Source organism: Nitrospirota bacterium (assembly GCA_016180645.1).
GTDB lineage: Bacteria > JACPQY01 > JACPQY01 > JACPQY01 > JACPQY01 > JACPAV01.
This window is the reverse complement of the sequence record JACPAV010000002.1, coordinates 230,686-346,028: the sequence shown is the minus strand read 5'-3', so window position 1 is coordinate 346,028 and position 115,343 is coordinate 230,686. Positions and strand designations below refer to the sequence as shown.

Here is a 115,343-nt window from a genome sequence, read left to right as displayed (position 1 = left end):
CCAGCCGTCCATCAGCTCGACGATGCCTGCATTTTCGCCGGGGCCCTGCACGAGGCGCGGGCTGGAACTCGCCAACTTGCGGAGATGTACCTTGGAGCTTTTGTAGCTGCAATGCTCGCTCCACATGGCGCCCATGACGCCCATTTCGATCTCGTCCGGTTCCCGGCCGAGCAGCTCTCTCAGGCGCTCGTATTCGGCCGGTCCGAGACCGTGGCGAGCGGCGAGAGTCAGCATTGCAATTCCATTCGCGATGCAGAGACCCCATGACGAGTCCTTTCATCGTCCCCGAAGCGGAGCGCAGGGGGCCGTCCCTGAAGCGCCGCGGAAGGGGCGGCGGATTCGGCAGGCGAGCGTTCAGTTCCGGTGTTGGGCGTGGGCAAGGATGGATTCGAAGAGTCTGAGTCCGTCCGCGCGCCCCAGAACGGATTCGGAGGCGCGTTCGGGGTGGGGCATCATGCCGAGCACGTTGCCTTGGAGGTTCTGGAGCCCTGCAATGTCCAGGGCCGAGCCGTTTGGATTGGCGTCCGGCGACGATTCCCCTTCTTCGCCGCAGTAGCGGAATAGGATCTGGCGGTGGTTCTGGATCTGCGCGAGGGTGTCGGGGTTTCCCATGTAGTTTCCGGTTTGGTGGGCGATGGGCAAGCGGATGATTTCGCCCAGGCGATAGAGCTTGGTGAAGGGGGTGTCCGTTCGCTCCACCCTCAGGGGGACCTCACGGCAGATGAAGGAGAGCGTTTTGTTCGTAATCAAGGCGCCCGGCAGGAGACCGGCTTCGACCAGGATCTGGAAGCCATTGCAGATGCCCACTACGAGGCCGCCCCGCTCCGCATAGGATTTCACGGCGCCCATGACGGGAGAGAAGGCGGCGAGGGCGCCGGCGCGGAGGTAGTCCCCGTACGAAAAACCTCCGGGTAGAATGACGGTGTCATATCCGGAGAGATCCGCTTGACCGTGCCAAACGAGATCGGCCGGCACGCCGAGGACGTTCCTCAGAACATACAGCGCATCCAGATCGCAATTGGAGCCCGGGAAGACGACGACGCCGAATCTCATGATCCGCTCCCCTCCGCGGATTCCCCATTTGAAATCTCAAATCTCAAATCTCGCCGTGGAGGCGGGGTCACCCCGCCTGCTCCTGCTTGACGGGCAGTTCCCACTTGTACATGACCATCCCGGAGAGGCGCTTGGGAAAAAAGAAAGTCGTCTTTGGCGGGAGGATGATCGATTGGGAGGCGGCCTCGAACACGGATTTGGTATCGACGGGCGGCACCAAGAAGGCGATCTGATATTGGCCCTCGTCCACCCACCGCATTAGTTCAATAGGATCGACGCCGTAACTCAAGGTGCGCGTTTCGCGCTCTTTCCCTTTTCCCAAGAGGGGTTCGATGAATCCTTCATGGAGGATCGGGACGGTCATCTGTTTCAACGCCGCCGGGACTTTCACCTTCGCGTTCCTGGCGTTCACGAAAACGAGCTCGGTGCTGTCCGCAATGTAGATTCCGAAATAGGGGAACTTGCCTTTTTTCTCGAGTTGGCTGAGGAGGCGCCGCGCCATCTTCTGGGGGTTTGTCCGGTCGAACGAGACGATGTCCGTCGGGTGGTCTTTTCGCAGTTGGGCCACGAAGGCCTGCGCATCCCGCTTTTCCAGACCCCCGACGAGACGGTGGGTGGGATACACGGAGACCCCTTCGCCTTCCATCCGCGTGAAGTACATGAGGACGTGCGACCACGGGGTTTCCCGGCCCGGATGATCTTTGGAGAAGCGAAGGGCCGCTTCATAGCGGTGATGGCCATCCGCGATCATCAGGGCGCTTTTCTGAACCAACTGGATGAAGGGACCGAGAAAAGCCTTGTCGGACTCGACCCACATCCGGTGTTCCGATCCTTCCACCGTTTGGAATTGGACCTTGGAGGCCTTGCCCCTGATCCGTTTTTTTAGGAGCTCCTCGATCTTTCCCGAGGGATCGGAGTAGAGTCCGAACACCTGGCAGAAATTGGCGCGGGTGGATTCGAGGAGCTTGTACCGGTCTTCCTTCGGGGGCCCGTGCGTCTTCTCATGCGGGAAAATGTCTCCCGATGTCAGCGGCCTAAGTTTGAACAAAGCGACGAACCCGACCTGCTTGCGCCGGGTCGGGGTCATGGGGCCGTGAGGCCAGAGGGGAACCGGATATTCCTGCTGGGTGATGTAGATGGAGGGCTCGGCATCCGCGGCCAGAGTTCCCTTGGCCATCCAGTCGTGCAGCAATTGCGCCGAACGGGTGTATCGATTGTCATCCGGCGTGTCGCTCCCGTAAATCTTTCCGAAGGTCAGACGGACGCAATTGTACTGGTGCGTTTCGTAGAGCGATTCCTGGAGATCAGGCGTGATGACGTCGTAAGGAGGGGCCACCACGTTCGAGAGGTCGCGGATGTGGGAGGCGCTGTACCGCACCCCCCGGAAGGGTTTGATCTCGATCATCCCACCACCCGTTCAGAGGATTTCAAATTTGAAATCTCAAATCTCAAATCGGCTGGAGGCTGGTGAATCACTGGGCGGCCTCCAGGATGTCTTTTCGCGCGATGGCGCCTTCACGGACGATCACCGGCCGCTTTTGGCGGGCGTCCACCACCGTGGATGGCGCGCGCAAGGTGCATCCCGCCGCGTCGAGAACCAGATCGACTCCCAGTCCGAACTCCCGCGCCACCTGGGCGCCGCGAGTGGCCGGGGAACGGCCGGATCGATTCGCGCTCGTGGAGGTGATCAACGTGCCGCAAGCCGCCACCCAATCCTGAACCCAGCGGAGTCGGGTCTCCCGAACCCCCAGTGTGCCGTCCTGACCGATGAGCGGAGCGGGCAATCCGGGACGGGCGGCGAGCAGGAGCGTGAGCGGCCCCGGCCAGAAGGCCTCCATCAGCCTTCGGGCGAGGGGCGTCACCTTGCGCGCCCACTGATCGAGGGAATTGCGCGAGGGGAGCAGCATCGGCATGGCTTTCTTTCGATCTCTTCCCTTGAGGGCAAAGAGTTTCTCCACGGCCTTTGAGTCGAGCGCGTTCACGCCAAGTCCGAAAAACGTTTCCGTGGGGTACGCCACAATTCCACCGGCATAGATTTCAAGGCGGGCGCGGTCCAGCACGTCTCCATCCGGGTAGGCCTCTCGGATCGGAACAAGTTGGGGGAATCTTGCATTCGAAATTCGTCGGGCGTCACCGGACTTCCTACGCACCCTTCTTGAGTTTTCCATCCGCTTCCTCAACACCTTCTTCCATGGTCTTTCGATGTTTCGCCAGGGCCTCCCGGAGAGGCGGCCGGCTCAGGGAAAGAATTTGGACGGCCAGAATCCCCGCATTCCTTGCTCCCCATCGGCCGATGCCCATGGAGGCCACGGGAACTCCCGGGGGCATCTGGGCAGTGGAGAGGAGGGCATCGATTCCCCTGAGTGGGGACGAATCGAGCGGAACCCCAATCACCGGAACGAGAGTTCGCGCCGCCACCACGCCGGCGAGGTGAGCCGCTCCGCCGGCGCCCGCGATGAATACTTCCACGCCGTTCGCTTCGCAATCGTGTACCAGTTTCTCGGTTCGCGAAGGTGTGCGATGGGCCGACGTGACGTGGGACTCGTATGGGATTCCAAAGTCCGACAAGGCCTTAGCCGCTTCTTGCATGGAGTCTTGATCCGATAGGCTGCCCATGAGAATGGCCACGAGCGGACCGTCCCGCCCTTTCTTGACTGATACACCTCGAACCGTCTTACGAGCCACGTGGCTCTGGCTATCACGTTCGCGTGGCTTCGGCAATCCATTTCAAATACGAGTCCGAACCGTCCACCACGGGCAGCGCGATGATCTCCGGCACTTCATAGGGGTGGACGCTCTTCACAACGTGGACGAGTTTCTGGAAGTGTGATCGAGTGGTCTTGACAACCAGTAACACCTCGGAATCGTCGTTGATTTTTCCTTCCCACCCATACAGTGAGCGGATCTGGGGAATTTGATTCACGCAGGCGGCGAGCTTGTCCTCCAGGATCTTGCGGCTGATTGTGTCCGCCGCTTCGCCGGGAGGAGCGGTGATGAGAACGACGATGGCGTCAACGAAATCAGCCATGGGGCCTCAGGGCGCCTCCGGTCGGTTCAGGCCTTTCCGCCCGATGTCTTTTCGGAAATGCATGCCTTCAAACTGGATGGTTTCGAGGCGGCCGTAGGCCTTCTGAAGGGCGTTTTGGAGCGAGCTGCCGCGCGCCGTCACTCCGAGCACGCGCCCGCCGTTGGTGATCCAATTTTCCCCGGATTTCTTTGTGCCCGCATGAAAGACGGCCACGTCCGGATCGGTTTCTTTCTTCCCCAGCCCTTGTATGACTTTTCCTTTCTCCGGGGTTCCGGGATATCCGGCCGAGGACACCACGACACACGCTGAAGGAGAAAACTCGATCGACTGAGGGCGACCCTCCAATCTGCCCTGCGCCACTTGGACCAGAACGGGAAGGAGATCTTCGCGGAGCGAAAACATTTGGGGCTGCGTCTCCGGATCTCCAGGACGGGCATTGAACTCCAGTACGGACGGCCCCTCTTTTGTGATCATGAGGCCGGCGTAGAGAAATCCCCGATAGGGACGTCCCATTTGCGCCATGCCGTGCAGAACGGGCCGGATGATCTCTTTCAGGACGCGCTGTTGCAGTTCGTCGGTGAGGACGGGGGCGGGGACGTACGCGCCCATGCCGCCGGTGTTGGGGCCTTGGTCGTCGTCGTTGAGCCTTTTGTGGTCCTGCGCCGGTGGAAGTGGAACGCAGTTCTCTCCGTCGGTCAGCACAATGAACGAGGCCTCCTCTCCGGGCAGAAAATCTTCCACGATCAGCCGTTTTCCAGCTTCGGCGAGTTCCTTCGAGTCGAAGATCATCCCCAGGGCCGCCCATGCGTCCGCAAGTTCATTCAAAACAAAGGCGCCCTTGCCGCCGGCGAGTCCGTCCACTTTGAGCACTTGAGGGAAGGGCCGGTGCCGGATGTAGGTCAGCGTGTCGGTCTTGCCGGAAAGAACCTTGAAGGGTGCCGTTTTCACGCCGACGCGCGTCATAAGTTCTTTCATGAAGACCTTGCTTCCTTCGATTTCTGCCGCGGTGCGGGTAGGTCCTACGGATGGGACGCCCGCCTTCTGGAGTTCGTCGATCAGACCGGCAACAAGCGGCTGTTCGGGACCCACCACGGCGACGTCGATTCTCTCTTCTCTCGCGAACTGGACGAGGTGAGGAATCTGGTCCACGCGGATATTGGCGGTTTCCGCGAGGTGAGAAATCCCATCGCTTCCCGGAACACAGAAGATGCGGGGTTTCTCGGGACTCTGAGCCAGCCTCCAGACAAGGGCATGCTCCCGCCCTCCGCCGCCGACGACTAGAATGTTCATTCCAAGTTCTCAGTTGTCAGTATTCAGTGTAGGGGAGCAGCTTTAGCTGCTCCCAAGCAGGGAGGACCTGAAGGTCCTCCCCTACGGCACTGAAAGCTGACAGCTGACCGCTGAGGGCTATCTGAGACATTCCTCAAACGCCTTTGCGACGCGGAGCACCTTCTGCTCGTCGAGCGGTTTGCCCAGGATCTGGAGGCCGATGGGGAGTCCGCTCTTCGTTTTCCCGCAGGGAATCGAAATGCCGCAGAGACCCGCCAGATTGCAAGGAATGGTGAAGATGTCCGACAGGTACATCTGGAGCGGATCGTCCAGCTTCTCGCCGAGCTTGAAGGCCGGTGATGGAGTCGTGGGAGTGACGATAACGTCGACCCTTGAAAACGCGCGGTCGTAATCCTGCTTGATGAGCCGGCGCACTTTCAGGGCCTTGAGGTAGTAGGCGTCGTAATATCCGGCGCTCAGGGCGTAGGTGCCGATCAGGATGCGACGCTTCACCTCTTCGCCGAATCCCTGTGACCGTGACTCCGTGAACACCTCGAGGAGTCTGTCCGTGCCGGGGGCGCGGCCCCCTCCGCTACCGTCCATGGTGCTCCGGGGACCGCCAGCCATCCTGGCGCGGAATCCGTATCGCACGCCATCGAAGCGTGAAAGATTCGAGCTGGCTTCGGCCGGCGCCAGGACGTAGTAGGTCGGCACGGCGTACTCCGTGTGCGGCAACGTGACTTCTTCCACCGCCGCGCCTGCGGATTCCATTTTCTTGAGCGCTCCGTCGATGGCCGCGCGGATTTCCGGATCGAGACCCTGCACGAAGTACTCCTTCGGCTTGCCGAGCCGGAGGCCCTTGCTCACGGGCTCCAATTCCGATTGCAGGTTGGGGGCCGGCAGAGGGGAGGACGTGGAGTCGAGCGGATCGTGCCCCATGATGGCTTGGAGGAGAAGTGCGGCGTCATCGGTGTTCCGCGCGAAGGGTCCGGCCTGATCGAGCGACGAGGCAAAGGCGATCATGCCGTATCGGCTCACCCGGCCGTATGTGGGCTTCATGCCGACCACGCCGCAAAAGGCCGCCGGCTGGCGGATCGACCCGCCCGTATCGGTGCCGATTGAACCGAACGCAAACTTCGCGGCCACCGCGGCCGCGGAACCACCACTGGAGCCGCCCGGAACGCAGGCGGTGTTCACCGGATTCCTCGTCGGGCCGAACGCACTGCGTTCCGTGGAGGAACCCATGGCGAATTCGTCCATATTGGCCTTTCCTACAATCACGGCGCCGGCGTCTCGAAGTTTTCGCGTGACGGTGGCGTCGAAGGGGGGCACGAAGTTTTCTAGAATCCGGCTGCCGCAGGTGGTCTTGACGCCTCTCGTGCAGAAGATGTCCTTCAGCGCGATGGGCACTCCACACAGCGGCGGCGCGTTCCCTTTGTCGAGTGCCGCATCGGCTTCCCTGGCTTGGGCCATCGCGAGATCCGGCGTGAGGGTGATGAAGCTGTGGATTTCAGGCTCCCGCTTTTCCACTTCGGCCAGAACAGCCTTGGTGAGATCGACGGAGGAGAATTTCCGGGCACGGAGCCCGTCGCGCGCTTCCTTCAGAGTCAGATCTAGGAGATCCATCGCTGGAAGTGCTGAGTGCTGAGCAGAGAAAACTTCGCTTCGACTCATGGCTCGGGACTCAGGACTCGGCACTATTCAATGATCGGCGGCACTTTGAAGTACGGGCCTTCCTTGGCGGGCGCGTTGGCCAGGGCGTCTTCCAGCCCGAGCGAAGGTTTCACGGCGTCCTCTCGATATGGCGTCTCCAGATCGAGGGTATGAGTGAGGGGCGCCACGTCATCCGTCTTCAATTCATTCAACTTCGAGACATAGTCGAGAATGTTCCCGAGCTGCTCGGTGAGCTTGGCCTTTTTTTCCTCGGGAAATTCCAGCCGGGCGAGCTTGGCGACGTGATCGACGGTTTCTTTGGTGACCGGCATTTCGACGTGAACCTACGACACCCCCACGACGATTGTCAATTTGAAGCGATGAGCCTCAAGTGGAAGGTTTTTCTTTCGGTGGGTGATATACTCGCGTCATCTTGGAACGAAGGGAACCGGGGCTGTTCGGAACGCTTTTCTCCTTCGGCTCTCCTCTCTTGGCCTGCCTTCTGATGCTGTACGAAGGGATGGAGATGGCCCATGAGGCCGAACTCGCCCTGCAGAGGCCATGGTCGGCCTCGTCCACTCAACACTTTCCAGATCTCATGCCCATTGCCTATCTCCTCCTGGGGTGGCTCGGTTTCAGCCTGATTCTCCACATCATCGCCTGGTTTATAAACGGCAAGGGATCGTTGATGGACAGCATGAGAATGACAGGACGAATGATCGGGATCATCGCTCTTCTTGAAGCCGCGCGTTTGGGCGCGACGCTCAATGGACTGCACGAATGGGCCGGCTTCGCTGGATTCATGCTTGGATTCCTGTCCGTGCTGGGTTGGACGGGAAGGACGTGGGGAAAGGTCCACCTGCTGAGCCGCAAGGAAACCTGGGTGGCCACATTGACCTGCTTCTACGCCCCCGTCTTGGCCGCCGCGGCGGTCACGGCCTTTCCCCTTATCAACCTCCTTCGATGAAGCATCGGCGGTTGGCCTATTCGCTCGCGCTGTCCAGCCTGCTGGTTGGATGGGCCTGCCTCGGAGTGATGCAGATGCGTGAGCGAACGCGTTCCTACGGCTACTCCGTCAACCTTCTGGCGGGTCGTGAGGGAGAAAAGCCTCAAGTCCAATTGCGGATATCGACGTCGGCCGGCCGCGGGTTCTGGACCACGGGAGCTCAGGTGGTGTGGAACGGCCAATCCTACAAGAGCCCGGCGGGATCAAACGTGCCGCTGGATTCCGGCAGGGTCACCACGCTTGAAGATCTGCGAATCGAATTGCCGCCTCTTCAGGTCGGGACGACACAGCTGGAGATGACGAATCTCTCCGTCTATTCGCATGACGGCCGAGCCCTGAAGTTTCCCGGTAGCGTCTCCGTTCACTCGCGAGCCGTTCCTCGGGACTCGGATTTCCTGCTGGAATTCCTCACCGCGTCGCACGAAATCCAAGTCGATGATACCCAACTTACTTCCTGCCGGGAACTCGTTGATGCAGAGGATCTTTGGACCGATGAGCAGTGGACACGGGCGATGGTCCAACTTCGCAGGCAGTCGAGAGCCATCGAGGCGGTGCACCGGGCACTTCAGATCCTGCCCGCTCGTTCAGCCATGGAGTTGGACAATCCGGTGCTTGCGGAGGCACTCCTCAAGGCGCGCGACCTCGGATGCTTCCTGCTTCTCCTGGGCTCAGGCGAGCAGAAATCGGGAGAACCGGAGGCCGCGGTTCGTACCTATTTCGACACGGCGCGATTGGGCCTCCATGTGGCCCTCTCCAGCCACACGGTCGAAGGGTTGATCCTTGCCGGAAGCCTCGCGGCTCAGGCGTTTACCGTTCTCGGCTCTTCCGTCGCGGCCGGATCGCTCGATGCAGATCGTCTTCTCGAGATCGAGTCCGAGGCGGCGCGCCTCCTGGCCGGTTGGATGGAGGGCGTTCCAAGCCTTGTACAAATCCAGGCGCGGGAGAGTCGGCAGATGATCTCTCCGGTCGCGTGGTACTACTCTCCCGCGGGACCCGTTCAACGGCTGTTGATGGAAGCCATGACCGATCTCCCGCATGCGATGCTTCGCGAGCGGATCGATCGAGTGCCGATGAGAATTCGGATTGTGGAAACGGCCGCGGCCTCCTGCAGGCAGTATCGAGAAAACGGTTCCCTCCCCGCGCGCGAGGGCCTGCCCGGAGGGATCACGATTGAACCGCTTTCGGGTACGGAGTGGATGGTGACGGTGTCGGCTCCCGCCGGCGCCGAACGATCGAAGGATTTTTGCTGGAAGGAAACCGATTCCTGCTCCGGCAGGCTCGGCCTGCGAGTCCGCTGCGGCAGCGGATGAATTGAACTCAGTCGCGGTAGAGAAGGACGTCGGCGAACTTCTGACGGATGGCTTTGGGCTTCAGTTCCTTCAAAACCTGCTGAAAGACCCGTTCCTGCTTCTTCGGCGCCAGGCCGGGAAGAAAACGCGCGCCCTCCCTGGGGCACTTGAGCCAGGCGAGGAAGTCCTGCGGGCTGGTTCCGACTTCAAAGACCTTGCACTGCATGAGCGTGAAACCGGAGGTCGGAATGGTCTTGTACATTTCAATGAACTTGAAGATCCGCCTTTCAGGGGCCGGATGAGCCGTGGGTGAATATCCGGGCTCCACATGTTGGGCCAGTTCCACCACCTTCTTTCCGAATTCGGTCATGAATCGGGCCGATGCCTTGGCGAGCGGGAGATCGTCCGGCATGACATCCCATCGCAAGTTGAATGCGAGTGCGCCGTGGGCTTTGAGCACGGCCCGGGCGGCGGCCAAGGTGAGCGAAAAATCCAGATACCAGATCGCGGCGCTGGAGATGACCGAGTCGACCGACTCCGGTTTCACCCATTGTTGAACCGCCTCCGCGGTGGAGACGTTGAAAGCAACGTTCGAGTCACCGAGATTTCGGCGGGCACTTTCGATCATCGGTTCCGAGGGATCGACGCCGATGACCGTCCCGGTTTTGCCGATGACCTGCAGAATCGCCTTGGTCGATTCGCCACAGCCGCAGCCGAGATCGAGGACTCTCTCGCCCTTCTTCAGCGCGGCCGTGTGGATCAGGTGACGGGCGAGGGAGACATAGGCGTTCCGTGACTTGAGACTCTTACAGTAGGCGGCGTAGGGCGCCACCACGTCCGGAGAAGAATAGGAAAGGACATCCATGCGGGGCCCGAACGGGAGGGTCCTCTCGGGAAGACCTTACGACCCGCTCAACTCCTTCTTCGATACGGTGTCCAGGAAGGGCCGGATGATGTCCATGGGCAGGGGGAAGATGACGGTGGAATTCCGCTCGGAGGAAATCTCCACAAGCGTTTGAAGGTATCGAAGCTGCAGCGTGGTGGGGTTCTTGGACATGATGTTCGCCGCCTCTGAGAGCTTCTGGGCCGCCTGGAATTCGCCCTCGGCGTTGATGATCTTTGCGCGCCGCTCCCGTTCCGCCTCCGCCTGCTTGGCCATCGCCCGCTGCATTTCCTGCGGGAGGTCCACGTGTTTCACTTCCACGTTGGCCACCTTGATGCCCCACGGGTCTGTGTGTCGGTCCAAAATTTCCTGGAGCTTGTGGTTGATCTTTTCGCGGTCGGCCAGCAATTCATCCAGTTCGGTTTCTCCCAACACGCTTCGCAAAGTTGTTTGCGCGAGCTGAGAGGTTGCATAGAGGTAGTTTTCAACCTCGATCACGGCCTTGCGCGCGTCCAGCACGCGGAAATACACCACGGCGTTCACTTTCACGGAGACGTTGTCTTTGGTGATGACATCCTGCGGAGGAACGTCCAGCACCACGGTTCGGAGGCTGACTTTCACAAGCCGATCGACGAAGGGAATGATCCAGCGCAGGCCGGGGCCCTTGGTGTCCTGGATGCGTCCCAGCCGGAAATGGACGCCGCGTTCGTACTCATTCAAGACCCGGACGCCCGAGATGAATCCGAAAATGATGATGGCGATGACGACCAGTAGTCCGAGTCCCATGAGTCCTCCTTACGTTAAACTCTTCCGACCTTTATCGTGAGGCCGTTCACGGATTTCACTTTGACTTTTGATCCGGCCTCCAGCGACTCATCGCTGACGGCGTCCCAGTATTCCCCGTGGACGAACACTTTCCCCCCGCCGGACGAGATCGGACTCAGGGCGTGACCGACTTCGCCGGCGAGCCCTTCCGCTCCGGAGGCCGGCAGGGATCGTTGAGCGCGGGCCACGGCGAGCATGACGAAGGCAAACAGCAGCCCCGTGGCCCCCACGGTCGCCAGCACCACGGATTTGGAGATGGTGAAAAACGGCGCCGGCCCCTTGATGAGCATCATCGAGCCGAGGGCCATCGCAATGAGTCCGCTGATCGTCAGCAGGCCGTAGCTGGTGACTTTGATTTCGAGAATGAGGAGCACGATGCCAAGGCCGATGAGGGCGAACCCGGCGTAGTTGACCGGAAGTGTTTGAAGCGAGTACAGACCGAGGAGAAGGCAGAGACCACCGACCACGCCGGGGAAAATGGCGCCCGGATTCGTCAGCTCGAAGAACATTCCCCACACGCCGATCATCATGAGGATGTAGGCGATGTTTGGATTGGAGAGGGTGTTGAGGAGCCGTTGCCGGAAACTCATTCCAACGGGGCGAAGCTCGGCTCCCCGGGTGGCGAGAGTGAGGGATTCGGTTCCCTTTTTCAGGACTTTCCCGTGGATCTTCTCCATCAACTCCGTCACGCTCGCGGCCACTACGTCCACCACATTCTGTTTCAACGCCTCGTCCGCCGAGGTAGAGATGCTGTCCTTCACGGCGCGCTCAGCCCATCGCTCATTTCGGTTTCGCTTTTTGGCGAGGCCCTTGATGTAGGCGACGGCGTCGTTCACCACCTTCTTCTCCATGGTCTTGTCCATGCCGCCGCCCATGGCGACCGGGTGTGCCGCGCCGATGTTCGTGCCGGGCGCCATGGCGGCCACATCGGCCGCAAGTGTGATGAGAGCTCCCGCCGAGGCGGCCCGTGCTCCGGAGGGTGAGACGTACACGATCACCACGACGGGGGTGTTGAGGATTTTCTTGATGATGTCCCGCATGGATTCGTCCAGACCGCCCGGCGTGTCCAGCTCGACGAGCACGCCCTGCGCGCCTTCCCGCTCGGCCTGCTCAATCGCGTCGATGATGAACTCGGCGACGACCGGGTTGATGGCCCCATCGATCTTGAGATGGAGCAGGGCGGAGGGGTTTGGGACATCCTGCGCATGCGCCGCCCATCCAACGAGCACGAATGCCACGATGCCCCACGCGAACAATTTCTTACGCACGGAAATCAATATAAGGAACTTTCGCGGCGAACACAACCTTCGCCATCATGATGCTGCTATACTTCACCCTTCTCATGCGCATTTTGACGGAAGGAAGTTGGCTGCGGGAACACCTTCAGGACGCCGCGGTGGTGGACGTGCGGCCGCGGGAGGAATACGACAAGGGACACATCCCCGGGGCGATTCTTTTCGACATCTGGGAGTACCATTGGTTCGATACGACCCAGGCTGGAATGAAAAAATTCAATGAGTGGATGGCGGCGGGGCTGCGCGAGGCGGGACTCCATCCCGACCGGACCACGGTGGTCTACGAGGGCTACTCGGGAATGCTTGCCGCGCGGATGATTTGGGTACTTCACTACTTTTCATTCAAGGAACCGCTCATGCTGGACGGCGGATTGCGCGAATGGTTGCGGTGCGGCCACGACCTTTCGACCGACCCGGCGGCGCTTCCGGGAATCGAGGGATTTCAGTACACGCCGCGCGCCGAACTCCTGGCGACGGTCGATTCGACGCATTCAAACCTCTCAGGCATGGGAGCGAGGATCATCGACTGCCGGACGCCGGATGAATTTTCAGGACAACACGTGCGTGCGGATCGAGGAGGGCACATCCCCGGCGCCGTGAACGTGGAGTGGAAGAGGAATCTGACGTCCGACGGATACTTTCTGCCGCCCTCCGAACTGGAGAGTGTGTACCGGGGGGTAGGGATCGATCCCAAGAAGGAGTTCATTACTTACTGTCACGGCGGCTACCGATCTGCACACACCTTTCTGGCCCTTTGGCTGATCGGAGCGGATCGGGTTCGCAACTACATCGGATCGTGGGGCGAATGGGGAAATCGAAAAGATCTCCCCCTCGAAGAGTGAGTCTCAGCGTTTCCGGGCGGCCAGGCGCCGTTTCGAGTTCGCGAAAAGATTCACCAGGCTGGAACGCAGTTCGTCATCGGCGATTCCCTCGGTGATGCGGAGCGTCGAGGCCCGTTCTTCTGGACTGAGCGGGGCGGGTCCGGTTGCTTTGGGCTTGCCCGCCGGAGGGGTCTCCAGGAATCGGGGACGCAGGGAGAATTTGATGTCCCGTATCGCCGTTCCAAAATAGGACTGAACTTTTTCCAGCATCTGCGGCTTCTGGTAGAACAGCTCGTGCAGGAGCACCGAGTTGTTCACCGCCAGGTAGAGGAAGCCTTTCTTGAAACCCGTCGGCATGGTCAGTCCGGCAAGAAACGGACCCACGGCGTCCGGCCATTGCGCGACAAGTTTCTGCTCGAAGGCCCGATCTCGCAGTCCCCAGTTCGATAGGAACCGCTGGGCGAGCTGCGCGAAGGTGTTTTCAGGCATGAAGCCTGCCGACGGATCAGGCCTTGGCGGAAGCAGGAATCCGGGCCTTGCGAATCGCCCGGCGCAGGGCTATCCAGGCCGGAAAGCCGAGAAACACGGTGAGGAGAAACCACTTCACGGGGTTCTGCTTGGCTTGGAAACCGAAATAGGCGCCGACAAGGCCCTCGCCGAAGTGTGCGATCAGAACGACCCAGAAGGCGAATCGGATGAAACCCTGGAGGGACTCGTTGGGCAGCCGGACCATGAACCCTAGTCCGATTAGAAAGGCCCACATCAGTGTGAGCATGATCCAGACGGGCGATGGGATGCGAACTTCGATGTTTGTTGATGGGGCGTTCATCGCCGGAGCCCAGCCATACCATGATCGGCCGGCCGCGTAAACCCGGAAATTGACCCCGTTTTCTCTTGCGAATGCGGACCGCTTCCGTTACGTTCACGCCCGATGGCTGAAAAGCGACCCATTGAAAAGAAAGAGAGTCTCCTCACGAGAGGAGTGGGCGCTTTTCTAATCCTCGTGGGAGTACCCGGTTTGCTCATCCCGTTTGTCCCCGGCCTGCTCTTCATCCTTCTGGGCACGGCCCTCGTCTCCGGCCGGACCACCGTGCTCCAGCGGATGGTCCACGCCGCCCGGCGGTTCCGAGGCAAAGATGCCGAAGATAAGCGAGACTAGGGCGCGCGAGATCCTCGATTCCCGGGGTCTCCCGACAATCGAGGCCGATGTGGTTCTCTCTTCGAAGGCCTTTGGTCGTGCGGCGGTGCCCTCGGGTGCCTCCACCGGCACGCACGAGGCGTTGGAACTTCGGGATGGGGACCCGGTCCGCTTCAAGGGCAAGGGGGTTCTCCAAGCTGTCGGAAATGTCAGCGGGAAGATCGCCCCCCACATTCGAAACAGGAACTTTCCTGACCAGAAGGCACTCGACAAGGACCTCCTGAAGCTGGACGGCACCCCGCAGAAGAAGGTACTCGGGGCCAACTCCATCCTCGCCGTCTCCATGGCGTTCGCCCGCGCCTGCGCCGATCACGCGGGGAAGGAATTGTTCGAGCATATCGGAGGCAAACAGACCCGGACGTTGCCCGTCCCCATGATGAACGTGATCAACGGTGGGGCGCATGCCAACAACAATCTCGATTTCCAGGAGTTCATGATCGTTCCGGCCGGCGCGCCGACTTTTCGGGAGGCGCTTCGAATGGGAGCCGAGGTCTTCCAGGAATTGAAACGGCTTCTGCACGACGGCCAACACTCCACGGCGGTGGGCGACGAGGGCGGCTTCGCGCCGAACCTGGGCTCGCATCAGGAGGCTCTCGAACTTCTCATGCAGGCGATTCGTGGCGCGGGCTACGAGCCGGGAAAAGACGTTTTTCTGGCCCTGGATGCGGCGGCAAGTGAGTTTTGCGAAAACGGTCTTTATGAGTGCGAGGGAAGGAAACTCAAGGCAACGGAAATGGTTACACTCTACGAGGAGCTTGCGTCCAAATACCCCATCGTTTCCCTCGAAGATCCCCTGGCGGAGGACGACTGGGAGGGCTGGGCGGAAGTCACGGCCCGTCTGGGGAAGAAGATCCAAATCGTGGGTGATGACATATTCGTGACCGACCCCGGGAGACTTGAGCAGGGAATTGAAGAGAACGTGGCGAACGCGATTCTCATCAAACTCAACCAGATTGGATCGGTCACCGAGACCCTGGAGACGATTCGGAAGGCGAAGAAAGCGAACTACGGGACGGTCATCTCACACCGGTCGGGCGAGACGGAGGACACGTTCATCGCGGATTTCGCCGTAGCCACGAACGCGGGCCAGATCAAGACGGGATCCCTCTCCCGCTCCGAGCGCCTGGCCAAGTACAACCGTCTCCTCCGCATCGAGGAACTCCTCGGCAAACGCGCGGTGTTCCCGGGTGCCAAGGTCTTCCGCTTGTCCGTTTCCTAACTCCACGCACGGTCAGCATAGTCGGCGGCGTAAGCGAGACGCCGTTGGATGCTGAATTCCCTACGCCCCACTCAACTCTGACAACTCGTTTCCAAGCCAACATGCCAAGCCGGGAAAAGGGGGTGAGACGGAGGCAAGGGGTCGCGTGGAAACAAAGTGAACAAGTCCCTCGCTCCGTCATTCCCGTGAAGACGGGAATCCAGACTGGAGGCCCGCCTCCGCGGGCATGACGAGAAGATGGAAAATTGAGTAGGTTCTTTCCTCGCAACCCCTAACGTACCCCTGTGGCCACGGTCACGGCAGGTTCCATGCCAACTGCCCATGAACAATCGGGAATCATGAGAATGGAATCCCGACCCTATCCGTCACCCCCGCGAAGGCGGGGGTCCAGTGAAATCAAGAAGCTCTGGATTCCCGCCTCCGCGGGAATGACGATTCTTCCCTGACTTTGCCGACCTCCTCCCCTGTGGCAGGCCCGGCTTGACAAGCTCGCTGGGGGTCGCTTACTGTCGCCCGTGGTGACCGGCGGATATCAAGAAATTCGCGAATCCCTCAGCCGCCTCTACATCGAGGATCCTCGTCCGTGGCTCGTCGGATTCAGCGGGGGGAAGGACAGCACCATGCTGGCCTCGCTCCTCTTCGACGCGGTCGCGTCCATCCCCAGGGAAAATCGCAAGAAGCCGATCAATCTCCTCTGTACGGACACGCGCGTGGAAATCCCGGCCATCGTCGGGATGGTAGAGGGCACGCTCGACAAAATGAGGAAGTTCTCCAGCCAGAACGAGTTGAACTTCGAAGCCCACCTCCTGAAACCCCCGGCCGAACAATCGTTCTGGGTCAACATCATCGGGCGTGGATACCCCCCTCCCAATCGCACCTTTCGTTGGTGTACTCAGCGGATGAAGATAGATCCGGTAAATGACTTTGTAAAGAAACGGATAGGACACTGGGGCGATGCCATCCTGCATTTGGGGGCGCGGCGGGAGGAAAGCGCAACTCGGGCGCAAACAATGGCGGGTATCGAGACCCGCAACGGCTTGCGCCGTCACCCGGACCTGCCGCGCGTGTGGGTCTCCAATCCAATCGAATACCTGACCACCGAGGAAGTTTGGGCCTATCTCCTCCAAACGCCGAACCCCTGGGGTGGCGACAACCGCGCACTATACAAACTCTACTCCAGCGCCTCCAACGGTGAATGTCCCATTCAGATCGACACCAGCACTCCAAGCTGCGGCAACTCCCGCTTCGGCTGCTGGACCTGCACCGTGGTGGATCGCGACAAAGCCAGTGAGGGGCTGCTGGCCGCCGGCGACGAGCGGATGGAGAAGCTCATCGAATTTCGAGAAACCCTACAGTTCTACCGCGACCCCGCCAACGGCAAGCGCGACATGAAACGGATGAATGGCGACAAGGGCCCGGGGCCTTTGCACATTGAGGCCCGGCGTGAGTTGCTGGCCCGATTGCTCGCGTTGCAGGAGGAAACCCGTTTGCCCATTATAGCCTCCGAGGAGCTCCTCTTGATCCAACAAATGTGGAAGGCCGCGCGCGATCCCGATGACGGCCGGGGCGTCGCCCGTATCCTCAACAAACAGCGAGGTGTCATGATGAGCACGGATCTGAAGGAACTCAACAAACTTCGGGAGCTGGAGGACGAAATCGCCCGGGAAAAGGGGATCAACACCGACACGCTCCGTCGGATGCTTGCCAAGGTGGAGGAATACAGCGAAAGCCACCGCGCCCACGGCCTCCCGGACGATCTGCTCTTCATCTTGAAAGACGATTTGGCGAAACAGGAGGCAGAGAAGAAGGCCTAATCATGGCGGAAGTCCATATCGACTCACTAACGCTGGAGAACTTTGGGCCATTCTACGGCGAGCACACCGTTGACTTCCGAAGTCTTGAGGGCAAGTGTGGCGTTATCGTGGGCGGAAAGAATGGTGCCGGAAAAACTCACCTGCTGCGCGCCCTATATCTTGCGGTGGTCGGCGAGAGCGGCGTCGGCGACTTGAAGAAGGTGGAGACTGGGTCAGATGCGACGCGGTTCACCTTCGAGAAGTCGCTCAATCGGCATGCACTGTCTGAAGGTAAAGACTTAGTGCGTCTCAAGGCGGTGGTGAGTCTCCGCGATGACAAAGTGGGCAGTCGGAAAGTGGAGATCCTTCGCCAAGTGCGGTTCCGCTCCAACTCGGCGCCAGTCTGGGAGCATCATGCCACACGGTCCGACAAGCCGGGCACCATCCAAGACGAACAAGAGATACACAAACTTCGGGACGCTTTCCTGCCGCGCCATCTGGCGCGGTTCTTCTTTTTCGATGCTGAGCGCAGCCAGGCCATCAACTTGGGACAGCAGGACATCGTTGAAGGCGTGAGTCGAATCCTTGGCCTTCAGGCCTATGCCGAACTGGAAAACGATCTCCGTCAACTGATCAGCTCGAAGATCCCACGCGTGTTCAATTCCACCGGCGGCCCTGACCCATTGACGACCCTCAACGAGTTGAACAGCAAGGTGAGGACTGTGGAGGGCAACTTGAAGGTCAGACATCTTGAACGCGAAACCCTTGACCGCGACTTGAAAGAAGTCGAAGCCGAACTGGTTGAAGTCGAAGACGACTTGAAAACGCTTGGAGCAGTCGACCCCGATGAGTTGCAGAGAGCTCAAGAACGCCGCGGCGAACTTACAGGGGCCAAAGCCAAACTCGAAGCCAGACTCACAGAAGCTTGGGAGTTGGCTCTACCGGTCTCGTTGCTTGGGGTCTACTGCAAGGAATTGCATGGCGCTTTGCTATCCGAGGAACGTCGTCGCGAGTGGGAAAGCGCCAAGTCCACGGTCGAGCCGAAGATTCCGCAGGTAAAGCAGGACGTGTTTGGTGGTGTTCCCAAGGAATTCGAGCTCCAACCTGATGTCGAATCCTTCTACATGAAGCGATTGGAAGACGCTCTCCACAGCCTGTTCCATCCACCACCGCAAGGGATGCCCGACCGCATCTACATTGCCGACCGCAACGACACGAGTGCGCAGATTCGCCGACAGCTTGCCCTGAACCAGAGCGATATTCGCGACCTATCGGACAGGTGTGCGGAGATCGACCGAATGGACGTTGAGCTACGCGAGTTGAACCAGAAGCTGAGACAGATGCAACAAAACACGGCGGCGTACAAACGAGGCGTGGAACTCCACGAAAAGCGGGGCGGCCTCATCACTCGCCGCGATCAAATCTCCAAACGACTGAAGGATATTGATGCCGAAATCGCGCGTCTTGAGGTTGAGCTTGTGGATCTGAAACGCCAGGAGACGACGCAGTCGGAAATTGCCGAACGTGCCAAGCGGGGCGAAAGTTTGGCGGCGATGGCGACCCGCTACCGCGAGGCCGCCGGCGAGATTCGCAGCCGAGCCGCAATTCTGATGCGGCGGAAGCTCTCCGAGGAAGTCGGCAAGTTGTGGGTGGAAATTACCGAGCGGGAGCGGGAGTTCGAGGGCATGGACTTTGACGGCCATTGGCAATGCTGGCTCGTGCGCCGGGATGGCAGGAAAGTTACCTGGGAGGAAACGAACACGTCCGCCGGTCAGCGACAGGTGCGAATGCTGGCGTTCTACGAAGCCCTGCGTCGTCTGGCCAAGCTCGTTCCGCCGCTGGTTGTGGACACGCCACTGGCCCGCCTCGACAAAGAAGTCCGCGCCAACGTGCTCGACCGGCTTTACCTCAGCGGCCACCAGTCCATCATCCTCAGCACGAATGCTGAGATTGATCCGGATGGACCGCTGTTTGACCGCGCCCGTGGCCGGTTTGCGCGTGCCTACACGTTGCACCCGCATGGCAGACCCGACAGCCCGAACTACGAAGTGCGCATCACAAGCGACTACTTCGGAAAGGACCTGTAACAACGAAGGAGGAATACCATGAGCGGCTACGCTGAAGACATCATCGAAGCTACGGGTTGCAGTCCGGTGGACGCAGGGATGATTGAAGAGATCATGCGCAACGAGATATTTCACAGTACGCTGGACTGGCAAACTGCGGCTGAGTTTCGCCGCGCTGCGCGAAAGGCAGCCAAGATGCTTGAGGCTGATCGAGGGGTTTACGAAGAATTCCGCGACGGCGTTCTCGCAGCTTTTTGGGCCTCTCCCACAGGGCAGCGGCTTGTTCGGGAAGGAAAAGGCCCATGAAATTCGAGACCAGCGGCGAAGCTCACGAGTTCATCGAGAACGTCTTTGCCCGCGTCGGCGCGCGGAATCAGGCGATTGTCGGACGCGCGGCGCTCTTCCTCGCTCTGGGGCAGGGCGTGCCCACCGAGTACAAACCCAAGGACTCCAAAGGCGTGACGCTGAATGACGAGCAGGTTGTCGGCGATGATCTCCGGGATCTGGTCCGCGCCGCATTGAACCACCGGGCCGGACGGACCCTCGACGAAGCCGGGTACCGGCAGGAGTTTCGTCGTCACTTTGAGTTTGGCTGCCAACGCTTGGGGCAGATATGGTCGGAATCGGGGAACGATCAGGCCCGGTTCGTGGCGTCTCTCTTGCGTTTGGCGAGTGGCGAGTCTGGGCTTCCCGGCGCGGAGCCCGTCGCTCGACCGATGCCGGTGGTCGAGACCGAAGTGAAATTGAAAGTATTGACGGACGGTCCGGAATGGTCGGTAAACGGTCCGGGCACGAACAACGGCTTGCTGGTGATTTCCGGTCAACCCGGCAGCGGCAAGAGCCAGCTTGCGCTCGACCTCCTGGCGCAAGCGGCGAATGGTGGCGTTCGTTTCGTGTTTTTCGACATGAAGGGCGAGCTTGAAGACAATCCCAAGGACGCAAGGCAGACGGAGAATCGCAGGCGCTTCCTGGAACAGACCGGCGCGCGGTATGTCCGCCTGATCCAGCAGAGCCTGCCGATCAACCCACTCTACCGCCATCAGAACCCAACACAGAATGCCCAGGTTGCCTACGAGATGGCGGGCCTTATCCGATGCTTCGCGCCGCAACTCGGCGCTAGACAGGAGGGCAATCTCAGCGACTGCTACCAGCGACTCGCCGAACCGGATTTCGCGTCCTTGTCGGCGGAGCTCGTGAACAGCGGCACGGAGGGTGTTGAACAGCGCATCGTTCAAAAGATCGAGCGGTTCAATCTGTTCGCCTCCGCCCGGACCGCGATCACCCCGGAGGAATGGTTGAATGGTTCCCTGGTCATCGATTTCAAGGAGTTCGGGACGGACAACGATACGAAGGCATTGTCGGCCGCCCTCATTCTGAACTTCCTCATCAAGAAATTGAGCCGGCAACTGGCCGTGAAGAATGACATCCAGCCTCTCAAGATGGTGCTATTTGTGGATGAAGCGCATCTGATTCTGCCGAAGGAGAGCAAGGCCGGCCTGCTGAGCCTGCTCGCGAGGCAGGGTCGATCATGGGGCTTCCCCGTCTGGCTGGCTTCGCAGGACGCCGATAAATTCCTGACGCCGGGCGCCAACGATACCAATTTCGCCGAGTTGGCCGAATGCGGAGCCCACTTCTCGCCGCACACGCTGAAAGACGCCGAACAACGAATGATCCTCGGCGGTGTGGTTCATCAGAAACTCACGAAAGCCGAAGCCGCTCTGCGCTTGCAAGGCAAGCTCATCACCGGCCCAGCCCGCCAATTCTGGCGTGATGGGGGGAGGTAGACGCATGGCACCTACTTCATCCTCCCAAGGTGGGCAGAAGCTCATCAATGCGTCTCCAACAAAGGAATTCTTCATTCACATGCTCACAAGGGACATCCCGCTAACGCGAGCCATTCTTGATCTCGTAGATAATTCGGTGGACGGAGCACGGAGACTTCGTCCCGCTGGCAACTATGGCGGGCTAAGGGTGGAAATGAAACTGGATGCTAGGCATTTTCTCATTGCCGATAACTGTGGCGGAATTCCCGTTGATGTCGCACGCGGCTACGCATTTCGCTTTGGGCGGCCAGAAGAAACTGAGGGCACCCCTGGCTCAATGGGACAGTTCGGAGTAGGCATGAAGCGGACCTTCTTTAGGCTTGGACGCCATTTTGTCGTGCGCTCGACAACAAGGGAGGCGCGATTCACGGTGGATGTCGATGTGGATCAATGGATGGCTGATGCCCAATCTCCCGAGGAGTGGCACTTCACTTTCAGTGAACTAGAGACTGGTTTGCACGTTCCGGAGAAGGACACCGGCACGCGCATCGAGGTCGACCGGCTCCTGGCGAATGTTGCGGATACTTTCGCATTGGATAACTTTAAGAGCAGGCTTGCAGAGGAGATGAGCCAAGCTCACCCCTTAACTTTGGATCGCGAGCTTGCCATCACCTTGAACGGTCTGCCGATCAAGCATGATCCGCAGGAGCTTTTTGTTTCGAAGATGTTGCAGCCCGGCTATGTGGAGAAGTCTTATCCGAGCAAAATACTCGTAGGTAAGCCGGGCCCGCCGGTGCGAGTAAGGCTATATGCTGGCGTTGCGGAGCGTAGCTTCCACGATGGCGGCTGGTATGTCTTCTGCAACGGACGCCTAATATTGCGCGCCGACCAATCAGACGCAACAGTCTGGGGGAATCGTCACAACATGCGGGCATACCATCCTGATTTTGCCTATTTTCGTGGCTACGCTTATCTCGACTCTGATGATGGTTCTTTGCTGCCTTGGACAACGACGAAAACCGGAGTGGACGCCGACTCCCCCGTCTACAAGGCTGTCCAGCGCGAGATGATCGAGATGACCAGGCCGGTACTGACTTTTCTAACTAATCTTGTCAAGGAAAAGACTGCCGGTGAGGGCCAACATCCCCTCGAAAATGCAATCGAGACCGCCGACTCGAAACAGGTCAACATGATTAAGCGTGGGGGTAATTTCGTAGCTCCGTCAATGGCTCCCGCCGCTGCCGGGCCGAGAATGTGTAGAATTCAATACTGGAAGCCTGCGAGTGAGGTTGAGAGAGCCAAGCTGATTCTTAAATCGAAAACCTTCACTGGCGTTGGGGAGAAAACGTTCGAATATTTCATGCGCTACGAAGCCGAAGGGGAAGAATAGTGTCGGACAGCTTCCGAATCATCAACTATGCACTGCGTCCGGGAAAGGCGATTGAACGGAGGATGCTGTGTGCGGCGTTCGAACGTCTGCATCCCTTCCAGCGGATTCAGGAATACCGCTACGTGGGATTTGGCTCCATCTACTTCAGCGATTTCCAACTCCTCCATCGCGAACTCGGCATAACCAACATGCTGAGTATTGAAAAAGAAACGTCGTCGAGAGCCTGCTTCCGATTCAACCGCCCTTACCGGTGCATACAATTGAAGTTTGCAAACTCTGGTGAGGTTCTGCCTACAATAGACTGGCGGCGTCGCACCATCGCATGGTTGGACTACGAGAATCGTCTTGATACTGGAATATTGGGGGATATCGCAACCGTCTGTCTGCGTGCGGCCAGCGGCAGTTCGTTGGTAGTCACCGTAAACGCACACCCAGACGCCGAGCCAGCCAAGGAGGATCGCGAAACGTATGAAAAGGAAACTGGCAAAACGTTCGATCTCGACGAGTATCGCCTGCGTATCGCCAAGGAGCTTTTGGGGGGGCAACTGCCGGCTGGCACTTCTGGAACTGACTTGCGTGGTCAAGGGCTTGCTAGCGTGTTTCGCAAGGTCATTGATAACGTAATTTCCGAGCAAATATCTTTGCGAAATTCAATGCTTCCGCTGAATGAAAAGGTCCAATATCGGCAACTATTTCACTTCCGCTACAAGGATGGAGCCCAGATGGTTACGGTCGGTGGAATCTTTTTCCGTGCGGAAGAGGAGCAGAAATTCCTAGAGTGCAACTTTGATACGTTGCCGTTCATTCGCGCCAGTTCCGATCCTTGCCACATAAAGGCGCCCTGTCTGACGCCGAAAGAAATTCGTCATCTTAACTCGCAGTTGCCCAAGATATCCTCAGGAAAACTGCGCGTGCCCGGCGTGCCTGAATCGGATGTCAAGAGATATGCGGAGGTGTATCGATACTTCCCATCCTTTTCGGAGGTGCTATTTCCCTGATCTGCGGGTGAAGGTGAAATCAACGGCGGCTGGCGGGGGTCAGGCATGGGGGTTGATGCGGGCAGTGGGGTCAACTCTAGCGGGCAGTGGGGTCAACTCTAGACACAGGACATTTCGCGGCGGCTGGCATGGCGCATGGGGGTTGATACTTTGAGTCCGGCGTGTTCTGACACTCCGTGGGGCAGCACGGACAAGGCTGATCCCGACAACGTGATTGTGAGCATTCTCTCGATGGCTCGATACGGTCTGGATTCCCGGGATACCGTACTCAATTCACAAATAAGTATGGCGTCCCCCGATTCCCCCCGACAGCGCGGATCTCGCAATTCCGCCAGAGCGTGGTTTTGAATGTACCCCGATTGTGCCACTCCCCCTTGGCGCGCGTGAACCGCGGCGTTATGCGGGAGGTTCAGACGAGCCGGCGACGGAGGGCGATTTGGTAGACCTGCGATCTGTGGCAGACGACTCCAACTTCGACCGTCTTGGTTCCTTCGTTCACCCTGTAGACGATTCGGAAGTCGCCGCTTCGGATGCGTCGCAGACGGTGGAGAGGCTGGGCGAGAGGTTTCCCGTACAGATCGGGATGCGACCTCAATCGTTCAATGGCCGCGAAAAGTCTCTTGCGGACGGAATGATCGAGGTCAAGCCAGTCCTGTGCGGCTTCCTCGAGGAATTCGACCTTGTACAACGTCAGGGCTTGAGGTCCGCCCAGGGAATCCGCTTGTGAGATGCCTTCCTGAAGCGGTCGTAGGCTATCTTGGCGAGAAGGTAATCTTCCAGCGTCGGGCCAAGCCGATCAAAGAGCTTGATCCGGTCCGGAGTAGGAAGGTGGCGGATAGTTTGGGCGAGCGTGGTAATGGTCATGATCTCAATCGGAGTCTAGCAGAGGCCTCCACGCTCCTCAAGAGCGGCCCGAGCGGCAACCGCACGGCCGGGGTAAGGCATGGGGTTTGGCACATTTGGACGAAGCTTCAGGTAGGGGGTGGACCCTGAGGCGGGGGGAATCGGACGATATTACGCGGCGAGGGGGCGGACGCAGAGGATTTCGTTCTCGCTTAGGGGTTCGAGCGAAGCGGCTGGAACGGCGGTGACGGCGATGGTGTCGCCCACGGCATTGAACACCTCGATGGAGTAACCCTCCGTCCCATCTGGAGCAACATGGTGGTCCACCAATTTGACGATATCGCCACGCCTGAGGCCATGCTTGGGCAGGTCGGCCGTGAGCACGGCATCTCTGTACAATGTCAATTCCGTCATTTTTTCCGCCTGTCTGGAATTAGTGTAACGAATTTCGTGGCGCCGGACAAACGTTCCTTGAGCCAGATGGTTCGGATAGCCAACGTTACGCCGTTGGGGCCGGTCAGCGTGCCTCGGATTTCAAAATATTCCCCGAACTGATTCGATTCCACGGCCGTTGCCTCCAACGGGAGAATCTGCGCGCGGAGATCGTGGAGGAGCCTGTCAGGGTCTTCGAGAGAATAGCCTGCCGCCGCCAGAAACTTTGACTTGTCGCCACGGGCATACTGTACAAGCAGGTATCGCGTCACCTTCTCGGGGGCGATCACCGTGTCCGCCGGAAGTTTCATGAGAGAGAAGTCAGCCCCGCAAATCGGTGACAGCGTGGAGCACGGCCCCGACGGCTGCCGATACCTCATCGGACGTATTCGAAGGGGCCAGCGAAAATCGGATCATCTGACGGGAAGCGGAGGAATCGGGCTTCATGGCCTTGACGACGTGCGAAGGTTCGTCCGACCCGGCAAGGCAGGCCGATCCCGATGAGGCACATATTCCCTCCTGATCGAGCAGCAAAAGCAAAGCCTCCGATTCGATTCCTCTGAATGTGAGGTTGGTGGTATTCGCCAAACGGAAGGTCTTATGCCCATTCAATTCCCCGTAAGGAATTGACCCAAGGATCCCGGCCTCCAACGCATCACGCAACGGCCCGACTCTCTTGTCGTAGGCGGGCAGACTCTTGCCCACCAACTCCGCCGCCTTGCCCATCCCAACGATCAACGGGACGCTCTCGGTTCCCCCGCGCAGACGTCGCTCCTGATGCCCACCAACGATGAGAGGTGAAAACGGCGCCTTTCGGCGGATGTACAACGCCCCGATGCCCTTCGGCGCATGAAATTTGTGGCCTGTCAGTGAAAGGAAGTCTAAGGGCGCTTTTCGTGCGTCGATTTCCACTTTGCCCGCTGCCTGCACCGCATCACAGTGGAAGAATACCCCGCGGGACCGGCAAATCTCCGCGATTTCTTTCACCGGATACAGCACCCCCGTCTCGTTGTTCGCCCACATCAATGAGACGATGGCCGTTTCGCCGGTGATCGCAGTCTCCAAATCCGCCGGCTTCATCAGCCCTTCGCGATCCACCGGCAGATACGTGACGCGATAACCATCCTTCTCCAGTGCCTTGCAGTAGTTGAGCACCGACGAATGTTCCACAGATGACGTGATGATGTGCCGCTTGCCCGGATTGGCTTTGAGCACTGCATGGATCGCCGCGTTGTTGCTCTCCGTGGCGCACGAGGTGAAGATGATTTCCATTGGGTGCGCGCCTATCAGTTGAGCTACCTGCTCCCGCGCCTGCTCGATCACGGTTTTCAATTTGGATCCGAATTTGTAGCTGCTGGAGGGGTTGCCCCATTCCTTGGTGAAGTAGGGCATCATCGTCTCAAGTACCTCCGGCAACACGGGCGTTGTGGCGTTGTGGTCAAGGTAAATCATGGCGCCATTGTATTGTTACAGTACCGAACAGGCAAAGGTTGGGTTCACGCGGGGTGCCTCATCTCCGCATCGAGGAACTCCTTGGCCAACGCGCCATCTTTCCGGGCGCCAAGGCCCTCCGTTCGTCCGCCTCCTGAATTAGCGCGCTGAACGCCAGCCCTGCTATTTTTTCGGCAGGATGGCGGAGCGGTGGTTTTCGATGACGGGGCGGGCGGGGAGGAGACGTTTCATGATCTCGCGGATGCCGGCGCTGACCCGGACTTTGGGCTCGCCGAGCAGACGCTGAAAGGCCGGAGAGTCCACGGCCATCTTGTGAACGTCCTTCTCTGAACGCGGATTTTCGATCCAATTCATTTCGCACTTCAAGTTCAGCTCTTGCGCTGCCGCCTCCACGAGGCGGGCGAGTTCCGTAATGGTCACGATCTCCGTGAACTGATTGAGAACGTGGAAACCGCCCGCGGGCGGCTTCTCGGCGATGCGCACGAGCGACTCGACGCAGTCCTCCAGCGCAATGAACGGTTTGCCCCTCTCGCCCGTACCATAGATGCTGATGGGGTGGCCGATCATGGCCATCGCGCAAAATCGATTGATGACGATCCCAAAGTAGAAATCGAAATCGAAACGGGTAGCGAGGTGTGGATGGACGCTCGTTTCCACGGTTCCGGTCCCGTAGACGATGGCCGTGCGAAGATCGATCGCCTTCAGTTTCCACTGGCGGTGTGCGAGGTAGAGGTTGTTGAAGTCGTGGGCCTTGGTCATGTGGTACCAGGAACTCGCCAGGCCGGGATAGGGAAGCCGATCCTGTTTTCCATCCCGGCTCACGTCGAGGAATCCCTCGGGAATCGGAATCTCCGGAGCGCCATAAATGCCCATCGTGGTCGTTTCGACGAACGTGCAATCTTTCTCCAAACCCGTTTTCCGCAAACTCCAAAGCAGGTTCAGCGTGCCGAGCACGTTGTTGGCCTGGGTGTAATGGGCCCGTGCGGGACTCGACTCGGAGTAGGGCGCCGACGGTTGTGCCGCAAGATGAAGGATAAGGTCGGGCTTGGTCCGCCGGATCAGATCGTGGACTTCGTCCAGCCGGGTGAGGTCCAATTTCTGAAAGGAGATGCGTTCAAACCCGTTCGCGCGGGCGGCTTTGAGCCGGGTTTCCATTCCTTGGATCGGGATTGCAGAGGTGGATTTCGATTCCCGCACCCATTTTCGGCGTGCCAGATTGTCCACGCCCACGATTTTCGCTTTCGGAAGCCTTCGGGAAAGGCGCAGCGCCAGCGGCCAGCCGATGTACCCATCGATGCCTGTGACCAGTATTCGCATGCGCGCATTGTTGCGGAGAAGGCCCCGAGTGTAAAACGCTAAACTTTGGCCGAGTTCTGACGATCAGATAAGGCGACGGTGGCCTTCGGCAGGACGGAGGGCGTTCTGGCTGAATACAGGGATAGAGTTTCAAAGGGTGACTATGGAGTCGCCCTTTGCCATTTTCCATTCTTCCATTCGAAGGCGACGGCGCCGGTCTGATCCAATCGCACAACTTCAGCACCAACCTTAGCAATTCGCTCCAAGATTTCTTCATCGGGAAGTCCGTATCGATTGTCCGCTCCCACCGAAACGACCGCATGCTTCGGGAGGACCGCTTGCAGAAACGCTTCCGAACTGGAGGTGCGCGAGCCGTGGTGAGGGACTTTAAGCAAAGCGGCGTGTAGATCCTCACCGGCGAGCCACATCCGGGTTTCGGATCGGGTTCCGATATCGCCGGGGAAAAGTGCGTTCGCGCCATCCGCATCAATTCGGAGTACCAGTGAGTTGTCGTTGACGTCATCGTAAAGCGCCGTCGGCGGTGCAAGAGCGCGGATGATCTCGCTCGGTCCCTGCCATGCGACGTCCCCTGCCTGGAGCACGCGGTGGGGGATTCCCTTGTGCTTTGCGATGTCCAGAAGTTCGGCACCGTAGCCGTCCGGGCCGGGGAATTCGGGCGATGTCCACAGCTCCCCGACCCGAAAGTGTTCGAGGATGAACTTTGCCCCATCCGCGTGGTCCGGATGAGGATGCGAAATGGCCAGAACATCCACGCGGAGTTGTTTTCGCAACCAGAGGTATCGGGCCACGACGTTTTTTCCCACGTCGAAGGTCTGAAAGGCCCCTCCACCGGCATCGATCAGCATGGTCTTACCCGAGGGAAGCCGGACCCAGGCGGAGTCTCCCTGCCCGACATCGAGGAAGACGGCCTTGAAGGTCCCCGCACGGTGTTCGTGGAGGAAGCCTCCGCCCATAACCGCGCCCAGGCCAAGAACTGAGAGCGCGAGCCCTGCGCGTCCCACGCGCCTCCGGATCAACAGGAGGCTTGTGCCCAGGGTGACAAGGAGGCAGGTTTCTGTGAGGGTGGGTTCCGGCAGCCAGAGGGAGGCGGCGGGGAGATTGGAGAGGAGCTTCGCGCAATCCGTGATTCCATTCAGGAGGGCCTGAACCGGGGTGATTAGGACCGGAAGGATGGACGATCCCGACAGGGCCGCAGGCGTCAGCAGGAGGAGAAGAACGACGGCCACGCTCGACAGGGGCGCGATCACCAGGTTCGAGAGAATGGCGACCGGAGAGAAAAGGTTGAACGCTTGAAGGACGAGCGGAGCGGTAAGCAGCGTGGCCCCGATCGTGGCGGTCAGGCCCTGAATAAGCCCCCGGATCGGTTTGAACAAGATGCGAGTGATACCTTCAGCATCGAACTCCAGGACGGGAAAGCCGTGCATGGCCATCAGAATGCCGAGGACAGAGAGAAACGTGAGCTGGAATGAAATGTCGAACAGAAGAAGGGGGCGGGCAACCAGCATGATGAGCGCCGAAACAGCGAGGGCGTGGAACGGTTCTTTCGGCCTCTCCACCAACTGGGCCATGCAGAAAAGCCCGATCAGGAGAGTGGAGCGGACGGCCGGCGGTTCCGCTCCGGAGAGGAAGAGGTACAAGACCGTCGGCCCGATGGCGAACACGGCCGCCATTTTTCGGACGGACATTCGCAGCGCAAGCCCCGGAATCGCGGCGAGAAGGCGCCAGAGAACGGCGAAGACCGACAGGCCCACCACGCCCATGTGCAGTCCGGACACGGATAGAATGTGAACAACGCCCGCCCGGCGGAAAATATCTTCATCCTGCTCGGACAGAGCGTCGCGCCGGCCGATGAGGAAGGCCTTGGCCAGGCCCGCCGATCGCGGCGGGAAGTGGCGGGAGAGTGCGTCATCCAATCGATTCCGAACGCGAAGGATCCAACCGCGAAAACCGGTCGAGGGCCGATCACCGAGCACGGCGAGGTGACGGCTGTCATGCACATAGCCCACAACATGGATGTTCCGACGTTCCAGGTGCCGGACGTAGTCAAACGCCCCGGGCGTCCGGTAGTTCCGGGGTGGCGAGACCTTCACGCGTGCTCGGAGCCTGTCGCCGAAAGCGAGATCGGGAATCTTCTCCGGCAGGTAGATGAGGATTCGCCCGGTGAGCGGCTGCCATTCCGCCGGACCCAGAATCCGCCTGGTGGCGCGGAGCACAAAGCGTGTTCCATTGCGGGTCAGATCCGGAACCTCGTCGATCTGACCTTCGAGAATGACCGACTTGCTGGAATCCGACTTGGAAACGTCGTCTGAGGCTGGAGGGGTGAGGGATGCCCTTGTCCTTGCTGCTCCGAATAAGGCGGCCGTCGCGAGGAGCAGGAAGAGGTAGAGCGTGGGTTTGGTGTGAGTCCAAATCAGGGGCAATACGAGAATGGCATCCAGAATGAGAAGGATGGGGAGCGAGAAATGGATGGATGACGAGAGGAGGATGCCGATTGCGACACCGGCCAGACACACGATGAGCGGCTGAAGGAAGAGGGATTGAATGAGCGGCGTGGCCTGCCGTGGAGGCGGCGGATTCACGGCATGCGCCCAGGATCAGGCGGGTGTCTCAGGATGAAAGTGGCGATACAATCGATCGGCGAGTGCCGCATGCAGTTTCCCCCTGCCCACAAGATCCTCCACTGTGGCCTTTTTCACTGCGTCCGGGCTTCCAAATGCCCGCATGATTTTTCGCAAGGTCTTCGGCCCGATTCCCGGAATCTTTTCAAGTTCGCCGGCGATGGTGTTTTTCGATCTCAGGACCCGATGGTAGGTGATGGCGAACCGGTGCGCTTCGTCCCTCAACCGCATCAGAACGAAGGCGGCCGCCGCGTTGCTTGAAAGGATGATTGGGGCGACGGCCCCGGCCTTGTAAACCCTATCCACACGGGGCTGGACTCCTGATTCCTTGTCCTTCGCCAAGCCGATCAGATCAGTCTCCGCGTTCAACTCCGCCAAAACAGTGCGGGCAGCCTCGACGTGCCCTCGTCCGCCATCAATGACGATCAAATCCGGCAGCGGTTTGGACTCCCGGAGAAGGCGCGCGTATCTTCGACGGACCACCTCGCGCATCATGGCGTAGTCATCCACGAGCGTGGTTCCATCCGACGTCCGAAGGCGAACACGGAACTTCCGGTAATCTTTTTTCGACGCAATCCCGTCTCTGAAGACAACGGCCGATCCCACGGCGTGCTCGCCCGAAATGTTGGAGATGTCCAGACAGTCCATCACGGCGGGGAAATTCCGGAGAGAGAGCTCTTTTTGGAGACCGGCAAGCAGATCATGATTCCGCTCCTCTTCCCGCCGGGCGATTTGAAGCGCATTCTCCGCATTCTTCCTCGCCAGTTCGGTCAGCGACTTGCGCATGCCCCTCTCCGGAACCTCCAGAGATACCGCGTGCAGGGCCTTGGATTTCAGTTCCCCCTGCATCTCTTCCATGCCGGCAACGGAAAAAGGGAGCAGAATCTGACTTGGGACGGCGTTCTTCTCGTAGTGCTGCAAGAGAAACGCGGCCAGAACTTCGGGATCGTCTTCCATAACATCGTGCCGGTGGTAGGTCTTGGTGTCCGTCAGTTTCCCCTGCCGGATGGCCATGAGGATGACGGTCAACCGATCGGCCTCTCTCGCCATGCCTAGCACGTCCTGGTCCTGGGATTCCGCCCGATTCACCGACTGCGGTTCGAGTGTTTTCCGGATGGCGTCGATCCGGTCGCGGACCGCGGCCGCCTCTTCGAAGCGTTCCTCGGCGGAGAGGGCGGCCATCTCGGCTTCCAGCTCGCGCACGACCTCCGATCTCTTTCCGCTCAGGAATAGCATCGCCTCCCTGGCGCGATTCCCGTAATCCTCCCGGCTTATGTTGCCGACGCACGGGGCGGGACATCGCATCATCTGGTATTCGAGGCAGGGTCGGCTCCGGTTCGCGAACTCGAAATCGGAGCAGGTGCGGAGGGGGAACATCGAGCTGACGAATCGGACGGTTTCCCGCGCCGCCCGCGCGGAGGCGAAGGGACCGAATAGCTTGGACTGATCGTGTTTGGGGCGGCGCACGAAGACCAGGCGGGGGAAATCATGCCGCATGTCCATCTTGAGCCAGAGATAGTCCTTGTCGTCGCGGAACGACACGTTGTAAGGAGCCTGGTGCTCCTTGATCAGCGAATTTTCGAGTAGGAGGGCCTCTTTTTCGCTCGCGGTGACGATGCAGTCCACATCGGAGACTTGTTTCATGAGGGAGTGGATGCGCGGCCGGGTATCCTGTCCCGCGAAGTACTGCCTCACGCGGGAGCGGAGGTCGGTGGATTTGCCGACATAGAGAACGTCCCCGCGGGCCGATTTCATGAGGTAAACGCCAGGGGAGTGGGGAAACCGCCCGATTTTTTCGAGGAGCGCGCTGTCGGCGCTCATGCCATGTCAGCGAGCGCGAGCGGCCTGGAGCCTGCGACCGTACGCCTGTTCGTAGTAGTTCTTGTATTCGCCGGACTTGACGCGCTCCCACCATGTGCGTTGGGCTTTGTACCATTCCACGGTTTGATGGAGGCCGCGCGGCAGATCGAGAGCGGGCGACCAGCCGAGTGCACGGACCTTGTCGCTCTTTAGCGCGTACCGCCAGTCGTGCCCCGGCCGATCCGTCACAAAACGAAGGAGCGATCGAGACTTCCCAAGTTCCTTTAGGATGATTTCACAGATTTCGAGATTTCTCCGCTCCTCCCCGGCGCCGATGTTGTACACCTCGCCGTCCTTGCCCTTCTCCAGAACCGTGAGGATCCCCCTCGCGTTGTCGTCCACATACGTCCAATCCCGCACGTTCTCGCCCTTGCCGTAGACGGGAAGCGGCTGATCGTCCATCGCATTCGTGATCATGAGCGGGATGAGCTTCTCGGGAAACTGGTAGGGGCCGTAGTTGTTGGACGAGCGCGTGATCAGAGCGCCCATCTTGTGGGTGACGAAGGCGGCTCTCACAAGAAGGTCGGCGGCGGCTTTTGTGGCCGCGTAAGGGCTGTTGGGTTGCAAGGGGCTGTCCTCGGTGAAGTGGCCTGTCTCCCCGAGTGAGCCGTAGACTTCATCGGTGGATATGTGGAGAAAACGGGGAACCTTGCGCGCGCGGGCCGCATCGAGGAGGATTTGTGTGCCGAGGACGTTGGTGGCGATGAACGGATGGGAGTCCTGAATGCTCCGATCTACGTGACTTTCGGCGGCAAAATGGACAATGGCATCCAATCCGTTCGATAGGACCTCCTGGATCGCCTTGCCGTCCGTGATGTCCGCCTTGACGAATTGGTACCGGGAGTTGGTTTCGACCTCGGCAAGATTCTCCAGATTACCCGCGTAGGTGAGCGTGTCGACGTTAACGACGCTCCATGCGGCTCTCTCGCGGAGAACCAGCCGGATGAACGCCGACCCGATGAAACCCGCGCCGCCTGTGACGAGCAGCTTCATCTCCGCCTCAAACGATTTCGACCTGGGAACTGTCTCCGATCATGAACCGGTGCACCCGCGGGAACTTCTTCGCCCGTGTGATCACGCTGTCCTTTCCCACCAGGCTGTCTTCAATGCGCCCTTCCAGATCGAGAATCCGGCTGCCTCCCAGGATGATGCTGTGCTCCACTTCGCTGTTCTGGATCACCGCATTCTCCCCGATGGCCGTGAAAGGCCCGACGTAGGATCCCTCCACCCGTGCCCCGCGGCCGATAATCGCGGGCCCGCGGACGACGCTGCCGACGATTTCGGCGCCCTGCTCGATCACAACTTTGAATTCCACGCGTGACGACTCGCTGACTTTTCCCTCCACGCGCATCGTGAGATTGTCGAGCACCATCCGGTTTGCCTCCAGGATATCCTCCAGCTTGCCGGTGTCCTTCCACCACCCCGTGATCTGGTGGGGGACGACCTTGAAATCGTGATCGACGAGCCACTGGATGGCATCGGTAATTTCCAGTTCGCCACGCGCCGAGGGTTTCAGTTGATCCACGGCCTCAAACACGTGGTGATCGAAGAAATAAACCCCGACCAGAGCGAGATCGCTCTTCGGCTGCTTCGGTTTCTCGACGAGCTTCACCACACGCCCATCCTTCACCTCGGCCACTCCAAAGGAGGACGGGTTTGGCACCTTCACGAGCAGAATGTGAGAATGAGCATTATCCTGGCTGTAGAGGTCGGCCCACTTCTTGATGCCTTCGAGGAGGAGGTTGTCGCCGAGATACATGACGAAACGATCTTTCTTGAGATAGTCTCGGGCCGTCTTGACCGCGTGGGCCAGTCCGAGGGGGGCGTCCTGCTCGATGTACGTGATCGACACGCCCCATCGCGAGCCGTCGCCCACCGCTTCGACGATTTCCTTCTTGGTTTCTCCGACAATGATTCCGATGTCTACGATTCCCGCTTCGCGGAGAGCTTCAATTCCATAGAAGATGATCGGCTTATTGGCAACGGGGAGGAGTTGCTTCGCGCTCGTGTACGTCATCGGGCGGAGCCGCGTGCCCTTCCCGCCGCTGAGGATGAGACCTTTCATGAGGGTTTCACTCTATCAGACCCCTCCTGCGGTTTTCAAATGTGCTTTCCCCGCGCTTGACAGCACCAAGACCGCCGTGGGAATCTTCCATCCGATGTTGGGGGACCAAGCAAGGCAAGTATTGGGAGGAGCTCTACACTCTGTACACAAGGCACTCCGCTCCCGTCGGACTGACCCGACCGTCCGTTCTGTCAAGTGTGTGGAGTTGACCCCAAATGCACGCCCCAAATGCACGGACGGCGTTCCGCCGCCGCTGAACCGGAGCGTTAGCCACCTGGAGGAACACTAGAGACGCACATGTCGACCAAGAAGATCGCGTCAGCCGCGATCGTCGCTCTCAAAGATGCTCTGACCAATCTCTACTGGTACAAGGGCGATCTCAGGAGCTTCCTGACGACCACGGTCACCAACCCGGCCTTGCTGAGCCGTCTAAATTGGGGTGACTACAAGAGGAACATCGTCAGCGAGTTGATTGGCTTTCTTGAGCGCCGGCAGGATGAATACCAGGCGGACATCCTCAGGTTGATGGCAGAGGTCGCGAGAGTCGACGACTTCTCGCATCTGGAGCGTCTTGAGGGCGGAAAGGAGAAGGCTGCCGCAGCTCGTGCGTCCGTACGGGCGCTTCGGAAACTGACAGAAGCCCACGAAGCTCTGTTTGACGAGCAGAAGCGGATGGAGGAGCGACGGCGGAAAGCGCATGAGGAGATGCTCCGGACGACAGCCGTCCGGTCCAAGCTGGAGGATCTGACAAAGGAATACTTCAGCCTCTTGAACTCCCAAGAGCCGCAGCAGCGCGGCTACCGCTTGGAGAAGATCATTCGCGAGCTGTTTGAACTCTTTGATCTGGACCCCCGCGCGTCTTTCAAGATCGTCGGAGAGCAGATCGACGGGGCCTTCACCTTCGACGCTACGGATTACCTATTCGAGGGCAAGTGGCAGCAGGAGGCTATCGGTGCGGCAGACCTGGATGTTCTTGCCGGGAAGCTGGCCCGTAAGCTCGACAACACCCTGGGGTTCTTCCTCTCGATCAATGGTTTCTCGGAGGACGGCGTAAGGGCTCACTCGTCCGGCCGCCGGATGATGCTGCTTGTAGACGGCAGCGATCTGATGGCGGTTCTGGAAGGGCGCATTGATCTCATTCAGCTTCTCCTGAGAAAGCGCAGAGAGGCGTCGCAAACTGGCAACATCTACCTTCGCATCCACGAGATTCTTTGAGCGGCTGATGGAAAGGGAGCTTACCCCCGTCCTTTCGAAATTGGGGAAATCGGGGAAATCGGGGGACACCTTACTCAATTCATGAAAATAGGTATGATGCCCCCAGATCGAAAGAAGATGATCCATCCCAATATCCGGGAGCCTGGAAATCCCAAGGTCAGGATCTGGCGTTACATGGATTTCGCCAAATTTGTATCCATGTTGGCCAAGGGGGGCTTATATTTCTCACGAGTTTCGACGTTGGCGGATGCGCACGAAGGCTCGTTGCCGATAGCAAATAAGAGCAACCGCAATTCCAAGTCAAGAACTCCAAAGGAGATTCGAGAAGTTCAATCACTTTTTCGAGAGTCGATTCGCCAGTGGACCAAGGTGAGCTGCTGGCATATAAACGATGGTGAGTCAGAGGCAATGTGGCGCCTCTATTCGGATTCAGGCAAGGCGATAGCCATTCAATCTACATTCGGGCGATTACGCAGGTTGCTGCATGAAAGTATTTTGTGTGGGAAGGTTGCGTATGTCGACTATGCGACTCAGCCCATTCCTGAAGACATGTACATCGCTCCATTCCTATACAAAAGAAAATCATTCGAGCATGAACGTGAGTTGCGGGCAATTCTAACCGACGACTGGCCATTGAAATATAAGAGAAGTAAGTCGGCTCGACCTCCCCGTATGGTTGTGTATGACTTTGAGGCAGTTCCGCCAGACCAGGGTACGCTCGTTCAGGTCGAACTAAATTTGTTGATAGAGAAGGTGTTAGTTAGTCCCTTAGCACCCGACTGGTACCTCGAGGCCGTTCAATCGGTCGCAAAACAGTACCGGCTAAATCCACCGACAAGCCGATCATCGCTCGATTCCGCCCCATTCTTCTAAATTATTTTCGGAATCGGGGGGCACCTTACTCATTTCATGAAAACAGAAGGGGGAATCGGGGGACACCTTACTCAGTTCGTGAAAATAGGTATGGTGTCCCCAGATTGACGAAGATGGTAGGGCCACCGTCGTACCTGTTCATCGCGGGGAGGACCTTCGACGAGGAACGATACGCTCCATTCTAAAGGATATTGAAATCGACCCTGATGAACTCCAGCGGATTCGAGGGAGAAGATGACCGCACCTTTGTAAAGACGTCTCCCATCGGTAGAATGAAAGCACAACTCAATCTGCAAAACCGACACCTTAGCCCTCGTTCGCTGGCTTTCAACAGGGTTGCGGATCGGACCATCACCAAGGCACTGGGGCGACATGGCTTGTAGACAGGCCAGCCCTTGTTGGTTCTTGTGAAGGGGACTACACTGAATGGGCCATGTTGCGACAGCTGCGTTGCAAGAGCGCGAGCCGCAAGCCGTAGTCAAGGTCTGGGGATCACATGGGCAAGCTCAATCACCTCTTCGGGCATAAGGTTTTTCTGATCGTAGCCGTGTTTGGGGCGTATGTTGTCCCGGCTTCAACAAGCTTCGCGGCGTTCGTTTGCTCTGATGAGAAGTACTATCCGGCAGTTTGGCATCTGGAGAAGGGTGAAAACGGATTGGAGGTCTTTCTGGGCGGCAAGTTCGCGCGCACAGGAGACCCGCGAGTTTACGTGGAACGGGCCTCCATCTTGGTCCTCCAGCTTCATGAGGGAAAGGATTGGGCACGACAGCCCGATCTCAAGTGCTCAGGGAGCGAATGCTTCAAGTACGAACGTGGATGTGAGGTCACGCTTCCGGAACTTCCGATCTCGAAGGAGCGGGCTGCGGAAATCAATCCCCACTACCAGTACCAAGATGTGGATGAGGTTGCGCAGTCGCCATCATCCTGCGTGGAAGTGGGAGATGATGTTTGGTTCGTCATGGGATCAACTGTGTGTGAAGGCGGGGGCCTCGTAGGCGGAATCGGCAGATTCCTACCGAAGACTGGGAAGTTGGAGATCCGCCGACCAAGTGTTCTGATGGACTCTGGTGCCTCGCATCTCGCCTACGATGGAAAAAGTCTTTGGTTCGGCACGGAGAGAGGCTGCGAGTGCCTCGGGGCCGAGCCAACGCATGGCCTCGTAAGATACGACTGGGAGAAGGATCAGGTTCAGACATTCGCAGGCACCGAAAGCGGCCCGTGCGGATTCATTGTTCATGACATCTTGGCGGACAGTGGCGCTCTGTGGGTGGCAACGGACTTGGGACTTTCCCGGCTCGACTTCCAGGCTGAGACCTGGAGGCACTATGTCCCGCAGCCCGACAAGAAGCCGCCCATGCGGGAAACGACGTGTGACGCGACGTACAAGAGCCTGATATCTTTCCTTCCACGGGGAGCAGCGGACGAATTGATCGGTGATTCATTCTATGCGCAATTCTTTTCCCCACTGTCTCGATTCAGACCAAACTTTGTGGAGCGCTATGTTCGTTCCATGCCTCCAAGCAGGTGGGGTTGCGAGGAGATGGAATTCCTCGCTAGCAGGATGCAGAACTTCAAGTCGCTCCGAGAGGAGTTGCTGAAATCGCCGGTGCCGTATGGTGTGCATTTTGATTGCATCGTTCGCGGATTCAGCGGGCCGGGGAGGGGGAGTGACTTGGATTGGCGGGACTTTCTCCTTTCAAAGATTGGAGAGCCGGGGGGTGCCAGGGCGTTTTCTGGAGCGCTGGATTCCCTCAAATACTTCCGGGGTGATGCGAAGGTTGGAGACTTTCTGGTCCAGCGGCTGGAAAAGAAACCTCGCTTGGGAGACGAGGCACTGTTGTTACCGGTTATCTTGGGGACGGCGGCCACCCCGCATCTCATGAATGCGCTTGATCGCCAGGATTTGAATGAGTGGGACCGCAATGACGTTGTTGAGGCGCTTGAACGCGCCACCCACACTTTCATCAACCCTGAGGGTGCCGAGTTTACCCTCCCGAAGGACAGTGACACGCTGGCCTACTTCGAAGATCCCCGCCTATCCATGCTGTCGGGACGTGAATGGTCGGGTGAGTCGTTGTCGAAGATCATCAACCATTGGAAGGTCTGGTGGGGAGCGCATAGGGCCGAATACATTCATGAGAGTGCCCCATCTGGCAGAAAGAAGGAATAGCGCGGTGGCCAACGGATTGCATAGGCAAGGAATCGGTGTTGACATCTAATGCAAGAATCGATGGGGCTAAGGGTGCCGGGGTCGGGCATGGGGGTTGACACATTCGGGCGAGGCTTGCGCGGAGTCTTGAAGGTGAGGGCGGAGCCGGAGGCAGGTGGAATCCGACGATCTCAGGCAGCCAGCGGACGGACGCACTTCCCTCGTCATGCCGTCCCTCCATGGCCGGCGGCAGATGATGCGAGTGCGGCTCGCCTCACGCTCGACCGCAAAGCACTTTGTTCTCACGTAGCGGTACGAGATATGCGGTGGGGAGGACGTTCGCATCGGCCCCCTCTTCGAACTGGATCCGTACCTGAGCCGCTTGAACGGTGACTAGCGAGGGAGCATCAGGCCGACGGCATTCCCGGTCGACTGGTCCTCGAAGACCAGTTGCCCATTGCCCAGCGAGAGCAGTTGTTCGTTTGCGTTCAACAGTTCGATCCCGTAGATCGTGCCATCCGGCGCCAGATCGACGTTCAGTTCATCGCTGATCTTGATCGTTTGGACTTGCGCGGGCTTCTCTCGAAGGCCGATGTATGCGATGTTCTGCCGTGAATCAAATTGAATCTTCATTCTGGTCAGAAATACTTTACCTCGACCGTGACGACCAGCCAACCCTCATCCTGTTGAACCGCATACGCTTCGACCTGCTTCGTGGCGAATAGCCGGCCCTGCCACTCTTGACCGTACATGAAATTGCGTCTGGGGGCGCTGGGGTCAGGCACAGGGGTTGACACCTTTGGACGAGGCTTGCGCGGAGTTTTGAGGTTGACGGCGGGGCCGGGGGCAGGGGGAGTCGGACGGAATTATGCGGCGAGCGGGCGGACGTGCAGGAGTTCGTTGGCGGTCAGCGGCTCGACCTGTGATTCACGCACGGTAACAACCGCCACGGTGTCGCCGACGGCGTTGAACACTTCGAGGCTGTAGCCTGACTCCTGGCCGGCTCGGCCGGGGTGGTGTTCGACCAAGGTTGCGACGTCGCCGCGCCGGAGACCGTGATCCGGCAGGTCTTCTCTCAAGGCGACTCTCGTGAACAATTCGTATTTCATTGGCTGTCCGGTATCAGCGTAACAAACTTTGTCTGACTTGTCGCTTCTTCCATCATCCAAATCGTGACAACACGGAGGACACGGCCATTCGGACCCGCCAGTGAGCCGCGAATCCGGTACTTCGTGCCATACTCGGTTCTATCGAACAGCTCGGCGTCCAAGGGAAGAATCTTTTCCCGGAGGTCCTTCATCAATCGGTCGGCGTTTTCGATGGTGTATCCGGCCAAGGCAAGGAACCGCGATTTGTCGTCGTCCACTCGCGGACAAAGCAAGTAGCCCGTCAGCTTTTGCGGAGCAATAATGGTATCTGGTGGGAGCTTCACGACTTCCTCAGTTGTGATCCAATAGGATCATTCGGCTATTCTGAAGGGATCGCATGGAAGAGGCAAACTGGTCGATCTTCGGGGGTTCCCGCAGTTACCGGGATGCCGTGTTGCCTCAAGGTCACCGCTCGCGCGATTGAAGTTTGTCCGGCGAAACGATAACATCCCAAATTCTTGTCATGATGGACAGCGAAACGTCGAAAAAGTCGGATGAAACGGAAGGCACGGAAGGGTCGAAGGATTCTGTCGTGCCCAACAACGGTGGAGGTGCCGTCGCCCCTTCGGCTGCGGGTCAAGCCGCCGAAGCCAAGGCGGAAATCCCGGCGAAGCGGAAACTGTCCCGCAAGGAACTCCGCATGGAGCTGAAGGCGGCACGAAAGGACGCGAAGGCGACGTACAACCAGCTCATCCATCTCCAGGCGGATTTCGAGAATCTGAAAAAGCGCCTCGTCCGGGAACGCGAAGACTACATCCGCCAGGCCAAGGAAGCGCTGATCCGGGAAATTCTTCCGAGCATCGATAACCTCGAATACGCCCTGCAGCACGCAAGGGAGCGAAAAGAAGACAGCCCGCTTTTCAACGGCGTGGAAATGACACACAAGGGCCTGATGGCGGCGATGAAGAAATTCGGCGTCGAGCCCGTGGAGGCCGTGGGCGCGGCGTTCGATCCCAATTTTCATGAGGCGATTTCGAAAGTGGAAAAGGAAGACGGGCGCAATCAGGTGATCGGGGAGCACCAGCGCGGTTATGTCTTGGATCGGAAGCTGGTGCGTCCGGCGCTCGTGACAATCGCGGTCCCTGGTTCGGCCAAGAAGTCCGAATCAGGCGGCTGACGCCATGCCGCCGACCATCGGGATCGACCTCGGCACGACGAATTCGTGCTGCGCGGTGATCGAGGGAGGTCGTCCGGTGGTGGTCGTCAATCAGGAGGGAACGCGCACCACGCCATCGGTCGTTGCGTTCGGTCAGAACAGCGAACTCCTCGTGGGCCATCCGGCCAAGCGGCAGATGGTGGTCAACCCCAAATCCTCCGTTTTTGCGGTGAAACGGCTGATGGGGAGAAGCTACTTCTCCGACGTGGTCCAACAGGCGCGATCGCATTACCCGTACGACATTGTGGAGGGGGACAGCCGGGACGCGTGGGTCCAACTGGACGGCCGCAAGTTTAGCCCGCCGGAAATCTCGTCCAAAATTCTTGCCAAGTTGCGGCAGGCCGCCGAGCGGCACACGAGCGGTGAAGTCAAGGACGCGGTCGTGACCGTGCCGGCCTATTTCGACGATCGCCAGCGTCAAGCCACTAAAGATGCCGGCGAGATCGCCGGACTGAATGTCGTTCGCATCATCAATGAACCCACCGCCGCGGCGCTGGCCTACGGTATCGACAAAGCCGACACAGGCACGGTGGCCGTGTTCGATCTCGGTGGAGGAACGTTCGATATCTCCATGCTGGAAGTGAAAAAGGGCATTTTCCACGTGCTCTCCACCTGCGGGGACACCTTCCTCGGCGGCGAGGATTTCGACCAGGAAATTCTCAAGCATTTCATCGGCGTGTGCGAAGGGACCCTCAACATGAAACTGCCGAAGGATCCCTTCGTCTTCCAGCGCTTGAAAGAAGCGGCTGAAAATGCCAAGCACGAGCTCTCCTTCTCATCGGAAACGCTTGTTTCGATCCCCTTCCTGACCACGGGCGGCGGCCATTCCCACTCGATCCAATTTCGATTCGCCCGGGCGGACATGGAGAAACTGGTCGACGGTCTTGTGCAACGGCTCGCGCCCTTCTGCCAGCGGGCCATGTCCGATGCGAAATTGACACCCAAGAGTATCGATGCGGTGCTGCTCGTCGGCGGGATGACGCGCATGCCCGCCGTCCGCCGGCTGGCCGAGCAGGTCTTCCAGAAACCGCCCCGGGGGGACATCAATCCGGACGAGGCCGTGGCCATTGGCGCGGCCATTCAGGCGGGAATCATCTCCGGTGCGCTCGAAAAAATACTGCTGCTTGATGTGACCCCTCTCTCCCTGGGAATCGAAACGGGGGGAGGGATTTTCACCAAGATCATCGATCGGAACACCACCATTCCCATCAAACGCTCGCGGATTTTCACCACGGCCTATGACCAGCAGCCCATGGTGGAGGTGAACGTTCTCCAGGGCGAGCGCGAAATGGCGGAGGACAACCTCAGCCTCGGCAAATTCCAGCTCATCGGCATCCCGCCCTCTCCGCGCGGCGTTCCCCAAATTGAGGTGCAATTCGAAATTGACGCGGACGGACTGGTCCGGGTGACCGCGAGAGACCTCGGGACGGGCCAGGAGCAGGCCATCCAGGTGAAAAGTTTCGGGGGATTGGGGCGTGGCGAAGTCGAGCGGCTCCAGAAGGAAGCGGAGGATCACGCGCAAACCGACCGGGAGAAGCGCGAGGCCGCCGAGGCTCGGAACCTTGCGGAAAGCATTCTCTACGGGGCGAACAAGATTCTGGCGGACTACACGGACAAATTGGATGAGACGACCCGTGGAGACCTGGAAAAAACGGTCGACCTGCTGGAGACGGCGATGGAGAAAGATGACCTGGCGCAGGTGAGGGAGCTCTCCCGAATGCTCACGTCCCTTGTGAATACTTTCGCCAGCAAGCTTTACGAGACAAGCCCCGGATAGTGTGATCCGGGTGACTTCCCGGCGGACATTCCCTCGGACCAACCATGGCTGAACGGGATTTTTACGAAATTCTCGGCGTCCCGCGGAACGCCTCGGCGGACGATCTCAAGAAAGCCTTCCGCCGAATGGCGATGGAGCATCATCCCGACAAGAACCAGGGCAACAAACAGGCCGAGGAGCGCTTCAAGGAAGTCAACGAGGCCTACGAAGTGCTCCGTGATCCTGAGAGGCGGGCCGTGTACGATCAGTACGGCCGGGCCGGCCTTCGAGGGGCGGCGGGAGGAGCCGCCGGTGTCGATTTCGGCGGAGGCCTGTTCGAGGACATCTTTGAAGATTTCTTCGGAGACATTTTCGGCGGCCGGCGGGCGCGGCGGGGAGGCTCGCGCCGCGAGGAGAAAGGCGCGGATCTCGAGCTCGAACTGATCGTCACTCTCGAAGAGGCCGTGCGTGGCGGGGAGCGGGAGACGGAACTCTCCATCTACGGTCCATGCGACGCATGCGGCGGGAACGGAATCCGGCCCGGCACGCGGCCGGAAACCTGCTCGACCTGCCGTGGGCGGGGACGCGTGCAGATCCAACAGGGCTTTTTCACCATTGCACGCACCTGTCCCTCCTGCCATGGGCAAGGAGAGGTGGTGCGGGAACCCTGCACGGCGTGCCGCGGGGAGGGCCGGGTTCCGCGGAAGAAGAAGGTTTCAATCAAGATCCAGCCGGGGGTGGATACGGGCACCCGGATTCGATATCGGGGCGAGGGAGTCATGGGGCGCCAGGGCGCCCAGCCGGGGGACCTTTACGTGCGGATCATCGTGGAGAATCATCCCCTCTTCCAGCGCGTCGAGAACGACCTGGTGTGCGATATGCCGATCGATTTCCCCCTCGCCGCACTGGGAGGAAAAGTGCAGGTGCCCACTTTGGACGGTCCGCAGTCCATGGAGATCCCGTCGGGAACTCAGACCGGCGATACCCTGCGCGTGAAGGGGTGTGGCATTCCGGACCTTCGTTCGGGGCGGCGCGGCGACCTCTTGATCAGAATCTTTGTCGAAGTTCCCGATCGTCTCTCGCGCGAGCAGAAGCGGCTCCTGGAGGAGTTTGCACGGGTCAGCCAGGATTCGGAAGCCCCCCGGAGGCGAAGCTTCCTCGAAAAAGCGAGGAAGTTCTGGAAGTCGTGATCGGGTTCGCAAGAGCCCATTCTGACTTCTCGAATCGCCGACGGATGCCCTTCGCGGCGCATTGGTTCGGGATCCTTTTCCTTGGTCTGCTCACTACGACGGCGTGGGGACAGGAAACGGTTCCTCAAGCGGGCATACGCCTCTACGACGACGGGGAGGCATCCTACAAGGAGGGCGATTTCACCGCCGCCGCCCAGCGTTTCGAAGAATTCTTGAAGACGTATCCGGCCTCCGTGCGCGCCCCAAACGCCCACTATCGCCTGGGTCAGTGCTACTACAAACTCAAAGATCTGGATCGTGCCCGAAAGCAATTCGAGATCGGAACAACCTTCGAAAGTTCCAAGATCCAGCGCTACTCGCATTACTATTTGGGTCAGATCGAACGCGGGCTCAGCCACTTCAAAGAGGCCGCCGAGGCGTTCACGAGAGCCTACGACCCTGCCGGCGACGCGGGATTCGCGCAGCACGTGATGACGCTCATCGCGGAAAGTCATTTCGATCAGGGGCGATTCTTCGAAAGCACCCAGTGGTACCTCAAGTACCTTCAGGGCTCGCAGAATTACGACGAGGCCGGCGAAATCCGTTCGCGCGTCGATTTGATGATCACCCAGAAACTCAACCCAAAGGAATTGAGGGGTATCGTGGAACTGAAGCCGGTCTATCCCTTCGACGCCATGGCGGCGCTGGCCCTCGCGCGCGCGCTGAGGGCGGAGTCGGAATTCGTGGAAGCGCGGAGCCTGTTGGAGACCCTCGCCGATCGCCAGGATGACTACGGACAGGAAGCCCGGAAACTGCTCGGAGAGATCAAGACCGTGTTGGGAAAGGGGAAATGGAAAATCGGCTGCCTCCTTCCCCTCACCGGAAAACCGTCGATCTACGGTCAACGCGCCCGGCGGGGCATCGAGTTGGCGCTCGACACGCTTTCCAGCGAGATCAAGGATGTGGACGTGGATTGTCAGGACACAAAGGGTGACCCCGAGGCGGCGGCGGCGCTCTTCAAAGCCTTCTCGGCGAACGAAAAGGTGCTGTCGGTCATCGGCCCTCTTCTTTCTAAGACGGCGGCCGCCGTGGGGCCTTTGGCGGACTCTGCAAAACTTCCGATCATGTTGATGGCCCCGCGCGAGGGATTGCCGGATCTGGGTGAATACGCATTCCGGCACGCGCTCACCGCTTCCGCACAAGTCCGAGCCCTCGTGACCTACGCCATGCAGAACCTGGGTCTGAAGCGGTTTGCGATCCTCTTCCCGCTGGAGCCTTACGGAACGGATATGGAATCGCTCTTCAAGGCGGAACTGGCGGCCCAAGGCGGGGTTCTCGTTTCGGAAGCGGCCTACGAGCCCAAGTCCACCGATTTCAAGGCGCCGATCGAGAAGATCAAAGCCGAGGCATTCCCCGACCTGCCGGAAGACGCCCCCCCCCCGGAGAGGACGGGGCTGTTTGTCCCGGATTACTACGACAGTGTAGGGCTATTGGCACCCCAACTGGCGTTCTATGAGATCAAGACCGCCCAACTGCTGGGCCCGAGCGGATGGAACTATCCCCAACTGGTCAAGATTGCCGGCGAACATGTGGACGGAGCCGTCTTTGTGGACGTCTTTTTCGCCGAGACCGAGTATGAAAAAGCCCGGAACGTCGCGACCCTCTTTGAGCAGAAATATGGACAGCCTTTGGGGGACATCGAATCGTTGGCCTACGACACGGCGGCCTTGGTTCTCAACACCGTGGGCGGAATCCCGCAGCTTTCGCGCAACAAGGTGAAAGACGCGCTTCTCGACGTCAAGGATTTCCCCGGCGTGACCGGTCCGATGACCGTTCTCCCCAATGGCGAGGTCCAGAAATCGCTCAACCTCCTGACCATTCGGCGCGGGCGGATTGCGAAACTCAATTAGCTCAGGGGCGGTGCGGCGTCGCAAATGCGCGTTTGCGTCAAAATCGACGGGAAAATGTCAAGGGGGTAGGATTCTCCCATCGAAAAATGGGGTGTCTCACCTTGACGCATTGCGTAATAGTTGCTATAAAGCTTGGAAACAATGTGAATGAGATCAGCGTGAGTCATGAAGGGGGCTTCCGATGAGGCAAGGCGAGACAGTCTACTTTCCCGGCCACGGCATCTCGAAAGTTGAAAGCGTAGAGCAAAAGGAATTCGACGGATCGAACAAGGAAGTCCTCGTCCTGCGCGTGGCCAGTTCCAGCATGACCGTGATGGTGCCGAAGGATAATTTGGCGATGCTGGGTATCCGACCGGTGATTTCCAAGAACACGACTTCCGAATTGATGAGCATCATTTCGAAGGCCAATGGCCCGGTGAAGGCCCAATCATGGAAAGACCGGAACAAAGAGTTCCTCCAGAAAATCCGGTCCGGCAGTCCCTTTGAATTGGCTCAGATCATCCGGGATCTCAGCCAACTCAAAGAGCAGAAGCCGCTGTCTTTCTGCGAAAAGCGGATGTATGAAACGGCCCGCCGCCTGCTGGGTGAGGAAATTGCCCACGTGCGCAAGGAGAAGTGCGACAAGGTTTTCACTCAGATCGACGTTCTCTCCAACGGGAACGGAAACGGCAACGGACGGAAGCACTAGAGAAGCACTCAGCCAACAGCATTCAGCGGTCAGCCCTGAGTCCCAGGAATTAGATCAGCATTCGACGGATACCTTCTCGGTATTGGAACTGATTCCATGACTCCATGATCACATCCCCACATTCTTCCCGTCATTCCCACTCAATGGTTCCCGGAGGTTTGTTCGTTACATCGTAGAGAACAGCGTCGATTCCGCGGATGTTCAGCAAGCGGCGGGCCAATCGCCGGAGCGGTGCTGAAGGCAGATGGCTGAAGTTTGCGGTCATTCCGTCCCGCGAACTGACCGGTCGGATCACCACGGTTTCCCCCTCGCGCCAGCGCAGCGGTAGAAGCACCACGGGACACTGCCAGATTTCGCAACGAGCAATGAGGTTCTCGATGGCTTCATTCACGGTTGCATCGGCTTCCCGCAGCAGGTCTAGGCGGGCGTGGGTGAGCTCGGAGCGAACGATGCGGGCCTGCAAGACGTCCGCGTCCGGTCGGGAGGCAACCAACCACGCCACGCGGTTGATCTCGCGGATTTTGTTCGTGATGGCCGAGGACAATTCTCCGAGTTGAGCAAAGCTGAGGCGGCCGGTCAGCACGGCTGTGTGGGCGTAAGTGCGGCTGTCACCTTGCACGCCCACGGAGCGAACAGGCAGGCGATAGGCGGAAACGCCGAGTTGGCCCCGAATCTCCTTCGGGAGCGTCAATGCGGATACCGCTTGATCCTTGGATGTGGCCAGGCACCGGATGGCGAGGCCCGGGCCGGGGAAGGGCAGCCGTCCGAGGATGGTCTTCGGAAGCCCGAGGCGTCGCCCGAGCTGACGAACCTCGTCCTTGTAGAGTTGGTGAATGGGTTCGATCAGGCGGTCCTGCTTCTGGAGTTCCTGAATCTCGGGCACGCGGTTGTGGTGGGTCTTGATGAGGGCGGCATGGGCCGTGCCGCCGGATTCGATGGTGTCCGGATAGATCGTGCCCTGGCCCAACATCCACGAATCCCCCTTTCCGGACCATGATTTGAACAGCTCATGATAGACCGCGACGAACGCTTCACCGATGATCTTTCTTTTACGCTCCGGTTCGGATACGTGCCGCAGAGGTCCCAGGAAGGAATCGGATCGATCCAGCACATCGATATTGTCGTATCCGAGTCGGGCCATGCGATCTTTGAACAGGTTTGTCTCGTCCTTCCGCATTAGCCCCGTATCTACATAGATTCCTTGTACGCGTTTTCGTCCCAGCGCCTTCACGCAGAGCACAAAGGCGACCGTGGAATCCACGCCCCCACTGACGAGAAATAGGACAGGGCGCCCTTTGGCTTTCTCCCGGATTTCGCGCACGAATTTTCCGACTTGGCGTTTGGCGGACCACGTGGGTTGGCAGCCGCACACATGGCGCACGAAATTTCGCAGGACTTGTTTTCCCCGCGGCGTGTGAATGACTTCCGGATGGAACTGCACGCCGTAGAACTTGCGATGTGGGTCGCCCATCGCTGCGATTTCGCAATCGGCGGTTGACGCGAGGATTTGGAATCCTTCCGGCGGGCGGACAACGGTATCGCCGTGACTCACCCAAACCGGCTCGCGCCTCCCGAGGCCTCTCAGAAGAGATCCCGGCTTGCGAATGTTGAGGGCCGCGTGGCCGTACTCGCGGATGAGGCCCGGCTTGATTTCGCCGCCGAGAGCGTACGCGAGGAGCTGGTGACCGTAGCAAATACCCAGTGCGGGCCAGCGGAGTTTTTCGAAGAACGAACGATCCAGTCGCGGACTGTCTGCTTCGAGAACGCTTCTCGGCCCACCTGAAATGATAATCCCCTTGGCGCCCTTTGATCTCTCACCGGCCGCTGCGAACTCCACGATCTCCGAATAGACACCGAGCTCCCGGACGTTTCGCGCAATCAGGTGGGTGTACTGCCCTCCGGCATCAAGAATGACGATCCGATCCACCCCGCACCTATCCGTCTAGGATTGCCTCGACCTGAGCGGACTCTCGATCCGGCGCTGGAGGGTCGTTCTTCCAACGGATCCTCGCGGTTCAAAGATAGGTGCGGGGTCCATCTGATCGCGCGGAGTCTGTCAGACTCCTCCGTGGCGAGTCAACCGGAGCGCTAAGGCGTTGTAACCGGAGTCTTCAGGCGTATACTCGGACGGTAGCGGTGGAGATTCCACATCGGGTCGTTCATCCGGCGAAGGATGCGAGTGTGCATCTCAGTGCTGGGAACCTTCCCCTTGGGCGCCTGCGTGCTCTTGGCGCGGGGGCGTACGGAGTACGTCCGGGTCATGCCTTCTCCAGAGGGAGCGGCTTATTATGTGGATGGCGAGGCGAGACAGCCGGGTGAGTGCCTTGCTCTCGATCGAACGCGAGACCATGTGGTTGAGATCAGGAGGGAAGATTCACCGGTAGGTCAGGCGACTCTGAAAAGCACCGATATCGGCTGGTCGGCGCTGCTTACACTGGGCGGTGGTATCCCTGGCATCATTGTTGATGGCGCGATCGGGGCGTTCGCCACTCTCCAACCGAAGCCGGACTCGGACGCATCGGTCCTCCGCTTGCTCCAATTCGAATGTCAGCCTTGGCGTAGAAACCGCGTGACTTTGCATGGGGGCTATACCCTTGCCTATGGGGATGAGACTCGGCGCAGCTTGGGAACGAATTGGGGACAGGCGTGGTTGACGTACGGTCGCCGAGGTTTCCACAGGGTCGAACTCTTTTTCGAGATGTTTGCCCTCCGTTTCTGGGATCCTCGCGAGGAACCTCGTCCGCACTCACCGGGGTGGAGCACCCTATTCTCGGTTCCACTACCCTTGATGTTCTCTCCTGTTGGGATCAACTTCTACCCGGTCATGACGAGGCATGTGGGATCCTATCTCGGGGCAGGCGCGAGCCTGCTCACGCCCGGTGTAGGGACGATGGGAGTAGGGCCGATAACCGCACATGCAGGGGTGAGAATTCACCTGGCGCCGCCGTGGGAACTTGGCGCGCAATTGAAATACATTGGGGTGGGTGAATTTTCAGTTTTCGGAGAACCGGCCACCTACGTCGACCGGCTCGTGGCTATGACGGGAGTAGGAGCGAGTTGGTAGAGGTCAGTCAACCTCGGTGATTTCGGGGTCGCGCATGTCGCGGCCGACGCGGACCGAGGTGTGACCGTTCTCGTGCAGGACGCTGATATCCCACTTCTGCATGGTTCCCGCGCCGATGAGCATTTCTTGGGCGAGCTCCGGGGAAACCATCGCCACGTCGTCGATCATTTTTCCCTCAACCAGCATGACGATGGAAACATCGCCGGTGACCCGCAGCTTGCCGCCTTGCGCGGCCCTCAATTCCCTGGGGACCGCGCGTCTTGCCAGTGTCGTCGTGGAGGGCAAACGATCCTCCCTGATGATCGTGTAAAAGGAGCCTGTGTCGATGACGGCTTTGACCTGGCGGGTCTTGTCGTCGAGCGTCGTGACCTGAACATCCCGGATCGGCTTGCTCATCGCACTCCTCTATTCCTAAAAGCCTCTAGCAGAATGCCGATTCGTAGGGGAGCATCTTCAGATGCTCCCTCTTGTCGGGAGGGTCTGAAGACCCTCCCCTACGCATTCTGTTAGACGTAGACGCACTGAGGAGATTGTACCTCATGCCGGATCCGGTTGGAAACCGCGCACCGCTTACAATACCGTGTACTTCGGGCCGCCGCCGCCTTCGGGAGGGACCCAGAGGATATTATTGTACGGGTCCTTGATGTCGCACGTCTTACAGTGGACGCAATTCGAGGGATTGAGGTGGAGCGCGAATTTCCCGCCCTCTTCGACGCGCGGCTCATAAACCTGCGCGGGGCAGAAATATTGGCACGGATTGCCGTACTCCTTCGTGCAGCGGTTCTCACACAGGTCGAGGTCCGCTACAACAAGGTGGCTCGGTTGATCCTCCTCGTGCGTGGTGCCCGAGTTGTAGATGTCGGTCATCTTGTCGCAGAGGTACTTGTTGTCGAACTTGATCTCCGGCATTCCGCCGCCGTCCTTGTACCAAAGTTTCTTGTTCATATAGGCGCGGTCCGCCTTGGCGTCGATACGGTCGCCGAACAGATCGCGACCGCCGAGCGCGGTCTGGATGCCCGTGCGGACGAGACCGACCAGCATCCCGTGATGGTAGACTTGGTGGAAATTGCGCGCCTTGTGGAGTTCCTTCCAGATCCAGCTCTTGTGCACGGCTTCTTCGTATCCACGGAGCGTCGCGGCGCCGAAGTCTTTCTTGACCAGGGCTCCCAAAGCGGTTTCCGCGGCGAGCATGCCGGACTTGATCGCGATGTGAACGCCCTTGAGCCGCATGCCGTTGCACATTCCAGCGGAGTCTCCGACAATCATCACACCGTCCGCATACAGTTTCGGGACGGACCAGTACCCGCTTACGGGCACGGTCTTGGCTCCGTATTGCACGAGTTCGGCGTCCTTGAGCAGAGCCTTGATCGTCGGGTGCGTCTTGAAAAGCTGAAACAGCCGGTGGGGATCGGTGTAGGGATTACGGTAGTCCAGCCAGGTCACGAAACCAACCGACAGTTGGTCGTTGTCCATGGTGTAGACCCATCCACCGCCCATCGAATCGTTCTTGACGAACGGGTGGGGCCATCCCATCGAATGGAGGACCCAGCCCTGCTTGATCCGGCCCTTGGGGAGTTGCCAGACTTCCTTGACGCCCGTGGCGTAGCTGATCGGCATTCGCCCCTCGTTGAGCTTGAACTTGTCCACCACTTGCCGCGTGAGCGGGCCGAGCGGACCCTCGCCGAGGATCGTCACTTTTGCGCGGATGTTCGTTCCGGGGTCGTAACTCGATTTTTTCTGGCCCTTTTTGCCGATGCCCTTTTCACCCGTCCGCACGCCGACCACGCGATCCCCCTCGTAGATCGGTTTCGCGCCGGCGAATTCGGTGAAGAGCATCACGCGGTTCGAATCGAGCAGGCCGGCCATCCACTGAGTGAATTTGGACAGCGAGATGACGAGGTTTCCATGGTTCTGCATCGGGGGGGGGGCGAAGGGTAGCCGGATCCCGGCCGATTTCGTAAACACGTAGATGTAGTCCTTCTCGACGACTTTCTCGATTGGGGCGCCCTTGTCCTTGTAATCGGGCATGAACTCTTTGAGCGCGATGGGATCCATCACCGCGCCGGAAAAACCGTGAGCCCCCACTTGCCCGGCCTTTTCAATCACGGCGATGGTGAGGTCTTGAAGCTTTTCCCCTTTCTTTTCGCCCTTTTCGACCGCTCGGTTATGATCGTCGATCAGCCGGCAAAGGTGGTAAGCGCCGGCGAGGTTGGCGGGACCCGCCCCCACGAACAATACGTCTACATCTATTGTTTCAGGCTCTTTTTCCATCCCAGGCTCCTTTGGCTTGATTCGAAGTGTTCATCGAACTATATCGAGGCGATGAAATGGGGTCAACCCCACCACCTGAAACACCGCCTGCGGCGGCCGGAATTCTTGGCCCTTCGGGCCGGTTTCCGGTGGTGGGGTCAACCCCGCACCTGGGCGATGATCACCGCGCTGCTTCTTGCCGTGCCGTCCTCCGGCTGGGCCGATGCCGGGGAGGTGCGGCAAACGATCGGCGGAGTGCTGACAGCGGGTCCCGCGGCCACCGGACTGGTTCTTTCGCTCGCGGGCGCTGCGGCGCCGAATCGAGACCTATGGGTTTCCGGGATGGCGCTCGCCGGACTGGGCCCCTCGGTGGGTCATCTTATTAATGGTCGTTATGCCGCCAGCCTGGCGCTCCTCGGCGTCAAATCCGTTGGCTTGGGTGTGATGGTTGAAAGCGCTGCCCGGGATGAATTTCTGGACCCCCAACGTCCCATGGATCCGCAGTTTTGGGTGGGGTGGTTCATGTTCGGCTTGGCGGCGGGTGCGGAGGTCTACCTGGGGATCGACGATATCAGAGATGCCCAGGGCTGGTGGGTTTCGCCATGGGCCTCTCGGGATTCGGCGGGAGTGGCACTCGGTTGGAGCTTTGCAAGGTGGCCATTTCCTTGAGACCGTGTTTCGCCGAAGCGTTGTCGGGCTCGCGTTCGACGATCGTGGTGAAGATCGCGTGAGCCTCCTCCCGCCGACCCATTTTCAGATGGAGCTTCGCTTTTTCGACCAGTAGCCCGGTGATGCCCGGCCATTCGCGGCAGGCCAGTTCAACCCACTCCAGGGCGGCGGAGTAGTCCTCCCACTCGACCAGGTGGCGGAGGCCGACCCAGGGTTCCAGCCCGAAGAAGGAATCGCCCGGGAAATGGCCTCGCGCGGCTCCGATTCTCTTGAAGAAATCTTTCTCGGCTTCGTCGGCCAATTCGTCCCGTATCGCGTTTATCTCTTCCGCCTTCCGGCGGAGAAGAAACAGCCGCGCCCTCCCATACGCTTTGCGGGGTCCGAAGGCCGCAAGGTCTTGTCCACGTCGGGCCAGGCAGCGGAAGAGACTGTCGGGATCGTAGCTGTTCAGAAGCCCTTCAATGAGGGCCATGCGTCGATCGCCGTACCCCTTAACGGGATCGTGCCAAAGGTGGTAGACCTCCGCTTCCGGGCTGACGTCCTGCTTATGCTGGAGACCATGCCAGTACAGCCGGCGCGAGAAGTCGGTGCTTTCGAAACCCCACGCCTCGAAACGTTCGTTGACACCACCGTTGAGATACGCCCAGAAGCGTTTGAAGGAAATGAAATGCGCGTCGAGCCACTGTCCCTCTACGGTGGCGCGGAAGACCTCGGGGGGGGGAAATCGCCGTCGGAGCTCGTGGAGATCCGCGCGCCAGTCGATTCCATCGAGGGCGGCCGTGGCGGCCTTGCCCACCATCCAGGGCGAGGTGGTAATGATAAGATCCTGCGGGGATTTGCGGTGAAGTTCATGGTGAATTGAGAGCGCGCGCGGCGAAGCCACAATTTCCGGATCGGAGAACACGACCAACCCGCCACGAGCGGCACGGAGGCCGGTGTTTCGAGCGCGGGCCGGGCTCCGGTAGAACCCCGGCGGTTTCTCAAGCCTCAAGTACCGGAGATGCCCCTCGGGAAATCGCGATTGGAAAAGGGGCGGAACCTCCGTCGTTTGATCGGTGGAACCGTCGTCCACCACGATCACCTCGAACGCTTCGCGAGGAAAGTCCTGGTTGAGCAGCGCCTGAAGGCCCCGGAGGAGCAGCTCGGCACGGTTGTAGGCGCATAGGACCACCGAGATTTCGACGGCCATCTTCACAATCATCGGCAGGATCTCGCAAAACTTTCAAGCCTGATCTAAACTGTAGAAATCCTGGGACGATGTATGGTATGTAGCCTCCTCCATGAACCCACCACCTGAAACCGGCAGAAGGCCGGACGCGGCGGAGCCCGCCAATCGGCGGGCTGTTTCAGGTGATGGGGTGAGTGCTGATCCCGTGGCAGCGAAGAAAGGCTCTCCTTCCCAAGCGCCGAAATCCCCTACGAGAACGGATGCCGGTCCGAGACACCCCTCCGCCATCGACGCGAAGGTGGAGCTCTCCGTCGTCATCCCGACGTGTAATCGAACCCCCTATCTTGAGAAGGCTCTGATTTCCCTCTCGGCCCAGGACCTGGATCCCGAGCGCTTCGAGGTGATCGTGGTGGATTACGGCGACCCGAATTCGACCCGCGCCGCCTTCTCACTCCCCCCTACCGGGAAGGCCCCACTCCAAATTCGCCATGAACTCCTGAAGGGCAATGGGGCGCCGTACCGGGGCCTCACACGGGCGCGAAACCAAGGCACGCGGGTGGCGCGAGGGTGGCTTGTCGCATTCATGCCGCCGGAATGTCTGCTGACACCGTCATCCCTGCGGCTCTGCTTGGAGGTTCACAAGAGCAGCGAAGTGGATTTGGTCACCACCGTCCGGCCGTGGAGTGTTTCCGAAAAGGCGTTGAAGGAAATCGACAAGGCGGAATGGAGAAAGGACGCCTCCAACCTCATCCGGACCTTCCAGCCGCCGGATGTGCAGCAGAACGACCAGGAAGCCACCTGGGGGGACATGCATTTTGGGGCCGTGAAGAAAAAATGGGCGGGCTGGATCGGCGGGCACAACGAACGATTCGAGACGTGGGGCTATGAGAGCATCGATTTCACGGAACGACTGTGCATCTACGCCGTCGAGTATCTCGAAATCACGGACGAGCGCGTGGGCGTATTCCATTTGTGGCACCCGGTCAGTCCGGAGCATGGGAACCGCCATGGCGCCGTGATCGAACGTCTTCTGAACAGCTATACACGGGAGACGCTCCTCAAAAACTTGAGATCCATGCACCTTCTGTCCGGCGGCGCCGGCGCCGGGTTGCACTACGATCAGATGAAGGAGTTTCTGGGAAATCTACCCGTGCAGACGCTGAACAATCTCCTGGTGCGAATGGAGAAGGACTACGAATCGACCGTCCTTCCGGCCTTCGCGAGAATGAAGAAGACCCACCGGCCGGGAAGTGAACTCCTGGGCGCCCAGCTCTGGCCCGGCCTCCAGCACGCAGGTCAGTGGGGGGACCACGCCGTGGTCGAAAACTGGCTGGATTGGCTCGCGAAGACCTTCCCGGACGACCCCGCCCCGCTTCTGGAGAAAGCAAAGTTTGACCGCCTCACGGCCAAGCCGGTCTCCGTGTCCGCGGAGGATCCTTCAGCCGGCGTGGCCGCCGTGCCCGCGGCTCTGTAAGCGTTCCGACAATAGACTTCTTTCGATCCGGCGTGGTTCGACGGGCTCACCACGAGCGGTTTCGACCGTTGCGCGAAACCTGTTCCGCTCAACCTGTCCGCCTCAGGCGGATTGTCGAAGGGTCGGCACTTGGAAGAACCCAACCCGAATTCCTTAGAGTGCGTCCGAAAACTCACCTGCCGTAGGGGAGGACCTTCAGGTCCTCCCTCCTTGGGAGCAGCTAAAGCTGCTCCCCTACACGCTGCTTGCTCCCAGACAACGAACCGGCTCAATTGGCATTTCTGGGCATTTCCGGACGCATTCTTAGTGCGCTCAAGGCGCGCAGCCTGCGGCGCAAGTCATGATGACCGTTCCATTCGCGGCGCAGAGACCCCATTACGCATCCGTCGAGTCCCGGCGAGGCGCGCGAACATCGGAGCGGAGTTGGAAGCCGCATCCAAGTGCGCTAATCTTCCGCCGGTGAAGAACCAACGTTCCAATCCTGTGAGGATCGGCCTGATTCAGATGTCCTGCTCGGATTCGCCGAAAAAGAATCTTTCCAAGGCTTGCGACCGGATTCTCCAAACCGCGAAAAAGGGCGCGCGGATCGTCTGTCTGCAGGAACTCTTCCGTTCCCGGTACTTCTGTCAAAAGGAGGACGCCTCGTTCTTCCGCCTGGCCGAAACGATCCCCGGAGAGTCCACAGTGACCCTATGCGATCTCGCTCGTTCCAAGCGGATCGTGATCGTGGCGCCCGTGTTTGAGAAGCGGACGGATGGCGTGTACCACAACAGCGCGGTCGTCATCGATGCGGACGGAACCCTCCTGGGCCGATACCGCAAAATGCACATTCCGGACGACCCCTGCTATTTCGAGAAATTCTACTTCACCCCCGGCGATTTGGGCTTCGAGGCGTTCCAGACCCGATTTGCGAAAATCGGGGTTCTGATATGCTGGGACCAGTGGTTTCCCGAGGCGGCACGACTGACCGCGCTCAGGGGTGCGCAGATCCTGTTCTACCCCACGGCCATCGGCTGGTTGCGCGGGGAGAAACCGGAAATCAATCGCCGCCAAGAGGAAGCATGGGAAATCATTCAACGATCGCATGCCGTGGCCAACGGCGTTTTCGTGGCGGCCGCGAACCGGGTCGGGCGCGAAGGGAACCTGACGTTCTGGGGAAGGTCGTTTGTGTCCGGCCCGTTTGGGGAGCAACTTGCGCAGGCGTCGGGAACTCATGAGCAAGATCTGATCGTGGAATGCGACCTCACCTCAGTGGGGAAGACAAGGCAAGGGTGGCCCTTCCTTCGCGATCGGCGTGTGGACGCCTACAAGGGACTCACGAAGCGGCTGCTGGACACGTGAAGCGTGATGAGTGAAGAGTGAAGTGAAACCCCGGGCCTCTACTGCCCATCACCCATCACCCATCACCCTTCACGGTGCCCGCGTCCCGCGGGCGCTCGGATATCGCATGCCGGCAGAGTGGGAACCGCACGAGGCCACCTGGCTGTCATGGCCGCACAACTCCAAATCCTGGCCCGGCATCATTGAACGGATCCCCCCGATCTGGGCGGCCATGACGAAGGCGCTTCAAATCGGCGAAAAAGTCCGCATTCTGGTGAAAGACGCCGTTCTCGAACGCGAGGCAAGGGCGCTGCTCCGAAAGGCGGGCGCACTTTCCTCAAACGTAGAATTCTTTCGAACGATTACGGACGATGCCTGGATCCGCGACCACGGTCCGATCTTCATCCAACGGCTCACGGCTCACGGCTCACGGCTCACGGCGATTACCGACTGGATCTACAACTGCTGGGGAGGTAAATATCATCCGTTCGTGCATGATGATGCGATCCCCAGGAAGATCGCCGGATGGCTGAAACTTCCTCTGTTCGAACCCAGAATCGTGCTTGAAGGAGGATCCATTGACCTGAACGGCGAGGGGTGCCTCCTGACCACCGAATCGTGCCTGCTCCATCGCAACCGGAATCCCCACCTGAACCGCAAGCAGATCGAATCGTACCTTGAGGAATACCTCGGCGTTGAAAAGATTCTCTGGCTGGGGGACGGCATTGTGGGCGACGATACGGACGGCCACATCGACGACATCGCGCGCTTCGTGAATCCCCGGACGATCCTGTGCGCTTGGGAAGATGACCCTTCCGATGCGAACTGCAAACCGCTGGCCGACAACTACAAGCGCCTGCGCAAGATGAAGGACTGTCGAGGACGCCCGTTTCATATTGTAAAGATTGCAATGCCTGACCCCGTGGTGTTTCAGGGGCAGAGGTTGCCGGCGAGCTACGCGAACTTCTACATCGGAAATCGGGTGGTGCTGGTGCCGACGTTCGGGGGCCGAAGGGATAGGGACGCAATGCGAACCATCGGAAAGTTCTTCCCGGGGCGACGCATCGTTTCCATTCCCTCCCGCGATCTCATCTGGGGCCTTGGCGCCTGCCATTGCGTCACCCAACAACAACCGGCCTGACCGATTCTGTATGCCGGTTAGTCATTTCCTGCGCACCAGTCGACCATTCCCACAACCTTGACTTCGATCGTCCATAAAATCATAATGGAATAAGTACGTTACGCGAGGGGTGAATAGAGCGAGGTACGCAAATTGCGCCACATGATGCAGGAGAAGACTGTCATGAATTGTGATGTGGATCACGGGAGTCCCATTGGAATGGCGTTTCGGGCCGTCTGCTTCGCTGTGGCTCTGGCTGTGGTCGGATGCTCCAAACATCGGGATGAGTCACCCGCCGAACGCGGGGCACGGGAATCCATGGAAGACTTCACCGAGGCCCTTCAGGAAGCCGTTTCCGATCCGGAAGATCAGAAGTCGTTGGTCAAGATGGCTGAATCCATGTCGACCGATTTTGCCTACAACGGTTTTGGCAAAGATGAAATCCTCGCCGCGCTGGGAGTGGCGCCGCCCTTCGTGTCACTCAATTCGCCGGAAGTGGAGCTCAAACAGCCGGAGCGGAACACCTCCCAGGAGAACTCCCAGATCCCTGCACGGCCCGGGTCGCCTTTTTCCCTCCCCCCGCTTGCGGACGTGGCGTTCACCCAGGTGAAACAGACGGGAGCCGACACTTTCGTGGCGGCCATCCAAGCCGTGGTGGATCATTCCGCCGTGAATCAAGAGCGGAGCGAGGCGCCGGAAGCGGGGTTGCCGCAGGTGCCGAATGAAAAGCTTACGGGCGAGCTTGAATTCAGAATGGGGCCCGATGGGAAGATAAGAAGCATTCGCCCCTTGGACTTGGTGATCTCGGAGTCGGAATCGCTGGTGGTCGAATCTCCCATTGTCTTGCTGGGCGGCCGCGAGGTCAAGCCGAGTTCCCCGGCCGTCAAGACGCGGCCTGGAGAGCCGCTGCGAATCGAGCTGACGGGCGGCGAATGGGAAAAAGGTTTCGTCGAATTCCGCGGCAAGACGTATTCGCTCCATCAAGGAAGTGCTTCATGGGAGGGAGCCTTCAAAGTGCCAGCGGAGACACCGGCCGGGACGTACTATCTCGGTATCGTGGCCATGAACATCTCGGACCCCCCAACCGGCAAACCGCTCCCCGTCAAGGCGCGGGTGGTCCGGCGCCAGCCGACGGGAGGTCCGAACTCTCCTGAGGGAGAACCGATCACGCTGACACTGATTCCCGTCGACGGCAGTGGGGAGAAGAGGCGCGTGGCCGAGCGCTACCTCACCATCCCGCTGGTGGTCCCATGAACCCGCGACTCGCATCCCTCTTCGTGGTGATCGCTCTGGCGCTCGGAGCCGCCTCGGCGGCTCAGGCGGCGAGTGTAAGCAAGGTCTACCTGGAATACGGCTTCCAGCATACGTATGACACCGACACGCTCTGGGGCCTGGGGTATTGGGATACCGGAACCTCAAGCTGGGTGGAGCGCACGTGGCGGACGGACGGCTGCCCGAGCAACAACTGCGCCTACCTTACCACGGTTCTCATCGACGTGACGTGCGACGATGGCGGGGTGCAGGATCTGCCTGGAGGCTGCTTCGCGGACGGTGATTTCGACGATCCGCGCGACTGGCGATTCCGAAACGAAGACGACACGGCGAACGACAGCGGCTACACCTACTGGGCTCGCCTGTACATCTACAATGATGAAGGCGGCGTGATCCAATGGGAGCAGAATGTGAAGTCGTATCTCGATTGCGAAGGCTACGATTTCTGCGGCGATGACTCCGGCGACGGCTTCCACGAGATCAAGTTCCTCAACCTGAGCTACAACCGCGTGGATCTCGCCTTTGCCGGCACGATGGACAATCAGGATATTCAAACGGGCGAGGGATCGAACGGTCAGGCCATTTGCAGCTTCTGGTGGGACGAGGGCTGGCAGTGCGGCTGGTGGACGGACGCGGGCACATGGGACGACACCTACCGCGCCAACCAATGGAGGACCGTCAATCCCGGAACGGGAGAGTACTACCAAGATGGCACCTGGGGCGAAGACGAAGTCATTTGGCAGCCGGACTTCAAGGAGTGCTGCACCAACGAAAACGCACAGGGCACCGCGTGGATCAAGGGGAGCGCGTTCGATATCGACTGGGCGCTCTACGGAACGGGCCTCGACTATTCCAAGATCTACGACGCCTCCATGCAGTGGCGATACCGCTTCCGGCGCGAAGACTGGGACGGCAACAGGGATTTCTTCACAGTGCTCATGTACCTACACGAGGACAACAACAACGACGGTACGGCGTGCGATGGAACGCTGACGACATTCAATTCGGGGGAAGCCGGCATTCCGTTCTGCGATGGGGGCTGGGGGTCGGACGCATCCGACGTGGCGCCCGAGTCGGGCTATGTCCACGCCATGAACAACGACGGGCCCAGTGACGGCGCCGGGCTCACCTGCGTGGAGTCCGGCACCGGCGGCGCGATCGCCGTGGACAAGACGACTTGGGTCAACTATTCGTCGGGTGCCGCACTGTACATGAAGGACTACTTCAAGCAGCGGGCCACGACCACCCACAAGTTCTGCCCGGAGTTCAAGATCCGATTCCGCAACATTGGCGGCGGAACCGAGGACTTCGATTTCTTTGTGGATGGCATGCACGTCTACGCCTACGTGGACTGGATCGAGCCGACCACCTCGATCGCCCCCAATGGGCAGGCATGGGGGAATGCAAACGTGGCCTTCACTCTCACTCCGGCCGACACGCGGCCCGGCGACAACGGCGGCACGATCGCGGGAGCCGTTGGCTATACCTGTTGGTCGCAAGTTGAGGATGGTTCCGCCTGCCCGGGGCAGAGCGCCACTTGCTCGGGTTGGAACAGCGGCACTTCCGGAAGCGCCACCTGCTCCGCCGGGAGCACGTGCCGTCGTCGCATTTGCTACTACAGCGTGGACGATGTTGGGAACATGCAGTCGACTCAGACCAGCAACGTCTACTATATCGACAAGACCGTGCCCTCCACCGCGATCATCGCGCCGATCGGGGCCGATACGGTCGCAGTGGTGAGCGACGGAAGCTGCTCCTGCTCATGGACCGGCGCCGCCGGAGCCTCGTGCTCCTCATGGTGGCAGGACGAACTTAAGAAGCGTGGGCTCAATGTCACCGCCGTTACCGCAGCCCAGATCGACACCCTGGCCGAAATGCAGGCCTACAAAGCCATCCTGAACCCGTACGGCGAATACTATCCAGAAACGTCCGGCGAGACGGTGCTCAACCTCATCCGGCAATACGCAAATGCGGGTGGGTTCTGGTTTGAGGCCGGGGGCTGGAATTTCTACTACTCCTGCGGGGCAGCGGCAGACCTCAACACCGCGGGGGACGACCGCGTCTGTGTGGACATCACCTCGGCCGGATCCGCCCAGACTCGGAACAAGTCGTCTGATGGATCAAATCTCGTGCCCAACTCGGCGGCCACCGCCGGCACGGATACTCGGCCCACCTCCGCCACGGGCATGACCACCGGATACAGCGAATGCACGAATAACCCGCGCCTCTACCGTTTGTACGAAGAAGCCGATTACCAGAGCGGTCCCTCGATGCACTGCTATGGAAAGGGATGTGTGGTGCGAACCGATGCGGTCGACTCGGCCACGCCGGACATTTACGCCGAGCTTCTGCGCTACTGGCACAAAACCAATTTCAACGTCAGCGGATTGGACTACGACAACTTGGGATGGGGCGAGGACGCCCTCCCACCCGGGGCCACGCAAGGAGACACGTGGGCGTGGAGCGGGGCGACGAAATACACCGGCACGCAGGCCAACTACGACAACAATGCGGGCAATCCCCACCAGCACTATTTCTCCGGAGCGAGCGAAACGATCACCGTTCCCAGCGGCGGTTGGCTGTACCAGTGGATCTACGTTCCATCCACGAGCGTACCCACCGAAGTCATGCTCCAATTCAACGACGCCGATTGGGAGCAGCGCGCCTATTGGGGCGCGAACAGCATCGCGTGGGGCACGGATGGCACATGTTCTCGCCGCTCTCAAGGTTCCTTCCCCGCCCAGCGCGATCAATGGGTACCGCTCGCCGTGGATGCCACCACCGTTTGCCTCGATAACGTTACACTGAATGGATGGGCTTACACGCTCTACAACAACTCCACGTATTTCGATCATACCGGTGCGTTCCGAGCGAGCACCCGGACGGTCACCAGCAATGTCACGGTCACCGTCAACGGGGCCGATCGTGCTCCCTTTGGGACTTACTCCGTGTCCGTTGGGGCGGGGCTGAACTGCCGCGACCAGGGTTCCAACCTGTGCGATGTCAAGCTCGATCTGGCCGATCACGTCAACAACACCGCCACGATGACCAAGGAGTACGGTGCGGACTGGACGATTCCCACCTGCTCCGTGTCAATCACCGAGGGCACGTCCGCCGCCTATCAATATGCTACGGGGGCCACGGTCTACTACAACAACGCGGTGGCCGGCGATTTCACCGTCAATTCGGGTGCGGCCGATGCGACTGCCGGTGTGGCCTATGTGAACTTTCCTGCCGCCCTCCAGACCGCCACTGCAAATGTGATCCAACCCGCCGCATTCAACAAGCTCTACTCGTGGACCTCGGACACGGCTTCAGCTACACCCACAATGACTGTATACGACAAGGCCGCGAACTCAACCACCTGCACGTTCACCTACACGTATGACAACACGGCTCCTTCCGGTGGCTCCGTCTCCTATTCAAACACTTTCACATCCTCAACAAGCGCATCCGTCAGTTTCGTCAACCCGACGGATGGCGGGTCCGGCGTGGCAGGCCGTCTCGTTCAGCGGCGGTCAGGGACGCTCTCCGCCGGGAGTTGCAGCGGGTACGGTTCGTGGTCCACCATCTCCACCGATCCGGGTTCTTCGCCGGTCAGCGACACGGGTCTGACCACCGGCTGCTACCAATACCGTTATGTCGTGACGGACAATGTCAACAACTCCGTGACCTACTGCACGGATGGGACCGGCTGCGCGAGCCTCAATGAGTACAAGGTCGACACCACGGCGCCGACGTCGCCGACCTCCTTCGCGGTGGTGGAATCCGGCGACCGCACGCTCAAGTTGACCTGGACCGGGGGCTCCGATGGCGAGTCCGGCATCCAGAAGCACGTGCTCTACCGATGCACGCCCTCGTGCGGCGCCCCGGGATCCCTTCTGGTCGATGGCTCCACGAGTGCGTGCTACGATGATGGAACCGGCGACGGCAACTGCACGGACAACGGCCAGTCGCTCTCGGCCAACACAAAGTACTGCTACACCGTTCGGGCCGTAAATAACGCGGGAACCCCTGAAACCAACACCACGCAGATCTGTGCCGCAGCGCTCAAGGCCCATGAGAGCTTCCAGGGGGCCGAGGGCGACGCGGTGAAAGTGCGCGGCTTCCCCCTCTCCGCCGTCGATACGGGGGCCGTCTACATCGGTACCTACGTGGCCGCGAACGGGAACAAGATCTATCTGCTCAATTCCTCTTTCTCTCTCGTCCAAACATTGGACTTGGGCGTGGGAAGCGGAAGCGTCGTGGGCGCTCCCTATTCTTGGTACGACTCGGGAACGAACGACTACCTCTTCGTGACGACTGATGCGGGAAAAGTCTTCAAGATCCAGAACACCGAAACCGGCGACCCGGACGGCACGCCGGCGTCTCCCCTTTCCGTTTCGGCCGGCTGGCCCAAGGTCCTGGAGACGTCGGGTGGAACCTGCAAGGTATCGCCGGTGGTCGCCACCACAGGCCCGGTGGTGGACGACAAGCTGGTCTACTTCGGCGGTACGTCGGACTCAGGAGCGAACAAAACCACCTGCCTATTCGGGGTCGAAAACGAAGATGCCTATGACGGCGACACAACCTTCCGTGAACAGATCGTCAATCTCGGCGGATGCACGGGTGCGAGCGTGAGCGTCACCTCCACGCCGGCCGTGAAAGGTACGTGGAACCCGAAGTGGATGCACACTGGAAGCAACTGCTCCACCGGTTCGATCCACAGAGTCAAGCTGGAGCCGCCCACGGCTCCCGTTGCGGTCGGTTGTAGCCGAAGCGGCTTGGCGGGCGAGATCCAGGCGTGGATCACGGGCAGTTTCGGCAAACTCTTTTTCGGCACGATGGGCGGGGCCTCGGCCAAGTTGTACATGCTGCAAAACACTGAAAACGACGTGGCCTGCTCGGCCATCCCGCCCGACGCCTACTCGGACCTGATCACGCCCTACTCCGTTTCCAATTCCATCGCCGTGGGGGCCAAGATCTATTGGCAGAGCTTCACGGACGAAGTCTATTCCGTTGACGTGGGAGGCCGGCTCTATTGTGTCTGCCAAACCGGCAACGCACCTTGTACGCAGGGCGCCACCTGCAACGCAAACTTTCCGAAAATGCTCGAGAGCGGCGTCCCCCTGCGCGAACCCCTCATCGTGAATGGGATCGTATACCTCATCTCCAATTCAGGGAAGCTCTACGCGGTGGAGGCCCTCTGCGACAACGAGAGTGAGACCTCGTGCAGCTCGACAGACGGCGTGGCTCCCGGCACCTTGGTGGGTGGGAACGAGGGCTATCCGTTCAATCTGGGCGTCTCGGCTCAGGACTCCACCCTCAGCCTCCGGACGGTCGGCGCAACCACCCGCATCACCGTGGGAACGAACGGGGCCGTCGTCTACGAAGTGCCCCTGGCCGGCGCGCCGTAGTATATTCGGTGACAGTATACTCTATTTACATCAATAATAGTATACGGTCACCGAATATATCAGATCGCCTGCAGGAGGCGGAATTCCCGAAGATCGGGGTTCCGCGCCAGCCCGGCCAACTTCGAGGCGGTGACGTAGCAGCTCCAGTTGCAGCCTGAGCAAGATTCGCGTAGCGCCCTCATCTCCTCCTGAAACGCCCCGCTGCGGTACCGGTCTGGAAAATCGACGTCGGTGATCTTCGCCGACGTGTAGACGTCCTTGCATATGCCGAACCGGCCGTCCGGATACACGCTGAGGTAGTTGATGCCGGCATCGCAACCCCATCCCCAAGACCCTCTCCTCGCGGCCTTCAAGCAAAAGTCATAATAAACGGAAGACTCGAAATTGCGGCCCGTTTTCTTGATCTCACGGATTCGAAGGAGCGTATCCATGTACTCCTCTTGCCCGAGGAGAAGCTCCGTCTTGTCCGTCGTCACGGGCCGGTTGGCGCCGTCCACCATGACGGGGTGATACTCGACGGTGAATCCTTCGCGGTCGGCGAACTCCTGTACTTTTTCGACTTCCCCGCGATTGTCCCGCTGAATGACGAATTTCAGGACGACGCGCATCGTGGTTTCGTCCCGGAAGTATCTCAGGGTGTCCACAACTCTCGCCAGAGTACCCCTGACGCCCGTAATTCTTTCCAGTTTGAGCTCGTCCAGCGCATGGAATGAGACGATGGCCAGATCGATCTTGTCAAGGTCGGCCCTCTGGTACACTTTCAGGGGCAGACTTGCGTTGGTATTGAGGTTGAGGAAGAACGGCTTGTCGCGCGCGTAATCAATGATCTCTCCGATATCCGGATGCGTGAACGGCTCACCTCCCGTGATCGTGAGGATGAAAGACCCCATTTCGGCGATGCGGTCGATACACAGCTTGACTTGGTCCAGCGGCATCCGCGTGCCCTCTTCCCACAGGTTGCACATGGGGCATTTCTCGTTGCAGGCGTTGGTGACGTTGAGCTGCGATAGGAGCACGCCGTTATGCAGGAGGGCTTCGGCGGCCCTGCGGACGAGCAGGGGCCGGGCGGCAAAGGCCTTCAACTTCTTGTTTCCGGTGACCAGGCCCATGAGCCGAGCCGACAGTCCTGGAGCCATCGACAGGAGACGGAGCAATCCATGCACGATCCGTCCCAAAATCCAATTCTTCATGTATGGGCTGATGACGGATGACTGAAAACTGCCAAGAGACTCTGACGGAATGCCGATTCGTAGGGGAGCATCTTCAGATGCTCGCTCTTGTCGGGAGGGTCTGAAGACCCTCCCCTACGCATTCTGTTAGACGCTCTAGCTTCCCTTTCATGCCCCCCTCCCTAGGCCCGACACAAACTCCCCCAGCATATGGCCGAAAAAGCGTGTATACACACCGGCACGTCGACCGAGTTCCGCCCAGCCGTTGTCCCGGACGAGTCTTCGCCCCCAATTCCACATGAACCGGGGATTGACGTAGAACTTGCGCATCACGGCCATCCTCATTGCCTCGATCTTCTCGGGCGTGAGTCCGTGGGGTACGAACACGATGTCCACATTGTTCATCTTGTCCCACCGCTTCTCGAACGTACCGTACTCGTGCGCCCTTTCGTAGAGCGCCGATCCGGGGTACGGCGTGCAGGCGAAGATGGCGGCATCGTCCAAGCCGGAATGGAGAATGAAATGTCCCGTCTCTTGAAGGGTCCGCTCCGTGTCCCCGGGCAGACCGAAGATGAAATATCCGCGCGCCCGAATACCGGCCTTCTTCGTGATTTCGACTGCGCGCCGGGCGATCTTGCGCGTGAGAGGCTTGGCGACGTTTTGGGAAACCTCGTCTACGGCACTCTCGATCCCGTACGAGATTTCAAAGCACCCACTCCGTTTCACGGCCGCGTAGAGCTTGTCGTTGGCATCCACCACCCGCGCCATGCACTCCCAGCGGAGATCCAGCTTCGCGCCGATCAGGAGCTCGGCCAATTCGAACATCCGGTCCCGGTCCACAAATAACGTGTCATCGCCGAACATGAGTTCCCGGATGCCGTACACGTGGTACAGGTGGAGGACCTGGTCCATCACGGCCCGGGCGGAGAAAGCCCGGAGTCGATCTCCAAACACGCCCCGGTCGCAGAAAGTGCAATTCCACGGGCAGCCCCGCGTGGTGAAGAGGGAGCCTGTCGGGCGACTCCCTGCGCCGGACGACAGAGAAGGGCTGTAAAGAAAAGGATACTGTGGCAGGAGATCCCAAGCCGGCATGGGAAGTGAGTCGAGAGGCTGCGTGTTATCCCGGTGCCCGCTAAGCACGATGCGGCCGTCCGCCGCGCGGAACGCGATGCCGTTGATGGAGCTTAGCGTCTCCTCCAACGGACGGCCGGGAAGCGCCTTCAGCAACTCCAGCAGCGTCTCCTCGCCCTCGCCGATGACGAGAATGTCGTAGTTCCCGCACTCACGGAGGGTGTCCGCCGGCGCCGAGGTGGCGTGAGGTCCGCCGTTGAGGATCGGCACACCCGGCAAGCGCTCCTTCAGCAGCCCGGCCAGCCGGTTCCCATTCAAGACGCCCAAGGTATGGGAGGAGATTCCGATGATATCCGGACCGAACTCTTGTACCTGCGTCGCGATAGCTTCATCCGTCCACTGGAACGGGTATGGATCGACGACCGCCGCGTTCCACCCGTTCTGACGGGCCACTGCCGCAAGGGTCAGGATACCGAGATGGGGGCGGTCCCGACTCAGATTGATGATCCGTGAAAGCTTCCCGATCCGCTCCTGGGGCGTTGTCGGGGCGTCGATGAAGATGATCTTGGGCATGTGCTGCTTATCGCTCCCGTCCCCTGCCAAGCCTCTCGATCAAGGCCGGGAAGGAGGAGCAAACCACGGCGGAATAGAGACCGAGGCCGACCAGCACACCCCAGTACACGACTTCTCGGAGATTCAGCAGACAGAGGAGGCAGATCCCCAACGCAAAATTCTCCCGCTTGCTGAGAAAGGAGATCCGATGGAAGAGCCTCAGGGGAGCGCGATCTCGGAAGAGCCGATCCAGGGCTTGTCGGTATTCGTGATGAGATTCAGTGCCCATTCGTTTCATGCCGACGTAGGTAAGAATGAGTGAGCCGGCGAGGAACATTAGGGCCACTCCCATGGCATGGAGGTAGACGCCTTGATCTTTCTGCTGCGCCTGCCAGATGCCCACCCCAAGAAAGAAAAGGAGATAGGCCAGATTGTCAACCATCGTATCCAGCCAACCGCCGAGTTTCGTGACCTGAAGTTTTGTCCGGGCGATTTCCCCGTCACACCCGTCGAATACGGAGGCGAACTGGAACAAGAGGCCGGCGGTCGCCGCCGCCCCGTATCCGGGACGGGCGGCATGCCATGCAGCGGCAATGCCCAAGGGGACGTTCAGGAAGGTGATCCCATTCGGGTGGAGCGGCAGCTCCGCCAGGATCCGCGACAGCGGGATCGAAAGTTTCGCGTTGAGATTTCTGGACACCCAGCCATCCGTCGGCTTTTTCGCATCCGCGAAGAGCCGTCGCTTGGCGCGACGGACGGATCCCGGATCCGAGCACAAATCAAAAGCAAAACGCGTTGAGCAGGCGAATGGATCGAAAGACTGCCCGGACTCCAGATAGGCTTTGAAGAACCGGGTGGAGCAAACGAGATGGGCGGGGAGATCACCCGGAGAGTGGGCTCCCGTCCTAACGGCAACTCCCGAATCGCGACAAAGTCTCAACAAGCGTTCCAATACGGTCTGATTCCAAATCCAAAGTCCGGCTCCGGCGGAAGTTTCTTCATCCAACCGGATTGCGACATCTCTCACGTCGCAAAGGCCTTTCGAAGGACGAGCCGATACACCCAGAGATAAATGGCCCCGGAGGCGACACTTGCGGAGGCGGCTACGGCCATCCAACCGGAGATCCCAAGCCCGTACTCTCGGGGGTAAGCCAGCGTGGCCAGCGAAAAAACAATCGCCACGGCGTGAAGAAGCGCCTTGGCCTGGCCGGGCCAATGGGCACCGATCCTTTCTCCCTGAACCGAGGCCAGAAGACGGAGGAAGCCCATGAGGAGTTCGCGGAAGAGGATCACGAGGAACATCCACAGAGGGATGGCGCCCATGGTGAGCAAGCCGGAAAACGCAGTGAGGTGGACTAAGGTGTCCACGAAAGGATCGAAAACTCGGCCGGTCTCGGATCCGGCGCTGAGGAGCCGGGCGAGCTTCCCGTCCGCCTGGTCCAGAACTTCCTCGACAATGTAAACGAAGAGTGCCCCCTGATAGTTCTGACGGATGAGAAAGGCCGCCAAGGCGATGCACAGCAGCAGCCTGAGGAAAGTGATCGCATTCGGAATGTGCCTGATGAGAATGTATCTCCCGATGGTGTTCGTCACCTCGATCAGAGATTCTACGCCACCGATTCCGGACAGGACAAGCGCATGCCTTCATCGCGTATAATCGGTGACAGTATACTCTATGACAGTGAATAACAGTATACTGTCACCGATTATACAAAGCGAAACATCCTGATGGAGCGCGTTGACATCCATGATTCGCTGGCCTATGAGCAAGGCGTGTCCGCGCCAGGGTTCGTTGTCGATCTGAAGAAATTCGCCGCCGATCCGGAATTGGCCGAGGCGAATTTGGAACGCTTTCTTTCCGAAAAAGAAGGAGCGGAAGCGTGGGATTCGCTCCCCCTCCCTGGCCGGCAGAATCTGGTGAGGGTCTTCGGCTATTCCCAGTCCCTTTCCCGGTATCTCTTTCGCAATCCATCCTCCGCGGCCATTCTCGCGCAGCCCAAGGCTCTTGCGGAGGTCCGCGCGCCGGATGCCTACCGCGCGAGGTTAAGGGCTCTCGCCGGAGATGGAGGAGGAGCGCCGGAAGGACGGGAACGTTCCATTTTTCGGTTCAAGTACGATGAGTTGCTTCGCATCGCGATCAAGGACCTGGCCGAAATCGGCCCGTACGACGCGATTCTTTCGGAGCTTTCCGGGCTGGCCGACTCGATCCTGGACTGGATCCTGGAGGAGGCCGTACTCGCGTCGAATGTCGCCGAGAGCGATCGTCCCCGGCTGACGATCATCGGACAGGGGAAACTGGGCAGCCAGGAACTCAATTACAGTTCGGATGTAGACATCCAGTTCGTCTACGCCGGGCAGGATCCGGATACGCCCACGCCGGTGGAGATGCAGGAAATCGCCGCCCGGATCGCCCAGGACTTTCTCACGCGGATTCAGAAAACCTCCGAGGAGGGGTTCCTCTATCGCGTGGATCTTGCTCTGAGACCGGAGGGAGCCTCCGGCGCGCTGGTCAATTCCGTTTATGCCGCCGAACTCTACTACGAAACCTGGGGCCTCCCGTGGGAGCGTTTCGCTCTGCTTCGCTCGCGGCCCTGCGCCGGAGACCTGGCGCTCGGGGCGCGATTCCTCGAGAGCGTGGAGCCGTTTGTATTCAAGAAATACCTCAGCCTCGGTGACGTCCAAAGCGTCAAGAAGATCAAAGATGAGCAGGCCCGCCTGCGCGAACAGCCCGGGAAATGGAATGTGAAGACCGGGGCGGGGGGGATCCGGGACATTGAATTTTTTGTGCAGGGGCATCAGATCCTGAATGCCGGCAAGAAACCGACTCTGAGAACGCCCGTGACGCTCAAGGCGCTGGAGGCACTCTCCAAAGAGCAGTACATTTCGCCGGGCGAGCGGGATCAGCTCAAGGAGGCCTACCTGTTTCTCCGCCGACTGGAAACGCACCTCCAGATGGAGGAGGAGTCGCAGACCTACCACCTGAAGACCGATCACGCCGCGCGGCTGACGCTGGCCCGCTCCATGGGCTATGGATTGAAGAAAACCGGCGCCGCGGCGGAGAAGCTGGACGATTTCGAAGAGGATCTCCAGGTCTACCGCACCGTCTCCCGCGAGGCCTTCGAGCGGTTCCTCGGGGATTTCGATCCCCCCAACGCCGGAGAATAGGCACGAGTGCCCAGATGAAGCCTCGGCGCAGAACGGACGCAGGCTCAAGCCTGCGCCTACCTGGGTTCCACCTCTGTGGTAGCCGCGGGCTTCAGCCCGCGTGATTGCGCTGGGGGGATCTCATCGTCCGATTTCCACCCGGCGAAATCTTCGAATCCTCGCCCGACCCGGCGCAGGCGAGGCGGAATTGGGAAACGCTGTCTCAGAGCGTGGAACGCGGCGGCGGGGATCTCCATGTCTATTCCGATCGCCGTCCCCGAAGCGAAGCGGAGCGGGGCGGCATTCCCCAGGGGATCGATGACAAGGCCCTCGCGTATGTCCTCGGTCTGGCGTGGCCGATCTCCCGCTTCGTCCTGAGCGAACCTGCGAAAGTTCTCTCCGCATTCATTCCCTCCGGAGCGGCGCCCGTCTGGAGGGACCGAATTGACGCAGGGCTTGGCGCCATCGCGAAGAAGCCTGCCGCCGAGAAAATGGAGGCTCTCCAAGTCCTCCGGCAGGTGCTGACCATCGAAATCCTTGCCCGTGAGTTGATGGGGCAGCTCGCTCAAAGGGAGGTTGAAGAGGCCATCACCCTTGCCGCGGATGCGCTCGTGGAGGAGGCGCTCCGCGTGTACCGCGGCCCGGGCATGTCGGAGAAGGACTTCTTCATCCTGGCGATGGGCAAGTTCGGCGCGGCCGAGATGACGTACGAATCGGATCTCGATCTGATTTTTCTCCACAACACAGACAATGGCGAGCAGGTCATCCGGTCGGCCCAGCGATTCATACGCGACATCTCGACGCTGGGTCCCTCGGGCCTCCTGTACGCGGTGGACGCCGATCTGCGACCGCACGGCCGCGGGGGCGTTCTGGTGATCTCGCAGGAAGGATTCCTGAAATACCACCGGGAGTCCACCGAGCTTTGGGAGAAGCAGGCCCTCATCAAGGCCCGGATTCTGGCCAAATCTCAAATCTCAAATTTCAAATCTCAAATTTCCGGGATGGTGTACGAAAAGCGCGAGCCATCGGGAGTGTTCCGCAAAGTTCATGAGATGAAGCTACTGGTGGAGAAGAACTACGCGCCCATCGGATCTTCTTTTGTCGATTTGAAATTTGGCCGGGGGGGAACGATGGACATCGAGTTCCTCTCCCAGGCGGGCCAGCTGGCTTTCGGTCATGAGCATCCGGAATTGCGGACGCGGTCCACGCGCGGCGCGATTCGCGCGCTCGGGTCCATTGGGTGGTTGAGCGCCGGTGAGGCGGAATCCCTCCTCGAGGCGTACGATGAACTCAAGAAAATCATTGGGCGGGTTCGCCTCGTGGAAGGTAAGGCGGGCAACCAAATCTCTCCTTCGAAGATGAACTATTCGGCTTTGGTGCGAGCATCAACCTGGCCTGACAAGCCGAAGGACGGGGATAGATTTCTTGACAGGCTCAGGCAGTTCATGTTGAGTGTGCGCAAAATATATGATCGGAAAATGGCCGAATGAGCAGCAGCAGGGACCGGCTGGAGGGTCTGGCAATATGCACTTCAATGGTGCATCAACGCACTTTCGATGTGCTCTCCGAGCTTGTGGATAACCTGTACCCATTGAAAACAATGAAAACACAATACGTTGATGCGTTTGCCGTTGGCACCGACCTTGCGCTAGGGCGTGTAGGATGGATGGTATGCCAATGAAAAACGCCTTCCGAGACTAAGGAGGACAGATATGAAAAAAATTGAGGCCATCATTAAGCCCTTCAAGCTGGACGAGGTGAAGGAGGCGCTGAATCAAATCGGCGTTCAGGGGATGACCGTTACGGAAGTAAAAGGATTCGGGCGCCAGAAGGGGCATGCGGAACTGTACCGGGGTGCCGAGTACGTGATCGATTTTCTCCCGAAGATCAAGCTGGAGATTGTGGTCGCGGATGCGCTGGTCGGCAAGGTGATTGAGGCCATCGAGAAAACCGCGAAAACGGGCCGCATCGGAGATGGAAAAATTTTCACGTCCGATCTGAAGGACGTCATCCGCATTCGTACGGGTGAACGTGGCGAGGAGGCGGTCTGAGCCGTCAAGAAACAGCCGTCCCATGCCCACTAAGAAGAGCAGCAGTGAGAGCAGCAAGAAAGGAGACAGAGCAGGAATGACATCGAAAGACGTTTTGAAATTCGCGAAGGAGCAGGGCGCGAAGGTCTGTGACCTGAAATTCTGCGACATGCTCGGCACCTGGCAGCACTTCACTACCGGGATGTCGGAAATTACCGAGGAGACCTTGGAAGAAGGTCTCGGGTTCGACGGGTCCAGCATCCGTGGCTGGCAGGGGATCCAGGAGAGCGACATGCTCGTGATCCCCGATGCGAAAACGGCCGTGATGGATCCGTTTTGCGCCGAGCCGACGCTGAGCCTGATCTGCGACATTCTCGACCCGATCAGCCGCAAGCCGTACTCGCGCGACCCGCGTTACATCGCAAAGAAAGCCATTGAGCACCTGAAGAAGACAGGCATTGGCGACACGGCCTACATGGGGCCGGAACCTGAATTCTTCATTTTCGACGGCGTCCGCTACGACGCGCAAGTCGATCACAGCTACTACCACATCGAATCCAAGGAAGGCATCTGGGGCTCGGGCGACAAGGAAGACAACCTTGGATACAAGCCGCGCCACAAGGAGGGCTATTTCCCGGTTTCGCCGAACGACACCTTCCAAGACCTTCGCACCGAGATGCTTCTCACCATGCAGAAAGTGGGCATCATCGTCGAGAAGCAGCACCACGAGGTGGCCACGGCCGGTCAGGCGGAAATCGACATGCGGTTCTCCGAGCTGGTCGACATGGCGGACAAGCTCATGTGGTACAAGCACGTCTGCAAGAACGTCGCCTGGAAACATGGGAAGACCGTCACGTTCATGCCGAAGCCGATCTTCGGAGACAACGGTTCGGGCATGCACACGCACCAAAGCGTCTGGAAGAACGGCAAGCCGCTCATGGCTGGCGAAGGGTACGCCGGTCTCTCCGATCTCGGCTTGCACTACATCGGCGGAATCCTGAAACACGGCCGCGCGCTGGCCGCGATCGTGGCCCCCACCGTGAACTCCTACCGCCGGCTCGTGCCGGGCTTCGAGGCCCCGGTAAACCTCGCCTACTCGGCGCGGAACCGCAGCGCCTGCTGCCGAATCCCTTTGTACAGCCCGTCCCCCAAGGCGAAGCGCGTCGAAGTGCGATTCCCCGATCCGTCGTGCAATCCGTACCTCGCGTTCAGCGCCATGCTCATGGCGGGGTTGGACGGCATCGAGAAGAAGATCAAGCCGGGCGAACCGCTCGACAAGGACATTTATCACTTGCCCGCGGCCGAGGCGAAGAAAGTGCCGCAACTCCCCTCAAGCCTCTCGGAGGCGATCGAGGAATTGGAGAAGGATCACGAATTCCTCAAGAAGGGAAACGTGTTCACGGATGACATGATCGAGGCGTGGATCAGCTGGAAGAAGGAGAAGGAGATCGATCCGATCCGACTCCGCCCCACGCCGTTGGAGTTTCATCTGTATTACGACGCTTGATGAAATAATCGAGAGGGCCCCTCGCTGAGGAGGCGGGGGGCCGAAACCCCGGCCAGGAAGGCCGAAAGCCGCCGAGAGCCAGGAAGGCAAACGAAGGCGGGAGAAAGGAAAAACGGAGGTCTAACTATGAAGGTACAGGTCTGCCCGAAAAACGTTTTGAAGAGGACTGCTCTGCTGGCCCTGACGGCCGGATTGGCGGTACTGATCGACACGGCGCCCGCCACGGCCAAAGAAGGTCCCAAGATGGGGGGCCACGTCGAATCCACGTTCAACTTCAATCTCATGAAGAAGGGCGGCAAGAACGTGAATGAGCTTCGTAGCTACGATAACCGGGCGAATGAATTCACCCTCAACGCCGCCCACGTGATGCTGGCCGGCGATGGTGTGGAAGGCCTGACCTACACTGTGGAACTCGATGCGGGAAGCGACGCGGCGGTCAACAAAGACCCCGTGCTGGCCACGACCGGCTACGTGGATGTGCAGGAGGCCTACATGTCCTACAACCTCCACGACAAGGTGAAGTGGACGATGGGCAAGTTCGTCACCTTCCAGGGCATCGAGGTTATCGAGGGCCCAGCCAATCCGACGGTGTCTCGCGGCTATCTGTTCGGTCTGGCGGAAGCGTACACGCTGACCGGTACGTATTTCACGATCGCACCGAGCGACATGTTCGATATCAAGCTCGGGTACGTCAACGATTGGGATTCGGTCATCTTCAAGACCAGCAAGCGGACACTGATCAGTCGGCTTGGGCTGAACCTCGGGGATCCATTGACGCTGGGAATCTCCCCGTACTTCGGCGGGACGGTGGCCAACATGTCCATCGACGTCACCGGCGTGACCAATGTGGTCAGCGGCATGCCCATCAACTTCCAATTCAATTTCGGGAATTCCGACGCCAAGAGCCAGGGGACCGACGCTACTTGGTGGGGTGCGGGAATACAGCCCGTCTATAGCCTCTCGGACACGATGGCGCTTGGCCTTCGATATGAGGTTTTTTCGGACAAGGACGGCTATCGTACGACGGTCGCGGATCTATTAGCGCACAATTTCACCATCACCCCGGCATGGAAGCCTGCGGAGGGCTTCGCCGTTCGCCCGGAAGTCCGGCTCGATTTCGCGAGCGAGAAAGCCTTCACCGATGCGGAGGGCAATGCAAAGAACACGAACCTCACGGCCAGCCTGGGGATGTCGTACACGTTCTAGTCAATCGGGAGGTATCAAATGAATAAGCTGAAGAAATTTCTGAGCCCGGGGAGCCTCGTCCCGTTCGCGGGAACGCTCCTTTGGGCGGGATGGGCGATCGCCCAGGAGGCGATGCCGGAAATGGCCGCGCCTCCGATGGAAGCGGCCCCTGCGGCTCCAGCCGGACCGCCGCCGCTGGACGCGCCGAAGGTGATGGCGGACACGCTGTGGACGCTCATCACCGCCATGCTCGTCTTCTGGATGAACGCGGGATTCGCGCTCGTGGAGTCGGGTCTCTGCCGCGCGAAGAACTCCGTGAACATCCTGTCCAAGAACGTCATCGTCTTCGCAATGTCGTCCCTCGCCTTCCTCTTCCTCGGCTTCGGCCTGATGTTCGGGGACGGCAACGGCTTCACGGGCACGACCGGCGTCTGGTTCATGGGCGGCGCGGACAATAGCCCGTACACGGGCGACGCCTACCAGGGCGTCTATAAGTCCATCGCCTGGACCGGCACGCCGCTCTGGGCGAAGTACTTCTTCCAACTCGTGTTCGCGGGAACGGCGGCGACCATCGTCTCCGGCGTCGTGGCCGAACGGATCAAGTACTCCTCCTTCATGATCTTCGCCTTCTTCATGGGCATCGCTCTCTACCCCATCACCGGTCACTGGATCTGGGGGGGCGGCTGGCTGGCCCAGAAAGGCTTCTGGGATTTTGCGGGCTCCACCGTCGTCCATTCCGTCGGAGGTTGGGCCGCGCTCGCAGGTGTCATCCTGCTCGGCCCGCGGATCGGCAAATACACCAAAGACGGCAAGGTGAATCCGATCCCGGGCCACAATCTTACGTCCGTCACGCTCGGCGTCTTCATTCTCTGGCTGGGCTGGTTCGGGTTCAACCCCGGATCGACCATGGCCGCGGATTGGGGTGCGATTGCCGGAATCGCCGTGACGACGAATACGGCAGCCGCCGCCGCTGCATTCTCTTCAACCGTCACCGCCTGGCTGATGTTCCGAAAGCCGGACCTCACGATGATGTTGAACGGCATCCTGGCGGGCCTCGTGGCCATCACGGCGCCGTGCGCGTTCGTCAGCGTGAAAGCCTCGCTGGTCATCGGCCTGATCGCGGGAGTCCTCGTGGTTCTTGCGGTCGTGATGTTCGACAAGCTGAAGTTGGATGATCCGGTGGGCGCGCTGTCCGTCCACCTCGTCAACGGCGTGTGGGGAACCCTCTCCCTCGGCTTGTTCGGCTCGGACGCCTTCGTGAAAGGGCCCGGAATGGGTCTGCTGTACGGCGGCGGATTCACGCTCCTGACCGCGCAGGTGATCGGCGTGGTGGCCGTGGCCGGCTACACACTCGTGGCCGCCTTGATCATCTGGAGCATCATCAAGATCATCACGGGCGGAATCCGGGTGACCGCGGAAGAGGAACAGGAAGGACTCGACATCGGGGAGCATGGACAGGAATGCTACCCGGATTTCGGCACGCGCCACATGGTGGGCGTGGGTCACGCGGAAGTGGCCCCCCAGCCGCAACGCGCGCCCATGATGGTCCCCGAACCCGTGCATCAAACGTAGGTCCTCCTTCAAGGAACGAAGACTGGCGATGGCCCCCGGCGTTCGGGGGCCGTCGCCTTTCGCATTGATGCGTAGGGGAGCATCTCCAGATGCTCCCTCTCGCCGGGAAGGTCTGAAGACCCTCCCCTACTCGGTCTGACAGGGCTCAGAGATGAGCAGGAGGTGACACATGGTCCATCTGAGCAGGATGGTTTTTCTTGGAATCCTCTTTCTTCTCGGATTCGCCGCTCGGTCGAATGCCGAGGATTCGGTGGCCGGCGCTACCCCCGGCATCGCACAGGCCGAACTCCCGGTGGCGGCTGCGCCCGCACCGGGATCGCTGATTGAACCCAGCCTCGATCAGCGCGTGGCGGACCTCGAAGCGTACATCAACAATACCGCCCGAGGGGCCGATGTCCCCGGCGTAGGCGTGGCTTCAAAGGTCGGCGGCGCCGGGCCCGGCCACAACGGCTGGATGATGACGGCCGCTGCGCTCGTTCTGTTCATGACTCTGCCGGGGTTGGCCCTCTTCTACGGCGGCCTCGTTCGCAGCAAGAACGTCCTCTCCGTTCTCGCGCAATGCCTTGGCATCGCGGGACTCGTCACGATCCTGTGGTGGGCCGTCGGCTACAGCCTCGTCTTCGCGCCCGGCGGCTCGATTTTCGGCAGCCTCCAGCACGCTTTCCTCAAAGGGGTCGACTCGAATCCGAACGCGAATTACGCGTATTGGGTTTCCCACAATGTTTTCGCCATGTATCAGATGATGTTTGCGATCATCACTCCGGCGCTCATCATCGGGGCCATCGCCGAACGTATGAAATTCTCGGCGATCATTCTTTTCGTGACCATTTGGATGCTCGTTGTTTACTTTCCCCTCGCCCACATGGTCTGGGGCATTTCCGGCCTGATGAACGGGGTGTGGAACGCAGAGGCAAAGATCAAGGCCATCGACTTCGCCGGCGGAACCGTGGTCCACATGTCTTCCGGCTGGTCCGCGCTCATCCTGTGCCTCATCCTTGGCAAACGCCTCAACTTCGGCAAGGAGCCGATGCCGCCGCACAGCATGGTTCTCTGCATGATCGGCACGGGCATGCTGTGGGTGGGCTGGTACGGGTTCAACGCGGGGAGCGCCGTCGCCGCGGACGGGGTGGCCGCAAACGCCTTCACCACCACGACAATCGCCACGGCCGTCGCCTCCTTCACGTGGGCCATGGCCGAGTATCTGCTTCGCGGCAAACCGAGCATCCTCGGTTTCTGCTCGGGCGCGGTGGCGGGACTCGTGGTCATCACGCCGGCCTGCGGATTTGTATCGCCCGGTTCGGCCGTTATCGTCGGGATTCTCGCGGGTCTCGTTCCTTTCTTCGCCTGCTACAAGATCAAGGGATGGCTCGGCTACGATGACGCGCTCGACACCTTCGGCGTCCACGCCGTCGGCGGAACGCTGGGCGCGTTCCTCACGGGAATCCTCGCAACGGAGGACGTCAACGCCAACCTAATCACAAACCTTCACGGCATCGTCGGCCACACGCTCTGGTTGGAGCAGTTGAAGGCCATTGGCCTCACACTGGCCATGGCGGTTGTCGGAACGACCGTCATTGCCCTTCTGCTGAAGCACACCCTGGGGCTTCGGCCGGCGCCCGAAGTGGAGACGCAGGGCCTGGATTTGGCCGAACACGGCGAGGTGGCATATCACGGCTGAAGCGTCCGATGATAAGCGCCACGCTCATGGTTCGACGAGCAGGAGGTGTAGGGGAGGGTCTTCAGACCCTCCCGACAAGAGGGAGCATCTGAAGATGCTCCCCTACGCAGGGCATTCTGTCGGCTGCGCGGCCGGGGGATTCTCTTTGACTTCGCGCTAGGGGCACCTATAATCTTGACCTGACGAAATGAAATTCTCCATCGAAGACGAGATCCATCACCCCTTCGAATCGGTCTACCCCACCTACCGGGACAAGCTCGTCTCGTTGGTCCCGTACCTGCCCGACGTCAAGTCCATCGAAATTCTGGAGAAAGAGCGCAAGGGGAAAAGACTCCGGCTCGTCAATCGGTGGACCGCGCGCACGCAGGTCCCGGGTGTCGTCCGGAAGATCATCGGGCTCGATCAGGTGATGTGGCTGGACCACGCCGACTGGGACGATGACGCGCACAGGGTGGCGTGGCGATTCGAAATCCCCGGCTTGGACGACTACGTTCAGGCCAGCGGGAAGAATGAGTTCTTCGACGAAAAAGGGAAGACGAAAGTCTGCCTATCGGGGGAATTTACGATTGATGCCACGAAGCATCCGCGGGTGCCCCGTCTGCTGGCGCGGACGATTCAGCCGCAGGTCGAGAAATTTATCTTCGTTCTGATCAAGCCAAACCTGCTGGCCGTGAACCGTGGGCTGGAGAAACTCCTATCGGAGCCGGGAAAGGGATCAGCGAAAAAGAAATAGCTTAAGGGAGCAGCTTGGCCGGTAATCCTATCTTGGTAGGGGAGCAGCCTTGGCTGCTCCCTCCTCTTGGGAGGACCTGAAGGTCCTCCCCTACGATAGGTAGTTTCCGGACGTATTCCTACTGAATCGGCGTATCTTCGCCGACCAGGAAGCTGTCCAGATCAACCGTCTTCTCACCGACCTTGAGGGAGATTCCTTCGCCCACCATGACCTGCTCCACGGGAATCTTGTGTTGAGTCAGGTGTTCCCGGATATCAAGCGGTCCGGAGAGCCAGATCGTTTCCTTGCAGATGGTGCACCGGAAATAGCCGCGGTGAATCGCCTTCTCGATCTTGCCGTCCAAGGCCTGGCAGAGAATTTCGGCCCAGAACTTCGTGCTGTCCCGCCGGGTCATCTGCTCCGTCTCGATGTTCGCCTTGCCCGACTGCCAATCGACCACCAGTGTCGATGACACACGGTCATCCGTGGCCTCGATGGCGATGGTATCCGGGCCGCGCTCGCTGACCTGGAGATGAAGGAGGTCCTCCTCGTCCTGCCGCTGACACCAGTTGATCAGCTCGACGACCTCCCAGCGCTTCAGAAGGCGCAGACCCCTCCGGCTTCCGATCACATCGGACGTGCTTTTCTCAGGTCGTTGCATGGTCCCCATAACTAACCTCCTTTGGGAAGTTCGACCCGTTTATCGGGCTTCACAACCCCACCGGCTCTCCGGGACAGTTCGGCCTGCATGGCCTTCGTGCTTTCCCCACCTTGGATCGCCACCTACTTAGTGAGCAATTCAGGTGCCAAATGACGTGCGTGTGTGATACAGGAATTTCAATATACTGACAAGACTCCCGTCAGATTGACGTGGCCGGGGCTGTCCGCAGTTACGACAGGAGGGGAAAATCTGTCACCATGTTGCCGGGGGTGTGACGCCTCATACCTAAACGAAATTGGAAAGATCTTCCGTTTCAAAGCAAGATGTGCTAGATTCGCCGTTTGCACAAAAATGTACGAACTGAAACTGAAACAAGTCATCGATGAGATTTCCCGGGAGAAGGGGATCGACCAAGCCCTGATCCGCGAGCTTGTGGTCTCTACCGTGGAGGAGGCGGCCAAGAAGAAATTCGGCCCCAAGGTGGAGATCAAGACCACGTACGACCTCGAAACCGACACTCTTGAGATTCTTGAGTACAAGAAAGTGGTGGAAGGGGTTGAGCCGGTGACGGTCGGGGAGATCGCCCTGACTGAGGCCCGTGAAAAATCGGGTGAGGAAAACATCGCCATCGGGGATCTCTTCTGCGAACGGTTCGATACGCGCGAGCTGGACCGCGTGTTTGCCCGCAACGTGCTTCAACTCATTTCCCGGAAACTGCGCGAGATCGAGCGGGCGAACGTCTACAACGAATTCAAAGACCGGAAGGGCGACGTCATCGTCGGTGTGGTCAGGCGTTTCGAACGGGGGGACATCATCGTCGATATCGGCCGAACCGAGGCGCTGTTCCCAGAGAAAGAGCAGATTCCGAAGGAACGATACAAGGTAGGGAGCACGGTCCGGTGCTTCATACTGGACGTCATCAACCATCATGCGGGCCATCAACTGATCCTGTCGCGACGTGCGGCGGGGTTTCTGATCAAGCTGTTCGAGAATGAAGTCCCGGAAGTCGGTGAGGGCCTGGTGAAAGTGGTTGCCGTGGCCCGCGAGCCCGGCTGGAGGGCCAAGGTGGCGGTCTCGTCCAACGACAAGAGAGTGGATCCGGTCGGCGCATTCATCGGCGCGAAGGGATCGCGCGTTCAGGCCATTGTGCAGGATCTGAGCGGGGAGAAGATCGACATCGTCCCGTTCAGCGAAGACCCGATCATGTTCGTTTGCAACGCGCTGTCCCCGGCGAAGATCAAGAGCGTGATCATCGATGAGGACGCCCGGCAGATGGAAATCGTGGTATCGGATGATCAACTCTCCGTCGCCATCGGGAAGAAGGGCCAGAACGTCAAGCTGGCGGTGGAGTTGACGGGATGGAATCTGGATATCCGATCCGAGTCGGAAGTGCAGAAACTGAAAGACCAGGTGAAGAAAGCCCTCATGCAGGTCAGCGGCGTCACGGAGGATCTTTCCGAGCAGCTCTACAAGGAGGGGGTCTACTCGATCGAGGATATTTCGACCATGCCGGTTCCCGAGCTGTCGGAAACGCTGGGCGTCGAGGCCGCGGTGGCCGAGCCCATCCGGCAGAGTGCCCAGGCGCTTCTGGAATCCCGCCGCGCGCTTCGCAAGAGCGAATAGCGGGTCCCCGCTTCAACCCCACCCCATGCCGAAAATTTCAGAGCTGGCACAGGACCTCAAGGTCGATTCCAAGGACATCATCAAATTCCTCGGTGAGCTCGGCATCGTGGCCAAGAGTTCCACCAAGAATCTGAACGACGAGGTGGCGCAGAAAGTTCGGGACAAGTTTTCCAAGCCGAAGGGCAGGAAATTCTCGATCGTTCGCCAGGTCGCCGCCCCGGCGTCCGCGGAACCGACGGCCGCCGCTCCGGCAGCGGGTACGGTCGAAGTCGAAGCCGCCCCGCCGATCGTCACTCCGGCGGGAGCCACTCCGGCAGCCCCAGGTCAGCCTCCATCCAGCGCCACGCCCGCACCCAAACCGGCCGCCCCGACGGAGGCGGCCAAAGGCGCGCCCAAGCCGGCCGTCCAGGCGGGGGGTGCAGCCCCGAAACCGGCGGGTGAAATCGGGCTCCGACCGCTTATAGCGGACAAGGGCAAGAAGGCCCCTGAAAAGCCCATTCCCAAGGTAGACCGGCCGAGGGATCTTCAGCGCGTGATCAAGGAAGAAGTCATGGTGGTCCACACACCTAAGGCATCGCCTGTGCGTCGCGAAGCGCCTGTGGCGCGTCAGTATCAGAAGACGGCGATCACCACTCCGAAAGCGATCAAACGGCGAATCCGGATCAGCGGATCCATTCCCATCACCGAACTGGCGAAACGCATGAGCCTCAAGGCGAACGAGGTGATCAAGAAACTGATGGGCTTGGGGGTCAAGTTTACGAGTTTGAATCAATCGATCGACGCGGACGCGGCCGGGCTGGTCGCCCAGGAGTTCGGATTCGAAATTGAGAATACGGCGCCGCAGGAACCCGGACTCGCGGACCCCGAAATTGCGGTGGTGGGCGAGCCGAAACCCCGGGCCCCGGTGGTCACGATCATGGGGCATGTCGACCACGGGAAGACGTCGCTCCTGGATGCGATCCGGAAAACGAATGTGGCGGAGAAGGAGGCGGGAGGAATCACCCAACATATCGGCGCCTACCAGGTGCAACTCAAAGGGAAAACGATCGCGTTCCTCGACACGCCGGGCCATGAAGCTTTCACCGAAATGCGCGCGCGGGGCGCGAAGGTGACGGATCTTGTCATCCTGGTGGTGGCCGGGGATGATGGCGCCATGCCCCAAACGTTCGAGGCGGTCGACCACGCCAAGGCCGCCGGGGTGTCGCTGATCGTGGCGCTCAACAAAATGGACAAGCCCGACTGCAATCCCCGGCGGGTGATGCAGCAACTGGCGGAAAAAGGGTTGAATCCGGAAGAGTGGGGCGGTGATACGCTCTACGCGCATGTCTCGGCCAAGACCGGGATGGGGTTGGACGACCTGCTGGAAAAAATTCTTCTCCAATCGGATGTGTTGGAATTGAAATCCACTTTCGAGGGGCCTGCCAAAGGCACGATCATCGAATCGAAGTTGGACAAGACGCAGGGACCTGTGGCCACCGTTCTGGTTCAGCAGGGCAAGCTCAAGACCGGGGATGTGATGCTCTGCGGAGCCACCTACGGCCGCCTCCGGGCCATGTCGAATGAACACGGGGAACGCCTGAAGGAGGCCGGTCCTTCCACCGCCATCGAGATCGTCGGCCTGAGCGGCGTGCCGGTGCCGGGCGACACGCTCCTCGTGTTGGACGATGAGCGCAAGGCGGCGGACATCGTCGCGGTGCGCGGACAGAAACTGAGGGAGGCGGAAGCTCAAAAGATGGGCATCCGCATGTCTGTTCAGGAGATGCTCATCCAGGCCAGGGACGGAAGCAAGAAACAGTTGGGCGTGATTCTGAAAACGGACGTGCAGGGATCCATGGAGGCCGTTCGAAAATCGATGGCCGCATTGGAGCAAGCCGGCGGAACCGAAAAAGTGACGCTGAACATCATTCGATCGGCGGTCGGGAACATTTCGACCAGCGATATCATGTTGGCCTCCGCATCGAAGGCCCTGGTCGTCGGATTCAATGTTCGGACGGACATGCAGGCGCTCCAGGCAGCCGAGAAGGAAAAGGTCGAAATACTGAATTTTAACATCATCTACGAGCTGCTGGAAAAAATGACGTCCTTGATGAAAGAGGAGCTCTCGCCGGTTCACCGCATCGAGGTCATCGGCCACGCGGAGGTTCGCCAGGTGTTCAAACTTTCCACCGCCGGCGTGATCGCCGGATGCTTCGTGAAGGACGGGAAGGTCAACCGGAACGCCTTTGCGCGGGTCGTGCGGGAGAACGCGATGGTTCACGAAGGGAAACTCGGCTCGTTGAAACGGTTCAAGGACGATGCGCGCGAAGTGCCCGCCGGCTTGGAGTGCGGCATCGCCATCGCCAACTACGAGGGAATCAAAGTGGGCGATCTTCTCGAGTTTTACACCAAGGAAGAAGTCGCCGCCTGAGATCCTGGGCCGGACCTTTGGGGGGTCGTTTCGGGCGGATCGTGGAGGGAATGTGGTAAGATTATTGCGTGGGAGAGTTGCAGCCCACGGGAGTTGGACGGATGCCCAGACGAATCGAACGGGAGGAAAACAGGGTTGTGGTGGGAGTGCTGGCGCTGGATCTTTTCATCCCGGGCCGGCAATCGCTCAAGGAAAAAAGATATGTGCTTCGAAAGATCATCGATCGCGTGCGCAATCAATTCAACGTCTCGATTGCGGAGACCGGATTCAACGATCTCTGGCAGCGGAGCGGCCTCGGCGTGACGATGGTGGCCAACGATCGCCGCGTGATCGAGAGCGTGCTCAGCCAGATCCCCCGCCTGATCGATTCGTGGGGAGACGTGCAGGTGTGCCGCCAGGACTTGGAGTTCTTTCATCTGTCATGACCACTCTTCTTCAATCTGAAATTTCAAATCTGAGATCTCAAATGCGTTCCGGAGGAACGGCATGAAGTGGGGCGGCGTGAAACGATCCGTGCGCGTGGGGGATCTCATCCAAAAAGAGGTCGCTCAACTCCTGCACAAGGGATTGAAGGACCCCCGACTGGAGGACGTGTCCGTGACCGGCGTGGAACTGACCGGCGATCTCCGGGAAGCCGTCCTGTACTTCCAGGTCCATGGAGACGAGGATCGAATCCGCAACGCCGCGAAGGGATTTCGCAGTGCCGAGCCCTTCATCCGAACCCATCTTGGAAAGGTTCTGCACATTCATGTCATCCCCCGCTTCAAGTTCGAGTATGATGCCACCTTGGAACGCGCAAGCCGGATCGAAAACCTGTTCAGGCAAATCGAAGCTGCACCCCCCTCACCACCCCCGAGGGGTGACGACGAGGAAGAGTGATCTCCGTGGCCGCGGCTCGTCTTCAAAAACGATCTCAGCACGCTCGCCCTGTGGTGCGGTCGCAGCGCCGGGCGGCGGTCGGCGCCACGCGCAAGGCAGCCGCAAAGCCCTTCGTGGGCACGGATCTGGGGGCCCATCGAGCCGATCTCGATGCCATCGTCCGTTTCATCCACAAGGGGAAAAAGTTCAGCGTGGCTTCTCACGTCGGCCCCGATGGCGACGCCTTGGCTTCCACGCTGGCCTTGGCGATGGGACTCAAGCGATTGGGCAAGCAGGTGGTGCCGTACAACAGGGATCCGGTCCCTCAGAATCTCAGGTTCCTGCCGGGGTGGGAGTCTCTGACTTCAGACATCCCGTCCTTCAAGATTTTCGACGGCGTCTTCATCGTCGACTGCGGAGACGTGGACCGGATCCGGGACGGATTCGGCGCGGAGCCGAAACCCCCGTTGGTGAACATCGACCACCACGTGACCAACCCCCGGTTCGGGACCCACAACCTGATCCTCCCGGACGCGAGCGCGTCCGGGCAGGTCGTCTACTACCTGCTGAAAGCGTTGGGCGTCGAGATCACTTCGGAGCTGGCGTGGAATATTTTCGCGGCCCTGGTCGTCGATACGGGTTCGTTCCAGTATTCCAACACCACGCCTGAAACACTTCGCGTGGCGGCGGAGATGGTGGCGCTCGGAGTGAAACCCGAGGTCGTCACGGAGAGTCTCCACTACCATGTGCCCGAAAAGAAATGGCGTCTGCTCGCCCATTCCCTGAACACTCTCCGTCTGGAACTGGGCGGCCGGCTTGGACTCATGAACGTCACACAGGCCATGCTCCGGGAATGCGGGGCGACTTTCGAGGACAACGACGGTTTTGTGGAAATGATCAGGCAACTGGATGGGGTGGAGGTCGCGGCCCTTCTGAAAGAACACGGCGCGGACAAAGTGAAGGTATCTTTGAGGGCGAAGGATCGCGCGGACGTGTCGCGTGTAGCCCAGGTCTTCGGCGGCGGCGGACACCGCAACGCCGCCGGACTCACCCTCCAGGCGAACTTGGAAGAAGCGGAGCGGCGGCTGACCGCCGAAGTCGAGAAGGTTTTGGAAGAGGTGAACAAATGAGATCGGCTCCGAAGCGTCCCCCGGCAGTGAAACTGAATGGTCTGCTTCTGGTGGACAAGACGGAGGGCATCACGTCCTACGATGTGATCCGGCGACTGAAGCAGGCCATTCCCGATCAGAAGATCGGACACACGGGAACGCTCGATCCCTTCGCCACGGGGCTTCTCCTCACTCTTTTCGGGGAGGCCACCAAGCTGTCGGATTACCTCTCCGATCTGGAGAAGGAGTATCTCGCTACGGTGAAGCTGGGCGAGGAGACGGATACGCAGGACAAGACGGGAAAGGTGACGAAGAAAGTGGACGGCCCGTGGCCGGACCGAAAGACCCTCCTCGAGGTTCTGAAAACGTTCGAGGGAACCATCAAGCAGCGCATCCCCAAGTTTTCCGCGGCGAAACACCAGGGAAAGCCGTTCTATCAACTGGCCCGGGAGGGGGAAGAGGTTCCCGAGAGGGATCATGAGGTGGAGGTGCATCGGATTGACGTGCTGGAATACACGCCGCCCGTCGCGCGATTGCGCGTCCTCTGCGGCAAGGGATTCTACGTGCGTGCGCTCGCGTCGGATTTGGGCCAGAAGTTGAGCGTTGGAGCGCATTTGTCGGAACTTCGCCGGACGAAGTGGGGGCCTTACAAGGTGGAGGCTGCGCTTTCAGCGGACGCCATCAGCGGTCCGGCGGCGATTTTCCAAAAGGGTGTGGCGATGGTGGATATCTTGTCGTTCCTTCCGGCCGTGAAACTCGAGGAGGAGGAACTGGAAATTCTTCGGGCGGGACATGCGGTGAAGCTTTTCAAGAAAAGTGCTATAGTCCCGGTCAAGAATGGAGAAAAAATAAGAATGAGAGTCTGTGATATCGACGGCAATCTGTCCGTGGTGGCAGAAGCCGAGCGATCCAGCCCCGCGGATGAAATCCCTCCCGCGCGGCCGGGTGAACTGCTCCTCAAACCGCTCAAGGTCCTGCAGGCCACCTGAAGGCTCCCCCAGCCGATAAGGTAGAGAACGGAGGACGAATGGCGGAGAAGAGGAAAACCAAGCGCGACGTCATCAAGACGTATCAGCATCACAAGGAGGATACCGGATCGCCTGAAGTCCAGGTGGCCCTTCTGACGGATCGCATCGAATCGCTGACGAAGCATTTCGATGCCCACAAGAAGGACCACAGTTCCCGGCGCGGTCTGCTGATGCTGGTGAGCAAGCGTCGCCGCCACCTCGACTACCTGAAAAAGCACTTCCCCGACCGCTACAAGGGGTTGATTCAGCGCCTCGGCCTGCGGAAGTAGGGAAAAGACTCTCGCCCGTTTAAGGAGGTACCGCCAACATGGCCATCCACACTGTCCAGACCACTCTGGCCAACAAAAGCTTTTCGTTTGAAACCGGAAAAATAGCCACGCAGGCGCACGGGTCCGCCGTCTGCCGCATGGGGGACACCGTCGTCCTGTCCACCGCCGTCATGGGCGGCGAGCGCAAGGGCATCGATTTCCTGCCGCTGTCCGTCGACTACCTGGAGCGGACGTTCGCCGCGGGAAAAATCCCGGGGGGCTACTTCCGCCGCGAGGGCCGGCCCACGGAAAAAGAAATCATTACCTCGCGTCTGATCGACCGCCCGATCCGTCCCATGTTCCCGGACGGATATTTCAAAGACACACAGGTCATCGCCACCGCTCTTCAATACGATCAGGCGCACGACCCGGACGTCGTGGCGGTGAACGCATCGGCTTGCGCTCTCCTCATTTCGTCTTTGCCCTTCACCCAGGCCCTCGGCTGCGTGAGAGTGGGGCGGGTGGAAGGCCGATTGATCATCAATCCCACCAGCGCAGAGACGGACAAGAGCGACCTGGACATGATCGTTGTGGCCAAACGCGATGCCATCGTCATGGTCGAGGGCTCGGCGAAGTACCTCTCCGAAGAGCAGGTGCTGGAGGCGCTGTTCCTGGCGCACGACAGCATCCTGCCGATCCTGGACATGCAGGAGGAGCTGGTTCAGAAGATCCGCCCGGAAAAGCTCGTCGTGAAGCCTCGGGAAATCGAATCCGATTTGCGTTCGAAAATCACCTCCCACCTGAACAAGAAGCTGATGGCCGCCATGACCATCCCGAAGAAACACGAACGTCGCGATGCGCGGGCTAAAGTGATGGAGGAGCTGGACGCCTTGATTAAGCCGGAAGGCGCCGAGCTGCCGCCGGGCGCGGACGAGTTCATTGAGAACGAAGAACGGCGGCTCGTCCGTGAGATGGTGCTCAAGCAAAAGAAACGGCTCGATGGCCGCGGTTTGACCGACATTCGGCCGATCACGTGCGAGATCGGCGTGCTGCCGCGGACTCACGGCTCCGCCCTGTTTACTCGTGGCGAGACACAGGCCCTCGTGATCACGACGCTGGGCAGCGCGATGGACGAACAGCGCATCGATGCGTTGGAGGGCGAGTTGTTCAAGTCGTTCATGCTCCACTACAACTTCCCTCCGTTCAGCGTGGGCGAAGTCAAACCGCTTCGCGGCCCCGCACGCCGGGAAATCGGCCACGGCGTTCTGGCCGAGCGCGCCGTCCGGGCCGTCATTCCGGAAGCCGAAAAATTCCCTTACACCGTTCGCGTGGTGTCGGACATTCTTGAATCGAACGGTTCCTCCTCAATGGCCACGGTGTGCGGCGCGACCCTGTCGCTCATGGATGCCGGCGTGCCGGTCAAGGCGGCCGTGGCGGGCATTGCCATGGGTCTGATCGCCGAAGGGAACGATGTGGCGATCCTGACGGACATCCTGGGCGATGAGGATCACCTCGGCGATATGGATTTCAAGGTGGCCGGGACCGAAACCGGTGTCACGGCGATCCAGATGGACATCAAGATCGACGGGCTCAAGCGGGAAGTGCTGGCGGATGCCCTCCGTCAAGCGAAGGATGCTCGCATGCGGATTCTGGACACCATGAAGAAGACGATCGCCCAGCCGCGGGAGTCTCTCTCCCAGTACGCTCCGCGCATCTTCACGCTTCAAATCAATCCGGAAAAGATCCGCTTCGTGATCGGACCGGGCGGCAAGAACATCAAGTCGATCATCGAGAAGACGAATGTCCAGATCGACATCGAGAATTCGGGCGCGGTCAACATCTTCTCCACCTCGAAGGAGGCTGCGGACGAAGCGATCGCCATGATTCGCGAGTCCGCCCAGGACTACAAGGTCGATGAAGGCGCGGTCATCAAGGGTCTGGTCGAGCGCATCGAGAACTATGGCGCGTTCGTCCAGCTCATGCCGGGTCTCACGGGCCTCCTTCATATCTCGGAGCTTGACGTCCGCAGGGTGGACAAGGTCACCGACATCGTGAAAGAGGGCCAGGAAATTGAAGTCAAAGTCCTGGCCGTCGAACCGAACGGCCGGATTCGACTCAGCCGCCGCGCCCTTCTGGAAGGCGGCGATGCCCCGCAGGCAGGAGGCCGAAGCGGTGCCGGAAGCGACCAGGACGGTCGACCCGGCCCAAGAGGTGGAGACCGGTCCGAGGGCGGCGATCGTCCGCCTCGCCGGGATGGGCCATCGCGTGGAGGTCCACAGCGGGGCGAACAGCGCGGGGAGCAGCGTAGTGAACACCAGCGCGACAGGCGAGGGCCTCCCCGTTCCTAAGGGAATCAAGCCCGCAACAAACGGCAGTCGGAAGACCGTCCTCGACAACGGTCTCCGAGTGCTGACGCAGGACATTCCCCAGGTCCACTCCGTCTCCATCGGCCTTTGGGTCGATTCCGGCTCTTCGAGCGAGCCCAAGGAGCAGGCGGGACTTTCTCACTTCATCGAACATCTGCTTTTCAAGGGAACGACCACGCGATCTGCAAAGGACATTGCCTTGGAGATCGAGCGCGTCGGCGGGATGCTGAATGCCTTCACGGGCCGGGAGTTCACGTGCTTCTACATCCGCGTCCTTCACTCGGACTTGCCTCTCGCCATGGAGATTCTTTCGGATATTTTCTACAACCCTCTCTTCGACGGCACCGAGATGGAAAAGGAGCGCGCCGTCATCCTCCAAGAGATCAAGATGGTGGAGGACACGCCGGACGACTTGGTCCACGACCTCCTGCACCAGAACTTGTGGGGAGAAAACTCTTTCGGCATGCCCATCGCGGGCACGGCGGGCACGGTCCGGTCGATCCAGCGCGGGCAGGTGGTGGACTTTTTCAAGACGTACTACCGGCCGAGGCGCGTGATCTTGTCCGCCGCGGGCCGTTTGGACGCCGATGCGGTTCTGAAGATGGCGCGTGAGAAATTTGACCGCCCGATGAATGACCGAGGGGCGGACCCCGTTGTCCCGATCGTTCCGCCGTACCGGAAATCCCTTCGGACCCACGAGCGCGATTTGGAGCAAATCCACGTCTGCTTGGCGTTTCCGGCGTTCGCCGAGAAAGACCCACGCCGCTATCCCCTGAGCCTCCTCAACACGTATCTGGGGGGGGGGATGAGCAGTCAACTCTTCCAGGAAGTTCGTGAGAAGCGCGGCTTGGTATATTCCATCTACTCCTACGCTTCGCTTTACCGAGCGGTGGGTTACGTCGGCGTCTATGCGGGGGTGGGCCGGGAAGGAGTGCGCGAGTGCGTGGATGTCACCCGCGCGGAGATCGGGCGCATCCTCAAGGGAGAGTTCACCCGCGAAAATCTTGATCGAACCAAGACCCAGATCAAGGGCCAGCTCCTTCTCGGCATGGAAAGCACCTTCAACATCATGCAGAAACTGGCGAAGGACGAGTTTCTATTTGGACGGCACGTCCCCCTCGAAGAAGTCATAGCGAATTTTGAAGCGGTCAAAGTGGACGACGTGATCCGTACCGCGAATGAAATCTACTCCGAGAAGAATCTTTCCCTCACACTCCTCGGTCCCGCCCCGGACGCGAACAGCCTCCTGACCTGATGCCACGACCTCCCGGCAGTGGCGTGTTCGGGAGGAGGTAGATTACTAGGCTCTGTTTGAAAACCCCATCGTTGCCGAATGAAATCTTGGTAGTCGCACCCTTTACGGGTGCGTCCTCGGACGCAGGCTGAAGCCTGCGCCTACCGGAGAGACGCGTTTTCAAACAAAGACTAGTCGGCGACGCGGAGGAGCTTCAGAGGAGTTCGCGACGCGACGCGATCGAACACTCGGTCCAGCGTCAGCAGAGCGCCGTTTACCTCCAATGTGCATTGTGCCACGTGAGCGTCAGGAGCGGACACGGCGATGCCATTTTCCGCGAGTCGGGCTCGCAGACTGCCCACACTCGCCCAGTGAAACAGAGGCGTTTCGTGTAGCGGGAGTTCGATCAAGAAGTCTTCAATGGATCGTCTCCTGGCCAACGACAACCGGCCTGACAGCAGCTCTGCCACCACGATCGGCGCGAGGACCACGCGGCTTTCTGCCAAGGCCGTCTCCAACGCGGTAAAAGTGCGGCCCTTGAAGAACTCGATCCAGACGCTGGTGTCAACGACGAGGGCGTCCACGCAGCTCGTCGATGTTCAAATCCAAATGAATCTTGCCCTTCAAGGCCATGGCCTTCTCATAGGCGCGCGACCTTCGAACAAGCTTGAGCCCGTGGACCAGCGTTTCAGTGATGCCCTTCTTCGTGACCTCCTGCGCTTCCGAGAGAAGCTCGGCGGGTAGATTTGCGGTGACTCGCCTCACATTGTTCATACCGCCATACTAACAGCCATACATACCGAGGTCAATATCGACCGGGCTCGGCCCGCTTCAGCCCAAGCTCTTTGCAGCCGGAGGGCGCATCCGCGTGTCGAACAGGAGCCCCCTTTTCCCAGATCGACCGATCGGACCTGGCATGGAACGGACCGACGGACACACTGTGCGTGTGCCTGTCGGAAGCCGTGAACTCCGCAAAGGCTGGAAGCGCGGTCCCCAAGCCCGGAAGCCCTCGAATTACAACTTGCTTCAGAATACGCCCCCAATCCGCTGGTCGTAAATCCTACGCGGGCATGATAAGCGTCTCGCGTGCGGACTTTCACGAATCATGAGGGTTGGGCGATTCGTCTCCCGGAGGAGAGGGAGCAGCACATTCTTGAGCATCCGGAAATGGGCGACCAGTTCGACAAGATCGAAATATCGCTCCGAGAGCCCGATGTGGTTCGGGAGAGCGAAAATGATCCATCTGTGCATCTTTACTTCCATAAGTTCGATCGGACGCCCGTGACCAGGAAATCCCTCCTCGTGGCCGTAAAGGTTTCCGAGGATCCATTCGTCATCACCGCATTCTTTACGAACAAGCAGGAAGGCGGTAAGATTGTGTTTGAGAGATGAGAGTCCGATACGATGCTGAGGGTGACTTCCTTGAGATCACGTTCCGAAAGGCGAAGGGCTATTCTCGCCGAATCCGCCCGGATATCTATCAGAGAGTGGACGCGAAAGGTCGGCTTCTCGGTGTGGCCGTATTCAACTTCATGAAACAGCGTCGGCGCTCCATCGACCTCCCCTTCGAAGTCAGGTCGATCATTGCGAAGGCCGCCTGAATTCCGCCGGCCGGGATGCGCGAGAACAAGAAACCGGACCACCAAGGCCGAAAGTCTCCTCCCAGCAAGTTATCTTCTATGCTAATGCCCTCTGACCCCCTGGTCGGAAGCGTTGGACCGCGCCATGGACCACGGAGAGAAATCTTTTCTACCGATCGACCGCACCGACCTTGAGCGGCTCGCGGCAATTGCTGAAGCCGACCGGTCCGAACTTTTCGCCCGCAGACCGAATCTCGCCGCGCTGTCAGGCCTCGTGCTGTGTACCGCGCTTTGCCAGGGCGCGGCTCTTCACTTTGTGAACCGTCGAAACGGAATCAATGACTTCGACGTCTGGACGTTCTATCGCGCTCACCCGAACTTCAGCTTTCCATCTCGGCGTGTCGTGGATCGTGATTTCGGAAATCCAAAATTCGGCCGCTCATCCAACCGGCCAAAGTACATCGGGCGGCGCGTTGATCTGATCGGTCGTTCCATTCCATGCCTTACTGAAGATACGCCGGTCACAGCTCTTCGCCGTTGGTTGACGTCGCGCCGCCGCTCTCCGAGCTTCCTGTCAGAAAAGGCCGTGGTGTTGCTCCAGCCCGCGAACTACCGCAGTCTAGTGGCATGGCCCCTCACCGTTGAGAAGCGGTCCGTTAGGTCCTGAATGAGAAAGGGGAGAAGGATGAAGGCCATATTATTCAGTGTGGTCGTAATTTGTTTACTTGCCCACAGTTCGCAGGGAGGCGAGGGGACCTGGGTCACAAAAAGACACGTGGCTCTGAAGCAGGCGCTTCGGGAAGACGCACGCTTGTTCCGAACCCTCCGGAAGGACGCCAACATAACCATCTTGGAACAGGCTGGACCCTGGTTCTTGATCGATGACGATCTGTCCGATGGTCAAGCCCCTGGTTGGGTTCATGGAGACGAGATTGAACTGGTTGGAGCCCCGAAGAGGGGCAAGAAGACCCAACGGCAGGGCGTCAGAGAGTCTCGGATTAGCTCACCTGCAATGTGGCTTGATGCAATTACATCGAAGGAATCAGTGAAGCACGGGTGGGGTGGAATCCCTTGGGGGGCAAATGTGGAAACCGTGACGAGGTCGCTGCCTGACCCAGTGGGCTCCGGCTGGGAACTTGTGAAGAATGACAAGAAACAGGTGGTATGGGCAAACTGGCCAGCAGGCAGGTCGCCAGAGAAACGACTGGCGGCATTCGGATTCGGCTACGAAGGGTTCTTGAAGGGATTCCACAAAGTCACCATGAACCTTGTAGACTATTCCGAATCGCAGTACCAGGTGACCATCAAGAAACTATCGGCTGCTCTTGGTCCACCATCGTCCGGCGAGTTGTGCGACATGGTTTATAGATGGACGGTCGAGGTTCAGTGTTATTGGTTCATCCCACTTGAAAGGGGTGACGACTATGTGCAGGTATATTTCGGTATTCCTCACAGGTCGTTGGGTCCAGTGCCGGGACAAATCAGCGTCATGTTGCGCCGAAAAATAAAGAAAGATTCGAATGGCCATGATCGATAGCCGCTACTGGAAGATAGGACTTTTGATGGGGATCCGGGTGCCAGGCTTCAATCTACAGTTTCTCCCCTATCGGGGGGGTAGGGGGGTAGGGGTCGGGTAGGGGTCAACTCTGTACATCGTATATTTCATCTCTTGACCATTCCACAGCCGACCCTTCGGGATGAGGGGCCAACCATCGTAATGCAAGGATTTCGTTCGGACCCTTACGGAGCGTGATGGCTTGCGGCGGGGTATCATGACTCTTGGTACTCCTTGCCGGGTATCGGCTAGCGACATTTGCTGTCCCGCCATCGGGAGGATCTGGCTGCATTGGCGATGGTAGCGTGCCGGGCGAGAATCGCCTGCCGCGAGGGGAGCCGTGATGCTTGCTTCTCAGTGCGGTTTGGCCATCAGGCCGTGGCGGTGGAGGAGGCGGTAGAAGGTGGAACGGGGGAGGCCGGAAATCTTGGCGGCTTTGCTGACGTTGCCGTCCACGGAACGCAGGACTTCCTCCAGATAAGGTCGACCGAACAGCCCCACCCAGCGTTCCTTGGCGCGATGCCAAGGCTGTTGCGCCAGACTGTGAATGGCCCGATGGAGCGATCCCCAGCCTTTTGAATCCGTCGATTCGCTTCCGCCATCCTTGATCTTGGGTGAGAGCAAATCGGGGCCGATCGTGGATTCCCCTCCGGACAGCACGGCCAGCCGCTCGATTTCGTGCTCCAGTTCCCGAACGTTGCCGGGCCACGAGTAATTGAGGAGGCGATGGAGCGTTTCGGGCGAGAGCGTCTTGCTCCGGCCCTTGGCGGCCTGCTTCCCAAGGAAATGTTCGACGAGAACGGGAATGTCCTCCGTTCGTTCGCGCAGGGGCGGCAGTTGGATCGTAATCACTTGGATGCGGTAGTAGAGGTCTTGTCTGAACTTTCCTTGCTGCACGAGCGAGGCGAGATCCCGGTTCGTTGCGGCGATAATCCGCACGTCTACTTTTTTCTCGGAAGTGCCACCCAGCGGGATGAAGGTGCCCTCCTGCAAGAATCGGAGCAGCTTGGTCTGGAGAGCCGGAGGCATCTCCCCGATTTCGTCCAGGAAGAACGTCCCCCCATCGGCCACATCCAGGAGCCCTCGCTTGTCACGCACCGCTCCCGTGAAAGCGCCCCGCAGGTGGCCGAAGAGTTCGGACTCCAGAAGATTCTCGTGGATGGCGGCGCAGTTCTGCGCGATGTACGGCTTGTGACTTCTCGATCCCTGATAGTGCAGGGCGCGAGCGACGAGTTCCTTGCCGGTGCCGTTCTCGCCCTGGATCAGGACCGTCACATCGGTTTCAACTACTTTCTTGATCATGGAGAAAACCTGGCGCATGGATGCGCTCTTCCCAATAAGATCGTGATAGTGGTAGGTGTCCTTAAGCTCATCGGATAGCTCGGAGATCCGCTCATCGCGCTCCCGGATCTCGCGCAGGTAGCTCGCGGCCTCCTCGAAAATCATCGACAGGAGATCCTTCAGCTTTTCCAGACTGTCCGCCGACGTCCCCCGGATGTCGGCGGCGGCCCGCGTCAGCGTGCCTTCGGAAAGATGGAGATCCGTTTCGAGCGAGCGGAGTTTGTCGGAGTCTACCTCACCCAGGGGTTTGGAAACGATTCCGTCGCACAGTATGAATCCGATGGGCGCGCCTTCGACGCGGATGGGGAGCGCGAGGTGGGCGAACCCCGCGTGGCATCGGCCCTCGAAGAATCGTTTCGTGGGGAAGTCGGATCGCGAATCGAGCGACATCTGAAGCGCGCTCAGATGCCCCTGTTTCAGGGCGCTGATGCAACGCAGAAACCCTGGTGGAGAATCCAGGATCGGACCGCACACAGGCGTCGGTGCCGGGAATCGCTCACCGGGGGAAAACCCCCTCACGTTTCCCTCCAAATCCACGAACATCAATTCGATCCCCCACCACGACCGAATAATCTCGCGAAGCCGCCTGACGGCCCGGAGCTTGACGAGTAGATCGAGCATTTTGGAAGAATACCGGAGAAGTGGTGCGTCATCAATAGGACGTCTGTCCTATTCCTGGCACGTCCATCGCTGCAAGTTTAGAAGCCCTTGGAAATACAAGTAATTATAATGGGTTGAACTGTGACCGGACTTACGTGCTGGGGTTTCGGAAAAAAGGGCCTGGGACTACGATTTAGGGGCCGGATGTGCCTCTTTCTTGAGGTCCATCCACGCATCCCGGGCTAGAGTGTCGAGATCTTTTCTAAGTTTGGTATTCGGATGCGAAATGCACTTACTTAACCAGAATACGGCCTTCTCCCGGTCGCCTGCCCTTCGATAGAGCTCACCCACAAGGTACAAGAGCCCTGCCTCCCCCAGGGTGGATTTCCATGTCCGCTGCGAGGTGAACGACTTCTCGTAGTACTCCGCCGCCTTGAGGAGCATCGGGGTTTCCTTTTCGGCTTGGTTCGATTCCCTATAGAGCCAGGCAATCCGGAGAAAGATGGAAGCCAGCGTCTCATCTTGCTTGGGGCGGGCGCCGTACTGCCTGATGGCGAGATGGTACGCGGCGATGGCCGTGGGGATGTCCCGTTCCTCCGCGAATTTCATCTGCTTCACCGCATCCGGAATCGGCTCTTTCACCTGTTGAACCTTCCGGACTTCCTCGGGCTTGATCTGGCGGAGCTCCGGTTCGTAGGCCGCGTAGGAGCACTTGGGACAGACGGCCACCTCATAGAGCAGTGGATTAACCCCCGTGCAAATGGAGTGGAAGTCCGACTCGCGCTTGACGGGGACCGCGGATCCCACCTTCGGTTTCAGAACGGGAATCTTGAAGACGCAGATGGGACAGTACACCTCTTTCTTCATGAACGAGGTCTGCTCAGGCACAGGCGGATTATAGGGGCGGGCTGGGGGACTTGCAAACCGCGCCGGCGCCGGTTCGCGATGCAAAAAAGGGACTTGACAAGCCAACAAATCCTGATATTTGTGGACGGATATTCATTAACTGAACATGCGTTCACATCGATCGAACGGGAGGGCCGGAAGGGCATCGAGACTCCGCGAGAGGCAGGCCGGGCGGACGCGGGAGGACATCGAACGCGCGGCCATGGAAGAATGCCTCCGCCGGGGATACCGGAACCTCCAGATCCGCGATATCACGCGGCGCGCGGGCTGCGCCCTCGGGACGTTTTATCTCCATTTCAAGGACAAGCGCGAGGTTTTCCGGAAACTCCTCCGCCGCTATTTGACGGAACTTCGGTCCCAGATCGACGATCGATTCAAGAGCGCCACCACGCCGGAGGAAGGAATCCGGTTGTCTTTCGAAGCCTTCTTTGATTTTGTGGAATCGAATCGGGCGGCGTTCGCCCTCATCTTCCGCGAAGGATGGATGGCCGATCCGGATTTCTCCGGGACCTTCAGGAACGTGTTTCAGGCATTCGTCGACGACACGCGGGATCGCCTCCGAATCGCCCAAGCCCTCCACGTGCTCCGAACGGACGATGCCGAGTCCCTCGAAACGGCGGCCTGGGCCATGGTCGGCTCGCTCGCCCTCGTCGCCCAGCAGTGGAGCGATGATCCAAAGATGGAGAAACTGCGTCTGGTCGAAAATCTCTCCGCCCTCTGGCGAGACGCTCTCGTGAAGCCCGGGCGGGCCGGGACCCCGCTTCCGGCAGAATTATCCGCAGCATGAGTACGGAACTCGAATGCATGCGAACGCCGGACGACCGTTTCGAGAATCTCCCCGGCTATCCATTCCAGCCACACTATGCAGAAATCGGCGGACTGCGCATCCACTATGTGGATGAAGGACCGCCCTCCGCGCAACCCGTTCTCATGCTCCACGGCGAACCTTCGTGGTCGTATCTTTATCGAAAGATGATTCCGATTCTGGTCAAGGCGGGCCATCGGGCCGTGGCGCCCGATCTTGTCGGCTTCGGCCGCTCGGACAAGCCGATACGACGGGACGACTACACGTACGAACGTCACGTCGACTGGATGCGCGAGGTTATCCTGGCCCTCGATCTTCGCGGAATCGCGCTGGTCTGTCAGGATTGGGGCGGTCTCATCGGCCTTCGACTCGTGGGGGAGAACCCGGAGCGCTTTGCGCGCGTGGTGGCGGCAAATACGTTTCTCCCCACGGGCGATATGGATCCGGGTGATGCCTTCAGAAATTGGCAGCGTTTTTCGCAGGAGACGCCGGATTTCCACGTTGGTGGAGTGGTGAAGGGCGGCTGCGTGAACGATCTTCCTGCCGACGTGATCGCGGCGTACGATGCGCCGTTCCCGGATGACCGATTCAAAGCCGGGGCCAGGCAGTTTCCCATGCTCGTCCCGATCCGGCCGGACGATCCGGCCTCCGAGGCCAATCGGAAGGCATGGCAGGTCCTGATGAAGTGGGAAAAACCATTTGTGACGATGTTCTCCGACTCCGATCCGATCACGCGCGGCGCCGACCGGTTCCTTCAGATGGCGATCCCGGGCTGCAAGGGCCAGCCCCACACCACGATCAAAGGGGCGGGGCATTTTCTACAGGAGGACAAGGGGGAAGAATTTGCTGAACGGATCGTCGAGTTCATGAAGGGGGCCCCGTGAACAACTCAGCGAATCCCGGGCTCAGGGCCTTCTTCGGGACTCTGGTCCTCCTGACACGTCTTTCCGGTGGGAAAGTTCGAGGCGGGGGCGAGAAGGTGGACCTGACGGGCTTCACGGGATCCATCAACATGGAATTCACGGGCGCGGGCGGAAGCACGTGGCACTGTGTGGTGGCCAAGAACTACGTACGCTTCTTTCCCGGGGCGGAGGCCAACGCCCGAGCTACCGTCACCCTCTCGGTCGAAGACTTTTTCAAGATGCTGGCGGGGAAGACCTCCCCGTACACCGCGGGCCTCACGGGACGTGTGCGCGTCAAGGGCGAAGGTCACGCCGGCATGATGGTGGGGGGGATCGTGACCCAGGTGGATACCCTGCGAAAGACGAAAGGGTTGGCGGGTGTTCTTGCGCGTTGGTGGACGGACCGGGTTCTGCGGAAATCGGGGACGGGACACACATTTCCATCGGGAGGTTAAGAATGAAATTCTCTATTTTCTTTGAGATGCAGATGTCGAAACCGACGCGCGAGTCGGAGCGCGAAACGTTTCTGAGATGTGTGGACCAGGCCGTGCTGGCCGATGAACTTGGCTACCACTGTGTCTGGGAGGTCGAGCACCACGGCCTCCTCGAATACTCCCACTCTTCGGCTCCGGAGATTTTTCTCTCTTTCGTGGCCGCACGGACCAAACGGATCCGATTGGGACACGGGGTGACGCTCACGCCTTTCCGTTACAACCACCCGATTCGAATCGCGGAGCGAATCGCGACCCTGGACATCCTATCCGGCGGCCGGGTGAACTGGGGTTCCGGCAAGAGTTCCAGCCTCGTGGAACAGATGGCCTTTGAGAATGACATTCCGAAACTGCACGATCAGTGGCTCGAGGCCATCGAAATGATCCCGAAGATGTGGCAGAGCGACGTCTTCGAGTGGAAGGGTCGCCACTTCAACGTCCCGCGCACGCAGGTGATTCCGAAACCGGTTCAGAAACCGCATCCCCCGATGTTTGCCGCGTGCTCCAAGCCGGATTCCGCCGAGGCCGTGGGCGCTCTCGGGATAGGGGCGCTGAATTTCGCGGTCGGGAACGACGAATCCCTGGTGGACAAAGTCCGCAACTACAAGAAAGCGGTCGCCTCGGCCAAGACCAACGGCTACATGAAGAACAACCACTTCGCGTCCACGCCGCCGACGCTTGTGTTGGATGACGACAGGAAGGCCTGCGAGTACGGGTTCCGCGGCGCCCGCTTCTTCGCGGAGAGCATGGCCCGCTACTATTTTGCCGGTACCCGGCCTCTCGGCTACCTGGAGGTGGCGCGCGATTTCCTCCCGCCGGAGGAATTGGAGGAGGCGATGAAGTTCCGAAATGCGGAGGGATCGACCGTTGCGGCGATCGTCGGCGATCCGGCGGCGGCGCGGGAGACGATCGCCCGATTCCAGAAAGCAGGGGTGGACGAATTGATCATGGTGATGCAGATGGGGACCGTGCCTCATGAACTGATCGCGGAATCGCTTAAGACATTCGCGGAGAAGGTCATGCCGCACTTTTCATGAATAATCTTACAGACAGCATTGCGTTGGTCACGGGCGCCGGGAGCGGGATCGGACGCGCCACCGCTTTGGAGTTGGCTCGCGCCGGTTGCCACCTCGTATTGAACGACATCCGCCGGGAGTCCCTGGAGTCCGTCGAGAAGGAGATCCAGGCCATGGGTCGCCGGACCTTGGCGCTCGTGGCCGACGTGTCGGTTCAGGAGCAGGCCGAGGGGATGTGCCAGGCCGCTTTGAAACATTTCGGGAAGGTGGACGTGCTGGTCAACAACGCGGGTGTGGCCGTCAACGGACGGATTGAGGATCTCCCGCTTGAAGACTGGCGATGGATCATGAACATCAACGTCTGGGCCCATATCTACACCGTGCGGTCCCTGCTGCCCCACATGCTCGAAAGAAAGAGCGGACACTTGGTCCACCTTGCTTCGGCGGCGGGCCTTCTCGCGCCGAGCATGCTTATCGCGTACAACGTAACCAAGTTTGCCGTCGTCGGTCTGGCCGAAACCCTTGCGGCGGACCTCCACGGGACGGGAGTTGGGGTGACGGTGGTCTGTCCCGCATTCGTAAACACGCCGATTTTCAAAGCCGCCCGGTATGCCGGCTCGGCACCGGAGCAGGCCACAATGAAACAGATTGGAAAACAGGTGCTGGACCGTGGGATTCCACCGGAGGCGGTGGCGGCGAAGATCGTGAAGGCCATTCGCAAGAACCGGTTCCTTCTCCTCCCGCATCCCTGGGTGCGATTTGCCATGTGGGTGCGGGCACTCTTTCCCCAGCGGGCCGTGGCCGCGAACAGCCGCCTCGGTCAAATCGTGCGATCACGATCCGAGCAGGCTCAGGCGAAGTAACGAGACATTCCGGTGCCACACCGCGAGAAGCAGCCCATTCATCGGAGGCCCGAGGAAACCCTGGCCGAACCGGCGAAAGCGCGCCGGAATCGTGAACGTGGAACGGCGAACCATGCGGATTAGGATCGGAGTTGTGTTGTCGGTGGCGGTTGTTTTCCTCTGGGCGTGCGAGGAAAAGACGGGATCGGCGCGGAAGGGCCCCACCGGCCCGGAAGGAAAACAAATCTTGTTCGGCGATCTTCATGCGCATACAACTTTTTCTCTGGACGCATTCCTCTGGTCCCTGCCTGCGGTCGGCGGTGGGGGGGTGAGTCCTCCGACGCAAGCGTGCAATTTCGCGCGATTCTGCTCTCAACTGGATTTCTGGAGCATCAACGACCACGCCGAATTCGTCACCCCTGCGCAATGGAAGGACACGAAGCAGGCCATCCGGGCGTGCAACGACTCCACAGGCGGGAATGGGTCGGACCCGGACATGGTGAGCTATCTGGGGTGGGAGTGGTCCCAAATAGGCAATACGCCGGAAGAAGATTATGGACACAAGAACGTTGTGCTCCTTGATACGGCGGATGAGAAGACGCCGACCCGCCCCATTCCGGCCTCCGGGCTGGGTGCGCTCTCATCCATCGCGTCGCTCGTCCAGGGCCCCGCCGCAAGTCTGCTCACCCAACTGGGCCGGTCCATCGACCCGGATCATGTAAGCGACTATGTCGCCATGGGCGAGTTCCTTTCCGAAACGGCCGGTGTCCAAGCTTGTCCCGATGGCGTCGACGTGCGGTCCCTTCCACCGGATTGCCGGGAATTCGCCGCCGACCCCGCCACGCTCTTCGAAAAGCTCACCCAGTGGGGATTCGAAAGCCAGGTCATTCCGCATGGAACTTCGTGGGGGCTCCACCACCCGCCGCTTGCGAACTGGAGTATCCAGACGAGTCGGATGCAGCATGATCCGGAACGACAGCGGTTGATCGAGATCTACTCCGGACACGGCAATTCGGAGGAGTACCGGTCATGGGAGCCGTACAAAGTCGTGGATGGAAAAACGGTCTGTCCCGAGCCGACGAAGGACTACTTCCCTTGCTGCTGGCAGGCGGGTGAAATCATGCGGAAAACCACCTCGGTGTGTGAGGTTGAACCGACCGGGGAGGAGTGTTCAAGATGGGTGGAGGGTGCGCGACAGGACTACATCAAGGCGGGTACACGTGGGCATCGCGCTTTTCCTGACGTCAAGGCGGAGGAATGGTTGGATTGCGGCCAGTGCAGGGATTGTTTCCAGCCGGATTTCAACTACACCCCCAAGGCCGCGGTGCAAGCGGTGCTCGCCGGTTCCGACCCGTCGGACCCCGCCAACCCGGTGCGTTTCAAGTTCGGCATTATCGGATCAACGGACGAACATCGCGCCGCTCCGGGGAGTGGCTACCGGGAAATGAAACGATTCTCAGACATCAATGGTCCGGCGGAGGAAAGGTATGAGGGTTTGCTCCGACCGCTCCTTGATCTTGGAGTTGGCGAGTGGGAGCGACAGGGGAGCTACTGGTACACGGGCGCTCTGGCCGCCGTCCATTCGGAGGGCCGGAGCCGTCGCGCGATCTGGGATGCGCTCAAGAGGCGCGAGGTCTACGGGACCTCCGGCGACCGGATGCTGCTCTGGTTCTATCTTGTGAACGGGCCTGGAGGAAAGAAGCTTCCCATGGGCTCGGAGATTCGGTTTACCGATGCCCCGGTGTTTGAGGCGACCGCGCTCGGTGCGTTCAAGCAGGCGCCGGGGTGTCCGGATGAAACGATCAGGAAGGCGCCCGCGGGTTTCATCGAAAACAAGTGTTTCGGTGAGTGTTACAACCCCACGGACCAGCGGCATCTGATCACGAGAATCGAGGTCGTGAGAATTCGTCCTCAAGCGCGGAAGGACGAACCGATGAGCGAACTTATCGACGATCCCTGGAAGGTGATCCCCTGCGCGGTGAATCCCGAGGGGTGTACGCTGACTTTTGAAGATCCGGACTACCCGGCCACCGGCCGCCCGGCCCTCTACTATGTAAGGGCGATTCAGGAGCCCACGCTGCAATTCAATGCCGCGGAAATCCGTTGTTCGTGGGATGACAAGGGAAATTGTGTTTCCACCAAACCCTGCTACCCGGACTACCGGGGCAAGTCCGACGATTGCATGGCGTCGGATGAAGAGCGGGCGTGGTCTTCTCCGATCTTCCTGGAGCGGTGACGGGAATTGAAAAACTTCGGGCGCGTCGCGCCTACCTCGGAAAGATCAGGTGGCGATGAGCCGTTCCAAGCTCGTGAATTCGTCGATGATGTGCTGGTCGAATCGCCGGATCCTGTCGGGAGTGAGAACGGTCTTCCGAACGACCCAATCGAGCACGGCCGCAGGAAGAGGCGCCGAGTAACCGACCAGAACCTCATGGGTGAGTTCGGTATCGTTCCCGGCGGCCTTCAGCGTCATCAGGGTACCGACAGGGTAGAGCCAGGCCAGGCGGCCGACAGGGTAGAGAGAGCGGGCCTTCAGGGAAAAACAGTTCTCGCTGACTCGGATCAACTCGAACCGTCCTCGAAATCGGAGTCCGTCCGCATACTGATCCAGAAAGAAGAGTCTTCCCAGTCCCTCGCGCGTGTCTCCCAATCTCCGGCATTCCAGATGATCGCGGTACATTCCGCGCCACCCCTCATTATCCAGATCGAACATGAACTGCTCGATCTGACGCGGCGATTTTCCTTTGACCAATACCTTGGTCGTCGCACGAATCATGATCGGCTACTAACACCCGGCCCTGAACGAGTCAAACCGGGCCTCGCGTCGGTCCACGTGGAATGCTCCCCCACGGTGGCGAGAGGGGCATCCGACAAGGCGGAACGACGAAGTCGGGTGGGTGTGTGGCTTTCGGCGCTCACCCTCGTCTTCGCGGCGGGATGCAATGGAAACAGTACCCTTCGACCCCCATCGCCGACCGGACCGGACGGCAAACAAGTTCTTTTCGGCGACCTCCACGCGCATACGACCTATTCCATGGACGCCTACTTCCTTTCTCTCGATGCGATGAGCGGGAACGGTGTGAGTCCGCCGTCGGAGGCTTGCGATTTCGCCCGCTTCTGCTCGCAGCTCGATTTCTGGAGCATCAATGATCACGCTGAGTTCGTCTCGCCGGAGGCATGGGCGGACACCAAGGAAGCTATCCGAGCCTGCAATGCGTCGACCGGCGGGTACGGGAAAGACCCGGACATGGTGAGTTTTCTGGGGTGGGAATGGACCCAGATGTCCAATGAGCCTGAAACGGGCTACGGGCACAAGAACGTCATCCTGCTGGACACGGAGGAAGACAGGGTGCCGGCGCGCCCGATCGCCGCGTCGAGTGTGGGGCCGATGGGCAGCGTGATCACGAGGTTGCAAGGTCCCGAGCTGGATATCCTCGTGCGCGCGGCCTCGTCGATCGATCCCGCAAACGCACAGGAATACGAGTCGCTTGGGAAATTCCTCCGTCACACGCTGTTCGTGCAGACTTGCCCGGAAGGAGTGGACACGCGCGGATTGCCGGCCGACTGCCGCGAGTACGCGGCGACGCCGGCGGTGCTTTTCGAGAAACTCACCCAATGGGGTTTCGAAAGCCTGGTGATCCCCCACGGAACCACCTGGGGAATGCCGCATCCTCCTCTCTCCGATTGGGATAACCAGCTCGACGTTCGGAACGACGACCCCGAACGCCAAAGGCTCGTCGAAATCTTCTCCGGGCACGGCAATTCGGAAGAATACCGGTCTTGGTCGGCCTATCGATGGGTCGATGGAAAGAAAGTCTGCCCGGAGCCGACGGCGAACTACCTGCCCTGCTGCCGGCGGGCGGGTGAGATCATTCGGGAACGAACTCCCGAGTGCACATCCGCACCCGAGGGAAACGAGTGCCTGCAAGCCGTGCGCCAGGCGCAACAGGACCATATGGACAGCGGCCTCCGCGGAGCATTGGCCTTTCCGGACGTTCCCGTTGAGGCGTGGCTGGATTGCGGCCAGTGCCGTGACTGCTTCCAGCCTGCATTCAAGTACGTGCCTACTCAAAGCGTTCAGGCCGCCCTCGCGCGGACGAAGCGGGCTCAGACCGGCGAATCCCTTCGTTATCGCTGGGGCTTCATCGGTTCGACAGACGAGCATCGCAGCTCGCCCGGGTCCGGTTTTAGAGAAGACAAAAGGTTTTCCGAACTGAACGGCGCCACGAGTCCGGATTTTGATGCCCTCGCAACGCCGCTATGGAGTTCCATCTGGCCGGAGTGGGAGCGCCAGGGCAGCTATTGGTTCACCGGAGCACTGGCTGCCGTGCATTCGGAGGGAAGGAGCCGCCGGGCGATCTGGAATGCGTTGAAAAGGCGGGAGACATATGGGACCTCCGGCGACCGACTCCTGCTTTGGTTCGACTTGGTGGGCGACCAAGGGGCTGAACGGTTTCCCATGGGTTCCGAGGTCCGGCTGAGCGAGGTCCCACACTTCGAGGTGAAGGCGATTGGCGCCTTCAAACAGAACCCGGGCTGCCCTGCGGAATCCGTCAGGAAGGCGCGGCCGGGATTCGTGGAACGCCGGTGTTTCGGCGAATGCTACAACCCGACGGACGAGCGTTATCGAATCACCCGTATCGAAGTGGTGCGAATCCGGCCCCAGATCCGGGAGGATGAATCTTTAGGAAAACTGATCGAGGATCCCTGGAAGGTATTGGAGTGCCCTGACAACCCTGAAGGGTGCTCCGCCACGTTCGAGGACTTGGAGTTCTCTGGGGCGAAACGCCTCACGGCCTACTACGTTCGCGCCATTCAGGAACCGACGCCTCAAATCAACGCCGCGGGCTTGAGGTGCACACTGAATCGCGAGGGCGAATGTATGTCCATCAAGCCGTGTTTCGCCGGGTACCGAGGTAAGGGAGATTCCTGCGCCGATTCAGGTGAAGAGCGCGCGTGGTCCTCCCCGATCTACGTGGAGTGGGGGGAATGAGTGGAGTGAATCGGCCGTCGTTCTGGCTTTGGGTGGGAATCCTGGGAGGATTGGCACTGACGCTGGGGTCGATCCTCCGGCCTAAATCTTTTTCGGCCGTCCGCGGATCGAACGCATCCGGCGATTCAGTAGCTGAAGTGAACGGGCGGTCCATCTCGAAGGTGGAGTTTGATCGAATGCTGGGATCCATCACGGAGAAGGATTCGAACATCCGACTGACGCGGGAACGCCAACGGGAAATCCTTGACCAGTGGATCAGTGAGGAACTTCTTCTTCAGAGGGCGGTGGAGATGGGCATGGCACAGAAAGATCCGGTGGCTCGCCGCCTCCTGGTCCGCTCCATGATCGACAGCATAGGGAGCGGCGAGGAGACGAATCCTCCCGATGAATCGGAACTGAAATCTTTTTTCGAAAAGAGGCGACAACTTTTCGCGCGGGACGGTCGGCTTCGTGTGGAGCACATCTTCATCCGCGCCGGCAACGGTGAAGATGGGGGCGCGCAGGAGCGGGCGGAGGCTACCGCCGAGGCGTGGCGGAATGGAAAGTCGTGGAGCGAAGTTCGACGCGTCTGGGGCGATGATCCCCTTGTGAGACTGCCGGAGGGCTTCCTCACGGCGGAGAAACTGCGAGAATACCTGGGCCCCACGGCGGCGCGGACGGCGATGGAAACGGAAGCAGGGAAGATCGGCGGTCCCGTTCGGGCGGTGGGAGGCTACCATCTGCTCAAGGTGGTCTCGAAGGAGCCTTTGTCCGTGCCCGCCTTCGAAGAAGTCCGAGATGGGGTACGGCGGGCCTTCCAGGAGGAGAGGAAGGCGAAACAGGTGCAGTCCTATATCAAGAATCTCCGCGCGCAGGCCGACATCAAGATCCACTTGGAGAGTGAATGATTCTCAGGATGCGCCTGCTGGGATGCAGTCTCGCCGCGGCGACAATCTGGACGTCCTCCGCTTCCGCTCATACACGGACGCTGTCCTATTCGACTTGGCGCGAGAAGGGTGACGCACTCGATGTCACCGTCAAGGCGCCCTGGATCGAGTTCGAGCGGGCGATGCCGGGCCTGGCCGGTACCCGGTTATCTGATGTGCAGTCGACCCCCGATGTGGCAGGGAGAGTGGACCACTACTTGCGAGACCACCTGAGTGCCGTCCATGGTTCCAAAAACTGTGCTTCATCCACCTCCACCCTCCGGGCCGTGACCGATGAAGGAACCTTGGTGGGATCCTGGAAGGTTGTGTGCGAGAAAACAGGAACGCTGGAGTTGATCACGGATCTGTTTTTCGATGCCGCACCCAGCCACGTGCACGTGGCGAGATTTGAAGGTTCGGCAGGAGTCCCAGGACCCATGGAAAAGATAATGGTCGCAGCGGACCGGACGTGGATGCCACGTGGAGGACCCCCAGCATCGCGCGGCCGAGCCGGATTCATGGGATTCCTGCGGGTGGGTCTGGAGCACATACTCACCGGCTACGATCATCTGCTGTTTCTCGCGGGACTGGTTCTGTTGGGTCTGACATGGGGAAGACTGGCCGGGCTGGTGACCGGATTCACAGCGGCCCACAGTCTCTCCCTGGCTGCAGCCACGCTGGGTTGGGTTCGGACGGAAGGGACCGGCGTCGAATCCTTGATCGGATTTTCGATCGCCATCGTGGCCTTGGAGAGCTTCGCGGGGATGGGATTCCGGGCGATCGCACTGACCGCAACTGGCATCGTAGCCACGGGCGCGTTGGTTTCCATCTTTGGGGGATCGCCTCTTCCCGCCGTCGCCTGGGTGGGCATGATCTTGTTCGCGCTGAGCTATTTTGCGCTCGCCCCGCACAGCGCCTCGCACGGTACGGCCCGGCACGAAGCCGGCCGTACTCCTGACCTATTAGGCGGGCGGGATGCCCGCGATGGCGGGAGGAGTGCGGCTCAATGGCTTGTGGTCTTCATGTTCGGCCTGATCCACGGTTTTGGATTCGCCGGCGCCCTTCTCTCCGCCCGCCTTGAAGGAGGGGACATCCTTCCCGCCCTGTTGGGATTCAACGTGGGTGTGGAATTGGGGCAGATCGGGGTCCTTCTTGCGCTTGTTCTCATCTACAAAGCCGCCTCGAAGATTGAGCCGATGCGTCGACATGTCGGGTACGCCTGTGCGTCGGTCGTCCTCGCCTGGGGCTTGTTCTGGTTCTGGTCGAGGCTGGCGGCATGAAGTTCTCCGAACTTCTATCGGTCGCGACCTTGGTCCTTCTGCCATCCATCTCGCTTGCGCAGGAGCCGGCCGGCCGGGTCACCCTTCGAGTCGGCATGTTGGCCCCCGAGGGATCTTCCCTCGTTCATGAAGCACGAGGGGGGTTTCAGGAAGCCGAAGAGAAGAGCCGCGGGCGACTGAAGTTTCTTCTCTACACGGGCGGGGTCCTTGGGGGAGAGACCGACATGATCCGGAAACTCCGGATCGGCCAAGTGGACGCGGTGGCCCTCAGCGGCGGTATGGGAACGGTGGTTCCGGATACGGCCGTTCTGTCTCTCCCCTTCCTCTTTCGCTCGTACGAAGAGGTGGACTACGCGCGAGAGGGACTTTTCGAAGCGTTCGCCGGAGCGTTTGAGAAACAGGGAATGGTGCTCTTGCTTTGGTTCGACGTAGGCGGGTTCACCCAATTCTTCTCCAGTCAGCCGGTGGCTTCCGTCTCGGATATGGCCTCTCGAAAGGTCTGGATGTGGTCGGAGATCCCCCTGGCCAACGAGTTTCTCCGCGTGTTTCCCATGAAGGGTGTCCCCATCGATGTCACGAACCTGGTCCAGGCCTTCCAGACGGGGATGGTGGATTCCGCTTTCATCAATCCGCTTTTCCTGCTCGTATTTCAACTCCAGAAAAACGTGCGATACATGACGCGCCTGAACTTCTCGTATGTTCCCGTGGCCCTGGTCGGCTCGAAGAAAATGTGGGACGAATTGCCCGCCGATCTTCAAGGGATCCTGACGGACACCTTGCGCAAGTACACTCCCAAGATGGTCGCCCGCGCACGGGCCGACGATGACACCGCTTTGAGGGGATTGATCCGCTCGGGCATTCAGGTGGTGATGCCCTCGCCCGAGGCGATGGCTGAATTCGAATCCCTTGGCCGCAAGGGATGGAACGACTATGCGGGCAAGCTGTATCCGAAAAGCATCCTCGAGGCGGTTCTTCATCGGCTGAAGGATTTCCGCTCCAGAAAGCTCTGAGACGAGAAGCCCCCCGCGAGGGCGGGGGGCCTCAAAATCAGTTCGCGGACTGGAACGGCTTGGAGGCGGCGCTGTGGAATTCGTGGACAATCGAGGATACCATTCCACGATGCCCGATTCTGACGAGAAAGAAACCCGATCGAGTGGGCCCCGATCCGGTCTCGGCCGGATGTTGCGTCTGGGTGCGCTTTCCACGCAGGTCTCCGCCAGCTATCTCCTGCACAAGGCCACGTCGCGGTTCATCGACCCGGACAAACGCGAGACCGCACTTCTCGCCAAGCACCTGAAGAACGCCGAGCGCATTCTGGGAGTATTCAAGCAACTCAAGGGTCCCCTGCTCAAGGTGGGACAAATGCTGTCGCAACAGGAATTTCTCCCGGGGGAATACCTGCGCGCCCTGGCGGGGCTGCACAGCAGCGTTCCGCCCATGCCTTACGCGCAGATCAAGAAACAGATTCAGAAGGAATTCAAAGCGCCTCCTGAAAAAGTCTTCAAGCACTTCGAGACCCATGCGTTCGCCGCCGCATCTTTGGGACAGGTTCACAAGGCCGTATTGAAAGACGGCACGGAAGTGGCCGTGAAAATCCAGTACCCCGGCGCTCTCAAGCTCGTGGAGTCCGATCTGGGCGTCCTCAAGTCCGGCATCGGCATGCTCAAGGGAATCGCGGCGGATCTCCTGCGCGAGCGCAAACTCGACCTTTCGAACGTGTACGAAGAAATCGCCGAAAATCTTTACCGTGAGATCGATTACGAGCTGGAGTTGAAGAACGCCAGGGAGTTCAAGAAGCTGTTCAAGGACGATGAAGAAATTGTCGTTCCCCGGATGTACGAAGAATACTCAACGGAACGCGTCCTCACGATGGAGCTTCTGGAAGGCATGCCGATCGCGGATTTCATCACGTGGGTGATGAATCCCTCCCGCGATGGTCTTCCGATCCGGATCGGTGCGGACGCGCAGGCCTGCAATGCGTGGCTGGCCGAAAAACTAGCCCACTTCTTCTGGCGCCAATTCTTCCATTTCGGGTTGCTTCACGGCGACCCCCACCCAGGGAACTACCTCATTCTTCCGGCGAAGCCCGGAGAGCGCAGCGGCCTGCCACGCTTCGGTGTACTCGATTTTGGGTGTGTGCGGCGCTATCCCGGAGCTTTTGTGAAAGATCTGGCAGGTCTGCTTCGGGCCGTTATGGAGGAGGATCGGGAGTCTGCCGCGGAATACTACGTGAAGGTGGGCTTCCTGAAGGAGGGCGAGGATCCCGAACTTCTCTGGCCGATGAGCCGGATGTACCTCACGCCGGTTTTGGAGGACCGCCCTTATCAGGTCGCCTCACTCGACGTGCTCAAGATGGGCACGGAGGGGGCGAAGCACATCCTCCGCAACAAGTTCCTCCCCCAGTACCAACCCGAATTTGTGTTCATCGACCGCACCGTGGTCGGTTTCTGGTCCTACCTCACACGCCTCAAGGCGAGTGTGAACCTGCACCAGATCCTCATGTCCTACGTGGCGGGCTCGCTGTACGACGGCGACGGTGAACCGCGCTACGTATCCCCCCGCGAACGCAAGAAGAAGAAAAAGTAAGTCCGCACCATGCGGCCACGGGGGACCGGGACTCTGTTCTCACTGGCATTGCCTTTTGCCTGGATCCTCGGATGCGCGGCGATGGGGTGCGCAAAACCCCAAACGTCCCGCGAGGTGGAATCCAGCGTCGTCTTGGCCCGACCGGAAGGGGTGGCCGGGTGGCGCGATCCCGTGTGGCTGGACGATGACCATCTCCTTGTTGTGTTCCTGCCCGATGACAACCCGTCCCGGCAGGATCTGGCGATCCTGAACCTGGCCTCCTCACAGTTTCGATGCCTCACGTGCGCGTTGCCGGCGCGGAATCGGGAGCGGCCCGTGCCCCATCCGAATGGGAGAGATGTCTTCATCCATTCCAATCCCGGCAAAGGCACCGCCTGGGAGTTGCAAACGTATGTGCTCGGTGGCGACCGACCCTTGCTGGAGGAGAGTCCCTCGATGACCGGGGAGTACCTGCTGGATGGTTTGAGCGAGGGGGAAGGGACACTCCAGGATCGCTGGCCGTCCATCTCCCCCGATGGCGGAAGGATTGCGTGGACCAAGGTCCGCACGGACGGTTTTCTGATGCTGATCGGTGATTTGATCAGAGTAGATGGACGATTCCGGGTGAGCGGGCCGCGTGTGGTAGGCGCACCGAGGGGAATAACCAAGAATTCGGCCGACGACATTCGCGTGCGGGGCGCCTTCTACGAGACGAAGGACATTTCGCATGGGGGTACTGCCCTGGCCTTCTCCGCAACGCGGGATCAGTCGATGAATCTGGACGACTATCTGATGGATCTTGAGACCGGCGAGGTGACCCGTCACACCTTCCATCCGGATTGGGACGAGGACGGGCACTGGTCCCCGGACGGCTCATCCTTTGTTACCGCCACGAGCCGGGGACGGAATGTGCTGGAGGCATTTGCGACGCTTCCGTTGCCACCGTTTGGCGATTTTCTACAGACGCTGCCTGTTGTTGCTTATCAACTGGCCGGGAGTGGGACCAGTCGCCGTTCGGCAAGACGCTCCGCCGTCCTTTTTTCGGCGGAGGGGGACGCGAACGGTTCCGCGGGTATTCCTCTCGACGATCCCGGAGATGAATGGTTTGTCGGCGATGCACCTCGTTGGGCACCTGACGGGCGGCGGTTGGTGGTCGGCGAGTTCATCCCGAGGAGTGACGACCAAACGCGAATCCGTCTCATTACGCTCCGCTCCTCCCACGCTGCGGTCCCGATTGGGATTCGATCGCCCAGTCTCGATTGGGCTCCCTTCTTGAGCGACTACGCGCCGAATCCTCCACCGCTTGAAACGACTCTCTCCGGCGCCCGCGGCGGCACGGTCAAGATCGTTTTCTCCGGCTCTCTCCCTGCAGGACAAATGACCATTGAGTACGGGGATTACAGCGAGAACGGAGATGAGGTGCTCAACGGGACACAACAATTTCGCACCCTTCTTACCGACGCTCGATTCAACGAGAAGGTGGAGTTGTCAGGAAAGCACTCGGGCACGTTGACGGTGGATTTGACCTTCTCGGACAAGGCAGCCGAGGGTGAGGTGCGATCCGTGCTGGATGGGAAGACGGTCGAACGGCGGTTTACGCCCTCCGATTGATCCGACTCCTGCGCCGGGCGTGGCGGCGGAAAAGCGATTGCGCGTCCGGACTTCTGAAACGAGATCCCCAGATTCTGGAACCGAATCGATCAAAGAAGTACTCCACGCGGCGGGCGTAGAGTGTCAGAGCGGTGGATCGCGGACTGCGCCGGGCGGCAAGACCGAAGGTGCAAGCGGCCGAACGCCAGGACACTCTTTGCTTCTTGAAACACGCGACGACGTCCCGCAGGTCGTCTTCCGTGCCACGGGCGAGTTTCGGCACGGCAAGGACAAGAGGATGGAGCACGTCGACCCGCAATCGGCCGTAGGCCTTCCATCGACGCGCCGTGCTGCGGTGGTCCGGCAAGGTGATCGAAGACCAACGGTCGATATCCTCCGAGTACTGCACGGCCGTACCGGTCTCCCGGGCGGTGGCTTGAATCTGCCGCTCCAGTTCCTCCTGCCGCCTCCGGTCCCTTGATCGCGCCTCGAAATCGATATCTTCCGTTGGACGTACCCGACCGAGGATTCCGGCTGCGACTCCACCCGTCAGAATCAGCGAGGCATGGAAGGGAACTCGTTCTGACAGGGCCCGGAGGAATCGGTCGAGCTGACGGCGTGTCATGCCGGCAGCGCGGCGAGGAGAGCGTGGACCCGCCGCATGAGTTTCTCGAGGTCCTCCGGCCGATACTCCTGGCGGATCGCCTCGTAGTTTCGTCGGGCCGCTCGCCGGGCGGCGGCCGCCCCGGGGGCCTTTGAAGCCTCAAGGGAGGGGCGAAGTTGATAGGCAAGGCCTTGAATCAAGTGAGATTCCTCTTTGCGGTCTCCGCCATGCCCCGCCACAACCGCTCTTGCGATCCGGTCGATGCCATGCCGCCCCAGGGGTTTCGGCGCGGGCGCCTCCTCGAAAAATCGCGCGGGATCCATTCCCAACGCCTGGGAAAGCCGCAAGAGCGAAGAGACCGTCAGGTCCTTCTGCCCCCGTTCAACCCTTGTGAGCGAAGGTCTGGCCATGCCCGCCCGCCGGGCCAATTGCTCCTGAGTGAGGCCCAGCTCAAGTCGTAGACGGCGAAGCGTCAAGTGCCATGGACGCATGGAGTAATTGTATCCTAAAGAATACAATTCGACAATCCGGGAAACGGCCGCGAATCCGAGGCCGGAGGGATTCAAGGGCGACTCAGGTAGTAGTAGGCGACCGACGCGTAGCGATCGGCGAGGTCGGGGCGGTTGGCGCCATACTCGATGTTGAGGTCGAAGGAGCGGGAGAAATTGATTTCATCCGACAACACGTGCCAGCGATAGGTGGAGATGGCGCCTGACCGGCCGTCTTCCGTCGTCTGCTTGTGATTCAACCCGGCGAAGGGAGAATCAAACAGACCCTTGAGATAATAGAAGCCGGCGTTGAAATAGTCCTCCGTGCCTGTTCCGGGAATCCGCAGCTCGCCGTCGATCGTTCCGAATTCGTCGCCCTCGAGGAAGTTGAAGGCGTCGGCGATCACCGTTTGGACGTCTTTGTGGCCTTCCATGAACATGAACGTCCCCACGTATTTGCCCCGTCCATCAAGCGAAACAATCGGATGTTTCAGGTTTGGTTGGAAGGGTCCGACCGTTTCATTGAATTCGGTGCCGAAATAGCCCCACTCGGCTGTCGGCGTTCGCGGCTCGACGCGGGCCAATGCCGCGAAGGATACCGGCGAGCCACTTGCATTCATCAACCGAATCTCGGCCGCCTTCTGGAATGGCATTGGGAAATAGGTCGAGAGAGTGAGCGTGTTGCTCTGCCGTTGAATTTCCATGGGCAGGGTTGAATAGGGCTGGATCGAAAGATGGTTGCCGAAGAAAGCTGAAAGGGGGAGTTGAACCGAGTATTCGGTTTCTTCATCCCACCGGATGCCCAAAGTCAGGGATCGGAGTTGGCTGAGTGTGGTTGCATCGAGCGAAAAGCTGAGTTTGCGTATCGTGCCCGGGCCCTTGAGGTCAAAGACCGTCGTACCCTCGGACGGCTCGAGGGACGCGCTTCGGGAGTTCGTCTCGCCGGCACGTCGCGACTCCGTTCCGGAACCCGGACTGTTGAGGAGAACGTCGTACCGGGCGAGATTGGCGGGCGCGAGGGGCACCGCCGCGAACGTGTCCTCCACCGGGAGATCGAGTTGGGTGTCGACCTGGTAAAAGTAAAGCCCGACCGGGAGCAGCTTGTCGAGGTAGACCCGCAGATCGTGCTTGAAGGGAATGGGCCTATAACTGACCACGGCGCCCGAGCGCGGTCCGGCCAGGGGCTCGGTGAAGATCGGATCCGTTCGGTTTGCCCAATCGGCCGGACGACCCTCATAGGCGGGCCGCGTGAGATCATCGGCGTAGATGCGGATGGTTTCATTCGAATAGAACGGCGCGGCGGTCAGCCAGAGGCGGGAAACGAATCCGCTTTGCCCGGAGACACGGGCGATGAGGAATCCCTCCAGGCCTGCGTCGCATAGACCCGGGTCGTCCTGTTCGGTGAGAGGGGGGGTCTCCTGCCTAGCACATACGGCGAGAAAATTGTTTGCGTCCTTATTGCCTGGATCGGCGACGGGATAGTCCGTCCGTTTGAGCCGATCGTAGCTGGAGAACTGGCGGTAGGCGCCGTTTCCCAGAACCGGCAGCGCATCCCAGCGTTCCAAAGCGTCCCAGCCGGGGCCCTTCGAGGAGGTGGGATCGCCGCAGGAACCCGCGGCAACCGTGAGGGCGCAGAACATTCGTAGCAGCAGTTTCGTCGGCATGAGGAAAAACGGCCCCGGCCATCTGTGCCGAGGTTCCGGGTGATTGTCTACCTCACAAGCCGGTGTTGCCGCAAGCCTGCGACTGAATCAGAGAGGAGTTGATCGGGGCGCTCGTCGTGCGGTCGTCCAGTGAAACGAAATCGCCGTTCGCGCGCAGTCCGATCCTCCTCAAACAGATCGGCGCCGGGGTGTCGGATACTTCCTCCCATTTGCTCCGCCGTCCGGAGTAGTGATATAGCAGCCGCATGGCGAAGGAGATCGCCGTCGTACTTCTGGCCTATCTGTTGGGATCCATTCCCACCGGTTTGCTTCTTGCGAAGGCGAAAGGCATCGATATCCGGACCGTGGGGAGCGGGAACATCGGAGCCACCAACGTCACGCGCAATCTCGGGAAAGCTTTGGGGGCGGTGACCTTGATCGGCGACCTCCTCAAGGGCGTGCTGCCGGTGGTCCTCGCGCGCATTATGGATTTCAGTTCCTTGTGGATCGCGGCGGCGGCTCTGGCGGCCTTTTGCGGTCATGTGTTCACTGTTTTTCTCAAGCTTAAGGGCGGCAAGGGGGTGGCGACGGCGTTCGGCGTCTTCCTCGGCATACAGCCCAGCGTCGCCCTGATCGCCGCGGGTGTGTGGCTCGTCATGTTTGCGATCTTTCGATATTCGTCGGTGGGTTCCCTCTCGGCGGCGACGGCTTTCCCGGTTGCACTGTGGATCATCCGCGATGACAAGTTTCTGACCGTCCTCGCGCTCCTGATCGCCCTCATCATCTACCTGCGCCACCGGGAGAACATTCGAAAACTGATCGAGGGGACCGAAGGAAAGTTCGGCTCTCCGAAGGAAAAGCCTGCCACCCCGGCCTGAAACCTGACCATGAAAGCGCGCGTTCAAGTCTTTCTCAAACCCGGGCTGTACGATCCGCAGGGCGAGGCCATCAAGGGGGTTCTCCAATCGATTGGATTCGGGATGGTGGAAGATTGCCGTCAGGGAAAGATTTTCCTGATCGACCTCGAGAATTCGTTGGGCCGGGAGGATGCCCGTTCGAAGGTGGACGAGATGTGCCGCAAGCTCCTCGCGAATCAGGTGATCGAGGACTACACATTTGATATCCAGGACTGAGCGGCGAGATGGGTGAA

General features: G+C 59.7%; 106 protein-coding genes (1 of these 106 running past the window's edge). 60 read left to right on the top strand and 46 right to left on the bottom strand.

Going from position 1 to position 115,343, the window contains the following annotated elements:
- From purL to gatC, 9 genes are all read right to left on the bottom strand, one after another.
- Positions 1 to 234, bottom strand: the beginning of a protein-coding gene (purL, locus tag HYT87_01555; GenBank protein ID MBI2058435.1) for a phosphoribosylformylglycinamidine synthase subunit PurL. Its footprint begins 1,947 nt before the window's first position; only the first 234 of its 2,181 coding nucleotides appear in the window; the start codon lies at positions 232 to 234; the stop codon falls past the left edge of the window.
- A 120-nt stretch (positions 235 to 354) separates the two neighbouring features.
- Positions 355 to 1,053, bottom strand: a complete 699-nt coding sequence (gene purQ / locus HYT87_01550) for a phosphoribosylformylglycinamidine synthase subunit PurQ (protein ID MBI2058434.1) — start codon at positions 1,051 to 1,053, stop codon at positions 355 to 357.
- Positions 1,054 to 1,120: 67 nt separating this feature from the next.
- Entirely contained in the window at positions 1,121 to 2,458 is a 1,338-nt protein-coding gene (locus HYT87_01545) for a DUF1015 domain-containing protein (protein ID MBI2058433.1), read from the bottom strand.
- Between the two features lie 67 nt (positions 2,459 to 2,525).
- Positions 2,526 to 3,203, bottom strand: coding sequence for a threonylcarbamoyl-AMP synthase (locus HYT87_01540; GenBank protein MBI2058432.1), 678 nt, complete (start codon positions 3,201 to 3,203; stop codon positions 2,526 to 2,528).
- Positions 3,196 to 3,669, bottom strand: coding sequence for a 5-(carboxyamino)imidazole ribonucleotide mutase (purE, locus tag HYT87_01535; GenBank protein ID MBI2058431.1), 474 nt, complete (start codon positions 3,667 to 3,669; stop codon positions 3,196 to 3,198). The genes HYT87_01540 and purE overlap by 8 nt, the downstream gene beginning before the upstream one ends.
- Before the next feature lie 82 nt (positions 3,670 to 3,751).
- Entirely contained in the window at positions 3,752 to 4,081 is a 330-nt protein-coding gene (locus HYT87_01530; GenBank protein ID MBI2058430.1) for a divalent-cation tolerance protein CutA, read from the bottom strand.
- A gap of 6 nt (positions 4,082 to 4,087) precedes the next feature.
- The gene (gene purD, locus HYT87_01525) at positions 4,088 to 5,371 is read right to left on the bottom strand and encodes a phosphoribosylamine--glycine ligase (protein MBI2058429.1); all 1,284 of its coding nucleotides are present in this window, start codon (positions 5,369 to 5,371) and stop codon (positions 4,088 to 4,090) included.
- Positions 5,372 to 5,488: 117 nt separating this feature from the next.
- Positions 5,489 to 6,976 (bottom strand): Asp-tRNA(Asn)/Glu-tRNA(Gln) amidotransferase subunit GatA, encoded by a 1,488-nt coding sequence (gene gatA / locus HYT87_01520; GenBank protein ID MBI2058428.1) that lies wholly within the window; start codon positions 6,974 to 6,976, stop codon positions 5,489 to 5,491.
- Positions 6,977 to 7,047: 71 nt separating this feature from the next.
- Complete coding sequence (gene gatC / locus HYT87_01515; GenBank protein ID MBI2058427.1) at positions 7,048 to 7,335, bottom strand: Asp-tRNA(Asn)/Glu-tRNA(Gln) amidotransferase subunit GatC; 288 nt, start codon at positions 7,333 to 7,335, stop codon at positions 7,048 to 7,050.
- 101 nt (positions 7,336 to 7,436) lie between these two features.
- On the opposite strand from gatC, the gene HYT87_01510 reads away from it, so the two are divergent.
- Together HYT87_01510 and HYT87_01505 are read left to right on the top strand one after the other, a co-directional pair.
- Positions 7,437 to 7,970, top strand: a complete 534-nt coding sequence (locus tag HYT87_01510; GenBank protein ID MBI2058426.1) for a hypothetical protein — start codon at positions 7,437 to 7,439, stop codon at positions 7,968 to 7,970.
- Complete coding sequence (locus HYT87_01505; GenBank protein ID MBI2058425.1) at positions 7,967 to 9,319, top strand: hypothetical protein; 1,353 nt, start codon at positions 7,967 to 7,969, stop codon at positions 9,317 to 9,319. Before HYT87_01510 ends, HYT87_01505 begins: the two co-directional genes overlap by 4 nt.
- Positions 9,320 to 9,326: 7 nt before the next feature.
- On the opposite strand, the gene HYT87_01500 is transcribed toward HYT87_01505, so the two are convergent.
- Genes HYT87_01500 through HYT87_01490 form a run of 3 tightly spaced genes read right to left on the bottom strand, consistent with a single transcriptional unit; the run spans position 9,327 to position 12,310 of the window.
- Entirely contained in the window at positions 9,327 to 10,163 is an 837-nt protein-coding gene (locus HYT87_01500; protein MBI2058424.1) for a methyltransferase domain-containing protein, read from the bottom strand.
- Between the two features lie 36 nt (positions 10,164 to 10,199).
- Positions 10,200 to 10,967 (bottom strand): slipin family protein, encoded by a 768-nt coding sequence (locus HYT87_01495; GenBank protein ID MBI2058423.1) that lies wholly within the window; start codon positions 10,965 to 10,967, stop codon positions 10,200 to 10,202.
- Between the two features lie 14 nt (positions 10,968 to 10,981).
- A complete protein-coding gene (locus HYT87_01490; protein ID MBI2058422.1) occupies positions 10,982 to 12,310 on the bottom strand; it encodes a nodulation protein NfeD in 1,329 nt (442 codons plus the stop codon).
- Positions 12,311 to 12,321: 11 nt separating this feature from the next.
- Here HYT87_01490 and HYT87_01485 point away from each other — a divergent pair, with 11 nt between their 5' ends.
- The gene (locus tag HYT87_01485) at positions 12,322 to 13,143 is read left to right on the top strand and encodes a sulfurtransferase (GenBank protein ID MBI2058421.1); all 822 of its coding nucleotides are present in this window, start codon (positions 12,322 to 12,324) and stop codon (positions 13,141 to 13,143) included.
- Between the two features lie 3 nt (positions 13,144 to 13,146).
- Here the strand turns inward: HYT87_01485 and HYT87_01480 are convergent, their stop codons facing one another.
- Together HYT87_01480 and HYT87_01475 are read right to left on the bottom strand one after the other, a co-directional pair.
- The gene (locus tag HYT87_01480; GenBank protein ID MBI2058420.1) at positions 13,147 to 13,611 is read right to left on the bottom strand and encodes a DUF721 domain-containing protein; all 465 of its coding nucleotides are present in this window, start codon (positions 13,609 to 13,611) and stop codon (positions 13,147 to 13,149) included.
- Positions 13,612 to 13,627: 16 nt separating this feature from the next.
- On the bottom strand, positions 13,628 to 13,951 hold the full coding sequence (locus tag HYT87_01475) for a DUF4499 domain-containing protein (GenBank protein MBI2058419.1): 324 nt from the start codon (positions 13,949 to 13,951) through the stop codon (positions 13,628 to 13,630).
- Positions 13,952 to 14,053: 102 nt separating this feature from the next.
- Here HYT87_01475 and HYT87_01470 point away from each other — a divergent pair, with 102 nt between their 5' ends.
- The 8 genes from HYT87_01470 to HYT87_01435 all read left to right on the top strand — a co-directional run bounded on the left by HYT87_01470 (position 14,054) and on the right by HYT87_01435 (position 23,549).
- Positions 14,054 to 14,281 (top strand): hypothetical protein, encoded by a 228-nt coding sequence (locus tag HYT87_01470; GenBank protein MBI2058418.1) that lies wholly within the window; start codon positions 14,054 to 14,056, stop codon positions 14,279 to 14,281.
- Entirely contained in the window at positions 14,259 to 15,539 is a 1,281-nt protein-coding gene (gene eno / locus HYT87_01465; GenBank protein ID MBI2058417.1) for a phosphopyruvate hydratase, read from the top strand. The genes HYT87_01470 and eno overlap by 23 nt, the downstream gene beginning before the upstream one ends.
- A gap of 518 nt (positions 15,540 to 16,057) precedes the next feature.
- Positions 16,058 to 17,353, top strand: coding sequence for a DNA phosphorothioation system sulfurtransferase DndC (gene dndC / locus HYT87_01460; GenBank protein MBI2058416.1), 1,296 nt, complete (start codon positions 16,058 to 16,060; stop codon positions 17,351 to 17,353).
- 2 nt (positions 17,354 to 17,355) lie between these two features.
- The gene (locus HYT87_01455; protein MBI2058415.1) at positions 17,356 to 19,419 is read left to right on the top strand and encodes an AAA family ATPase; all 2,064 of its coding nucleotides are present in this window, start codon (positions 17,356 to 17,358) and stop codon (positions 19,417 to 19,419) included.
- An 18-nt stretch (positions 19,420 to 19,437) separates the two neighbouring features.
- On the top strand, positions 19,438 to 19,704 hold the full coding sequence (locus tag HYT87_01450) for a hypothetical protein (protein ID MBI2058414.1): 267 nt from the start codon (positions 19,438 to 19,440) through the stop codon (positions 19,702 to 19,704).
- A complete protein-coding gene (locus HYT87_01445) occupies positions 19,701 to 21,182 on the top strand; it encodes an ATP-binding protein (GenBank protein MBI2058413.1) in 1,482 nt (493 codons plus the stop codon). Before HYT87_01450 ends, HYT87_01445 begins: the two co-directional genes overlap by 4 nt.
- A gap of 4 nt (positions 21,183 to 21,186) precedes the next feature.
- On the top strand, positions 21,187 to 22,551 hold the full coding sequence (locus tag HYT87_01440) for an ATP-binding protein (protein MBI2058412.1): 1,365 nt from the start codon (positions 21,187 to 21,189) through the stop codon (positions 22,549 to 22,551).
- Positions 22,551 to 23,549 (top strand): hypothetical protein, encoded by a 999-nt coding sequence (locus HYT87_01435; protein MBI2058411.1) that lies wholly within the window; start codon positions 22,551 to 22,553, stop codon positions 23,547 to 23,549. Before HYT87_01440 ends, HYT87_01435 begins: the two co-directional genes overlap by 1 nt.
- Before the next feature lie 409 nt (positions 23,550 to 23,958).
- Here the strand turns inward: HYT87_01435 and HYT87_01430 are convergent, their stop codons facing one another.
- The 10 genes from HYT87_01430 to HYT87_01385 all read right to left on the bottom strand — a co-directional run bounded on the left by HYT87_01430 (position 23,959) and on the right by HYT87_01385 (position 34,136).
- Entirely contained in the window at positions 23,959 to 24,237 is a 279-nt protein-coding gene (locus tag HYT87_01430; protein MBI2058410.1) for a type II toxin-antitoxin system RelE/ParE family toxin, read from the bottom strand.
- A 2-nt stretch (positions 24,238 to 24,239) separates the two neighbouring features.
- Complete coding sequence (locus tag HYT87_01425) at positions 24,240 to 24,413, bottom strand: hypothetical protein (protein ID MBI2058409.1); 174 nt, start codon at positions 24,411 to 24,413, stop codon at positions 24,240 to 24,242.
- A gap of 150 nt (positions 24,414 to 24,563) precedes the next feature.
- Entirely contained in the window at positions 24,564 to 24,806 is a 243-nt protein-coding gene (locus HYT87_01420) for a DUF4926 domain-containing protein (protein ID MBI2058408.1), read from the bottom strand.
- Positions 24,803 to 25,135, bottom strand: coding sequence for a hypothetical protein (locus HYT87_01415; protein MBI2058407.1), 333 nt, complete (start codon positions 25,133 to 25,135; stop codon positions 24,803 to 24,805). The genes HYT87_01420 and HYT87_01415 overlap by 4 nt, the downstream gene beginning before the upstream one ends.
- A gap of 10 nt (positions 25,136 to 25,145) precedes the next feature.
- On the bottom strand, positions 25,146 to 26,276 hold the full coding sequence (locus tag HYT87_01410; protein MBI2058406.1) for an aminotransferase class V-fold PLP-dependent enzyme: 1,131 nt from the start codon (positions 26,274 to 26,276) through the stop codon (positions 25,146 to 25,148).
- 162 nt (positions 26,277 to 26,438) lie between these two features.
- Positions 26,439 to 27,593 carry an NAD-dependent epimerase/dehydratase family protein gene (locus HYT87_01405; protein MBI2058405.1) on the bottom strand — a complete coding sequence of 385 codons (1,155 nt, stop codon included), beginning with the start codon at positions 27,591 to 27,593 and terminating at the stop codon, positions 26,439 to 26,441.
- Positions 27,594 to 27,733: 140 nt separating this feature from the next.
- A complete protein-coding gene (locus HYT87_01400) occupies positions 27,734 to 30,172 on the bottom strand; it encodes a DNA internalization-related competence protein ComEC/Rec2 (protein MBI2058404.1) in 2,439 nt (812 codons plus the stop codon).
- 15 nt (positions 30,173 to 30,187) lie between these two features.
- The gene (gene uvrC, locus HYT87_01395) at positions 30,188 to 32,032 is read right to left on the bottom strand and encodes an excinuclease ABC subunit UvrC (protein MBI2058403.1); all 1,845 of its coding nucleotides are present in this window, start codon (positions 32,030 to 32,032) and stop codon (positions 30,188 to 30,190) included.
- Between the two features lie 6 nt (positions 32,033 to 32,038).
- Positions 32,039 to 33,064 carry a dTDP-glucose 4,6-dehydratase gene (rfbB, locus tag HYT87_01390; GenBank protein ID MBI2058402.1) on the bottom strand — a complete coding sequence of 342 codons (1,026 nt, stop codon included), beginning with the start codon at positions 33,062 to 33,064 and terminating at the stop codon, positions 32,039 to 32,041.
- Positions 33,065 to 33,071: 7 nt separating this feature from the next.
- Positions 33,072 to 34,136 carry a glucose-1-phosphate thymidylyltransferase gene (locus tag HYT87_01385; protein MBI2058401.1) on the bottom strand — a complete coding sequence of 355 codons (1,065 nt, stop codon included), beginning with the start codon at positions 34,134 to 34,136 and terminating at the stop codon, positions 33,072 to 33,074.
- 297 nt (positions 34,137 to 34,433) lie between these two features.
- On the opposite strand from HYT87_01385, the gene HYT87_01380 reads away from it, so the two are divergent.
- The 3 genes from HYT87_01380 to HYT87_01370 all read left to right on the top strand — a co-directional run bounded on the left by HYT87_01380 (position 34,434) and on the right by HYT87_01370 (position 38,394).
- Entirely contained in the window at positions 34,434 to 35,351 is a 918-nt protein-coding gene (locus tag HYT87_01380) for a hypothetical protein (protein MBI2058400.1), read from the top strand.
- Between the two features lie 976 nt (positions 35,352 to 36,327).
- A complete protein-coding gene (locus HYT87_01375; GenBank protein ID MBI2058399.1) occupies positions 36,328 to 36,462 on the top strand; it encodes a type II toxin-antitoxin system HicA family toxin in 135 nt (44 codons plus the stop codon).
- Between the two features lie 258 nt (positions 36,463 to 36,720).
- On the top strand, positions 36,721 to 38,394 hold the full coding sequence (locus tag HYT87_01370) for a hypothetical protein (GenBank protein MBI2058398.1): 1,674 nt from the start codon (positions 36,721 to 36,723) through the stop codon (positions 38,392 to 38,394).
- Between the two features lie 372 nt (positions 38,395 to 38,766).
- Here HYT87_01370 and HYT87_01365 read toward each other — a convergent pair whose 3' ends face one another.
- The 4 genes from HYT87_01365 to HYT87_01350 form a co-directional block, all read right to left on the bottom strand.
- On the bottom strand, positions 38,767 to 39,006 hold the full coding sequence (locus HYT87_01365) for a DUF2283 domain-containing protein (protein MBI2058397.1): 240 nt from the start codon (positions 39,004 to 39,006) through the stop codon (positions 38,767 to 38,769).
- Positions 39,007 to 39,011: 5 nt separating this feature from the next.
- The gene (locus tag HYT87_01360) at positions 39,012 to 39,158 is read right to left on the bottom strand and encodes a hypothetical protein (protein MBI2058396.1); all 147 of its coding nucleotides are present in this window, start codon (positions 39,156 to 39,158) and stop codon (positions 39,012 to 39,014) included.
- 81 nt (positions 39,159 to 39,239) lie between these two features.
- Complete coding sequence (locus tag HYT87_01355; GenBank protein MBI2058395.1) at positions 39,240 to 39,482, bottom strand: DUF4926 domain-containing protein; 243 nt, start codon at positions 39,480 to 39,482, stop codon at positions 39,240 to 39,242.
- Positions 39,479 to 39,805, bottom strand: coding sequence for a hypothetical protein (locus HYT87_01350; protein ID MBI2058394.1), 327 nt, complete (start codon positions 39,803 to 39,805; stop codon positions 39,479 to 39,481). The genes HYT87_01355 and HYT87_01350 overlap by 4 nt, the downstream gene beginning before the upstream one ends.
- A gap of 179 nt (positions 39,806 to 39,984) precedes the next feature.
- On the opposite strand from HYT87_01350, the gene HYT87_01345 reads away from it, so the two are divergent.
- The 5 genes from HYT87_01345 to HYT87_01325 all read left to right on the top strand — a co-directional run bounded on the left by HYT87_01345 (position 39,985) and on the right by HYT87_01325 (position 46,200).
- On the top strand, positions 39,985 to 40,638 hold the full coding sequence (locus HYT87_01345) for a nucleotide exchange factor GrpE (GenBank protein MBI2058393.1): 654 nt from the start codon (positions 39,985 to 39,987) through the stop codon (positions 40,636 to 40,638).
- Positions 40,639 to 40,642: 4 nt separating this feature from the next.
- Positions 40,643 to 42,454 (top strand): molecular chaperone DnaK, encoded by a 1,812-nt coding sequence (gene dnaK, locus HYT87_01340; GenBank protein ID MBI2058392.1) that lies wholly within the window; start codon positions 40,643 to 40,645, stop codon positions 42,452 to 42,454.
- 44 nt (positions 42,455 to 42,498) lie between these two features.
- The gene (gene dnaJ / locus HYT87_01335; protein MBI2058391.1) at positions 42,499 to 43,623 is read left to right on the top strand and encodes a molecular chaperone DnaJ; all 1,125 of its coding nucleotides are present in this window, start codon (positions 42,499 to 42,501) and stop codon (positions 43,621 to 43,623) included.
- A 44-nt stretch (positions 43,624 to 43,667) separates the two neighbouring features.
- The gene (locus HYT87_01330; GenBank protein MBI2058390.1) at positions 43,668 to 45,512 is read left to right on the top strand and encodes an ABC transporter substrate-binding protein; all 1,845 of its coding nucleotides are present in this window, start codon (positions 43,668 to 43,670) and stop codon (positions 45,510 to 45,512) included.
- A 181-nt stretch (positions 45,513 to 45,693) separates the two neighbouring features.
- Complete coding sequence (locus tag HYT87_01325) at positions 45,694 to 46,200, top strand: hypothetical protein (protein MBI2058389.1); 507 nt, start codon at positions 45,694 to 45,696, stop codon at positions 46,198 to 46,200.
- Positions 46,201 to 46,330: 130 nt separating this feature from the next.
- On the opposite strand, the gene guaA is transcribed toward HYT87_01325, so the two are convergent.
- The 3 genes from guaA to HYT87_01310 form a co-directional block, all read right to left on the bottom strand.
- Positions 46,331 to 48,127 carry a glutamine-hydrolyzing GMP synthase gene (guaA, locus tag HYT87_01320; protein MBI2058388.1) on the bottom strand — a complete coding sequence of 599 codons (1,797 nt, stop codon included), beginning with the start codon at positions 48,125 to 48,127 and terminating at the stop codon, positions 46,331 to 46,333.
- A 1,140-nt stretch (positions 48,128 to 49,267) separates the two neighbouring features.
- Positions 49,268 to 49,660, bottom strand: a complete 393-nt coding sequence (locus HYT87_01315; GenBank protein ID MBI2058387.1) for a hypothetical protein — start codon at positions 49,658 to 49,660, stop codon at positions 49,268 to 49,270.
- Positions 49,661 to 49,834: 174 nt separating this feature from the next.
- Positions 49,835 to 51,535, bottom strand: coding sequence for an electron transfer flavoprotein-ubiquinone oxidoreductase (locus HYT87_01310; protein ID MBI2058386.1), 1,701 nt, complete (start codon positions 51,533 to 51,535; stop codon positions 49,835 to 49,837).
- A 51-nt stretch (positions 51,536 to 51,586) separates the two neighbouring features.
- Here HYT87_01310 and HYT87_01305 point away from each other — a divergent pair, with 51 nt between their 5' ends.
- On the top strand, positions 51,587 to 52,183 hold the full coding sequence (locus HYT87_01305) for a hypothetical protein (protein MBI2058385.1): 597 nt from the start codon (positions 51,587 to 51,589) through the stop codon (positions 52,181 to 52,183).
- Here the strand turns inward: HYT87_01305 and HYT87_01300 are convergent.
- The gene (locus tag HYT87_01300; GenBank protein ID MBI2058384.1) at positions 52,086 to 53,384 is read right to left on the bottom strand and encodes a glycosyltransferase; all 1,299 of its coding nucleotides are present in this window, start codon (positions 53,382 to 53,384) and stop codon (positions 52,086 to 52,088) included. The genes HYT87_01305 and HYT87_01300 overlap by 98 nt on opposite strands.
- Before the next feature lie 172 nt (positions 53,385 to 53,556).
- Here HYT87_01300 and HYT87_01295 point away from each other — a divergent pair, with 172 nt between their 5' ends.
- From HYT87_01295 to HYT87_01275, 5 genes are all read left to right on the top strand, one after another.
- Entirely contained in the window at positions 53,557 to 54,825 is a 1,269-nt protein-coding gene (locus HYT87_01295; protein MBI2058383.1) for a glycosyltransferase family 2 protein, read from the top strand.
- Between the two features lie 483 nt (positions 54,826 to 55,308).
- Positions 55,309 to 56,166, top strand: a complete 858-nt coding sequence (locus HYT87_01290; protein ID MBI2058382.1) for a carbon-nitrogen hydrolase — start codon at positions 55,309 to 55,311, stop codon at positions 56,164 to 56,166.
- A 106-nt stretch (positions 56,167 to 56,272) separates the two neighbouring features.
- Entirely contained in the window at positions 56,273 to 57,286 is a 1,014-nt protein-coding gene (locus HYT87_01285; GenBank protein ID MBI2058381.1) for an agmatine deiminase family protein, read from the top strand.
- A gap of 162 nt (positions 57,287 to 57,448) precedes the next feature.
- Positions 57,449 to 58,519 (top strand): hypothetical protein, encoded by a 1,071-nt coding sequence (locus HYT87_01280; GenBank protein ID MBI2058380.1) that lies wholly within the window; start codon positions 57,449 to 57,451, stop codon positions 58,517 to 58,519.
- Positions 58,516 to 63,933, top strand: a complete 5,418-nt coding sequence (locus HYT87_01275; GenBank protein MBI2058379.1) for a fibronectin type III domain-containing protein — start codon at positions 58,516 to 58,518, stop codon at positions 63,931 to 63,933. The genes HYT87_01280 and HYT87_01275 overlap by 4 nt, the downstream gene beginning before the upstream one ends.
- A 59-nt stretch (positions 63,934 to 63,992) precedes the next feature.
- Here the strand turns inward: HYT87_01275 and HYT87_01270 are convergent, their stop codons facing one another.
- From HYT87_01270 to HYT87_01255, 4 genes are all read right to left on the bottom strand, one after another.
- Positions 63,993 to 65,123, bottom strand: a complete 1,131-nt coding sequence (locus tag HYT87_01270) for a radical SAM protein (protein MBI2058378.1) — start codon at positions 65,121 to 65,123, stop codon at positions 63,993 to 63,995.
- Between the two features lie 147 nt (positions 65,124 to 65,270).
- Entirely contained in the window at positions 65,271 to 66,746 is a 1,476-nt protein-coding gene (locus HYT87_01265; protein MBI2058377.1) for a radical SAM protein, read from the bottom strand.
- Positions 66,747 to 66,753: 7 nt separating this feature from the next.
- On the bottom strand, positions 66,754 to 67,752 hold the full coding sequence (locus HYT87_01260; GenBank protein MBI2058376.1) for a CDP-alcohol phosphatidyltransferase family protein: 999 nt from the start codon (positions 67,750 to 67,752) through the stop codon (positions 66,754 to 66,756).
- On the bottom strand, positions 67,749 to 68,318 hold the full coding sequence (locus HYT87_01255) for a CDP-alcohol phosphatidyltransferase family protein (protein ID MBI2058375.1): 570 nt from the start codon (positions 68,316 to 68,318) through the stop codon (positions 67,749 to 67,751). The genes HYT87_01260 and HYT87_01255 overlap by 4 nt, the downstream gene beginning before the upstream one ends.
- A gap of 135 nt (positions 68,319 to 68,453) precedes the next feature.
- On the opposite strand from HYT87_01255, the gene HYT87_01250 reads away from it, so the two are divergent.
- The 8 genes from HYT87_01250 to HYT87_01215 all read left to right on the top strand — a co-directional run bounded on the left by HYT87_01250 (position 68,454) and on the right by HYT87_01215 (position 78,574).
- Positions 68,454 to 69,890, top strand: coding sequence for a hypothetical protein (locus tag HYT87_01250; protein MBI2058374.1), 1,437 nt, complete (start codon positions 68,454 to 68,456; stop codon positions 69,888 to 69,890).
- A gap of 104 nt (positions 69,891 to 69,994) precedes the next feature.
- Complete coding sequence (locus tag HYT87_01245; GenBank protein ID MBI2058373.1) at positions 69,995 to 71,359, top strand: hypothetical protein; 1,365 nt, start codon at positions 69,995 to 69,997, stop codon at positions 71,357 to 71,359.
- A 222-nt stretch (positions 71,360 to 71,581) separates the two neighbouring features.
- A complete protein-coding gene (locus HYT87_01240) occupies positions 71,582 to 71,920 on the top strand; it encodes a P-II family nitrogen regulator (GenBank protein MBI2058372.1) in 339 nt (112 codons plus the stop codon).
- 76 nt (positions 71,921 to 71,996) lie between these two features.
- A complete protein-coding gene (gene glnA, locus HYT87_01235; protein ID MBI2058371.1) occupies positions 71,997 to 73,406 on the top strand; it encodes a type I glutamate--ammonia ligase in 1,410 nt (469 codons plus the stop codon).
- A gap of 126 nt (positions 73,407 to 73,532) precedes the next feature.
- Complete coding sequence (locus HYT87_01230; GenBank protein ID MBI2058370.1) at positions 73,533 to 74,612, top strand: outer membrane beta-barrel protein; 1,080 nt, start codon at positions 73,533 to 73,535, stop codon at positions 74,610 to 74,612.
- Positions 74,613 to 74,630: 18 nt separating this feature from the next.
- Positions 74,631 to 76,163 carry an ammonium transporter gene (amt, locus tag HYT87_01225; GenBank protein MBI2058369.1) on the top strand — a complete coding sequence of 511 codons (1,533 nt, stop codon included), beginning with the start codon at positions 74,631 to 74,633 and terminating at the stop codon, positions 76,161 to 76,163.
- A 187-nt stretch (positions 76,164 to 76,350) separates the two neighbouring features.
- Positions 76,351 to 77,841 (top strand): ammonium transporter, encoded by a 1,491-nt coding sequence (locus HYT87_01220; GenBank protein ID MBI2058368.1) that lies wholly within the window; start codon positions 76,351 to 76,353, stop codon positions 77,839 to 77,841.
- 187 nt (positions 77,842 to 78,028) lie between these two features.
- On the top strand, positions 78,029 to 78,574 hold the full coding sequence (locus tag HYT87_01215) for a hypothetical protein (GenBank protein ID MBI2058367.1): 546 nt from the start codon (positions 78,029 to 78,031) through the stop codon (positions 78,572 to 78,574).
- A gap of 118 nt (positions 78,575 to 78,692) precedes the next feature.
- Here the strand turns inward: HYT87_01215 and HYT87_01210 are convergent, their stop codons facing one another.
- Positions 78,693 to 79,223, bottom strand: a complete 531-nt coding sequence (locus tag HYT87_01210; GenBank protein MBI2058366.1) for a hypothetical protein — start codon at positions 79,221 to 79,223, stop codon at positions 78,693 to 78,695.
- Between the two features lie 342 nt (positions 79,224 to 79,565).
- On the opposite strand from HYT87_01210, the gene nusA reads away from it, so the two are divergent.
- The 9 genes from nusA (at position 79,566) to HYT87_01165 (ending at position 90,108) form a co-directional block, all read left to right on the top strand.
- Complete coding sequence (nusA, locus tag HYT87_01205) at positions 79,566 to 80,837, top strand: transcription termination factor NusA (protein ID MBI2058365.1); 1,272 nt, start codon at positions 79,566 to 79,568, stop codon at positions 80,835 to 80,837.
- Between the two features lie 25 nt (positions 80,838 to 80,862).
- On the top strand, positions 80,863 to 83,244 hold the full coding sequence (infB, locus tag HYT87_01200; GenBank protein MBI2058364.1) for a translation initiation factor IF-2: 2,382 nt from the start codon (positions 80,863 to 80,865) through the stop codon (positions 83,242 to 83,244).
- Between the two features lie 101 nt (positions 83,245 to 83,345).
- On the top strand, positions 83,346 to 83,669 hold the full coding sequence (locus tag HYT87_01195; protein ID MBI2058363.1) for a DUF503 domain-containing protein: 324 nt from the start codon (positions 83,346 to 83,348) through the stop codon (positions 83,667 to 83,669).
- Between the two features lie 61 nt (positions 83,670 to 83,730).
- Positions 83,731 to 84,123, top strand: a complete 393-nt coding sequence (gene rbfA / locus HYT87_01190) for a 30S ribosome-binding factor RbfA (GenBank protein ID MBI2058362.1) — start codon at positions 83,731 to 83,733, stop codon at positions 84,121 to 84,123.
- 5 nt (positions 84,124 to 84,128) lie between these two features.
- Positions 84,129 to 85,232, top strand: coding sequence for a bifunctional oligoribonuclease/PAP phosphatase NrnA (locus HYT87_01185; protein MBI2058361.1), 1,104 nt, complete (start codon positions 84,129 to 84,131; stop codon positions 85,230 to 85,232).
- A complete protein-coding gene (gene truB, locus HYT87_01180) occupies positions 85,229 to 86,200 on the top strand; it encodes a tRNA pseudouridine(55) synthase TruB (GenBank protein MBI2058360.1) in 972 nt (323 codons plus the stop codon). Before HYT87_01185 ends, truB begins: the two co-directional genes overlap by 4 nt.
- Positions 86,201 to 86,238: 38 nt before the next feature.
- Positions 86,239 to 86,508, top strand: coding sequence for a 30S ribosomal protein S15 (gene rpsO / locus HYT87_01175; protein ID MBI2058359.1), 270 nt, complete (start codon positions 86,239 to 86,241; stop codon positions 86,506 to 86,508).
- Between the two features lie 38 nt (positions 86,509 to 86,546).
- Positions 86,547 to 88,835, top strand: coding sequence for a polyribonucleotide nucleotidyltransferase (pnp, locus tag HYT87_01170; protein ID MBI2058358.1), 2,289 nt, complete (start codon positions 86,547 to 86,549; stop codon positions 88,833 to 88,835).
- Complete coding sequence (locus HYT87_01165) at positions 88,795 to 90,108, top strand: insulinase family protein (protein MBI2058357.1); 1,314 nt, start codon at positions 88,795 to 88,797, stop codon at positions 90,106 to 90,108. Before pnp ends, HYT87_01165 begins: the two co-directional genes overlap by 41 nt.
- A 170-nt stretch (positions 90,109 to 90,278) precedes the next feature.
- Here the strand turns inward: HYT87_01165 and HYT87_01160 are convergent, their stop codons facing one another.
- Together HYT87_01160 and HYT87_01155 are read right to left on the bottom strand one after the other, a co-directional pair.
- Positions 90,279 to 90,671 (bottom strand): PIN domain-containing protein, encoded by a 393-nt coding sequence (locus HYT87_01160; GenBank protein MBI2058356.1) that lies wholly within the window; start codon positions 90,669 to 90,671, stop codon positions 90,279 to 90,281.
- Complete coding sequence (locus HYT87_01155) at positions 90,652 to 90,861, bottom strand: hypothetical protein (protein MBI2058355.1); 210 nt, start codon at positions 90,859 to 90,861, stop codon at positions 90,652 to 90,654. Before HYT87_01155 ends, HYT87_01160 begins: the two co-directional genes overlap by 20 nt.
- 312 nt (positions 90,862 to 91,173) lie before the next feature.
- Between HYT87_01155 and HYT87_01150 the strand changes: the two genes are divergently transcribed.
- From HYT87_01150 to HYT87_01135, 4 genes are all read left to right on the top strand, one after another.
- Positions 91,174 to 91,479: a hypothetical protein gene (locus HYT87_01150; protein ID MBI2058354.1), complete on the top strand. Its 306-nt coding sequence runs from the start codon at positions 91,174 to 91,176 to the stop codon at positions 91,477 to 91,479.
- Positions 91,476 to 91,688: a DUF2283 domain-containing protein gene (locus HYT87_01145; GenBank protein ID MBI2058353.1), complete on the top strand. Its 213-nt coding sequence runs from the start codon at positions 91,476 to 91,478 to the stop codon at positions 91,686 to 91,688. The genes HYT87_01150 and HYT87_01145 overlap by 4 nt, the downstream gene beginning before the upstream one ends.
- A gap of 124 nt (positions 91,689 to 91,812) precedes the next feature.
- Positions 91,813 to 92,334, top strand: coding sequence for a hypothetical protein (locus HYT87_01140; GenBank protein MBI2058352.1), 522 nt, complete (start codon positions 91,813 to 91,815; stop codon positions 92,332 to 92,334).
- Positions 92,335 to 93,204 (top strand): hypothetical protein, encoded by an 870-nt coding sequence (locus tag HYT87_01135; protein MBI2058351.1) that lies wholly within the window; start codon positions 92,335 to 92,337, stop codon positions 93,202 to 93,204. It begins immediately after the preceding gene.
- Positions 93,205 to 93,576: 372 nt separating this feature from the next.
- Here the strand turns inward: HYT87_01135 and HYT87_01130 are convergent, their stop codons facing one another.
- Together HYT87_01130 and HYT87_01125 are read right to left on the bottom strand one after the other, a co-directional pair.
- Positions 93,577 to 95,184, bottom strand: a complete 1,608-nt coding sequence (locus HYT87_01130) for a sigma 54-interacting transcriptional regulator (GenBank protein ID MBI2058350.1) — start codon at positions 95,182 to 95,184, stop codon at positions 93,577 to 93,579.
- A 165-nt stretch (positions 95,185 to 95,349) separates the two neighbouring features.
- Entirely contained in the window at positions 95,350 to 96,051 is a 702-nt protein-coding gene (locus HYT87_01125) for a DUF2225 domain-containing protein (protein MBI2058349.1), read from the bottom strand.
- Between the two features lie 124 nt (positions 96,052 to 96,175).
- Here HYT87_01125 and HYT87_01120 point away from each other — a divergent pair, with 124 nt between their 5' ends.
- The 6 genes from HYT87_01120 (at position 96,176) to HYT87_01095 (ending at position 102,361) form a co-directional block, all read left to right on the top strand.
- Positions 96,176 to 96,856, top strand: coding sequence for a TetR/AcrR family transcriptional regulator (locus tag HYT87_01120; protein ID MBI2058348.1), 681 nt, complete (start codon positions 96,176 to 96,178; stop codon positions 96,854 to 96,856).
- Entirely contained in the window at positions 96,853 to 97,758 is a 906-nt protein-coding gene (locus tag HYT87_01115; GenBank protein MBI2058347.1) for a haloalkane dehalogenase, read from the top strand. Before HYT87_01120 ends, HYT87_01115 begins: the two co-directional genes overlap by 4 nt.
- A complete protein-coding gene (locus tag HYT87_01110; protein MBI2058346.1) occupies positions 97,755 to 98,231 on the top strand; it encodes an SCP2 sterol-binding domain-containing protein in 477 nt (158 codons plus the stop codon). The genes HYT87_01115 and HYT87_01110 overlap by 4 nt, the downstream gene beginning before the upstream one ends.
- Before the next feature lie 2 nt (positions 98,232 to 98,233).
- Entirely contained in the window at positions 98,234 to 99,304 is a 1,071-nt protein-coding gene (locus HYT87_01105) for an LLM class flavin-dependent oxidoreductase (GenBank protein ID MBI2058345.1), read from the top strand.
- Positions 99,301 to 100,146, top strand: a complete 846-nt coding sequence (locus tag HYT87_01100) for an SDR family oxidoreductase (protein MBI2058344.1) — start codon at positions 99,301 to 99,303, stop codon at positions 100,144 to 100,146. The genes HYT87_01105 and HYT87_01100 overlap by 4 nt, the downstream gene beginning before the upstream one ends.
- Before the next feature lie 112 nt (positions 100,147 to 100,258).
- Positions 100,259 to 102,361 carry a DUF3604 domain-containing protein gene (locus HYT87_01095; protein ID MBI2058343.1) on the top strand — a complete coding sequence of 701 codons (2,103 nt, stop codon included), beginning with the start codon at positions 100,259 to 100,261 and terminating at the stop codon, positions 102,359 to 102,361.
- Positions 102,362 to 102,406: 45 nt separating this feature from the next.
- Here the strand turns inward: HYT87_01095 and HYT87_01090 are convergent, their stop codons facing one another.
- On the bottom strand, positions 102,407 to 102,901 hold the full coding sequence (locus tag HYT87_01090; protein ID MBI2058342.1) for a hypothetical protein: 495 nt from the start codon (positions 102,899 to 102,901) through the stop codon (positions 102,407 to 102,409).
- Positions 102,902 to 102,976: 75 nt separating this feature from the next.
- Between HYT87_01090 and HYT87_01085 the strand changes: the two genes are divergently transcribed.
- The 6 genes from HYT87_01085 to HYT87_01060 all read left to right on the top strand — a co-directional run bounded on the left by HYT87_01085 (position 102,977) and on the right by HYT87_01060 (position 111,479).
- On the top strand, positions 102,977 to 105,118 hold the full coding sequence (locus HYT87_01085) for a DUF3604 domain-containing protein (GenBank protein ID MBI2058341.1): 2,142 nt from the start codon (positions 102,977 to 102,979) through the stop codon (positions 105,116 to 105,118).
- Between the two features lie 5 nt (positions 105,119 to 105,123).
- Positions 105,124 to 106,005: a peptidyl-prolyl cis-trans isomerase gene (locus HYT87_01080; GenBank protein ID MBI2058340.1), complete on the top strand. Its 882-nt coding sequence runs from the start codon at positions 105,124 to 105,126 to the stop codon at positions 106,003 to 106,005.
- Positions 106,002 to 107,303, top strand: a complete 1,302-nt coding sequence (locus HYT87_01075) for a HupE/UreJ family protein (protein MBI2058339.1) — start codon at positions 106,002 to 106,004, stop codon at positions 107,301 to 107,303. Before HYT87_01080 ends, HYT87_01075 begins: the two co-directional genes overlap by 4 nt.
- Positions 107,300 to 108,313: a TRAP transporter substrate-binding protein DctP gene (gene dctP, locus HYT87_01070; GenBank protein MBI2058338.1), complete on the top strand. Its 1,014-nt coding sequence runs from the start codon at positions 107,300 to 107,302 to the stop codon at positions 108,311 to 108,313. Before HYT87_01075 ends, dctP begins: the two co-directional genes overlap by 4 nt.
- A gap of 109 nt (positions 108,314 to 108,422) precedes the next feature.
- The gene (locus HYT87_01065) at positions 108,423 to 109,889 is read left to right on the top strand and encodes an AarF/ABC1/UbiB kinase family protein (GenBank protein MBI2058337.1); all 1,467 of its coding nucleotides are present in this window, start codon (positions 108,423 to 108,425) and stop codon (positions 109,887 to 109,889) included.
- Positions 109,890 to 109,898: 9 nt separating this feature from the next.
- Positions 109,899 to 111,479 (top strand): PD40 domain-containing protein, encoded by a 1,581-nt coding sequence (locus HYT87_01060; protein ID MBI2058336.1) that lies wholly within the window; start codon positions 109,899 to 109,901, stop codon positions 111,477 to 111,479.
- Here the strand turns inward: HYT87_01060 and HYT87_01055 are convergent.
- The 4 genes from HYT87_01055 to HYT87_01040 form a co-directional block, all read right to left on the bottom strand.
- Entirely contained in the window at positions 111,463 to 112,083 is a 621-nt protein-coding gene (locus HYT87_01055; GenBank protein ID MBI2058335.1) for a nucleotidyl transferase AbiEii/AbiGii toxin family protein, read from the bottom strand. The two genes, HYT87_01060 and HYT87_01055, sit on opposite strands and share 17 nt — an antisense overlap.
- Positions 112,080 to 112,553 (bottom strand): helix-turn-helix transcriptional regulator, encoded by a 474-nt coding sequence (locus tag HYT87_01050; protein MBI2058334.1) that lies wholly within the window; start codon positions 112,551 to 112,553, stop codon positions 112,080 to 112,082. Before HYT87_01050 ends, HYT87_01055 begins: the two co-directional genes overlap by 4 nt.
- A gap of 71 nt (positions 112,554 to 112,624) precedes the next feature.
- Positions 112,625 to 114,214 carry a DUF2961 domain-containing protein gene (locus HYT87_01045; protein MBI2058333.1) on the bottom strand — a complete coding sequence of 530 codons (1,590 nt, stop codon included), beginning with the start codon at positions 114,212 to 114,214 and terminating at the stop codon, positions 112,625 to 112,627.
- A 52-nt stretch (positions 114,215 to 114,266) separates the two neighbouring features.
- Positions 114,267 to 114,461 carry a hypothetical protein gene (locus tag HYT87_01040; GenBank protein MBI2058332.1) on the bottom strand — a complete coding sequence of 65 codons (195 nt, stop codon included), beginning with the start codon at positions 114,459 to 114,461 and terminating at the stop codon, positions 114,267 to 114,269.
- On the opposite strand from HYT87_01040, the gene plsY reads away from it, so the two are divergent.
- Together plsY and purS are read left to right on the top strand one after the other, a co-directional pair.
- Positions 114,460 to 115,071 carry a glycerol-3-phosphate 1-O-acyltransferase PlsY gene (gene plsY, locus HYT87_01035; GenBank protein ID MBI2058331.1) on the top strand — a complete coding sequence of 204 codons (612 nt, stop codon included), beginning with the start codon at positions 114,460 to 114,462 and terminating at the stop codon, positions 115,069 to 115,071. The genes HYT87_01040 and plsY overlap by 2 nt on opposite strands.
- Positions 115,072 to 115,080: 9 nt before the next feature.
- Complete coding sequence (gene purS, locus HYT87_01030) at positions 115,081 to 115,326, top strand: phosphoribosylformylglycinamidine synthase subunit PurS (protein ID MBI2058330.1); 246 nt, start codon at positions 115,081 to 115,083, stop codon at positions 115,324 to 115,326.
- Positions 115,327 to 115,343 lie beyond the last annotated feature (17 nt).

Coding starts and splice junctions, on each gene's coding strand:
- dnaK (MBI2058392.1), top strand. CDS start 40,643: ATGCCGCCGACCATCGGGATCGACCTCGGCACGACGAATTCGTGCTGC.
- truB (MBI2058360.1), top strand. CDS start 85,229: ATGAGATCGGCTCCGAAGCGTCCCCCGGCAGTGAAACTGAATGGTCTG.
- HYT87_01495 (MBI2058423.1), bottom strand. CDS start 10,967: ATGGGACTCGGACTACTGGTCGTCATCGCCATCATCATTTTCGGATTC.
- HYT87_01325 (MBI2058389.1), top strand. CDS start 45,694: ATGAGGCAAGGCGAGACAGTCTACTTTCCCGGCCACGGCATCTCGAAA.
- HYT87_01355 (MBI2058395.1), bottom strand. CDS start 39,482: ATGAAATACGAATTGTTCACGAGAGTCGCCTTGAGAGAAGACCTGCCG.
- HYT87_01155 (MBI2058355.1), bottom strand. CDS start 90,861: ATGAACAATGTGAGGCGAGTCACCGCAAATCTACCCGCCGAGCTTCTC.
- HYT87_01485 (MBI2058421.1), top strand. CDS start 12,322: ATGATGCTGCTATACTTCACCCTTCTCATGCGCATTTTGACGGAAGGA.
- HYT87_01380 (MBI2058400.1), top strand. CDS start 34,434: ATGTCGACCAAGAAGATCGCGTCAGCCGCGATCGTCGCTCTCAAAGAT.
- HYT87_01450 (MBI2058414.1), top strand. CDS start 19,438: ATGAGCGGCTACGCTGAAGACATCATCGAAGCTACGGGTTGCAGTCCG.
- HYT87_01500 (MBI2058424.1), bottom strand. CDS start 10,163: ATGGATGTCCTTTCCTATTCTTCTCCGGACGTGGTGGCGCCCTACGCC.
- HYT87_01370 (MBI2058398.1), top strand. CDS start 36,721: ATGGGCAAGCTCAATCACCTCTTCGGGCATAAGGTTTTTCTGATCGTA.
- rfbB (MBI2058402.1), bottom strand. CDS start 33,064: ATGAAGCTGCTCGTCACAGGCGGCGCGGGTTTCATCGGGTCGGCGTTC.
- HYT87_01105 (MBI2058345.1), top strand. CDS start 98,234: ATGAAATTCTCTATTTTCTTTGAGATGCAGATGTCGAAACCGACGCGC.
- HYT87_01315 (MBI2058387.1), bottom strand. CDS start 49,660: ATGAGCAAGCCGATCCGGGATGTTCAGGTCACGACGCTCGACGACAAG.
- HYT87_01475 (MBI2058419.1), bottom strand. CDS start 13,951: ATGAACGCCCCATCAACAAACATCGAAGTTCGCATCCCATCGCCCGTC.
- HYT87_01265 (MBI2058377.1), bottom strand. CDS start 66,746: ATGCCCAAGATCATCTTCATCGACGCCCCGACAACGCCCCAGGAGCGG.
- dnaJ (MBI2058391.1), top strand. CDS start 42,499: ATGGCTGAACGGGATTTTTACGAAATTCTCGGCGTCCCGCGGAACGCC.
- HYT87_01410 (MBI2058406.1), bottom strand. CDS start 26,276: ATGATTTACCTTGACCACAACGCCACAACGCCCGTGTTGCCGGAGGTA.
- HYT87_01060 (MBI2058336.1), top strand. CDS start 109,899: ATGCGGCCACGGGGGACCGGGACTCTGTTCTCACTGGCATTGCCTTTT.
- HYT87_01545 (MBI2058433.1), bottom strand. CDS start 2,458: ATGATCGAGATCAAACCCTTCCGGGGGGTGCGGTACAGCGCCTCCCAC.
- HYT87_01275 (MBI2058379.1), top strand. CDS start 58,516: ATGAACCCGCGACTCGCATCCCTCTTCGTGGTGATCGCTCTGGCGCTC.
- HYT87_01230 (MBI2058370.1), top strand. CDS start 73,533: ATGAAGGTACAGGTCTGCCCGAAAAACGTTTTGAAGAGGACTGCTCTG.
- eno (MBI2058417.1), top strand. CDS start 14,259: ATGCCGAAGATAAGCGAGACTAGGGCGCGCGAGATCCTCGATTCCCGG.
- plsY (MBI2058331.1), top strand. CDS start 114,460: ATGGCGAAGGAGATCGCCGTCGTACTTCTGGCCTATCTGTTGGGATCC.
- HYT87_01130 (MBI2058350.1), bottom strand. CDS start 95,184: ATGCTCGATCTACTCGTCAAGCTCCGGGCCGTCAGGCGGCTTCGCGAG.
- HYT87_01310 (MBI2058386.1), bottom strand. CDS start 51,535: ATGGAAAAAGAGCCTGAAACAATAGATGTAGACGTATTGTTCGTGGGG.
- HYT87_01215 (MBI2058367.1), top strand. CDS start 78,029: ATGAAATTCTCCATCGAAGACGAGATCCATCACCCCTTCGAATCGGTC.
- HYT87_01305 (MBI2058385.1), top strand. CDS start 51,587: ATGAAATGGGGTCAACCCCACCACCTGAAACACCGCCTGCGGCGGCCG.
- HYT87_01280 (MBI2058380.1), top strand. CDS start 57,449: ATGAATTGTGATGTGGATCACGGGAGTCCCATTGGAATGGCGTTTCGG.
- pnp (MBI2058358.1), top strand. CDS start 86,547: ATGGCCATCCACACTGTCCAGACCACTCTGGCCAACAAAAGCTTTTCG.
- purE (MBI2058431.1), bottom strand. CDS start 3,669: ATGGGCAGCCTATCGGATCAAGACTCCATGCAAGAAGCGGCTAAGGCC.
- HYT87_01075 (MBI2058339.1), top strand. CDS start 106,002: ATGATTCTCAGGATGCGCCTGCTGGGATGCAGTCTCGCCGCGGCGACA.
- gatA (MBI2058428.1), bottom strand. CDS start 6,976: ATGGATCTCCTAGATCTGACTCTGAAGGAAGCGCGCGACGGGCTCCGT.
- HYT87_01470 (MBI2058418.1), top strand. CDS start 14,054: ATGGCTGAAAAGCGACCCATTGAAAAGAAAGAGAGTCTCCTCACGAGA.
- infB (MBI2058364.1), top strand. CDS start 80,863: ATGCCGAAAATTTCAGAGCTGGCACAGGACCTCAAGGTCGATTCCAAG.
- HYT87_01405 (MBI2058405.1), bottom strand. CDS start 27,593: ATGCGAATACTGGTCACAGGCATCGATGGGTACATCGGCTGGCCGCTG.
- HYT87_01415 (MBI2058407.1), bottom strand. CDS start 25,135: ATGAAACTTCCGGCGGACACGGTGATCGCCCCCGAGAAGGTGACGCGA.
- HYT87_01345 (MBI2058393.1), top strand. CDS start 39,985: ATGATGGACAGCGAAACGTCGAAAAAGTCGGATGAAACGGAAGGCACG.
- HYT87_01120 (MBI2058348.1), top strand. CDS start 96,176: ATGCGTTCACATCGATCGAACGGGAGGGCCGGAAGGGCATCGAGACTC.
- HYT87_01240 (MBI2058372.1), top strand. CDS start 71,582: ATGAAAAAAATTGAGGCCATCATTAAGCCCTTCAAGCTGGACGAGGTG.
- nusA (MBI2058365.1), top strand. CDS start 79,566: ATGTACGAACTGAAACTGAAACAAGTCATCGATGAGATTTCCCGGGAG.
- HYT87_01220 (MBI2058368.1), top strand. CDS start 76,351: ATGGTTTTTCTTGGAATCCTCTTTCTTCTCGGATTCGCCGCTCGGTCG.
- uvrC (MBI2058403.1), bottom strand. CDS start 32,032: ATGAGCGCCGACAGCGCGCTCCTCGAAAAAATCGGGCGGTTTCCCCAC.
- HYT87_01455 (MBI2058415.1), top strand. CDS start 17,356: ATGGCGGAAGTCCATATCGACTCACTAACGCTGGAGAACTTTGGGCCA.
- HYT87_01420 (MBI2058408.1), bottom strand. CDS start 24,806: ATGACGGAATTGACATTGTACAGAGATGCCGTGCTCACGGCCGACCTG.
- HYT87_01285 (MBI2058381.1), top strand. CDS start 56,273: ATGCCGGCAGAGTGGGAACCGCACGAGGCCACCTGGCTGTCATGGCCG.
- HYT87_01365 (MBI2058397.1), bottom strand. CDS start 39,006: ATGAAGATTCAATTTGATTCACGGCAGAACATCGCATACATCGGCCTT.
- HYT87_01050 (MBI2058334.1), bottom strand. CDS start 112,553: ATGCGTCCATGGCACTTGACGCTTCGCCGTCTACGACTTGAGCTGGGC.
- HYT87_01210 (MBI2058366.1), bottom strand. CDS start 79,223: ATGGGGACCATGCAACGACCTGAGAAAAGCACGTCCGATGTGATCGGA.
- HYT87_01505 (MBI2058425.1), top strand. CDS start 7,967: ATGAAGCATCGGCGGTTGGCCTATTCGCTCGCGCTGTCCAGCCTGCTG.
- HYT87_01300 (MBI2058384.1), bottom strand. CDS start 53,384: ATGATTGTGAAGATGGCCGTCGAAATCTCGGTGGTCCTATGCGCCTAC.
- HYT87_01135 (MBI2058351.1), top strand. CDS start 92,335: ATGAGAAAGGGGAGAAGGATGAAGGCCATATTATTCAGTGTGGTCGTA.
- HYT87_01040 (MBI2058332.1), bottom strand. CDS start 114,461: ATGCGGCTGCTATATCACTACTCCGGACGGCGGAGCAAATGGGAGGAA.
- HYT87_01140 (MBI2058352.1), top strand. CDS start 91,813: ATGGACCACGGAGAGAAATCTTTTCTACCGATCGACCGCACCGACCTT.
- HYT87_01145 (MBI2058353.1), top strand. CDS start 91,476: ATGAGAGTCCGATACGATGCTGAGGGTGACTTCCTTGAGATCACGTTC.
- amt (MBI2058369.1), top strand. CDS start 74,631: ATGAATAAGCTGAAGAAATTTCTGAGCCCGGGGAGCCTCGTCCCGTTC.
- HYT87_01195 (MBI2058363.1), top strand. CDS start 83,346: ATGCCCAGACGAATCGAACGGGAGGAAAACAGGGTTGTGGTGGGAGTG.
- HYT87_01090 (MBI2058342.1), bottom strand. CDS start 102,901: ATGATTCGTGCGACGACCAAGGTATTGGTCAAAGGAAAATCGCCGCGT.
- purD (MBI2058429.1), bottom strand. CDS start 5,371: ATGAACATTCTAGTCGTCGGCGGCGGAGGGCGGGAGCATGCCCTTGTC.
- HYT87_01445 (MBI2058413.1), top strand. CDS start 19,701: ATGAAATTCGAGACCAGCGGCGAAGCTCACGAGTTCATCGAGAACGTC.
- rpsO (MBI2058359.1), top strand. CDS start 86,239: ATGGCGGAGAAGAGGAAAACCAAGCGCGACGTCATCAAGACGTATCAG.
- HYT87_01065 (MBI2058337.1), top strand. CDS start 108,423: ATGCCCGATTCTGACGAGAAAGAAACCCGATCGAGTGGGCCCCGATCC.
- purQ (MBI2058434.1), bottom strand. CDS start 1,053: ATGAGATTCGGCGTCGTCGTCTTCCCGGGCTCCAATTGCGATCTGGAT.
- HYT87_01095 (MBI2058343.1), top strand. CDS start 100,259: ATGCGGATTAGGATCGGAGTTGTGTTGTCGGTGGCGGTTGTTTTCCTC.
- HYT87_01425 (MBI2058409.1), bottom strand. CDS start 24,413: ATGACCATTACCACGCTCGCCCAAACTATCCGCCACCTTCCTACTCCG.
- HYT87_01530 (MBI2058430.1), bottom strand. CDS start 4,081: ATGGCTGATTTCGTTGACGCCATCGTCGTTCTCATCACCGCTCCTCCC.
- HYT87_01100 (MBI2058344.1), top strand. CDS start 99,301: ATGAATAATCTTACAGACAGCATTGCGTTGGTCACGGGCGCCGGGAGC.
- HYT87_01385 (MBI2058401.1), bottom strand. CDS start 34,136: ATGAAAGGTCTCATCCTCAGCGGCGGGAAGGGCACGCGGCTCCGCCCG.
- HYT87_01250 (MBI2058374.1), top strand. CDS start 68,454: ATGGAGCGCGTTGACATCCATGATTCGCTGGCCTATGAGCAAGGCGTG.
- HYT87_01480 (MBI2058420.1), bottom strand. CDS start 13,611: ATGCCTGAAAACACCTTCGCGCAGCTCGCCCAGCGGTTCCTATCGAAC.
- HYT87_01045 (MBI2058333.1), bottom strand. CDS start 114,214: ATGCCGACGAAACTGCTGCTACGAATGTTCTGCGCCCTCACGGTTGCC.
- HYT87_01055 (MBI2058335.1), bottom strand. CDS start 112,083: ATGACACGCCGTCAGCTCGACCGATTCCTCCGGGCCCTGTCAGAACGA.
- HYT87_01330 (MBI2058390.1), top strand. CDS start 43,668: ATGCCCTTCGCGGCGCATTGGTTCGGGATCCTTTTCCTTGGTCTGCTC.
- dctP (MBI2058338.1), top strand. CDS start 107,300: ATGAAGTTCTCCGAACTTCTATCGGTCGCGACCTTGGTCCTTCTGCCA.
- HYT87_01270 (MBI2058378.1), bottom strand. CDS start 65,123: ATGAAGAATTGGATTTTGGGACGGATCGTGCATGGATTGCTCCGTCTC.
- rbfA (MBI2058362.1), top strand. CDS start 83,731: ATGAAGTGGGGCGGCGTGAAACGATCCGTGCGCGTGGGGGATCTCATC.
- HYT87_01115 (MBI2058347.1), top strand. CDS start 96,853: ATGAGTACGGAACTCGAATGCATGCGAACGCCGGACGACCGTTTCGAG.
- purS (MBI2058330.1), top strand. CDS start 115,081: ATGAAAGCGCGCGTTCAAGTCTTTCTCAAACCCGGGCTGTACGATCCG.
- glnA (MBI2058371.1), top strand. CDS start 71,997: ATGACATCGAAAGACGTTTTGAAATTCGCGAAGGAGCAGGGCGCGAAG.
- HYT87_01440 (MBI2058412.1), top strand. CDS start 21,187: ATGGCACCTACTTCATCCTCCCAAGGTGGGCAGAAGCTCATCAATGCG.
- gatC (MBI2058427.1), bottom strand. CDS start 7,335: ATGCCGGTCACCAAAGAAACCGTCGATCACGTCGCCAAGCTCGCCCGG.